The following is a 114,201-nucleotide window of genomic DNA, read 5'->3' as shown; positions in this document are numbered from 1 at the left end:
GGCGGTTTTCCAGGACAACCATACTTTTTACCTGCCCAGGCCCGGCGCCGACAGTGGCGATTGGCGGCCGGTGGGGTATGGCACCAAAGCCAGTGTGCTACCCCGCTTTGCCGCAGCCAATCAGATTGAAATGCAGTTGGTCCTTGAAGATGGCCGTCAACTGGGCAGCGTACACAAGCCCGATTCGGCGGGGGCAGTGGGGCGAGTAGGCATCAGTACGGTGGTGCGGGTGCCCCAAGGCAGGCGCCTGTGGCTGGGTGGTTTTCCTCGTGAGGGCGACGCGAGTCAAGGCCGACGAGCCGAAGTCCGTCTATTTGTGATCCAGGCCCGAGCGGTTGGCGGCGAACCACGGATGTTGGCCGGTGCCGTTGGGCCCCCGCCACTGACACAAAGCCAGCATGCGCGCGTGCAACGCGCATTCGTGCGCGAAGCCCCCGAAGTCCCTGACAGCAACTAACCCTTTGAGCGCCTATCAACGTTTTGACGGGCCTTGGCTGCCGATAGTCGAGAAAAGTCCTACGCACTTCCCGCCGAAAGCTTCGATTTCATAGGGTTTTTCCTAACGTTGTTCTGCTGCCAGCTTTTTATAGTCGCGGGGTTGGCGTATCGGCCGTTTCTGGAAACAAGGAATTCAATGTCAGTAGTCAGGTGCAGAGGTGAATATGACCCTCGTGGATGAAGGGCTGACGGCCGCATGGTTTTTTGCCGGGTGGACCCTGCAGGCAGATGGCCGTTTGACGGGCGAGGGTGTGGATATTCAGCTGCCGCCCAAGGAGTGGCAGGTACTGCGGTTGCTGCTGGCATCCGATGGTGTGCTGATGACCAAGGATCGTTTACTTGAGCAGGCCTGGTCCCGTGGCGAAGTCGCGGAGGAGTCACTCACCCGTTGTATCTACGAATTGCGCAAGCACTTGAGGAAAGACAAGGGCTTTATCAAGACCATATACGGCAGGGGTTATCGCTTTACCTGTGCCGTCACCGTCCGGCACCACCCAGGGGCGGGGCGCGTGCAGCGCGTCTGTTCGGCCTGTGGCCAGGTGCAACGTGATTAGACGTCTGGGCAAGGGCGTGCTGTTGAGCCTGCTGATGGGCAGTCATCAGGCCTGGGCCAGTTGCTGGGATGACGTTGCCCGTCGCTACGACATCGAGCCGGAGCTGTTGCAGGCCATCGCTGTCGTGGAGTCGGGCGCACGCGGCGGCGCGATGAACCAAAGCAATAGTGATGGCTCGCGGGATATAGGCCTGATGCAAATCAATAGCATGCACTTGCCGCGTCTGGCCAAGCAGGGGATTACCGAAGAAAGGTTGCTGAGCGACCCTTGTTTATCGGTCGAAGTGGGCGCTTCGATCCTGGCCGACTTCATCCAGCGCTTCGGTTACAACTGGACAGCCGTGGGTTCCTATAATGCCGGGCCGGCACCTGGGCGCGAGGCATTGCGCCTGCGGTATGCCGAAAAAATCTGGGCGCAGTATGAGGCGTTGGTTGCACAGCGCCCGTGATGATTGGGCGGCACGCCTCGCACCCGGCGTGCCACCCCGGCTATAATCGCGCCACCTTTCGCCGCCATCCGAGTCTAGCCCGCCCATGTATACCCTGGCCCGCCAGCTGTTGTTCAAACTTTCCCCGGAAACCTCCCACGATCTGTCCCTGGACCTGATCGGTGCCGGTGGCCGCCTGGGGCTCAATGGCCTGGTATGCAAGGCGCCGGCAAAAATGCCGGTGTCGGTGATGGGGCTCGATTTCCCCAACCCGGTCGGGCTGGCTGCCGGCCTGGACAAGAACGGCGCGGCCATCGATGGTTTTGCGCAATTAGGGTTCGGTTTTGTCGAGATCGGCACCGTGACGCCCCGTCCGCAGCCGGGCAACCCGAAGCCACGTATCTTCCGTTTGCCCGAAGCCGAAGCAATCATCAACCGCATGGGCTTCAACAACCTGGGTGTTGATCACTTGCTGTCGCGGGTTCAAGCCGCGAAATACAACGGCATTCTCGGCATCAATATCGGCAAGAACTTCGACACGCCGGTCGAGCGCGCTGTGGATGATTACCTGATCTGCCTGGACAAGGTCTACGCCCACGCCAGCTATGTCACGGTCAACGTCAGTTCGCCCAACACGCCAGGCCTGCGCAGTCTGCAGTTTGGCGATTCTCTCAAGCAATTGCTCGAAGCCTTGCGCCAGCGCCAGGAAGACCTGGCCGTGCGCCATGGCAAGCGTGTGCCGTTGGCGATCAAGATTGCCCCGGACATGAGCGATGAAGAAACCGTGCTGGTTGCCCAGGCCCTGGTGGATTCGGGCATGGATGCGGTGATCGCTACCAACACCACCTTAAGCCGCGTCGGCGTTGAAGGGCTGGCCCATGGTGACGAAGCGGGCGGCCTGTCGGGCGCCCCGGTACGGGACCAGAGTACCCATATCGTCAAGGTGCTGGCGGCCGAGCTGGCGGGGCGTTTGCCGATTATCGCCGTGGGCGGGATTACCGAAGGCAAGCACGCAGCCGAGAAAATCGCTGCCGGCGCAAGCCTGGTGCAACTCTATTCCGGCTTCATCTACAAAGGCCCGGCGTTGATTCGCGAGTCGGTGGATGCCATCGCGGCGTTGCGCTGATAGATCAGCCAATTTCCGCGCATTAAAAAGGGCTCCAAAAGGAGCCCCCTGGGCCGAAGCCCGCCGCCCGGATAGGACGTGCGTGGTTAAGTCGTTACAAAATCTTCAAGGTGGTTGTCGGATTAAGTGCCCCGTGTCAGCCGACGGCGTGAAGTTCGTTGAGTCTGTGGATTCCCGCAGTGCCAGTCATACCGTCCCAGTTGTCGCCGCGTCCTTCTCGCCAGCCGTTGATCCAGGCTTGGCGTACCGACGGTAGAGTAAATGGGCAAAGCTCACGGGATTTACCATGAACGCCATATTGATATCCGCGTAAAAATGCTCTTTCCAACGGATCACGCTTAAGTCTTCTCATAGGGTGTTTCCCTCACTTGTTGACTGTCTAGATATCCTTCGGCCCCGCGTGGGGCCGGGCAGGGTTTTCCTGCCGTTGGTGGGCTCGCTGCCGGCGTGGCGAGCCTATGTGTCGGCGTCGTTACGGCGCCAACCTGTGTTGAGTTCTAACCAATAGGTCACATGGATTCAATGATCGTTTTGTCATAAGCACGTAACGATAACGATGCTATAGCCATAAGCTGGGATGGCTTTTCGCCCCATTTAATAGGCAAACCCAGCTATGATGTGCCCTGCATAGAGGATGGGTTTAATCCTTTAGTGAGAATGCCCGCCCGTTGCAGTCGGTTATTATTCGACGAAGGGTCGGAATATTTCTTTTTGTTGCGATGATTTATTTATCTGCCCCGGCAATAAAGGCTCAAACGCCCGGCAGCCGGGGTGGAACGGCACATTCGTGCCACGCGAGCACTCTTCAAGAAAAGTGCTTGATTGAAAACCGAGCCGGCGATGCGTCGCCCGTTCATTTATTGCTGAAAAGCCTGGAATGCCCCATGTCGGACCGTTTTGAACTCTTCCTCACCTGCCCCAAGGGCCTCGAAGGCCTGCTGATCGAGGAAGCCGTCGGGCTTGGCCTTGAAGACGCGCGCGAGCACACCTCGGCCGTGCGCGGCATGGCCGACATGGAAACCGCCTACCGCCTGTGCCTCTGGTCGCGCCTGGCCAACCGCGTGCTGCTGGTACTCAAGCGCTTCCCGATGAAGGACGCCGAAGACCTCTACCACGGCGTGCTGGATATCGAATGGGCCGACCACATGGTTCCGGACGGCACCCTGGCCGTTGAATTCAGTGGCCACGGCTCGGGCATCGACAACACCCACTTCGGCGCGCTGAAGGTCAAGGATGCGATTGTCGATAAGTTGCGCACCCCGACCGGCGAACGTCCGTCCATCGACAAGATCAACCCGGACCTGCGCATTCACCTGCGCCTGGACCGTGGCGAAGCCATCCTTTCCCTTGACCTGTCCGGCCACAGCCTGCACCAGCGCGGTTATCGTCTGCAGCAGGGCGCCGCACCGTTGAAGGAAAACCTGGCCGCCGCGATCCTGATCCGCGCCGGCTGGCCGCGCATTGCGGCCGAAGGTGGCGCGCTGACGGACCCGATGTGTGGCGTGGGCACCTTCCTGGTGGAAGGCGCAATGATCGCCGCCGACATGGCGCCCAACCTGAATCGTGAACTGTGGGGCTTCACCACCTGGCTCGGTCACGTGCCGGCGCTGTGGAAGAAGCTGCACACCGAGGCCACCGAGCGTGCCGCCATCGGCATGAACAAACCGCCATTGTGGGTACGTGGCTACGAAGCCGACCCGCGCCTGATCCAACCCGCGCGTAACAACATCGAACGCGCAGGCTTAAGCCACTGGATCAAGGTGTACCAGGGCGAAGTCGGCACTTTCGAGCCGCGCCCGGACCAGAACCAGAAAGGCCTGGTGATCTGCAACCCGCCCTACGGCGAGCGCCTGGGTGACGAAGCCAGCCTGTTGTACCTCTACCAGAACCTTGGTGAGCGTCTGCGCCAGGCGTGCATGGGCTGGGAAGCCGCAGTGTTCACCGGCGCGCCGGACCTGGGCAAGCGCATGGGCATCCGCAGCCACAAACAGTATTCGTTCTGGAACGGCGCGTTGCCGTGCAAGTTGCTGCTGATCAAGGTCAACCCCGACCAGTTCGTCACTGGCGAGCGCCGCACTCCGGAACAGCGTCAGGCCGAGCGTGAGCAAGCGGCTTACGATCAGGCCCCGACCGAGCCGGTCGAGCGCCAGTACAACAAGAACGGCAACCCGATCAAGCCGGCTCCAGCCCCGGTGGTTGAGCAGGCGCGCCTCAGCGAAGGCGGGCAGATGTTCGCCAACCGCCTGCAAAAGAACCTCAAGCAGTTGGGCAAATGGGCCAAGCGCGAAGGCGTGGACTGCTACCGTGTGTACGACGCCGATATGCCGGAATACTCCATGGCCATCGACCTGTACCACGATTGGGTGCATGTGCAGGAATATGCCGCGCCCAAATCCATCGACCCGGAAAAAGCTTCTGCGCGTATGTTCGATGCGCTGGCTGCGATTCCCCAGGCGCTGAACGTCGACAAGAGCCGCGTGGTGGTCAAGCGTCGCGAACGTCAGAGCGGCACCAAACAGTACGAACGTCAAAGCGCCCAAGGCAAGTTCACCGAGGTCAGCGAAGGCGGCGTGAAGCTGCTGGTCAACCTCACCGACTACCTGGACACCGGCCTGTTCCTCGACCACCGCCCGATGCGCATGCGCATCCAGAAGGAAGCGGCCGGCAAGCGTTTCCTCAACCTGTATTGCTACACCGCCACCGCGAGTGTGCACGCAGCCAAGGGCGGCGCGCGCAGCACCACCAGCGTCGACTTGTCCAAGACTTACCTGGACTGGGCACGTCGCAACTTCTCCCTTAACGGTTTCTCTGACAAGAACCGCCTGGAGCAGGGTGATGTGATGGCCTGGCTGGAGGCCAGCCGTGATGAGTTCGACCTGATCTTCATCGACCCGCCGACCTTCTCCAACTCCAAGCGCATGGAAGGCATCTTCGACGTGCAGCGTGACCACGTGCAGTTGCTCGACCTGGCCATGGCGCGCCTGGCGCCCGGCGGCGTGCTGTACTTCTCGAACAACTTCCGCAAGTTCGTGCTGGAGGACAACCTCAGCGAGCGCTACGCGGTCGAGGAAATCAGCGACAAGACCCTGGACCCGGATTTCGCACGTAACGCGAAGATTCACCGGGCGTGGAAAATCACCGCGCGCTGATTGCCACACTCAAGCTGCACCAAAAAGCCGCAAGCCCGGACTATTCCGGGCTTGCGGCTTTTTTGCACTGGTCAAACGCCGGCCTCATGGCTATAACTTAACGCCTAGCCAAAGTGACACCCCCCGCACGCTGGCGTTGTGAGTGTTGCCTATGCCGATGCAAGCCGTTCGCCCGAAAATACTAGGCTTTATCAGTGAGCAGGCGTCGGCTTGGCTGGTGGCATTGGTGGTGTTATTGGCAGGTGGGGCGCTGACGGTCATCGTCGCCTGGGCGACCGCCGACCTCTACCAGCAGCAAGTGCGCCAGCGTTTCCAGTTGTTGGTCAACGAGCGCTACACCCGCCTTCAGGAGCGTTTCGAAGACCAGGAGCAACGCCTGGCCAGCCTGCAGCGTTTCTTCGTCAATTCCAGTGACGTGTCCCGCGCCGAGTTCGATGGTTTCGCCAAGCCTTTGCTTCTGCGCGCCCGCGCCTATGCCTGGGCGCCGCGTATATTTCGCGAACAACGCAGTGCTTTTGAACAGGACATCTCGCGTCAGCGGGGTACACCTTTCGCCATTCGAGAGTTGAACGCTGCGGGTGAACTGGCGCCTGCACCCGAGCGCGACGAGTATGTGCCGGTGTTGTACAGCCAGACCCAAAGCTTGCTGGGGTCACCCTTGGGGTTCGACCTGTTGGCCCAGCCCCTGCGCCGTTCGGTGCTTGAGCGGGTGCAAAGCAGCGGCCGGCCTGCGGTGTCCCAGCCCATGCAGTTGGTGGGCGTAGAACCGGCTTATGCTGCCGGCGTTTTGCTGGTGGCGCCCGTGAACAAACCCGCCGACACCGAGCCCTATGGTTATGTGATGGCAGTGATCAGCATGCGCCAACTGGTCGCCGATGGTTTGCCCAAGCCCGGCCGCGACAACCTGGTGATGCAGATCGTCGACACCTCCGACACCCAGCAACGTGTGCTGTACGCGTCCAGCAACGCGGTGGGCGACAGCGGCCTGGTCGCCACGCGCCGCCTCACCCTCGGCGACCATGTGTATGCCTTGAGCATTCGCGCCAGCCAGGTGTTCGACCAGGCCAATCACTCCTCGATGCACACCCTCCTGGCCATGGGCGTGCTCCTCAGCCTGCTGCTCAGTGCGTTGCTGTATGTGTTGGTCAGCCAGCGCCAGCGTGCGCTCAAGCTGGTGGAACAACGCACACAGCAGTTGCACCTGCGTGAGCAGGAGCTTCGCGCCGCCCACGGGCAATTGCGCAGTGTGCTGAACGCCGCCACCCATGTTGCGATCATTGCCACTGACCTGCGGGGTGTGATCAACACCTTCAATGCCGGTGCCGAGAAAATGCTCGGGTTCAAGGCCGAGGCGGTGGTGGGGCGACTGACTCTGGAAGGCCTGCATCTGGCCCATGAACTCGAAGCGCGCGCGGCCAGTTTAAGTGTGGCCCTGGGCAAGCGTATTCCGGCGAGCCAGGCGATGCTGGTGGAAAGCCCGGACAACCTGCACGAGGCGCGCGAGTGGACATTATTGCGTGAGAATGGCAGCTACCTGACGGTGAATATGCTCACCACCGTGTTGCTGGACGACTACGGCCTGTGGATCGGGCACTTGGCGATCTACCTGGATGTGACCGAACAAAAACGCGCCTACGAGGCGTTGGCCGCGCGCGACCGTCTACTGAAAAAACTCAGTGCCCACGTGCCTGGCGGGATCTTTCAGTTCACCCTTGAACCCAAGGGGAAAGGGCGTTTCATCTATGCCAGCGATGGTATGCGCGATATCTATGAAATCGACACGGGCGTATTGCAGCAAAACGCGGACAAGGTGTTCGAACGCATTCATCCGCAAGACGTGGAACGGGTGCGCCTGTCGATCCGGCTGTCGGCGCTGCAGTTGAGCCATTGGCGCGAAGAGTATCGGGTGGTGTTGCCGCAACGCGGCCTGCGCTGGATTCGCGGCGAAGCCACGCCGGAGGAGTTAACCGGCGGTGGCACGTTGTGGCATGGCTACGTGTCGGATATCTCCGATCTGAAGCGGGTCGAAGAGGAGCTGCGCGCGCTGTCGATTACCGACTCGCTGACGGGCATTCATAACCGCCGTTATTTTCAGGATCGCCTCAAGGCCGAGATGCTCCGGCGCAACCGAACCACGGGCGCATTGTCGTTGATCATGCTCGATATTGATCACTTCAAACGCATCAATGATCAGCACGGGCATGCGGTGGGCGATGGGGTGTTGCAGGAAGTGTGCAAACGCATCGGCCAGCGCCTGCGCCGCACGGATGTGTTTTGTCGTTTGGGCGGTGAAGAGTTTGTGGTGCTGTGCCCGCATACCGATGCCGAGCAGGCTTATTGCCTGGCGATGGAGTTGTGGCAGTCGCTGCGCACCGAACCGATGGAGGTGGTGGGCGTGGTGACCGCCAGCTTTGGTGTGGCCAGCTGGCGGATCAATGAAGGGATTGACGGGCTGCTGCTGCGCGCAGACTCGGCGGTGTATGTGGCCAAGCAAGCGGGCCGCGACCGGGTGGAAGCCGAACGCTTGCGCGTCTGAAGGTGGGCGCTGTGTGGCCTTTAGAGCACTGGCGCTGCGGCTGTCAGCTTCGGCTGGCGATACAAATCCAGCAGCACCTGATCGAGCACCGACGAAGCACCCCATGGCTTCGAGTCGTTGAGGATTGCCACCACCACCCAGGTGTTGCCGTTGTTATCGCGGCTGAACCCGGCAATGGCGCGCACGGTGTTCAAGGTGCCGGTCTTGACGTGAGCCTCACCGCGCAGGGCCGTGGTTTTCAGGCGTTTGCGCATGGTGCCGTCGGTGCCGGCAATCGGCAGCGAACTGATGTATTCCGCCGAGTACGGGCCTTTCCACGCCGCTTGCAGCATGGCCGCCATTTCGCGGGCGCTGACGCGTTCGGCGCGGGACAGGCCGGAGCCGTTCTCCATCACCAGGTGCGGCGCGGTGATGCCTTTTTTCGCCAGCCACTGGCGCACCACACGTTGCGCAGCCTTGGCATCATCGCCATCGGCGTCGTTACGGAACTGCGCGCCCAGGCTCAGGAACAACTGCTGGGCCATGGTGTTGTTACTGTATTTGTTGATGTCGCGGATGATTTCCGCCAGGTCCGGCGAGAACGCACGGGCCAGCACTTTAGCGTCTTTGGGCACCGGCGCCTGGATATCACGGCCCTGGATGGTGCCGCCCAACTCCTGCCAGATCGCACGCACGGCGCCGGCGGTGTAGGTGGCGTGGTCGAGCAGCGACAGGTAAGTCTGGGAGCTGCAGCCATCGCCCAACTGGCCGCTGACCGTCACGGTGACGCTGCCATCGGCGGCGGTGACCGGGCTGTAGCGCACGTCCCCGGTGCATTGCTTGGCGTTGGAGACTTTGACCTGGTTGTCGATGCGGATACTCGCAATCGGCGGCTCGACCGACACGATCACCCGGCCCGAGTCATTGCGGGTAACAAAGCGCAGGGCCTTGAGGTTGACCAGCAGGGCGTCCGGCTTGACCAGGAACGGCTTGTTCTCGTCGTTACCGTCGTCATTGAATTCAGGCAATTGCGGCTGGTTGAAGAAGCTGCGGTCCAGCACCAGGTCGCCGGTGACTTGCTGCACGCCATTGGCGCGCAGGTCACGCATCAACAGCCAGAGTTTTTCCATATTCAGCTTGGGGTCGCCGCCGCCCTTGAGGTAGAGGTTGCCGCGCAACACGCCACCGCTGAGGGTGCCGTCGGTGTAGAACTCGGTCTTCCATTGATGGTTGGGGCCGAGCATTTCCAGGGCTGCGTAGGTGGTGACCAGCTTCATGGTGGAGGCCGGGTTTACCGAAACATCCGCGTTGAACACGGTCGGCGTGCCAGGCCCGGTGAGGGGCAGCATCACCAGCGACAGCGAAGTATTGGGTATTTTGGCTTTCTGCAGTGCCTGCTGAACATTCGGCGGCAGGGTGTTGTTGATCGGCGCGGCGGTGACGGAAAAGGCCAGTGGTAGAAGAAAACCGGCAAGGAGTACTGAACGAAAAGAGTTGATCATAAGGAATAAAACCCTACTGCTGAGAAGGGTGAAAAAGGTGAGGGGTATGGAAGAAAATCCCTCATTGGTCACGAAAGTGTCGGCATTATGCCCCAAGGTGCATCCAGTTGTAGCTGAACGATAGCGGGTATTTCGGGTTTTTTTGCAGACCAATGCCCGCCCGTCCCATAGAGTCGGGCAAAGGTCGGCTTAAACTGCTAAAGTGCCGGCCGTTATTACTTATGAGGATTGTTCCAATGGCGACTAACCGTTCCCAGCGTCTGCGCAAAAAACTGTGCGTTGATGAATTTCAAGAGCTGGGTTTCGAACTGAACCTGGACTTCAAAGAAGACCTGAGTGAAGAAGCTACCGATGCTTTCCTCGAAGCATTCATCAAAGAAGCCATGGAAGCCAACGGTCTGGGCTATGTCGGCGGCGATGACTTCGGTCTGGTTTGCCTGCAGAAGCGTGGCTCGGTCAACGAAGAGCAACGTGCAGCTGTTGAAAGCTGGCTCAAAGGCCGCAGCGAGCTGAAAAGCGCTGAAGTCAGCCCACTGCTGGACGTGTGGTATCCGGAAAAGCCGATCAACGCGGCTAAGTGATACTAAAAAAACGGCGACCTTAGGGTCGCCGTTTTTTTATGCCTTGCGCCAATTCAGAATCAGCAGCGTCAACACCCCCGCCACAATCCCCCAGAACGCCGAGCCGATGGAAAACAGCGTCAAGCCAGACGCGGTGACCATAAAGGTGATCAGCGCCGCTTCCCGTTCCTTGGGCTCATTCATGGCGATACTCAAGCCGTTGATGATCGAGCCAAACAGCGCCAGGGCCGCAATCGACAGCACCAGTTCCTTGGGCAGTGCAGCGAACAACGCCGCCAAGGTTGCGCCGAACACCCCGGCAATCCCGTAGAACACCCCGCACCACACGGCAGCGGTGTAGCGCTTGTTGCGGTCTTCATGGGCGTGTGGCCCGGTGCAGATCGCCGCGCTGATCGCGGCCAGGTTGATGCCGTGGGAGCCGAACGGCGCCAGTACCAGCGAGGCCAGGCCGGTGGCGGTGATCAGGGGCGAGGCGGGCACGGTGTAGCCGTCGGCGCGCAGCACGGCAACGCCGGGCATGTTCTGCGAGGTCATCGCCACCACGAACAACGGGATGCCGATGCTGATGGTCGCGGCCAGCGAGAAGTGCGGCGTGGTCCACACCGGTGTGGCCACTTCCAGGTGAAAACCGCTGAAATCCAGCAAGCCCATCAGCCCCGACAACAGGGTGCCGATGACCAGCGCGGCCAGCACGGCATAACGCGGCGACAAGCGCTTGATGATCAGATAGGTGAAAAACATCCCCAGCACCAACCCGGTGCGATGTTGCGCGGCGACGAAAATCTCGCTGCCGATCTTGAACAGAATCCCCGCCAGCAGCGCCGCCGCCAACGAGGCGGGAATGCGCTTGACCAGTTTTTCAAAGCTGCCGGTCAGCCCGCACAGCGTCACCAGCACGGCGCAAGTGATATACGCGCCGATGGCCTCGCCGTAGCTCACGCCGCCCAGGCTGGTGATCAGCAGCGCGGCGCCGGGCGTAGACCAGGCAATGGTGATCGGCGTGCGATAGCGCAACGACAGGCCGATGCTGCACACCGCCATGCCGATAGAGATCGCCCAGATCCACGAAGAAATCTGCGCGGTGGTCAAGCCGGCGGCCTGGCCGGCCTGGAACATCAGCACCAGGGAGCTGGTGTAGCCGGTCATCATGGCGATGAAGCCGGCGACGACGGCCGACGCAGAAGTGTCGGCCAAGGGGCGCAAAGGCGCTTGGGTGGCGTCGGTCATGGAGAGGTGTTCCTTTTACCTGGGAAAAAGCGAATTCAAGCCTAAACTCAAACGTAACCACTCATTGCAATACAGCCGCCACCACAAATAGCCGTACAGTGTGTTGGCGCATTGGGTTGTGTACAATGTGCCCTGTTTTTAGGTGATACTTGCCAGCAACACGCTGTTGACGTATTACCGTTAATTCGCCGCCGTTCTCCAAACCCGAGTGCCCATGAACGAACAGTTGCAACCTCTCAAGAAACAACCGCGAGCCGGCAAGGCCGGTCGCAGCGGAACCCAGGACGATATCGTCTACGCGCATATCTTCGAGGCGATCCTCGAACAACGCCTGGCGCCCGGTACCAAATTGAGTGAAGAAGCACTGGGCGAAATCTTCGGCGTCAGCCGCACCATCATCCGCCGCGCGCTCTCGCGCCTGGCCCATGAAGGTGTGGTACTGCTGCGGCCCAATCGCGGTGCGGTGGTGGCAAGCCCGAGTGTCGAAGAAGCCCGTCAGGTATTTCTCGCCCGGCGGCTGGTGGAGCGGGCGATCACTGAGCTTGCGGTGCAGCACGCCACGGCCGAGCAATTGGCCGAACTGCGCCAGATGGTCAACGATGAGCGCGACAGCTTCTCACGGGGTGATCGTGGTGCCGGTATCCGCCTCTCCGGCGAATTCCACTTGAAGCTCGCCGAAGCCGCGAAGAATGCGCCGCTGATCAGTTTCCAGCGCAGCCTGGTGTCGCAAACCTCGTTGATCATCGCCCAGTACGAAAGCGGCAACCGCTCGCACTGTTCCTACGATGAGCACACCCAGTTGATCGACGCGATCGAAGCACGCGACGCGACCCTGGCGGTGAATTTGATGATGCATCACATGGATCACATCGACAGCAAGCTCAACCTCGACGAGGAAAGCGCGTCGGATGATTTGCACGCGGTGTTCTCGCATTTGTTGCAGACCAAGAAGCCAGGGCGTTCTTCAGTCAAACTGTAATTTTCCAGGTTCGCCTGGGACTAAAAGTGTGGGAGCTGGCCAGCTCCCACACAAGCCAGCTCCCACATTTTTTTGTGGTGTGGCTCAGATCAGCGTTGATGCACCAGATTGCCGGCCGCGTAGGTCTGTAGAATCGTCCGGTCATCCCCCAACGTCATCAACACAAACAACGTCTCGGCAATGTTATTGGCCTGCTTCAAGCGATAGCTGAGCAGCGGCGTAGCGTTGTAGTCCAGCACCAAAAAGTCCGCATCCGTGCCCGGCTGCAACGTGCCGATCTTGTCTTCCAGGCGCAGTGCCCGCGCACCGCCCAAGGTGGCCAGGTACAGCGACTTGAACGGGCTCAACCGCGCACCCTGCAACTGCATGACCTTGTAGGCTTCATTCAGGGTTTGCAGCAGCGAGAAGCTGGTGCCGCCGCCCACGTCGGTGCCCAGGCCCACATTCAGCTTGTGCTTCTCGGCCATCGGCAAGTTGAACAGGCCGCTGCCAAGGAAGAGGTTCGAGGTCGGGCAGAACGCCACGGCCGAACCGGTCTCGGCCAACCGTGCGCACTCGTCATCACACAGGTGGACGCCGTGGGCAAACACCGAGCGCTCGCCCAGCAGTTTGTAGTGGTCGTACACGTCCAGGTAGCCGTTGCGCTCCGGGAACAGCTCTTTTACCCACTCGACTTCCTGTTTGTTCTCGCTGATGTGCGTCTGCATGTACAGGTCCGGGTATTCGCCCAGCAGTTGCCCGGCCAGCGCCAGTTGTTCCGGGGTGCTGGTCGGCGCAAAACGTGGCGTGACGGCATAGTGCAAACGGCCCTTGCCGTGCCAGCGTTCGATCAGCGCCTTGCTTTCCTGGTAGCCGGATTCGGCGGTGTCGGTCAGGTAGTCCGGCGCGTTGCGGTCCATCATCACTTTGCCGGCGATCATGCGCAGGTCGAGTTTCTCGGCGGCTTCAAAGAATGCATTCACCGACTGCGGGTGCACGCTGCCGAACACCAATGCTGTGGTGGTGCCGTTGCGCAGCAACTCCTTGATGAAGATATCCGCGACTTCTTCGGCGTGGGCCTTGTCGGCGAACTGGCTTTCACATGGGAAGGTGTAGGTGTTGAGCCAATCCAGCAACTGCTCGCCATAGGCACCGACCATGCCGGTTTGCGGCAGGTGAATGTGGGTGTCGATCAGGCCGGGCGTGATCAGCGCATCCTGATAATGGGTCACGTCGATGTCGGCGGGCAGGGTTGGCAGCAAATCGCTGGCGTGGCCCAGGGCGCTGATCTGGCCGTTATCGATCACCAGCAGGCCGTCTTCGAAATACTCATAGGAGGCTTCGATCCCCACTTCGGCGGGGTCGGCGATGCTGTGCAAAATGGCGGCACGGTAGGCTTTGCGAGTCAAAGGCATGGTGATCTCAATGGTTTAGATAGCTTGGCTGCGACGCGAGGCGGGCAGCAGTTTGGCAATAGGTTCGGCGCTCGCACTGTGCTGGCCGAAATTCGCGTTATAGGTGGCGATGATTTCGCCGGCGATGGAGATGGCGATCTCCACCGGCAGTTTGCCCTTCACCTCGGTGAGGCCCATGGGGCAGCGCATGCGTTGCAGTTGCGCGGTGTCGAAGCCGCGATCACGCAGGCGGTGTTCGAACTTGACCCGTTTGGTTTTTGAACCGATCAGGCCGAAATAGGCGAAGTCATTGCGCTTGAGCAGCGCGGCCGTCAGTTCCAGGTCCAACGCGTGATTGTGGGTCATCACGATGCAGTAACTGCCCACCGGCAGGTCGGCAATTTCGTCGACCGGCTCTTCGCTGACGATTTTACGCACGCCCTGAGGGATATGTTCCGGAAACTCCTGATCACGCGAATCAATCCAGCGCACCCGGCACGGCAGGCTCGCCAACAACGGTACCAGGGCGCGGCCGACATGGCCGGCGCCAAATACCGCGATCTGCGCCTGCACCTGGCCCATGGGTTCGAACAGCAACACCGTCACGCCGCCGCAGCATTGGCCCAGGCTGGCGCCGAGGCTGAAGCGCTCCAGATGGGTGTTCTGCTGGCCACGCACCAGCATGTCGCGGGCGATCTGCATCGCTTTGTATTCCAGGTGCCCGCCGCCGATGGTGTCGAAGGTGTGCGCGGCGCTGATCACCATTTTTGAGCCAGCGTTGCGCGGCGTGGAGCCAAGCTCTTCGATGATGGTCACCAGCACGCAGGGTTCACCCTGGTTCTGCAGGTCGGCGAGGGCGCTGATCCAGTTGTTCATAGTCACCTCCAGTCAGATCGTTCCCACGCTCCGCGTGGGAATGCATACCGTGACGCTCTGCGTCACAACAGCGGACGCAGAGCGTCCAAGGCGGCATTCCCACGCAGAGCGTGGGAACGATCAAGCCAGTTCAGTCTCAACGGCTTTTGCAGCGCTCAACTGCCGCATCTGCTCACAGCCCCACAACACCCGCTCAGGCGTCGCCGGCGCATCAATCTGCGGCTGATGGCGATAGTCGCCCAAACTCGCCACGGCATCCTTGATCGCACACCACGACGCAATCCCGAGCATGAACGGCGGCTCGCCCACGGCCTTGGAATGGAACACCGTGTCTTCCGGGTTCTTGCGGTTTTCCACCAGCTTCACGCGCAAATCCAGTGGCATGTCCGCCACGGCCGGGATCTTGTAGCTGGCCGGGCCGTTGGTCATCAGCTTGCCCTTGTTGTTCCACACCAGCTCTTCCATGGTCAGCCAGCCCATGCCCTGGATAAAGCCGCCTTCGACCTGGCCGATGTCGATGGCCGGGTTCAGCGAGGCGCCCACATCGTGAAGGATGTCGGTGCGCAGCATCTTGTATTCGCCGGTCAGGGTGTCGACGATCACTTCGCAGCAGGCCGCGCCGAATGCGAAGTAGTAGAACGGCCGACCCCGCGCCTGGCTGCGGTCGTAAAAGATTTTCGGCGTCTTGTAAAAACCGGTGCTCGACAGCGAAACCTGAGCGAAATACGCCTGCTGGATCAGCGCCTCAAAGGTCAGGATCTGATCGCGCACGCGCACGTGGCCATTGTGGAACTCAACGTCCGCTTCACTCACGTCGTACTTGCGCGCAGCAAACTCCACCAGGCGCTGCTTGATGGTTTCGGCAGCGTTCTGCGCGGCCTTGCCGTTCAAGTCGGCACCGCTGGAGGCGGCGGTTGGCGAGGTGTTGGGCACCTTGTCGGTGTTGGTGGCGGTGATCTGCACGCGGTCGATCTCGACCTGGAATATTTCAGCCACCACCTGCGCGACCTTGATGTTCAAACCCTGGCCCATCTCGGTGCCGCCGTGGTTCAGGTGGATGCTGCCGTCGGTGTAAATGTGGATCAGCGCACCGGCCTGGTTGAGGAAACTGGCGGTAAACGAAATACCGAATTTCACTGGCGTCAGTGCCAGGCCTTTTTTCAGAATCGGGCTGTGGGCGTTGTACAGGCGGATCGCTTCGCGGCGCTCGGCGTACTGGCTGCTGGCCTCAAGCTCGGCGGTCATTTCCTCGAGCATGTTGTGCTCGACGGTCTGGTAGTAGTGGGTGACGTTGCGTTCGGTCTTGCCGTAGTAATTGACCTTGCGCACCGCCAACGGGTCCAGCGCCAGATGGCGCGCAATGGCGTCCATGACTTCCTCGATGGCAACCATGCCTTGCGGGCCGCCAAACCCACGATACGCGGTGTTGGACGCGGTGTTGGTCTTGCAGCGGTGGCCGTTGACGGTGGCGTCGCCCAGGTAATACGAGTTGTCGGAGTGGAACATCGCGCGGTCGACAATCGAGTTGGACAGGTCCGGCGAACAACCGCAGTTGCCCGCCAGGTCCAGATTGATGCCGTGCAGGCGGCCGTTGTCGTCAAAGCCCACGTCGTATTCGATATAGAACGGGTGGCGCTTGCCGGTCATCAGCATGTCTTCGACACGCGGCAGGCGCATCTTGGTCGGCTGGCCGGTCAGGCGTGCAACCACCGCGCACAGGCACGCGGGGCTTGCGGCCTGGGTTTCCTTGCCGCCAAAACCACCGCCCATGCGGCGCATATCCACGACGATTTTATTCATCGACACGTCGAGTACTTCGGCTACCAGCTTTTGCACTTCGGTGGGGTTTTGCGTGGAGCAGTAGACGATCATGCCGCCGTCTTCGGTGGGCATGACCGAGGAAATCTGGGTTTCCAGGTAGAAGTGTTCCTGGCCGCCGATATGCAGGGTGCCCTGGATACGGTTTTTCGCGGTGGCCAGTGCGCCCGCCGAATCACCGCGTTGGTGGGTGTGACTGTCGAGCACAAAGTGCTTGTTGCGAAAGGCCTCCACCACATCCAGCACCGGTTCCAGGTCTTCGTATTCGATCACCGCCGCCATGGCCGCTTTGCGCGCGGTTTCCAGGTCGCGGGCGGCCACCGCCAGTACCACTTGGCCGACAAACTGCACGGTGTCGATGGCCAGCAACGGGTCGCCGGGCATCAGCGGGCCGATGTCTTTAAGGCCCGGCACATCTTCGTGGGTGATGGCGATGCGCACGCCGTCAAAGGCGTAGCAGGGCGCGGTGTCGATGCTGATGATGCGTGCGTGGGCGCGGTCGGACATGCGCGCATACAGGTGCAACTGGTTAGGAAACTCCAGGCGATCATCGATGTACTGCGCTTCACCGCTGACGTGCTTGGCGGCGCTGTCATGCTTGACGCTGCGGCCGACCCCGGAGGTCAGGTCCTGGGCAAACAGCTCGGCGAGTTCGGCCTGGGTTTTAACGACGGCGTGATGGTTAGACATAAGCGGTCACCCGAGTCTCGATGTGCGGTGTTTGCAGTTCGATGAAGTATTTGCGCAGCAGGTTCTGTGCGCTGAGCAGGCGGTATTCCTTGCTGGCGCGGAAGTCCGACAGCGGGGTGAAATCCTGGGCGAGGGCGGCGCAGGCTTTCTCCACCGTGGCGGCGTTCCAGGTCGCGCCCACCAATACGGTTTCGCAGCTGTTCGCGCGTTTGGGCGTGGCGGCCATGCCGCCGAACGCCACGCGGGCGTCGCTGATCACACCGTTGTCGATCTTCAGGTTGAAGGCCGCGCACACGGCGGAAATATCATCGTCCAGGCGCTTGGAAACCTTGTAAGCCCGGAACAGCGCGTGGCCCTTGGGCACGATGATCTTCTCGATAAACTCACTGTCCTGGCGGGCGGTGACGCGGTAGTCGATAAAGTAATCTTCCAGCGCCAAGGTGCGACGGGTGTCGCCCTTGCACAGCACGATCTGCGCGCCGAGGGCGATCAGCAATGGCGGCGAATCGCCGATGGGCGAGGCGTTGCCGATATTGCCGCCCAGGGTGCCCTGGTTGCGGATCTGCAGCGAGGCGAAGCGGTGCAACAAATCGCCGAAGTCCGGGTATTCGTGGTGCAGCGCGCTGTAGCAGTCGGACAGCGGTGTGGCCGCGCCGATTTCCAGGCGGTCGTCGAACGACTCGATGCGCTTCATCTCTTCAATGTTACCGACGTAGATCATCACCGGCAGCACGCGGTGAAACTGCGTGACTTCCAGCGCCAGATCAGTGCCGCCCGCCAGCAAGCGCGCCTGCGGGTAGGCGTCGTAGAGGTCGGCCAGGTCGGCCACGGTGAGCGGCACCAGGCAGCGTTTGTCGCCGCTGTTGAGTTCACCGGTTTGCGTGGGCGCGATGGCTTTGAGACGGGCGATGGTCTCGGCCTGGCGGCTGTCGAACTGATCCACCGGCTTGTTGCAGCAGGCCTGTTCGGCGGCGGCCAGAATCGGGCGATAACCGGTGCAACGGCACAGGTTGCCGGCCAGCGCTTCATGGGCTTTCTGGCTGTCGGGGGCGTCGCTGTTCTTTTGCAGGGCAAACAGCGACATCACAAAGCCTGGGGTGCAAAAGCCGCATTGCGAGCCGTGGCACTCGACCATGGCTTGCTGCACGCTGTGCAGTTGGCCTTGATGCTTGAGGTCTTCGACGCTGATCAGTTGTTTGCCGTGCAATGACGACACAAACGTCAGGCAGGAATTGAGGCTGCGATAGCGGATCTGCTCCGCACCTTGAGTGTCGGTGTGCAATTCGCCGACTACCACGGTGCATGCACCGCAATCGCCGCTGGCGCAGCCTTCCTTGGTACCGGATTTGCCCAAATGCTCGCGCAAATAGTTGAGCACGGTCAGGTTGGGGTCCAGGGCGTGCTCGCTACGGAGTTCCTGGTTAAGTAAAAACTGGATCACGGAAGGCCTCGCAGACTCATTATTGTTGTTAACCGCTTTGCGCCGAATCTAGTCATGTCTGACTTTTCGGTCAACGATTTTCTGACCAGAAGGTCAAGAAATTGCGATCGCAACCCTTTCAATTATGGTCCAGTCTTCTGGAACCGGTGTTTTTGCTGGCTTTTGGCTTTTCAGCGTTGCTTATTTCATGCCACATTCGCGCCTGTGGGCGTAGCGCCATCAGCCAGCCAATGCGCTACACTGCCGCGCTTGTACCGATAGCAGATTTTGAAGGGAAAACATGACGTTCAAGGCGCCGGACAGTCTCGCCGAGCAAATTGCTCACCACCTCGCCGAACGTATCATTCGCGGCGATCTCAAGCCTGGGGAGCGGATCCAGGAACAGAAAGTCACGCTGGCACTGAATGTCAGCCGTGGCTCCGTGCGTGAAGCTTTGCTGATTCTCGAGCGCCGCCACCTGATCGCGATCCTGCCGCGCCGTGGCGCCCACGTCACCGAACTCACCGCGCACAAGGTGCAGAGCCTGTGCACGCTGATGGGCGAGTTGTACATATTGCTCGGCAATTCGGTGGCTGAAGGCTGGAAGGTCCAGGCCGACATGGCGCCGTTCCTGCAGATCCAGCAACGGTTGGTGGCCAGTTTCGAGCGTCAGGACATCCGTGCCTTCGTCGAAGAAAGCTTCAGTGTGATGCGCGCCGCGTACCCCTTCGCCAACAACCCGTATTTGCAGGAAACCGTCGAAAACCTGCAGCCGGCGATGAACCGTGCCTATTACCTGGCCCTGGACCAGCGCAAGGCGGAGATGAGTGAGTACCTGACGCTGTTCGAGCACCTGCTCGCGGCGGTGCTCGCCCGTGACCTGCCGCAGATCCGCCAGGTGCTGTCGGCCTATTGCGAGCGCAGCAGCTCGCTGGTCATCGCTGCGTTGGCAGGCGCCTAAGCGTGCGGCTCAAGTGCATCAAACTGGCGGGGTTCAAATCCTTCGTCGACCCGACCACGGTGAACTTCCCCAGTAACATGGCGGCGGTGGTCGGGCCCAATGGTTGCGGCAAGTCGAACATTATCGATGCCGTACGTTGGGTGATGGGCGAGAGCTCGGCAAAAAACCTGCGTGGCGAGTCGATGACCGACGTCATCTTCAACGGCTCCACCAGCCGCAAGCCGGTGAGCCAGGCCAGCATCGAACTGGTGTTCGATAACTCCGATGGCACCTTGATCGGTGAATATGCGGCCTACGCGGAAATCTCGATTCGCCGCAAAGTGACGCGCGACAGCCAGAACAGTTACTTCCTCAACGGCACCAAATGCCGTCGACGTGATATCACCGATATTTTCCTCGGTACCGGCTTAGGCCCGCGCAGCTACTCGATCATCGAGCAGGGCATGATCTCCAAGCTGATCGAAGCCAAGCCCGAAGACCTGCGCAACTTTATCGAAGAAGCGGCCGGCATCTCCAAGTACAAGGAGCGCCGCCGCGAGACCGAAAACCGTATCCGCCGCACCCACGAAAACCTCGCCCGCCTGACCGACCTGCGTGAAGAGCTGGAGCGTCAACTCGAACGCCTGCACCGCCAGGCCCAGGCCGCCGAGAAGTACCAGGAATACAAGGGCGAAGAGCGCCAGCTCAAGGCGCAGCTCTCGGCCCTGCGCTGGCAGGCGCTCAATGATCAGGTCGGCCAGCGCGAAGCGATCATCGGCACCCAGGAAATCAGCTTTGAAGCGCTGGTGGCCGAACAGCGTAATGCCGACGCCAGCATCGAGCGCTTGCGTGACGGTCACCATGACCTGTCCGAGCGCTTCAATCTGGTGCAGGGGCGGTTCTACTCGGTAGGCGGCGACATTGCCCGGGTCGAGCAGAGCATCCAGCATGGCCAGCAGCGCCTGCGGCAGTTGCAGGATGATTTGAAAGAGGCCGAACGCGCGCGGCTGGAAACCGAGTCGCACCTGGGCCACGACCGCACCTTGCTGCTGACGTTGGGCGAAGAGCTGGACATGCTCACGCCCGAGCAGGAAATCACCAGCGCCGCCGCCGAAGAGGCCGCCGCCGCCCTCGAAGAAGCCGAAACCACCATGCACGGCTGGCAGGAACAGTGGGACACGTTCAACCTGAAATCCGCCGAGCCGCGCCGCCAGGCTGAGGTGCAGCAATCGCGCATCCAGCAACTGGAAACCAGCATGGAGCGCCTGGCCGAACGCCAGCGCCGCATGCAGGAGGAGCGCGCGTTGCTCGCCGCCGACCCGGAAGACGCGGCGATCATGGCGCTGAGCGAGCAACTGGCCGAAAGCGAGATGACCCTGGAGGAGCTGGAGGCCAGCGAAGAACAACAAGTGGAGCGCCTGGAGCAATTGCGTCAGCAACTGCAACAGGCGACCCAGGCCCAGCAGCAGGCCCAGGGCGATTTGCAGCGGCTCAACGGGCGCTTGGCGTCGCTTGAAGCCTTGCAGCAGGCCGCGCTGGACCCAGGCACCGGCACCGCCGAGTGGCTGCGTGACCAGCACCTGGCCGAGCGTCCGCGCCTGGCCGAAGGCTTAAAAGTTGAAGCGGGCTGGGAGCTGGCGGTCGAGACCGTGTTGGGCGCCGACCTGCAAGCCGTATTGGTGGATGATTTTGGCGGTTTCGACCTGGCCGGCTTTGCCCAGGGCGATTTGCGTTTGCTCAGCCCCGCAGCCGATGGCACGCGGGTGCCGGGCAGTTTGCTCGACAAGGTGGAGGCGGCGATTGATCTGTCGCCATGGCTGGGCCAGGTCAAACCGGTTGAATCATTGGAGCAGGCCCTGGCCCAGCGCGGCCAATTGGGCGCCGGCGAAAGCCTGATCAGCCGAGACGGTTATTGGGTGGGCCGGCATTTCCTGCGCGTGCGTCGCGCCAGTGAGGCCGAGAGCGGCGTATTGGCCCGAGGCCAGGAAATCGTCAACCTGAGCGCCGAACGCGAAGAGCGCGAGGCCACCCTCGAAAGCCTGGAAACCGAACTGCAAACCCTGCGTGCCACTCAGCGCCAACAAGAGACCGGCCGCGAACACCTGCGCCGCCTGTTGCAGGACGAAGCGCGCCAGCAAGGCGAATTGAAAGCGCAGTTGTCGGCGAGCAAGGCGAAGGCCGAGCAACTGACCCTGCGCCGCACCCGCCTTGACGAAGAAGTGGCCGAGATGGGCGAGCAGCGCGCCCTCGAACACGAACAGATCGGCGAGGCGCGCCTGCACTTGCAGGAAGCCCTCGACAGCATGGCGCTGGATACCGAGCAGCGCGAGCTGCTGCTGGCCCAGCGCGACAGCCTGCGTGAACGCCTCGATCGCGTGCGCCAGGAAGCCCGTCAGCACAAAGATCACGCCCATCAGTTGGCAGTGCGCCTGGGCTCGTTGCAGGCCCAACACACCTCCACGCGCCAGGCCCTTGAGCGTTTGGAGATGCAGTCCGAACGCCTGACCGAAAAGCGTGAGCAACTGAGCCTCAACCTGGAGGAGGGCGAAGCGCCGCTGGAAGAATTGCGCCTCAAGCTCGAAGAGTTGCTCGACAAACGCATGACCGTCGACGAAGAACTCAAGACCGCGCAAATCGCCCTGGAAGACGCCGACCGCGAACTGCGCGACGCCGAGAAGCGCCGGACTCAGGCCGAGCAGCAATCCCAGCTGATTCGCGGCCAGCTCGAACAACAGCGCATGGAGTGGCAAGCCCTGACCGTGCGCCGCAAGACCCTGCAAGACCAGCTGCTCGAAGACGGCTACGACCTGCACGGCGTGCTCACTACCTTGACCGCCCAGGCCAACGAAAAAGACGCCGAAGAAGAACTCGAGCGCATCGCCGCGCGTATCCAGCGCCTCGGCGCGATCAACCTCGCAGCCATCGACGAATACCAGCAGCAGTCCGAACGTAAACGTTATCTGGACGCCCAGGACGCCGACCTGGTCGAAGCACTGGACACGCTCGAGAACGTGATTCGCAAGATCGACAAGGAAACCCGTAACCGCTTCAAAGATACCTTTGATCAGATTAATGGCGGTTTACAGGCGTTATTCCCGAAAGTTTTCGGTGGAGGCAGCGCCTACTTGGAACTGACGGGCGAAGATCTACTCGATACAGGGGTGACGATCATGGCGCGGCCGCCGGGCAAGAAGAACAGCACTATCCATTTGTTGTCCGGTGGCGAAAAGGCCCTGACCGCATTGGCCCTGGTATTTGCGATCTTCAAGTTGAACCCGGCGCCGTTTTGCATGCTCGACGAAGTTGACGCGCCGCTGGATGACGCTAACGTTGGACGCTACGCTCGGTTGGTTAAAGAGATGTCCCAGACCGTGCAGTTCATCTATATCACCCACAACAAGATCGCCATGGAAATGGCCGATCAGTTGATGGGCGTGACGATGCACGAGCCGGGTTGTTCGCGATTGGTGGCGGTGGATGTCGAAGAAGCGATGGCGATGGTGGAATCCTGAGCCGGGCCTGGAAAGGATTTTGGTAGGGCGATGTAAGGCGATTTACCGGTCTGGCAAAAGTGGCAAATGGACATATTTGTTCAAGGCATTTTGACAGACGGTGTAAAGTTATCTTGGGTCGTGCTAGTTTAATGTCAAATTTTCGTATGCGTGGGCAAAACGTCAGTCAGAACATAGAGTTGGCGCCACGTTTTAAAGCGGTTTGGACGTTGCTAAACCCCTTATTTTTCAGCATTTTTTATTAGAGGCACGGGATTACATGGAAATCGGTCTGCGCGAGTGGCTGATCGTCATCGGCATTATTGTCATTGCCGGTATTCTTTTTGATGGCTGGCGCCGCATGCGCGGTGGCAAGGGTAAGCTCAAATTCCGTCTGGACCGTAACCTGTCCAACTTGCCCGACGACGACGGCAGCGCCGAGCTGCTGGGGCCGCCCCGTGTGCTGGATACCCATAAAGAACCGCAACTGGACGAGCATGACTTGCCGTCGATGAGCGCGCCGGTGCGTGAAGCCCGCGAGCCGTCGTCCAAGCGAGGCAAGCGCGCCAGTGCCGCTGTGGCCGAGCCGCATCAGGGCGACCTGAACCTCGACGTTGACGAAGGCCCGAGCTTCAGCAGCCGTGATGATGACTTCCCCGATGAAAACGTCGGCAAGCCTGCAGCGCGCCAGTCGGTAAACGATCAGCCGGCCGCCGAAGAGGTTTTGGTGATCAGCGTGATCTGCCGCGACGCCGCCGGCTTCAAAGGCCCGGCACTCTTGCAGAACATTCTCGAGAGCGGCCTGCGTTTTGGCGAGATGGATATTTTCCACCGCCACGAAAGCATGGCCGGTAACGGCGAAGTGCTGTTCTCCATGGCTAACGCGGTCAAACCGGGTACTTTCGACCTGGACGATATCGACCTGTTCAGCACCCCGGCGGTGAGTTTCTTCCTTGGTCTGCCAGGCCCGCGTCACCCGAAACAAGCGTTCGACGTGATGGTGGCCGCAGCCCGCAAGCTGTCCCAGGAACTCAACGGCGAGCTCAAGGACGACCAACGCAGCGTTCTGACTGCCCAGACCATCGAGCATTACCGTCAGCGCATCGTCGAGTTCGAGCGTCGTGCCCTGACACAAAAACGCTGAGGATTGGTCTTCAGCGTTGTCAGTAGAATAAGCGCACTAACATATTGAGCAGCTTCGGCTGCTCTTTTGCTTTATGAGAGAACACCCATGACCGCCGCCCACACCCGCATCCTCGAACTGCGCGCTGAACTGGATCAGCACAATTACCGTTACCACGTTCTCGACGAGCCGAGCATTCCGGACGCCGAGTACGACCGGCTGTTCCATGAGCTCAAGGCCCTGGAGGCCGAGCACCCGGAACTGGTGACGCGTGATTCACCGACGCAGCGGGTCGGCAGTGCGGCGCTCTCGGCGTTCACCCAGGTCAAGCACGAGATACCGATGCTCAGCCTGGGCAACGCCTTCGATGAAACCACCATGCTCGAATTTGATCGCCGGGTGACCGAAGGTCTCGACCTGCCGGTGGGTGATCTGTTTGGCGGCGGTGCAGCGGTGCAATACAGCTGCGAGCCCAAGCTGGACGGCCTGGCAGTCAGCCTGCTGTATCAGGACGGCGAGCTGGTGCGCGGCGCCACGCGCGGCGATGGCACCACTGGCGAAGACATCAGCGTCAATGTGCGCACCGTGCGCAATATCCCGTTGAAACTGCACGGCAGCGGTTGGCCGGCAACCCTGGAAGTGCGCGGCGAAGTGTTCATGTCCAAGGCCGGCTTCGAGCGGCTGAACGCCTCGCAACTGGAAGTGGGCGGCAAGACCTTCGCCAACCCGCGTAATGCCGCCGCCGGCAGCCTGCGTCAGTTGGACTCGAAGATCACCGCCAGCCGTCCGCTGGAGTTCTGCTGCTATGGCGTGACCACCGACATCAGCGACACCCATATCGGCAACCTGCAGCAACTCCAAAAGTGGGGCATGCCCATCAGCCATGAGCTGAAGCTGGCCAAGGGCATTCAGGATTGCCTGGCCTACTACCGCGATATCGGCGAGCGGCGTAACAGCCTGCCGTATGAGATCGACGGCGTGGTGTTCAAGGTCAACAGCATTGCTTCCCAGAGGGAGTTGGGCTTCCGCGCCCGTGAACCACGCTGGGCCATCGCGCATAAATTCCCGGCCATGGAAGAGCTGACCGAATTGCTCGACGTGGAATTCCAGGTGGGCCGCACCGGCGCTGTAACCCCGGTGGCGCGCTTGAAGCCGGTCAAGGTCGCCGGTGTAACGGTGTCCAACGCAACCTTGCACAACATGGACGAAGTCGCGCGCCTGGGCCTGATGATCGGCGACACGGTGATCATCCGTCGCGCCGGTGATGTGATCCCGCAAGTCGTCTCGGTGGTCACCGAGCGCCGCCCGGAAAACGCCCGCGCCGTGCAAATCCCCGAAAGCTGCCCGGTGTGCGGCTCCCATGTGGAGCGTACGCAACTGGTCAAGCGCAGCAAGGGCAAGGAAACCGTCAGCGAAGGCGCGGTTTACCGCTGCGTCGGGCGCCTGGCCTGTGGCGCGCAGCTCAAGCAGGCGATCATCCATTTTGTGTCGCGCCGCGCCATGGACATTGACGGCCTGGGCGACAAAACCATCGAGCAACTGGTGGATGAAAAACTTATCGGCTCGCCAGCTGACCTCTACAAACTCAAATACGAGCAGATCATCGACCTGGAAGGCTTTGCCGATATTTCCAGCAAGAAGCTGATCACCGCCATCGAAAACAGCAAGACCCCGACCCTGGCGCGGTTTATCTACGCCTTGGGCATACCGGATGTGGGCGAGGAGACCGCCAAGGTGCTCGCGCGTTCGCTGGCGTCCCTTGAGCGCGTGCAGCAGGCCTTGCCCGAAGTGCTGACGTACTTGCCGGACGTGGGCCTGGAAGTGGCCCACGAGATTCACAGCTTCTTTGAAGACAGCCATAACCAGGACGTGATTGGCGCGCTGCTGTCGCCGGATGAATGCGGCCTGCAATTGCAGGATCAGGGCGACCTGAGCGCCGAATTCGCCGCCAGCACCACCCTGGGCGGCTTGCTCGACAAGCTGCACGTACCCAGCGTAGGGCCTGGCGCCGCGCAAAAACTCGCCGACAAGTTCGCCAGCCTCGAAGGCGTGATCAAGGCCGACTGGCTGGATATGCGCCAGGCGCTGCCCGAGAAGCAGGCCAAGGCGGTGCGCGAGTTTTTTGATAACCCGGACAATGCCAACCATGCCCTGGCCATCGAGCAGCAGCTCAAAGACTTCGGTATGCATTGGCAGAGCGAGAAGAAGGTCGTCGAAGGCTTGCCGGAAGCGGGGCATACCTGGGTGCTGACCGGCTCCCTGGAGCTGATGAGCCGCGACGTGGCCAAGGACAAGCTCGAAAGCCTGGGCGCCAAGGTGGCCGGTTCTGTCTCGGCCAAGACCCACTGCGTGGTCGCCGGGCCGGGCGCGGGCTCCAAGCTGGCCAAGGCCGCCGAGCTGGGCCTTAAGGTGCTGGACGAAGAGGCCTTTGTCGCTTTCCTGGCCAAACACAACATCACCGTCTGATGATCGTTCCCACGCTCCGTGTGGGAATGCAGCCCTGGACGCGCTGCGTCTGCTCTCGAACGTCGTGACGCAGAGCGTCACCGCAGGCATTCCCACGCAGAGCGTGGGAACGATCCTTCACGGTAAATGATCTAGTCTTGGTCACCCAGGGAGAGATCACCATGTTCCGCTACTTCGAGCAACTCAGTACGCGCATCGCCGCACCGTTCATGGCCGGATCCTCGCGCAGCAGCAAGGTGTGGCAATGCCGCTGCGGCCAGTCGCTGTTTTTTCGCAACAGCCAGTGCCTGGTCTGTTCTGCGCTGTTGGGCTATCAACCCCAGCAAAGCCGGCTGTCGTCGCTACAGCCCGGCCCAGTCGCCGGCACATGGCTACAGGACGATAACCTCGACGCCGGCGCCTTCCGTCGCTGCGCCAACCTCGACACCCCAGCCGCCTGCAACTGGCTGATTCCGGCCCACAGCACCGCGCCGCTGTGCGTGGCGTGTAGCCTCAACCGCACCATCCCTGACCTGTCGATCCCGGAAAACCCCGAACGCTGGCGCAAAGTCGAAACCGCCAAGCGCCGGTTGGTGGCGCAACTGATCAGCCTGGGCCTGCAAGTGGTGCCCAAAAGTGTTGACGAAGACAGCGGCCTGGCCTTCGATTTCGTCGGCATCGACCTGGAAGGCAACGCACCCACCACCGGCCACGCCAACGGCCTGGTCACCCTCGATATCAAGGAAGCCGACGACGCCCACCGCGAGAAAGTCCGTGTGCAAATGCGCGAGCCGTATCGCACGTTACTTGGCCATTTTCGCCACGAAGTCGGCCATTATTACTGGGACCGGCTGATCGCCAACAGCCATTGGCTTGAACCGTTTCGTAGCCTGTTCGGCGATGAACGCGCCAGTTACGCCGAGGCGCTCGACCAGCATTACCAAAACGGCCCACGCCCCGACTGGCAGCAAACCTGCGTCAGCGCCTACGCGACCATGCACCCCTGGGAAGACTGGGCCGAAACCTGGGCTCACTACCTGCACATGATGGACGCCGTCGATACCGCGCTGGGCTTTGGCATGAGCGCCCGCGAGATGGACCTGGATTACCAGCCGTTCCCGCTGACCACGCTCTTTGAGCCCGAACACCCTGGCGGCCCGGCCTTCCTGTCGTTCGTCAACGCCTGGATCGAACTGGCCGGCATGCTCAACGAACTGTCGCGCAGCATGGGCCAGCCGGATTTCTACCCCTTTGTGTTGCCGCCTGCGGTGATCGCCAAGCTGCACTTCATTCACTTGGTGATTCAGGAGGAGGGCGGCAGGGCCGATGAAGTGGTGCAAGCACAGTAATCCGCCCGATGTGGGAGCTGGCTTGCCTGCGATTGCGCTGTGTCAGTCAACGAATGCCCCAACTGATACACCGCAATCGCGGGCAAGCCCGGCTCCCACAGGGTTCTGCAGGGTTATCGAGGTGGTGGACAAGTGCTTGAGCCCCTTCATATTTTTAATCGGGAACAACGGTTGTAACTTCCGATGAGATCGGTACAATGGCGCGGCTTGCCGAGAGGCCAGCGTCGTTATGGTGACCCCATCGGTCCCCCCGCAACGATTACCCGTGAACCTGGTCAGAGCCGGAAGGCAGCAGCCACAGCGGGAACATTGTGTGCCGGGGTGTGGCTGGTGGGGTTGCCTCCATAACGCTCTTCCTTGTTTTCACCCTTCCTGTTTCAAATCAAACACTCTTTCACTCGCTCATCTGCCATTTTTTGCGCAGCGTGACGGCTTTGTGCTGGAAAACTTTCAGTTGCCTGCTAGCGTCATTCTTGTAAGCGACCCTGTGCTGGAGTAGTGAAGATGTGATGGCACTCCTTTGATCCATTAAGGTGATTGCCATGCCTGCACTTCTCAGTGCTTCAGTCGGTACCCCAGGCAAGGCGCGTAATGTGCCTGCTGATGTTCAGTACATTCAGCGCCTGTTTAACCTGATTACACCCCACCCCGCTTCGCGGCTGGTGGAAGATGGCAAGTGCGGTCCGCTGTTATTACAGCGCATCAACGACTATCAGGTGAATCGTCTCAAGTTCAGTAACCCCGATGGGGTGATTGACCCGGCAGGTCGCACGTTCAGCAGCCTGGTCGAAGACGCGAGCAAGGCCAACCCAGGCGCGCCACCCCGTCGGCAGTTAGTCACCCAGGCCACGTGTGACGGTCGTATCACCCTCACCGATGCTGACTTTCAGAGCGCCGCCACAGCATTGGGTAATGGTGTTTCAGTGAACCTGATCAAGGCGTTCGCCACGGTGGAGTCCGGTGGACGTTCCGGGTTCGGGCCGGCCAAAATGCCGGTGATCGCCTACGAGGGCCATATCTTTCGCAAGTACACGCAACAAAAGTACGACAGAGCCTACCCGTTTCTCTCATACCCTTATCTGGAAAAGGCTGGCCCGCAATGGTGGGCTAACAACAGGGATCAAACCAAGGCCTGGCAGACGCTGGCCGATGCATTCGAGTTGGACCAGGAGGCAGCGCTGATGTCGGCGTCCTACGGCATGTTTCAGGTCATGGGCTTCAACTTTGCGGCGTGCGGATTCAAAAACGTGTTTGATTTTGTTGCGGCGATGAAACTCAATGCCGGCCAGCAATTGATGGCGTTCGTTGGTTTTTGCCGCAAGAATCCGGCCTTGCTCAACGCCATGAAGAATAAGGACTATGCCGGCATGGCGCGCAATTACAACGGCAAAGACTATGGCGACTACGATCGGCGGATTCAGCGCGCCTACGAGGCGCTGGAAAGGAAAAAGTAGCGGCGTATGACGGGTGTTTCACAACGTGCAAAGCGCCCACTGGACAACCCAAAACCATCTTGTTAGTTTCCGCCAGCCATTTGTTTCAATTCATGACAAGTGTGCTGCGATGATATTGAAGTGCTATCACTTCTTTAATTAACAAGGATGTCTTGATGAAAAGCCTGCCAGGGTTGCCCCGTCTTATCAGTGCTTCAGTGGGCGCGCCGGGTAAAGCGCGCAATTTGCCCGCCGATGTTCAGTGCATTCAGTATTTATTCAATTTGATCATTCCCAAGATGGGCTTTGCGCTGGCCGAAAATGGTAAGTGCGATGGGCAATTGGTGCAGTGCATCAGCCAGTATCAGTTCCGGCATCTCAAATATGCGCACCCCGATGGCGTGATCGACCCCACCGGCCGAACCTTCAACAGCCTGATCGAAGAAGCGGTGAAGGTGCCGGTAAAAGCCTTCCCGGCGATGCGCATTCCCAGCTTTCTCAACGCGTTTGGCAATAACGGCGGCGATGCGGTTCAGGCCACGGTCAATGTGTACCTGGAGCGCATGCGCGCCATGATCGAAGCCGAGCGGCGCAACCGGCAGTTGATGCTCCAGGCCACGTGCGATGGCGGCATGACGCTGACCGATACCGACTTTCAGAGCGCTGCCACCCAGTTGGGCAGCGGCATTTCGGTGAATATCATCAAGGCGTTCGCTACGGTCGAATCCGGCGGGCGTTCCGGGTTCGGGCCGGCCAAGTTGCCCGTGATTGCCTTTGAAGGCCACTTGTTTCGCAAGTACACCAAGCACATCTATGACCAGGCGCACCCGCTGCTGTCTTACATCTACGTGAGAAAGGCCGGACCGCAGTGGCAGGTCAACAACAAGGACCAGACCAAGGCCTGGGAGACCATGGCTACCGCGTTTGCGCTGGATCAGGAGGCGGCATTGATGTCGGCGTCCTGGGGCATGTTTCAAATCATGGGGTTCAACTACACCTCCTGCGGTTACAAGACGGTGTTTGAATTCGTTGCCGCCCTGAAGATCAATGCCGGTAACCAATTAAAAGCGTTTATCGGTTTTTGCAGCCAGAGCCCGGCCCTGATCAAGGCCATGAAAGATAAAGACTACGTGGCCATGGCGCGTAACTATAACGGCAAGGATTACGGCGACTACGACAGCCGTATCAAAAAGGCCTACGAAGCATTGGAAGGGAAGAAATAAGATGAGCCGTTTTCTAGCGATGAGCGTGTTGTCGTTTTGCGCCTTGGCGCCAACCTTGGCAGGTGCCGCCGAGCTGCATTCCGGCCAATACGAAGGGCTGATGCTGGCGGTCACGCCTGAGCATCAGGTCGAAGGCTACTACGCAGAAGAGCTGGGCGAGGGTGTGACCCGCAGTTGCACGTTCTACCTGCAGGGCCAGCCTGAAGCGCTCACCACCTGGCTCGACAAGGCGTACCCCGGCAGCGTGGCGGCGTCCTCCGACGGCGTGACCTTGACGGTAGAACAGGGGCGCGAGCATCCCGGTTGTGTCAGCGTGTTGATGCCGGAAATCGCCACCGGTCTGGACCTCACCCAAACCGCCAGCAAGCAATGGATCGGCCTGGTGACCGTGACGGCCGACAAGGCTTACCTGCTGAAAAAACCAGGCGCTGAAGCCGCCAAGCGCGCGTATATCGTCAAGGACGATGTGGTCGGCGTTCTGGGGTTCAAGGACGGCTGGGCCAAAGTCGAATTCACCAATGCCAAAGACCATACCTACACCGGCTGGATCAGCCAAAACCAGTACGCACGCTTGGTTGCGCCGCAAGCCGACTAGCCGAACGTCTCCCGCAGCAGCCCGGCAAACGCATCCCGCGCCAGGTGGCGCTGGGTGTCTTTGTGCCAGAACAGCAGGTTGTCCACGGCCTGCAATTCCTCGAACCGGTAGGAGGCCAGTTGGTTGGCCTGCTCATAGCGGGCCAGGATGCCTTCCGGCGCCAACGCCACGCCAATCCCTGCACTGACGCAACCAATGATGGTGCCCCAACTGGCATAGCTGGCGATGCTTGGTTTGAAGGCGTGCGGTTTGATCCAGTTCTCCAGCGCCGCGCGATACGGACAACCGGGCGGCCACACCAGCAAGGTGCGGCCTGCCAAGTCTTCGGCACTGTTGATCGGCGCGCTGGAGGCGCTGGCGATCAGCACCAGGCGTTCACTGTAGACCACGCTGTGTTCGAGCTTGGCGCGCTTGCCGCCCGAGGCCACCAGCGCCACATCGAGGCGATGGTGTTGCAGGTCGTCGAGCAGTTGCGCCCAGGCGCCGGTGACCAGCTCCAGGCTGACTTCCGGGTAGCGCCGGTGGTATTCGGCCAGCAGCGGTGGCAGGCGGCCACTGGCGCTGGATTCCACCGCGCCGATGCGCAGCGTGCCGCGTGGAATCGCGTTGGCATCCACTGCGCGTTTGGATTCGTCCACCAGCGCCAGGATGCGTTCACAGTAATCGAGAAAGATTTCCCCGGCGGCACTGATGGCCAGCCCACGGCCTGCGCGAATAAACAGCGGCGTGCCCAACTCGCTTTCCAACTGCTTGATACGCGTGGTGATGTTGGATGGCACGCAGTGCAATTGCAGCGCGGCCTGGGCCACGCTGCCGGTTTGGGCCACGGCGCGCACCATTTTCAGTTGGGCCAGTTCCATTGCTCAGTTCCAATGATTTCAGAAGTCAGAAACGCTTAATTGTCCTGCGCCTTGCGCGGCTCAAGACTGATGGTATTCCCTCTCAGTCTCTGGATGCCGTCGATGAATGCCCCGTCACCCGTAAAGCTTACGCTAGTCATCGCTGGCGTGATTCTCTGTTGGGCTTATTCGCCGATTGGCGTGCACATGGGGCTGCACAGCTACAGCCCCGGCCAATTGGCGCTGCTAAGATTTCTGATCGCCTCGGTGTTCATGGGCGGCATCGCCCTGGCGGCAGGCATCGGCCGGCCGCGTGTGCGGGATTTGCCGTGGTTGCTGGTGTTGGGGTTTTTCGGCGTGTTCCTGCACCACACCAGCCTCAACTACGGGCAACAATGGGTGACGGCGGCGGCATCGAGTGTGCTGGCGCAGTCGGCGCCGCTGTTCAGTGTGGTGATCGCGTTTTTCTGTTTGAAAGAACGGGTCAGCGCCTGGCGGTGGGGCTGCGTCTTGCTCGGCTTGTTCGGTGTGCTGGTGGTGATCTGGGGCGATCATGGCGTCGGTGATATCGACCCGCGCGGCTTGCTGATCCTGCTGGCTGCCGTGTCGTGGAGCGTGTATTTCGCCATCCAGAAGCATTACGCCCATCGCTATAGCCCACTGACCATGGCGTGCTACATGGTGTGGGCGGGCACCTTGATGCTGTGCGTGAACCTGCCGGGCTTGCCGGCTGCCGTGGCCCAGGCGCCGTTGCCGGAGAACCTGTCGGTGCTGGTATTGGGGATTTTCCCCAGCGCCCTGGCGTACCTGGCCTGGGGCTATGTGCTCAAGCACGTGGACGTCAGCCGCGCCACGGTGGCGATGTACCTGATACCGCCGGTGGCCATGCTGATGGCTTCGACCCTGCTGGGCGAGCACATTGCCCTGCAAGTGATACTGGGCGCGGTGATCGTGCTGGCCAGTGTCGCCGCCATCAGCCTTGAAGGGCGCTGGCGCTCAATCGCTCAGGCTGAACGCGCGCAGCCGGTGGCCGTCGAGGTCCTCGGCGACAAAGGTGTAGCCGAAGTCCAGGTGGGTGGGTGACTGGATGATGGTCGCGCCGCGCTCGACCCACTGAGCGTGCAGGGCGTCCACGGCGGCTGGGTCCGGCAGCGAGAACCCTACTTCGCTGCCGCCGCCGGTGAGGTGGGCTGCGGGCTCCACGGTATGACGCGACCACAGCCCCAGCTTGACGCCGTTGTCGAGAATGAACAGGGCGAACGTCGGGTTCAGTTCCACAGGCGGCTTGCCCAGCAGGCGGCTATAGAAATTGGCGCTGGTGGCCGGGCTGTCGACGTAGAGCAGGAAGTAATGGGCGACGGTGTGCATGCAGGCTCCTTGCGAACGGGCGGTTAAGTGAGCCCAGTCTAAGGCGCGGCCCTGTCAGTTTTTGTCAGGAGCGTTCTTGTCAGGAGAGCTTTTGTCAGGAGTGCGCAGCGGTCGCGCATTCTCCCCGGTGTAGAGTTTGATCAGGTCGTCGATCTCGCCCGACATTTTCATCCGCAGCAGCGTGCGCAAGATCTGTTGCACCGGCACGTTCGGGTCATTGCGCACGATGCAGCCCAGGTTTTGTTCATCGATCACCGCGACGTTGTGCAGTCGCAGGCTTGGGGGCACTTTCAGGTTGAAACGGTCCAGGGTCCATTCGTTGATCACGGCGTATTCGAAACGCGCGGCCACCAGCTTGTGCAGCACCAATTCCTCGCTGCGCGAATCGTCGCGGGTCAGTTGGCCGCTGGCGAACAGCGGTTCGAGCACGGCATAGCGGTAGTTGAGCACCGTGCCAATGGCCTGGGGTGCCAACGTGGCCACCTGTACAGGCGGCGCGTGGGCACTGGCCAACACATTGCGCTGCACCATCAACGGCACGCTCCAGGTGTAGTCGCCGGACAGGTTGTCGAGCCAATCCTGGGCGACATAGCAGCGCACATCGACCTCTGCACGTGCCATGGCGCCGGCGATTCGCGCCCGGGCCAGCACATGGAACTCGGCCGGGCGCCCGACCTGGGTGGCCAGGCTCAACATCAAGTCATACAAAATGCCCTGGGTGGGCCGGTCACCTTCCAGCTGGGCCATGGGCATTGCCCAGCTATCGGAAACCGCAAAACGCAACGGTGCGGGCGCCGCCAGGCAAGCAACGGAAATCATCCATAAAGCGCCCAGGACTACGCGCATACACTCTCCGGGTTCAGGCCTTTGGCGGGCCAGTCAGGCAAGCTTAGTCAGATTAGACGAGCGTGCCGGATGCAATTTCCCCCTTGCTCCGCTAGCATTACCGGCTTCCGCTTCCCAGTTGCGACGGTTTTCGATGAGTTATCAGGTTCTTGCACGTAAATGGCGCCCGCGCTCGTTCCGCGAAATGGTCGGCCAGACCCATGTGCTCAAGGCTCTGATCAATGCCTTGGACAGCCAACGGCTGCACCACGCCTACCTGTTCACCGGTACTCGCGGGGTCGGCAAGACCACTATCGCGCGCATTATTGCCAAGTGCCTGAACTGTGAAACCGGCATCACGTCGACACCCTGCGGCACTTGTTCGGTATGCCGCGAGATCGACGAGGGGCGTTTTGTCGACCTGATCGAGATCGACGCCGCGAGCCGCACCAAGGTCGAAGACACCCGCGAGCTGCTCGACAACGTGCAGTACGCGCCGAGCCGTGGGCGCTTCAAGGTCTACCTGATCGACGAAGTGCACATGCTCTCCAGCCATTCCTTCAACGCGCTGTTGAAAACCCTGGAAGAGCCGCCGCCCTACGTTAAGTTCATCCTGGCCACCACCGACCCGCAGAAACTTCCTGCAACGATCTTGTCGCGGTGCCTGCAGTTTTCCCTGAAAAACATGACGCCTGAGCGCGTGGTCGAGCATTTGACCCATGTGCTGGGCGTCGAGAACGTACCGTTCGAAGACGACGCGTTGTGGCTGCTTGGCCGCGCTGCCGATGGCTCGATGCGTGATGCCATGAGCCTCACCGACCAGGCCATCGCCTTTGGTGAAGGCAAAGTCATGGCCGCGGATGTGCGCGCCATGCTTGGCACGCTGGACCACGGCCAGGTGTTCGACGTGCTGCATGCGCTGATCGAAGGTGACGCCAAGGCGCTGCTCGAAGCCGTGCGCCACTTGTCGGAGCAAGGCCCGGACTGGAACGGCGTGCTCTCGGAAATCCTCAATGTGCTGCACCGCGTGGCCATCGCCCAGGCGTTGCCCGAAGGTGTCGACAACGGCCATGGCGACCGCGACCGCGTATTGGCGCTGGCCCAGGCGTTGCCGGCCGAAGACGTACAGTTTTATTACCAGATGGGCCTGATCGGTCGCCGGGATCTGCCCCTGGCGCCAGACCCGCGCGGCGGCTTTGAAATGGTCTTGCTGCGGATGCTGGCCTTCCGGCCCGCCGACTCGGCAGACGCACCGAGACAGCCGCTAAAGCCAGTGGGGATCAGCCAGGCCACAGTTGATTCCGCCAAACCAGTGGCTGGCGCGGCGGTAGTCGCGCCAGTAGTTGCTGCACCTGAACCTGCGCCGGTTGCTCCGGCGCCAGAACCAGTGGTTACCGCGCCGGTGGTCGAACCTGCGCCCGTGGTTGAGCCTGAGCCTGCTCCCGCGCCGGTGGTTGACCTGCCCTGGAACGATCCGGTGGACGCAGAAGCTGAACCTGAAGTCGAGCAAGTACCCGTCGTGGAACCCGTGCTGGAAACCACCGGCGAGCAGCCCGAGCTGACGCCGATGCCCACGCCGACCCCGGACAGCGCGGTGCCGGACGCGCCGGAATGGGTGTCGGCGCCCGTCCCCGAGCCGACCGTTGCGCAGGTGGACGCCGCTACGCCGGGTATCGACCTCGATGACGAGCCGCCGCTAGACGAAGATTACATCGAGCCGGACATGGATTCGGCCTACAGCTACCTGGACGACCTGGCCAGCGAGCACACCGCCGAGCCGGCCCCCGAGCCCGAAGCGGAACCCGCTGCCGCCCCGGCCACCGGCCTGGCGTTGCAATGGTTGGAATTGTTTCCTAAATTGCCAATCTCCGGCATGACCGGCAGCATCGCCGCCAACTGCACCTTGATCGCCATCGAGGGCGACCACTGGCTGTTGCACCTGGACCCGGCCCACAGCGCCTTGTTCAACGCGACCCAGCAACGCCGACTCAACGATGCGCTGAACCAGTACCATGAACGCACGCTGACCATCGCCATCGAACTGATCAAGCCGGAGCAGGAAACCCCGGCCCAGGCGGCGACCCGTAAGCGCATCAACCGTCAGCGTGAGGCCGAAGACTCGATCCATGGCGACCCGCTCATCCAGCAGTTGATGCAACAGTTCGGTGCGGTGGTGCGTCACGATACTATTGAACCTGTCGAAGCCCCGGTGCCCCAAGCGTCATAAAACCGGGCTACTAATTGATTGATCCACGTACTTTGAGGTGATTCCCATGATGAAAGGTGGCATGGCCGGCCTGATGAAGCAGGCGCAGCAGATGCAGGAAAAGATGGCCAAGATGCAGGAAGAACTGGCCAACGCCGAAGTCACCGGTAAAGCCGGTGGCGATATGGTCAGCGTGGTGATGACCGGTCGTCACGACATCAAGCGCGTAAGCATCGACCCAAGCGTGTTGCCAGGCGTGGGCGAAGATGACCTGGAAATGCTCGAAGCGCTGTTCGCCGCGGCCGTCAACGACGCCGTGCGCAAGATCGAAGCCAACAGCCAGGAAAAAATGGGTGGCGTGACTGCCGGCATGCAACTGCCGCCGGGCATGAAGCTGCCGTTCTGATTGTGCAGCGTTAGCTAGACTCAAATGCCAGGCATCGCGCCTGGCATTTTTGTTTGTGGTGTGATCGTTCCCACGCTCTGCGTGGAAATGCCGCCCCAAGACGCTGCGCGTCTAATATGAACCCTGGCACGGTACGCAGGGTCTGCACCCTATACCGAAAGATTCGTTAAAGGAGCCTGCGCATGCCTCAAGAACCCATTCTTAACCAGCGTATTGTCCTGGTCTCGCGCCCGCAGGGCGCGCCGACCCCGGAAAACTTTCGCCTGGAACGTGTGAACCTGCCGGAGTTGGCCGATGGCCAGGTGCTGCTCAAAACCCTGTACCTGTCCCTCGACCCCTACATGCGTGGACGCATGAGTGACGCGCCGTCCTACGCAGCTCCGGTGGAAATCGACGAAGTGATGACCGGTGGTGCCGTCAGCCGAATCGAACAATCGCGTAACCCGAAGTTCGGTGTAGGCGACCTGGTAGTAGGTTCCACCGGCTGGCAGAGCCATAGCATATCTGACGGGCACAACCTGATCCCGGTGCCCAAAGGCCTGGCCAGCCCCTCGATGGCGCTGGGTGTATTGGGTATGCCCGGCATGACCGCGTACATGGGCCTGATGGATATCGGCCAGCCCAAGGCCGGGGAAACCCTGGTGGTGGCGGCTGCCTCCGGCGCGGTGGGCTCGGTGGTCGGGCAGGTTGCCAAGCTTAAAGGCTTGCGCGTGGTGGGGATTGCCGGCGGTGCGGACAAGTGCCGTTATGTGGTCGACGAGCTGGGTTTTGACGCCTGTATCGACCACAAGAGCGCCGATTTTGCCCAACAGCTGGCGTTGGCCTGTTTCAAAGGCGTGGACATCTACTTTGAAAACGTTGGCGGCAAAGTCTTCGACGCCGTGCTGCCGCTGCTCAACCCCAAGGCGCGCATTCCGCTGTGCGGCTTGATCGCCGGCTACAACGCCCATGAAGCGCCCAGCGGCCCTGATCGGCTGCCGGCACTGCAACGCACCTTGTTGACCAAGCGCGTGCGCATCCAGGGCTTTATCGTGTTCGATGACTATGGCGATCGCCAGCCGGAATTCCTCAGCGCCATGGCGCCATGGGTGCGCGACGGCAAGATCAAGTTCCGCGAAGACGTGGTCGATGGCCTGGAACAGGCACCCGAAGCCTTTATCGGTTTGCTCGAGGGGCGCAACTTCGGCAAGTTGGTGGTGCGCGTCGCGCAGGATTGAGCATTTGACGCTAATCCGAGGCGCGGGTATAAACCGCGTCTCGTTGTTTTGTCGGACCCTTCGCCCATGAGCTTCAGCCCCCTGATTCGCCAACTGATCGACGCCTTGCGCACTTTGCCGGGCGTGGGCCAGAAAACCGCCCAGCGTATGGCGCTGCAACTGCTGGAGCGTGATCGCAGCGGCGGCACGCGGTTGGCCCAGGCCTTGAGCCAGGCCATGACCGGCGTGGGCCACTGCCGCCAGTGCCGCACCCTGACCGAAGAAGACCTGTGTCCGCAATGCGCCGACCCGCGCCGCGACGACACGCTGCTGTGTGTAGTGGAAGGGCCGATGGACGTGTATGCCGTCGAGCAGACGGGCTATCGCGGGCGCTACTTCGTGCTCAAGGGGCATCTTTCGCCGCTGGACGGCCTGGGGCCGGAAGCCATCGGCATCCCGCAACTGGTGACGCGCATTGAAGAGCAGGGCACCTTTACCGAGGTGATCCTGGCGACCAACCCGACGGTGGAAGGCGAGGCGACCGCGCATTACATCGCCCAACTGCTGACCAACAAAGGCTTGATCACCTCGCGTATCGCCCATGGCGTGCCGTTGGGTGGCGAGCTGGAATTGGTGGATGGCGGCACGTTGGCGCACTCGTTTGCCGGTCGCAAGCCGATCGCGCTTTAAATAACCACACTGTTCAAAAATGTGGGAGCGGGCTTGCTCGCGAATGCGGTGGGTCAGTTAATAAATCTGTGACTGACACTCCGCATTCGCGAGCAAGCCCGCTCCCACAGTGGTTTTGTGTTGCTACGGATATCTTGATAGCCAAGCAAGCGCTTGGTAAGTTCTCTCCACCTCACCGTGGAGCTTGCCGATGTCTGCCTATCAGGACTACTTCGACCCCAGCCACCAATTGGTCCGCGACAGCGTGCGCCGTTTTGTCGAGCGCGAGATGTTGCCGGGCATCGAGCAATGGGAGGAGGCGGAGAGCTTCCCTCGCGAGCTGTACCTCAAGGCGGGCGCGGCGGGGATTCTGGGCATCGGCTACCCCGAAAGCCTGGGCGGCAGCCACGAAGGCGACCTGTTCGCCAAGGTCGCCGCCAGCGAAGAGTTGATGCGTTGCGGTTCGGGTGGCGTGGCCGCGGGTCTGGGTTCGCTGGATATCGGCCTGCCGCCTGTCGTCAAATGGGCTCGGCCGCAGCTACGTGAGCGGGTTGCGCCTCACGTGCTGGCCGGTGAAAAGATCATCGCCCTGGCCGTCACCGAACCCGGTGGCGGCTCCGATGTGGCCAACCTGCAAACCCGCGCTGTTCGAGATGGCGATTTTTATCGCGTCAGCGGCAGCAAAACCTTTATCACCAGCGGCATCCGCGCCGACTTTTACACCGTTGCCGTACGCACCGGCGGGCCGGGCTTCGGCGGCATCAGCCTGTTGCTGATCGAAAAACACACGCCAGGGTTCACCGTCGGCCAACCGTTGAAGAAAATGGGCTGGTGGGCGTCGGACACGGCTGAGCTGTTCTTCGACGATTGCCGAGTACCTGTGGGCAACTTGATCGGCGTCGAGAACATGGGCTTTGCCTGCATCATGGGCAACTTTCAGAGCGAACGCCTGGCGCTGGCGCTGATGGCAAACATGACCGCGCAGTTGGCCCTGGAAGAAAGCCTCAAGTGGGCGAGCCAGCGCGAAGCCTTCGGCAAACCCATCGGAAAATTCCAGGTGCTCAAGCATCGGCTGGCGGAAATGGCCACGGCAGTGGAAGTCTCCCGCGAGTTCACCTATCGCCAGGCGGCGAAAATGGCGGCCGGCAAGAGTGTGGTCAAGGAGATTTCCATGGCCAAGAACCTGGCCACTGATACGGCGGATCGGGTGACCTATGACGCGGTGCAGATATTGGGTGGGCAGGGCTATATGCGTGGCAGCCTGGTGGAGCGGTTGTATCGGGATAACCGCATTCTGTCGATTGGCGGGGGCACGCGTGAGGTGATGAACGAGATCATCAGCAAGCAGATGGGGTTGTGATGTGGGGTGTCCTTGAGGGCCTCTTCGCGAGCAAGCCCGCTCCCACACTTGGAATGCATTTCAAAATGTGGGAGCGGGCTTGCCCGCGATGAGGCCAGTCCAGGCAGCGATTAAACTTCGGTCAACCCAAACTGCGTCAGGCAAAACGTCGCAATGCCCATATCCTGCAGGCGTTGCGAGCCACCCAGCTCCGGCAGGTCAATGATCGCCGCCGCTTCGAAGATTTTCGCGCCCATACGCCGCACCAGGTTTGCCGCGGCAATCAAGGTGCCGCCGGTAGCGATCAGGTCATCGAACATCAGCACCGAGTCGCCGTCGCACAGGCTGTCGGCGTGCACTTCGAGCAAGGCCTCGCCGTATTCGGTCTGGTAACCCTCGGCCAGCACGTCAGCCGGCAGCTTGCCCTGTTTGCGGAACAGGATCAGCGGTTTGTTCAACTGGTAGGCGATGATCGAGCCGATCAGGAAGCCACGGGCATCCATCGCGCCGATGTGGGTAAAGTCGGCCTCGACGTAACGCTGGGCAAAGCTGTCGGCCACCAGGCGCAGGGCGCGGGGCGATTGGAACAGCGGGGTAATGTCACGAAAGATCACCCCAGGCTTGGGGAAGTCGATGACGGGGCGGATCAGGGATTTGATGTCGAACGAATCGAAGGTCATCGTCGAAGAGTCCTGGGAGCGGAAAACGGACTCGAAGTATACCTGCGGCCTTGCCGATTGGCGCGGCCGCAAGCGTGCGCTTCAGACTTCCAGCGAGCCCCCGGCCAGCGCGCAGAGCTGGATCGGGTCGAGGATATGCACTTCCTTGCCTTCGGCGGCAATCAGCTCGTTTTGCTGGAAACGGGTAAACACGCGGGACACGGTTTCCACCGCCAGGCCCAGGTAATTGCCGATTTCATTGCGCGACATGCTCAGACGGAACTGGTTGGCCGAGAAGCCACGGGCACGGAAGCGCGCCGACAGGTTGACCAAAAACGTGGCGATGCGCTCGTCGGCGGTTTTTTTCGACAGCAGCAACATCATCTGTTGGTCGTCACGGATCTCGCGGCTCATCACCCGCATCAACTGGCGGCGCAGTTGCGGCAGCTGCAGGGCCAATTCATCCAGGCGCTCGAAAGGGATTTCGCACACCGAGGTCGTCTCCAGGGCCTGGGCCGACACCGGGTGAATCTCGGTGTCCATGCCAGACAACCCGACCAGCTCGCTGGGCAGGTGGAAGCCGGTGATCTGCTCCTCGCCGCCGTCGCTCAGGCTGAAGGTCTTCAGCGCGCCCGAACGTACTGCGTAGACAGAATCGAATTTGTCACCCTGGCGAAACAGAAACTCGCCTTTTTTCAACGGGCGACCGCGTTTAACGATTTCGTCCAGCGCTTCCATGTCTTCCAAATTCAACGAAAGTGGCAGGCAGAGGGGGGCCAGGCTGCAATCCTTGCAGTGAGCCTGGCTGTGAGCGCGCAGTTTAACTGGCTCGGACATTTCTTAAATCCTTGTGGGAAAACACACATAAGACGTAAGGGTAACGCACCGAGGGTGGCTGAGGCCAGCGTGTACAAAAAAGCAGCAACGGTATAAAGCTCTTTGTATCGGTGCCGATACACAGGTGTCTCTCTATGAGCTGGAGCTCAGATCATGTCAGTCAGCACTGTCTCAAATCCATCGATCAACGTTGCAGCGGTATCGGTCTGGAAGGCCGCCGATGCGGCCAAGGATAAAGACGCCGCGCCCAAGGCCGCCACCGAGGACAAACCCGCTGAACCTAATGCGGCTGAAGGTGTGAAGGTGGTCATTTCCGGCGCGGGGATGGGCATGGCTTCGGCTGAGAAATCCTCCAATAGCGATATTGACGAGAGCAGCCTGAGTGATAGTGCCAAGACCCTGCTCAAAATGATCCGCGAGCTGAAAAAGCAACTGGCCGAGAAGATGGCCGAACTGTCTGCGGCCATGGCGGACACCTCCCTGACGCCAGAGGCGCAGCGCGCCCGTGTCGCCAACATACAGGGCGATGTGGCGATGTTGCAGGCAGCTCTGGTGACGGCCCAGACGCAACTGGGCAAGGTCTTGAAGTCGGAACCGCCTCAGGCTCAGATGGAAGCCATGAGCCTGATGGCGAAATAAAGCCCTTTAGATCACCCGCGAGAATCGTTGCCTGTTCTGGTGCTCCAGGTAGGCATCGAACACCATGCACACCGAGCGCACCAGCAAGCGCCCGGCCGGTAACACGCGAATGCCGTGGGCATCCAGTTCGATCAGGCCATCGGCGGCCATTGTCTCCAACTGTGGCCATAGTTCGTCGAAATAGCCGCGAAAATCGATGTTGAAAGCCTGTTCGATCCGCTCGAATGCCAGGCTGAAATTGCAGATCAACTGCTGAATCACTTCCCGGCGCAAACGATCATCTGTGGTGCAGACCAGGCCACGGCTGGTGGCCAGTTGCGCCCCGGCCAGGGCGTTCTGGTAGTGATTGAGGTCACTGCTGTTCTGGCAATACAGGTCGCCGATCTGGCTGATCGCTGAAACCCCCAGCCCAATCAAATCGCAATGCCCGTGGGTGGTGTAGCCCTGGAAGTTACGCTGCAGCGTGCCTTCTTCCTGGGCCACGGCCAGTTCGTCATCCGGCAGGGCAAAGTGGTCCATGCCGATGTAGCGGTAGCCGGCACGGGTCAACTGTTCGATGGTGGTTTGCAGCATCAGCAGTTTTTCGGATGGGGAGGGCAGGTCGTCGGTGTTGATGCGCCGCTGCGGCATAAAGCGCTCGGGCAGGTGCGCGTAGTTGAATACCGACAGGCGATCCGGTTGCAGGTTAATCACTTCTTCGACGGTGCGCGCAAAATTCAGCGGCGTTTGCTTAGGCAGGCCGTAGATCAGGTCGATATTGATCGAGCGAAATTGCAAGGTGCGCGCCGCATCGATGACTGCACGGGTTTCTTCCAGGCTTTGCAGGCGGTTGACCGCACGCTGCACCTCGGGGTCCAGATCCTGCAGGCCGATGCTTACGCGATTGAAGCCCAGTTCGCGCAGCAACCCCATGGTCGCCCAGTCGGCTTCACGTGGGTCGATCTCGATGCCATAGTCACCGGAATCATCATCGAGCAAGTTGAAGTGCTGACGCAGGCGCGTCATCACCTGGCGCAGTTCGTCGTGGCTGAGAAAGGTTGGGGTACCGCCGCCGAAGTGCAGTTGCTCCACGGGCTGTTTCGGGTCGAGGTGGCAGGCCACCAGCTGGATTTCCTGCTCCAGGCGTTGCAGGTAGGCCTGGGCACGGCCACGGTCCTTGGTGATGACCTTGTTGCAGGCGCAGTAGTAGCAGATGTTTGCGCAAAACGGCACATGCACATACAGCGACAAGGGCCGCACGGCCTTGCGGCTGTCACGCAGGGCGTGGAGCAGGTCGAAGGTGCCGACCTGGCTGTCGAATTGTACGGCGGTGGGGTAGGAGGTGTAGCGCGGCCCCGCCAAGTCGTAGCGGTGAATCAGATCTGTGTCCCAACGAATGGCGTCGAGCATGCGGGCGGTCCCCCGGATTGGCTAGTGGGCCGAGTCTAGGGGCGCGCCGCAGGTGCCATCTTGATTTGCATCAACGGGGAGCGGCGCTATGCCACATGGCGATTTAATGGCCCATTAGCCAGTGTTGATGCGGGCCTGGCAGCGTCCATACCCCAAACACAATCACCAGCACGCCACCGGCCACACGCACGCTGCGTTTGCGCAGCAGCGCCGTGACGCGTTCTGCCGCCAAGCCAGTGGCCAGCAATACGGGCCAAGTTCCAAGCCCGAAGGCCAGCATCAGCAAAGCACTGTCCAGCGCATTACCCTGGCTCGCCGCCCACAGCAGCGTGCTGTAGACCAAACCGCAAGGCAACCAGCCCCACAGCGCGCCCAGCAGCAGTGCGCGTGGCAGGCTGGACACCGGCAGCAAACGGTTGGCGAGCGGCTGTATAGAGCGCCACAGGCCGCGCCCCAGGCTTTCGATACGGGTGAGTCCGCTCCACCAGCCCGCCAGGTACAAGCCCATGCTGATCAGCAACAACCCGGCGAGCACGCGCATGAACATTGCCGCCGGGCTGTTGGCCACTGCCCAGCCGGCCAGGCCGATCAGTAACCCGGCGGCGGCGTAGCTGAGGATGCGCCCCAGGTTGTAGGCGAGCAGCAGGCGAAAACGGCGGCTGCGTTGTTCTTTGGGGATTGCCAGGGTCAGCGCGCCCATCAGCCCGCCGCACATGCCCAGGCAATGGCCGCCGCCCAAGAGCCCGAGGATCAAGGCCGAAACCAGCAGTGGCGCCAGCTCAAGCATGGGGCGGGTCTTTGGGCGGTTGTTCGGCCCGGTTGCCTTCGTCGACGCCCGCCAGGTGGTTCGGGTCCTGGTCGTCGAACAGCACGCTGTGGGCCGGGCCGTCGAGGTCGTCGTACTGACCGCTGTCCACCGCCCAGAAGAAAATGTAAATGGCCACGCCGACTAACAGCAGCGCCGCCGGAATCATCACGTAAAGAGCTGGCATCGGTACTCCAGGCCCACGCGGCTCAAGCCGGCAGCGGGCGGGTTACTAGGGTGGCGCTGTTCACTTGCGGGCTCGGCAGGCGAGTCAGGCGCAAGGCGTTGAGCACCACGGTCAACGAGCTGAGCGACATGCCGATCGCGGCCCAGATCGGCGTGATCCAGCCGAGGGCGGCAAACGGCAGCATAAGGCCATTGTACAACCCGGCCCACAGCAGGTTTTCGATGATTACCCGCCGTGTACGTCGCGCCAGGGTAAACGCCTGCACCAGCGCGTCAAGGCGGTTGGACAGCAGCACGGCATCGGCGCTGGTTTTTGCCAGGTCGGTGGCCGAGCCCATCGCCACGCTGATATCGGCGGCGGCGAGCACGGGCACATCGTTGACGCCGTCGCCGAGCATCAACACTTTGCGGCCTTGCTGGTGCAGCTGTTGCAGCACCTGCAGTTTGTCGTCGGGGCGCAAGCCGCCTTTGGCCTCGTCGATCCCCAGCTCCAGCGCCACACTGGCGACCATCGGCGAGCTGTCGCCCGACAGGAGCAGCGTGCGCCAGCCTCGCGCTTTGCACGCGGCCAGCAGGGCGGGCGCATCGCTGCGCAGGCGGTCATCGAGCACGAACCAGGCGAGGGCGCCTTCATGATCGCCCAGCAGCAACCATTGGCCTGCTTCGTCCGGCGAGGCGGGAATCGCGCAGCCGCTCAATTGGCAGACAAAACCCGGTTGGCCGATGCGCAATTGACGCTCGCCCACGCGACCTTCCAGGCCTAAGCCGGGAAAGCTCAGGACTTCCTCGGCAGCCAGCGGCGCACGCCCGAAGGCGCGGGCAATCGGGTGTTCGGAGCGGTTTTCCAGCGCGGCGGCAAGGCCCAGGCAGTCATCGCTGTTCAACGAGCTTAGAGGACGGATGGCACGCAGGACCAGGCGGCCTTCGGTGAGGGTGCCGGTTTTGTCGAAAATCACTGTGTCGATCTGGTTCAGGCCTTCCAGCACATGGCCGCGGGTCAGCAGCAACCCGAGTGTGTGCAGTGTGCCGGTGGCGGCGGTGAGCGCGGTCGGTGTGGCCAGGGACAACGCGCAGGGGCAGGTCGCCACGAGCATCGCCAGCACAATCCAGAACGCCCGTGATGCGTCCAGCTCCCACCACAGCAGGCCGATCAGCGCGGCCGCGATCAGCGAGCCCAACAGGAACCACTGCGCAGCGCGGTCGGCGATTTGCGCCAGGCGCGGTTTCTCGGCCTGGGCGCGTTCCAGCAGGCGCACGATGGCGGACAGGCGGGTGTCATGGCCCAAGGCGCGCACCTCGACGGTCAGCGCCCCTTCGACGTTGAGTGTGCCGGCGGTGACCGTATCGCCGACGTTGCGCGGCTGCGGCAGGTACTCGCCGGTGAGCAGGGACTCGTCAATGCTCGACTGGCCGTCGAGAATCACTCCATCGGCCGCCAGCACGGCACCTGGGTGCACCAGCACGCGGTCGCCCACGGCCAGTTCGCTGAGCAGGATGCGCTCGCTCTGACCGTCATCTTTAAGCCGTAGGCACGAAGCAGGCAGCAGGTTGACCAGCTGCGCGGTGGCGGCGGCGGTGCGTTCCCGCGCCCGGCGTTCCAGATAGCGCCCGGCGAGCAGGAATAGCGCGAACATGCCCACCGCGTCGAAGTACAACTCGCCAGTGCCGGTAATGGCGGTCCAAATGCCCGCCAGGTACGCCCCGCCAATCGCCAGGGACACCGACACATCCATGGTCAGATGGCGCGTGCGCAGGTCGCGCAGTGCACCTTTAAAGAACGGCGCACAGCTGTAGAACACGATGGGTGTGGTCAGAAACATCGCTACCCAGCGCAGGATCACGTGCAGCTCCGGGCTCAGGTCGATATTGAATTCCGGCCAGGTGGCCATGGTCGCCATCATCGCCTGGAACCACAGCAGCCCCGCCACGCCCAGTTGGCGCAAGGCTCGGCGGTTTTCGCTGGCCAATTGCTCGGCGGCGCGATCGGCCTGGTAAGGGTGGGCGGCATAGCCGATATGGCGCAGTTCGCTGAGCACCTGGCTCAGCGGCAATTGGCCGTCGGCCCAGCGCACGTGCAGGCGGTGGTTGGACAGGTTCAGTCGCGCCTCGGCCACCGCGGGCAGGCTGCGCAGGTGTTTCTCGATCAGCCAGCCGCAGGCGGCGCAGCTGATGCCTTCCATCAACAGGGTGGCTTCGGCCAGATCGCCCTCGTGACGCACAAAGGGTTTTTGCACGTCGGCGCGGTCGTACAGCGCCAGTTCGTCGACCAGTTGCACCGGCAGCGCCTCGGGGTTGGCCGAGGCTTCGCTGCGGTGTTGGTAATAGCTTTGCAACCCGCCGGCCACAATCGCTTCGGCCACCGCCTGGCAGCCTGGGCAGCACAGTTCGCGGCGCGCGCCGAGGATGTCGGCGGTGAACCGGCTGCCGGGCGGGACGGGCAGGGCGCAGTGGTAGCAGGGGGTTGGGCTGGTCATGGTTCAATTCCACAGATCGTTCCCACGCTCTGCGTGGGAACGATCAAGCTACTTTTTCAGGTCTTCGGCACCCTGCAACGGCTCATCGCCCAACAGCAAGTCCTTGTCGTGGCTGACCTCTTCTTCTTCGAACAGGCGCCAGGTCTTGTCGCCTTCCACGCCGAGCAGTTCCACAAAGCGCCGACCCTCTACCTTGTCGGTGACCTGGCCGATGTAGCGGCCGGGCTCGCTGTCGCTGCGGGTCAGGTTGATCTTGCGATCCTTTTCCGGCTGGGTCGGGGAAATCAGGTTCAGCTCTAGGGTATTGGGGTTGCTGTAGCCGGTCAGTTGCAGCTCGACTTCACCGGTGAGTTCGTCCAGGTGCAGCTTGCCGCGCAATTGCAGGGTCTGGGCCAGTCGCTCACGGTCCAGGGAGCGGTTGATGCCTTTGCCGGCCTCGTAGTAATTGTCGTTGACCAGGTTGTCCGGGTTCTTCACCGCAATGGTCACCATGGACAAGGTCAAGGTCACCGAGCAGGCCAGGATTCCGATGATGATCCAGGGCCAGAGGTGCTTGTACCAAGGGCTTGCGGCAGTAGCTGCGGGCATTGTTGTGCTCTCTTTTAATTAGCGGACTTGTGGGCCGATGAATCGGCTCTTGGCTTCAATGTGGACGCTGTCGTCATCGGCATCCTTGAGGATGAATTTCACCTCGTTGGTGCTCGACGGCAGTTGCTCAGGGGCGCTGGACAGCTCTACCGGCATGCTGAAAATTTCCCCGGCGGCGACCTTGATCTCGCGGCGGCCTTGCAGCTTGAGGTCAGGCAGGCCCGAGGCGTCGAGCACGTAGGTGTGATCGCGCTGGTCCTTGTTCATGATCTTCAGGCTGTAGACGTTTTCGATGCGGCCTTCGGCGTTTTCGCGGTACAGCACGCGGTCCTTGCTGACGTCGAAGCCCACCAGCGAGCGCATGAAAAATGCACCGGCCAACAGGCCGATCATCGCCAGCAACACCAAGGCATAACCGATCAGGCGCGGGCGCAGCTTATGGGTTTTCTGCCCGGACAGGTTGTGCTCGGTGGTGTAGCTGATCAGGCCGCGTGGGTAGTCCATTTTGTCCATGATGTTGTCGCAGGCATCGATACAGGCGGCGCAACCGATGCACTCGATTTGCAGGCCGTCGCGAATGTCGATGCCGGTGGGGCACACCTGCACGCACATCGTGCAGTCGATGCAATCGCCCAGGCCCTGGGCTTTGTAGTCGACCCCTTTTTTACGTGGGCCACGTACTTCGCCACGGCGCGGGTCGTAGGACACGATCAGGGTGTCTTTGTCGAACATCACACTCTGGAAGCGCGCGTACGGGCACATGTAGATGCACACCTGTTCGCGCAACCAGCCGGCGTTTCCGTAGGTGGCCAGGGTGAAGAAACCGACCCAGAAATACGACCAGCCATCGGCCTGGCCGGTGAAGAAGTCGAACACCAGTTCGCGAATGGGCGAGAAGTAGCCGACGAAGGTCATGCCGGTGGCGAAGCCGATCAACAGCCACAGCGTGTGCTTGCTGAACTTGCGCAGGAATTTGCTGGCGCCCATCGGCGCTTTGTCGAGCTTGATGCGCTGGTTGCGGTCGCCTTCGGTGACCTTTTCGCACCACATGAAGATCCACGTCCACACACTTTGCGGGCAGGTATAACCGCACCACACGCGCCCGGCGTACACGGTGATAAAGAACAGGCCGAACGCGGCAACGATCAGGATGCCTGACAGCAGGATGAAATCCTGAGGCCAGAAGGTCGCGCCGAAAATGAAGAATTTGCGTTCCGGCAGGTTCCACCACACGGCCTGGTGGCCACCCCAGTTCAGCCACACGGTGCCGAAGTAGAGCAGGAACAAACCGGCGCCACCGAGCATACGCAAGTTGCGGAACAGGCCGGTGAAGGCGCGGGTGTAGATTTTCTCGCGCGAGGCGTAGAGGTCGACAGTGCTGCTGGCGTTTTTGGCAGGCGGGGTAACGTCATGTACCGGTATCTGGTTGCTCATCATTGCATCCCACGGCGGTGGAGATTTGCCTCGGCCAGTACGTGCCAACCGGGGTCAAAAATAGGCTGTTGCAGTGGCGTAATGATACGCCTGCGATGCTGCTCAACGGGTGCGACCTTTGGTCGCGTTGGGGGAAATCAATTGATGGTATATGTGATCTGGATCAATTGACTTGGCAAGTATGGACGTTTTTTGCCGGTAGGCAGGTCATTCGTCCCATGGGTTAAGCAATGGAACCCCGCTGGACATGAAGTCACTGACGTTGCGCGTCACCACGGTGAGCCCGTGCACCAGAGCCGTTGCGGCAATCAACGCGTCACTCTCGTTGGCCTGGTCCGGCACATGCAGATGGGCGCAACGCAGCGCAACGGCGGCATCAACCGGCAATATTCTGGCATCGAACGCCGGCATCACATGGCGTTTGAGCCATGTCCGTAACACTTTCCCCTGAACCGGGTCTCGGCGTTCCATGCGCAGTACACCGGTTTCCAATTCCTTCAGCGTAATGGCCGAGATGAACATGCGCGCAGCAATAACACTTTTTGCCCAAGCCACTACTCTGGCGTCGGCGTGGGGTTTACGCAGTTCGGAGATAACATTGGTGTCGAGTAGATACATCAAGAGAGGTCCACGGGTCGGTGAGTGATCACGGCACGTTCGGTTTCGAAGTCGATTTCGGCCGCTTCCGGCATCACCAACAGGTCAACGATGTCGACATTCAGACCTGTCAGTTTCTGGTAGTCCTCAATGCTTAGCAGTACATGGGCAGGCTTGCCGCGATCGGTGATAAAAACCGGGCCTTTACTGGCGGCTTTTTTGGCACCACTTGTGTCTTGATTGAATTCACGGCTGGAAATGGTAGTGATGGTCATGGGGCATTCCCTTCGGCAAATTTAATGTAGTAACGTTACTACTTTGCATTGGCGCGCAGCAAGTGCGAGGTGCCGAATGGTCATGCGCTGCAATCGCCTCAGCCCGGCGGGAAACCAGCCCGGCAGAAAAAAAGCCCCGCACTGCGGGGCTTTTTCGTTGCCGGGAGCTTACTGCTCCTCAGCCTGCTTATCCCCATGGGACAGGCTGTAAACATACGCCGCCAGCAAATGCACCTTGTCATTGCCTTGCAGCAATTCCTGCGCTGGCATCTGGCCTTGACGGCCATAACGAATGGTCTGCTGCAATTGCGCGAAGCTCGAACCGTAGATGAATGCACCCGGGTGGGTCAGGTCCGGCGCGCCCATTGCTGGCGTGCCTTTACCGGCCGGGCCGTGGCAGGCCACGCAGTTGGCGGCGAAGAGTTTCGCGCCGTTGGCCACGTCGGCCTTGGCGCCTTCCGGCAGTTTGCGGCCATCGAGGTTGGTCACCACAAAGCCCGCCACGTCGGCCACGCCTTGCTCGCCAATGACCTCGGCCCAGGCCGGCATCACCGCGTGGCGGCCTTTCATGATGGTTTCCTTGATGGTGGCCGGCTCGCCGCCCCAGCGCCAATCGGCGTCGGTCAGGTTGGGAAAGCCGTAGGCGCCCTTGGCGTCGGAGCCGTGGCACACCGAGCAGTTGGAGGCGAACAAACGGCCGCCCATCTTCAAGGCTTGCGGGTCTTTGGCGACTTCTTCAATCGGCATCGCGGCGAATTTGGCGAAGATCGGGCCGAACTTGGCGTCCGACCTGGCCATCTCCTTTTCCCATTCGTGCACGCCGGTCCAGCCGGTCTGGCCGTTGGCGAAGGGGGTTTGCTTGTCATTGTCGAGGTAGTTGTAGCCCGGCAGCAGGCCTTTCCAGTTGCCCAGGCCGGGGTACAGCGCCAGGTAGCCAAGGGCAAAGATGATGGTGCCGACAAACAGCATGAACCACCATTTTGGCAGCGGGTTGTCGTACTCCTCGATGCCGTCGAACGAGTGGCCGACGGTCTCGTCCGTCTGCTCGGTGCGCTGGCCCTTGCGGGTCGACAGCAGCAGCCAGGTCAGGGCGAAAATGGTACCCAGACTGAGGACTGTGACGTACAGACTCCAGAACGTAGTCATTCTTTGTTACTCCTAGAAGCTTGCTCGACGTGCTTGATGGCCTCGGGATCATCTGCAAAGGGCAGCATGGTCGCGTCGTCAAACTCCGACTTGCGGCGCGGGCTGAACACCCACAGCGCCAGGCCGACAAAGGCCACCATCACCACAACGGTGCCCAGGCCACGAATCATCCCGATATCCATGAAGATCACCGTTTGCTTTTGATGATGGTGCCAAGGCCTTGCAGGTAGGCCACCAATGCGTCCATTTCGGTCTTGCCCTTCACGGCAGCGGCGGCACCGGCGATGTCTTCATCGGTGTAGGGCACGCCCAGGGTGCGCAGGACTTCGAGCTTCTTGGCGGTGTCCTTGCCGTCGAGCTTGTTTTCCACCAGGAAGGGGTACGCCGGCATTTTCGACTCAGGCACCACGTTGCGCGGGTTGTACAAGTGCGCGCGCTGCCAGTCATCGGAGTAACGCCCGCCGACACGGGCCAGGTCCGGGCCGGTACGTTTGGAGCCCCACAGGAACGGGTGGTCCCACACGCTTTCACCGGCTACCGAGTAGTGGCCGTAGCGTTCGGTTTCGGCACGGAACGGGCGGATCATCTGCGAGTGGCAGCCTACGCAGCCGTTGGCGATGTAGACGTCGCGGCCTTCGACTTCAAGGGCGGTGCGCGGCTTCATGCCTTCGACCGGCTTGTTGGTCACGTCCTGGAAAAACAGCGGAACGATCTGGGTCAGGCCGCCGATACTCACGGCGATGACCATGAAGAAGGCCAGCAGGCCGATATTCTTCTCGACTACTTCATGCTTCATCAGTGAGCTCCCACAACGGCGATCTTGGCGGCGGCTTCGGCTTCTACCGGGTCGGCGGCACGCACGGTGCGCCAGACGTTGTAGGCCATCAGGAACATGCCGGAGGCAAAGAATGCACCGCCCAGGGCGCGCACGATGTAACCCGGATGGCTGGCTTGCAGCGCTTCGACGAAGGAGTAGGTGAGGGTGCCGTCATCGTTGATGGCACGCCACATCAGGCCCTGGGTGATGCCGTTGACCCACATCGAGGCGATGTAGAGCACAGTACCGATGGTCGCCAGCCAGAAGTGCGCGTTGATCAGGCCAACGCTGTGCATCTGTGGGCGGCCGAACAGTTTGGGGATCATGTGGTACAGCGCGCCGATGGAAATCATCGCTACCCAGCCGAGGGCACCGGCGTGTACGTGGCCGATGGTCCAGTCGGTGTAGTGGGACAGCGAGTTGACCGTCTTGATGGCCATCATCGGGCCTTCGAAGGTCGACATGCCGTAGAACGCCAGCGATACCACCAGAAAGCGCAGGATCGGGTCGGTGCGCAATTTATGCCAGGCGCCCGACAGCGTCATCATGCCGTTGATCATGCCGCCCCAACTTGGCGCCAGCAGGATGATCGACATGGCCATGCCCAACGATTGCGCCCAGTCCGGCAGTGCGGTGTAGTGCAGGTGGTGAGGACCGGCCCAGATGTACAGGGTGATCAGCGCCCAGAAGTGCACGATGGACAGGCGATACGAGTAGATCGGGCGTTCGGCCTGCTTGGGCACGAAGTAGTACATCATCCCCAGGAAACCGGTGGTGAGGAAGAACCCCACGGCGTTGTGGCCGTACCACCACTGGATCATTGCGTCGGTTGCCCCGGCATAGGCCGAGTAGGACTTGAACCAGCTCACCGGCAAGGAGGCGTGGTTGACGATGTGCAGCATCGCCGTCACCAGGATGAAGGCACCGTAGAACCAGTTGCCCACATAGATGTGCTTGGTCTTGCGCTTGACGATGGTGCCGAAGAACACCACGGCGTAGGTCACCCAGACGATGGCGAGCAAAATCGCGATCGGCCATTCCAGCTCGGCGTATTCCTTGGTGGTGGTGTAGCCCAGCGGCAGGGTGATGATGGCGCCGAGGATCACGGCTTGCCAGCCCCAGAAGGTGAAGGCGGCGAGGCCATCGGAGATCAGTCGCGTCTGGCAGGTTCGCTGCACGACATAGTAGGAAGTGGCAAATAACGCACAACCACCGAAGGCGAAAATCACCAGGTTGGTGTGCAGCGGGCGCAGGCGGCCGAAGGTCGTCCATGGCAAACCGAAATTCAATTCCGGCCACACCAGTTGCGAGGCGATAAACACCCCGAGCCCCATGCCAAGGATCCCCCAGACCACCGTCATGATGGCGAACTGGCGGACGACCTTATAGTTATAAGCAGTCGGACTGATTGCTGTGCTCATTCTAAGGTTCCACGGTTTAGGTTTTTTTATAGGTAAAATCGGCCGCAAGTATGTAGAAAGCGAGGGGCCATTGCAACGCAATGACTGACCTGTATCAATGCGTTCCGAGCCAGATTCTGCGCCCTTTCCATGTTTTGCGTAGGGACAAAATCGGAAATGGAAAGCTGATCGAGTGGACAGGAATTTTCAGGGGCGCAACGAATACCGTCGCGTAGGCCATGATTGGTCCACTGTGGGAACAAGCGTAGACCCGAAAGTGAGGAGGGGAAAGTTGGACTTGGGAAGGGTGCGACACTTGGCCGCGTAATGTCGAGAACGAACGCTGAACCTGTGGCGAGGGAACAAGCTCCCTCGCCACAGCTCAGTTACTCAGGTTGGCTTTCTGGCGTTGCGCCATCAGCGTTATGGGACAGGCTGTACACGTACGCCGCCAGCAGGTGCACCTTGTCATTGCCTTGCAGTACATCCTGCGCCGGCATCTGGCCTTGGCGACCGTGGCGGATGGTCTGCTGCAACTGGGCCAGGCTGGTGCCGTAGATGAAACCGGCAGGCTCGGTCAGGTTCGGCGCACCCATGGCTTCCATGCCGTGGCCTTGTGGGCCGTGGCACGCCACGCAGGTGGTGTTGAACGCGGCTTGACCGGCCACCAGGTCGGCGCTGTTGTCGGCCGGCAACGGCAGCTTGGCCAGGTCATGACGCACATAAGCGGCGACATTCTTCACGCCGTCCTCACCGAGGATTTCACCCCAGGCCGGCATCGCCGCATGGCGCCCGCTCATGATCGTCGCCTTGATTGCTTCAGCCGAGCCGCCCCAGCGCCAGAGGTTGTCCGCCAGGTTCGGGAAACCATACGCGCCCTTGGCATCCGAGCCGTGACACACCGCGCAGTTGGAGGCGAACAGGCGCCCACCCATTTTCAGCGCTTGCGGGTCTTTGGCCACTTCTTCCACCGGCATGGCCGAGAATTTGGCGAAGATCGGCCCGAACCTGGCATCAGCCTTGGCCATTTCCTTGTCCCATTCCTTGGTCTGGGTCCAGCCGTCTTCATAACCCGGCAACACGCCTTTCCAGTTGCCCAGGCCCGGGTAGAGGATCAGGTAGCCGACCGCAAACACCAGGGTGCCGGCGAACAACATGAACCACCACTGGGGCAGCGGGTTGTCGTATTCCTCGATGCCGTCGAAGGCATGGCCCATGGTCTGGTCAACGCTGCCTTTGGTTTCGCCCTTGCGGGTGCCGACCAACAGCCAGGTCAGCCCGATCAGGCTGCCGAGGGTCAATACGCAGATCCATGTACTCCAAAAGGTAGTCATGGCTGGGTGCTCCTTGTTGCAGGCTCTTCTTGAGCGTCGGACGGGGAGGGTTCATCGGCAAACGGCAGCAGGCGGGCCTGCTCGAAGTCCGCGTTGCGCCGGTTGTTGAACACCCACAGCGACAGGCCGATAAAGGCGATGGCGACCACCAGCGTGCCAAGGCCGCGGATGGTGCCCGCATCGAATTCAAATCCCATGGCTCACCTCTTGCTCTTGATGGCAGTGCCGAGCACTTGCAGGTACGAAACCAGCGCGTCCATCTCGGTCTTGCCCTTGAGGCTGGCGACGGCGCCACCGATGTCGTCGTCGGTGTACGGCACGCCGAGGGTGCGCATCACTTTCAACTTGGTCTCGGTGTGGCTGCTGTCGACTTGGGCTGTAACCAGCCACGGGTAGGCCGGCATTTTTGACTCCGGTACCACGTTGCGCGGGTTGTACAAGTGCGCGCGGTGCCAGTCGTCCGAGTAGCGTGCGCCGACGCGTGCCAGGTCCGGCCCGGTGCGCTTGGAGCCCCACAGGAACGGGTGGTCCCACACGCTTTCACCGGCTACCGAGTAGTGGCCGTAGCGCTCGGTTTCGGCGCGGAACGGGCGGATCATCTGCGAGTGGCACTGCACACAGCCTTCGCGGATGTAGATATCGCGACCTTCCAGTTGCAGTGCGGTGTAGGGCTTCATGCCTTCCACCGGTTTGTTGGTGACGTCCTGGAAGAACAGCGGGACGATCTGGGTCAGGCCGCCGATGCTCACGGCAAGCACCATGAGCAGCATCAACAGGCCGACGTTCTTTTCAATCGTTTCGTGTTTCATCATCGACTCCTCAGGCCATCTGCGCCGCAGCGGTGACTTCGGCAGGTTGCGCCGAGCGCACGGTGCGCCAGGTGTTGTAAGCCATCAGCAACATGCCGCTGAGGAAGATCGCACCGCCCACCAACCGCACGATGAAGCCAGGGTGGCTGGCCACCAGGGTTTCGACGAAGGAGTAGGTCAAGGTGCCGTCTTCGTTGACCGCACGCCACATCAGGCCCTGGGCAATGCCGTTGACCCACATCGAAGCGATGTAGAGCACGGTGCCGATGGTGGCCAGCCAGAAGTGCGCGTTGATCAGGCCAAGGCTGTACATCTGCTCGCGGCCGAAGATTTTCGGAATCATGTGGTACAGCGCGCCGATGGAAATCATCGCCACCCAGCCGAGGGCGCCGGCGTGTACGTGGCCGATGGTCCAGTCGGTGTAGTGGGAGAGGGCGTTGACCGTCTTGATGGCCATCATCGGCCCTTCGAAGGTCGACATGCCGTAGAAGGCCAGAGAGACCACGAGGAAGCGCAGAATCGGGTCGCTGCGCAACTTATGCCAGGCGCCCGAGAGGGTCATCATGCCGTTGATCATGCCGCCCCAGCTGGGTGCCAGCAGTACCAGCGACATCACCATGCCCAGCGACTGTGCCCAGTCCGGCAGCGCGGTGTAGTGCAAGTGGTGGGGGCCGGCCCAGATGTACAGGGTGATCAGCGCCCAGAAGTGCACGATGGACAAACGATAGGAATACACCGGACGCTCGGCCTGCTTGGGCACGAAGTAATACATCATCCCCAGGAAGCCTGCGGTGAGGAAAAAGCCCACGGCGTTATGCCCATACCACCACTGCACCATGGCATCCGTCGCACCGCCGTAGAGGGAGTAGGACTTGGTCAGGCTGACCGGGATTTCCAGGTTGTTGACGATATGCAGGATGGCCACGGTGATGATGAACGCACCGAAGAACCAGTTGCCCACGTAGATGTGCTTGGTGTTGCGCTTCATCACCGTGCCGAAGAACACGATGGCGTAGGCCACCCAGACAATGGTGATGAGGATGTCGATCGGCCATTCCAGCTCGGCGTATTCCTTGGAGCTGGTGTAACCCAGCGGCAAGGTGATCGCCGCCAGGAGGATGACCAACTGCCAGCCCCAGAAGCAGAACGCGGCGATTTTCGGCGCGAACAGTTGGGTTTGACAGGTGCGTTGCACCGAATAAAACGAGCTGGCGAACAGTGCGCAGCCACCAAAGGCGAAGATCACCGCGTTGGTGTGCAGCGGGCGCAAACGGCCGAAGCTGGTCCAGGGCAAATCGAAGTTGAGCGCAGGCCATACCAATTGGGCGGCGAGAAAAACCCCGAGCCCCATGCCGACGATGCCCCACACCACCGTCATAATGGCGAATTGGCGGACCACCTTGTAGTTATAGGCGGTACTTAAAGTAGTGTTCATGGTTCCCCATCCACGGTTCAACCCAAGCAAATGCGGCACTTGGGCTGGAGTTATAGGCAGACTAAAAAGCGAGGCAAGCATGGGCAAAGAGCACAAGGCCAGTATTGACGGGGATCAATGGGCGCAGTGTGTGCGCGAGCGAGGCTGGTTGTGGGATGCCGCGACCGTGGCTATCGCACGCAAACCGGTGACGCTGATCCTGGCCCACGGCGCCGGTGCACCGATGGACTCATCCTTCATGAACGACATGGCTGCACGCCTTGCCCTGCATGGTGTGAACGTGTTGCGCTTCGAGTTCCCCTACATGGCTCAACGCCGCGTCGACGGCGGCAAACGCCCGCCGAACCCGGCGCCGAAACTGCTCGAATGCTGGCGTGAGGTGTATGCCGAGGTGCGACGTCATGTCGCTGGGAAGCTGGCGGTTGGCGGCAAGTCCATGGGCGGGCGCATGGCCAGTTTGTTGGCAGATGAGCTGGGGGCTGACGGGCTGGTGTGTTTGGGTTATCCGTTTTATGCGGTGGGCAAGCCGGAAAAACCTCGGGTCGAACATCTGGCCGGGTTGAAGGTGCCGACGTTGATTGTGCAGGGCGAGCGCGATGCGCTGGGCAATCGGGCGACGGTGGAAGGGTATGACTTATCGCCGAGTATCGAGGTGATGTGGCTGGTGGCGGGGGATCATGATTTGAAGCCGTTGAAGGCTTCGGGGTTTAGTCATGAGCAGCATCTGGAGGCTGCGGCGGTGAAGGTGGCTGAGTTTTTGGGCGGCTGTTCTTTGATCGTTCCCACGCTCCGCGTGGGAATGCAGCCCTAGACGCTCTGCGTCCGCTTTTAAAGCCGTGACGCAGAGCGTCACAGGAGGCGTTCCCACGCAGAGCGTGGGAACGATCTGTATAGCGAATTACCGGTTAAAACGCGCTACCAGCGAATACTGGGTATTGGCCGTATGCGTGAGCTCTTCACTCAATTGCGCCGAGTTCATGGCCTGCTCCGAGGTCTGGTCCGCCAACAGCGCAATCGTGCTGATGTTGCGGCTGATCTCTTCGGCCACTGCGCTTTGCTCTTCGGTCGCGGCGGCAATCTGCGTGGTCATGTCAGTGATATTGGCCACCGCCTCACTGATGCCCACCAACGCCTGATCCGCCTCCATCACCCGCGCCACACCTTCTTCAGCCTGGCGATGCCCGGCGTCCATGGTTTGCACGGCCGCCGCTGCGGTGTGTTGCAGCTTGGCGATCAGCGTATGGATCTGCCCGGTGGACTCCGCGGTGCGCTGCGCCAGTTGGCGAACTTCGTCAGCCACCACCGCAAAACCTCGGCCCATCTCACCGGCGCGCGCCGCTTCGATGGCCGCGTTCAGTGCCAGCAGGTTGGTCTGGTCGGCAATGCCTTTGATCACATCGACCACGCCGCCGATTTCATCGCTGTCCTTGGCCAGTTGGGTGACGGTCACACCTGTCTCGCCCACGGCCACCGACAGGCGCTGGATCGCCTCGCGGGTTTCCCCGGCGATGTCGCGGCCGCGACCGGTCAGGCGATTGGCTTCCTGGGTGGCGTCCGCCGTGCGCTGTACATGGCTGGCGACTTCCTGAGTGGTCGCTGCCATCTGGTTGACCGCCGTGGCCACCTGCTCGGTTTCCACGCGCTGGCGTTCCAGGCCGCTGGAGCTGTTATGTGCCAGGGTGTTGGACCGCGCCGCTTGGTCGTTGAGGTGCTCGGCCGTGTCCTGCAAACGTGTCAGACAGGTCTTCAAGCGCGCTTCCTGGCTGAGAATCGACATCTCCAGCCGCGCCTGGGCGCCCCGGCTGTCGGTGTACATCTGCGCGATCAGCGGGTCAGACGTGGTCTGTTCGGCCAAACGCAGCAAGCGCTTGAGGCCGCGCTGCTGCCAACTCAGCCCCAACAGGCCCAGTGGCACCGACAGGCCCGCCGCCAGGGCAAAGCCCCAGTGGGAGTTGAGCGATGCACCGATCATGAAGCTCAGTTGGCTGACCAGGATAAACGGCAGCCAGTCCTGCAACACCGGCAGCCACTTATCGCGCTGCGGTACGGCCGACTTGCCCTGGTTGATGCGTTGATAGAGCGCTTCGGCCCGGCGGATCTGCTCGGCGGTGGGCTTGATGCGCACCGATTCGTAGCCGATCACCTGGTTGCCATCGAAGACCGGTGTCACATAGGCGTTAACCCAGTAGTGATCGCCGGTCTTGCAGCGGTTCTTGACGATGCCCATCCATGGCAAGCCTTGTTTGAGCGTGGACCACATGTGTGCGAACACCGCAGGCGGAACATCCGGGTGACGCACCAGGTTGTGCGGCGCTCGAACCAGTTCGTCGCGGGTGAACCCACTGATTTCGACAAAAGCGTCGTTGCAGTAGGTAATGACCCCTTTGGCATCCGTGGTGGAGATCAACCGTTGCTGAGCGGGGAAGGTACGTTCGCGCTGGGTAACGGGTTGGTTATTACGCATGGTTGTTCAATCCGCAAGGCTTTCAGGGGTTATCGGCGCTTGCGGGCTTTTATTTAACTTATTTTTGCAATAATCAGCCGGCCAGCATCGGGTAGGTAAACAGCCCGAAGTGAAGCAGGTTCAGCCCGAAGTGCGTGGCAATTGCCGCGCCCAACCCGCCAAAGCGATACGCCAGGCCATAACCGACCCCGGCGATGCTGGCCAGCAATACCCAGTGCCAACCTGCGCCCAGGTGCACCAAGCCGAATAACAGCGAGGCCAGCAGCAGCGCCACATTCTCGCCGTAAGGCAGATGTTTGAAGCGCTCGCTCAGGCCGCCCTGGATATAGCCACGAAACAGCGCCTCTTCAACCAGGGTCACCAGCAGCAGGTTGTTCAATACCCACAACCACGCCTGTTCCGGCCATTTGGGCGCCCAACTGATCATCCCCAGCAACATTGCGCCGCCCAATGCTGCGACTGCCGTCAGGGTCAAGGCCAGCGCCGTGACGCAGATCGACAGGCGCAATGACCTGCGTGCCACGATCCAGGGGCAAGCCAGCAGCAGCCAGAAGCCGATCAACGGTTTGTCCTGGTTGAGGTACATCGAGAAGGGCACTGAATCAGGCGTAAAGCGTTGAGGCGCGATGCCACGGCCGTTGTAGAAGCCTGGCAGCCAATGCATCGCCAGACCCAGCGCAAGCACGATAAACAGGCCGTGCCCGACGTAACGCGCCCAGGGGGTGCGTTGCTGGCGCACGGCGTAACCTGCGATCAGCAACATGACCACGGAGACCGCCGCCAGCATGCCCAGTTGCCCGTAGGTCAGGGCCAGTACATAGCCAATGGAAAGCAGCACGAGGTACAGCCATGGCAGAGCAAACATGTGAAATCCTTGAAAAAAACCGGCCAGCATTATAACGACCGGTTTTCGTTGCAGGCATGAAAACTCTGCCACGCAAAATGCTTGGGTGAAGTGATTGCAAAACCGGTTGGCGGCTGGTTATAGTTCCCGGGTCTTTATCCCTTCAAAAAGATCAGCACATGCCAGCTTCCCAGCGCATAGCGGTAGTCGATTCAGCGGTCAACGCTGTGGTCGTGCCGTGTGGGAACAAGCAGCCTGCGCAGATCAGTCACTATCCCCCGCCTGTCAGTAGCACGCCGGTGTACGCAGTCGTATCACCGCCGGGTGTTGGCATTTCGGGCTGATCAGCGAATCGCTGTTCCCGTCTGCCCGCCTGAAAAAAACCATTGAATCTCAGCGTCTGCTGAATCGGCTTTTTTGCCTGATGACAGGTGGTAACCATGTCTGTTTTTTCGAAACAATCCGTGGCCGCGGCGGCCTCGACGAGCCTGTTTGTCCTGCTGTGGAGCAGCGGGGCGATTTTCTCCAAGTGGGGCCTGGCCCATGCTTCACCCTTTGCCTTCTTATTGATCCGTTTTGCCATCGCCCTGGCGGGCCTGGTGATCCTGGTGCCGATCCTCAAGCTGAAACTGCCGCGCCCCGGCAAACCCATGCTGTACGCGGCGGCGACCGGCCTGGTGTTGTTGGGGGCGTATCAGATTTTCTACCTGCTGGCGCTGGACCTCAAAGTCACGCCAGGGATGATGGCCACCATCATGGGCGTGCAGCCGATCCTTACGGTGGTACTGATGGAGCGTCAGCGCTCGCTAAGCCGGTTGTTCGGCCTGGGGCTGGGGTTGGCGGGGTTGATCATGGTGGTCTATCAGGGCATCGGGCTGTCGCGTATGTCCCTGGCCGGGATGCTGTTCGGCTTGCTGGCGCTGGCCAGCATGACGCTCGGTTCGATCATGCAAAAACGTATCACCGACAACCCGTTGGGCACGCTGCCGGTGCAGTACGTGGCGGGGCTGCTGCTGTGCGCGGTGTTTGTGCCGTTCCAGCCGTTCCACTTTGAGCAAAGCGCCAGTTTTTACTTACCGGTGCTGTGGATGGGGCTGGTGGTGTCGTTGCTGGCGACGTTGCTGCTGTATCGACTTATCGCGCGTGGCAATCTGGTGAATGTCACCAGCCTGTTTTACCTGGTACCGGCGGTAACGGCAGTGATGGACTACCTGATCTTCGGCAATCGGCTTGCGCTGTTGAGCGTGCTGGGGATGGGGTTGATCGTTGTTGGGTTGGGGTTTGTGTTTCGCAGAAGCTGAGCCGGACACTGACCATTGAGTCGGTGCTGCCGGGGCTCGCCAAAACGAGCCCCGGCAGCGCGCGATTCATGCTCGGCTGAGGGGCGTGGCCAAAGTCTGTGCCATCTGCTTCACGTACTCGCGCAGTTCCGGGACGGCGGTGGCCTCCCAGTCGCGCGCCTGGAGGAAGGGGCCGACGTAATACAGCCAGTCTGACGGTGCTGCATGGCAATCAAGCAGCGCGCCGGACGGTGCGATAGCCATGCCGGTGCCGAGCGCGTCAGGCACCAGCAGGCCATCAGCCCGCAGGGACTTGAGCAGCGGGTCGTCCAATTGACGCAGGTCCAGTGCTGGCGTTGTGCAATTGATCACCGCTTTGACTTCCAGCTGTTCTTCGACGCGGGTACCACGACGGCGTACGCAAACGCTCACGCTGCCTGGGTTTGAGGTGTAGCCGACGATGCGACCGGCCATCAGCTTGAGTTTGCCACTGGCCAGTTCCTCCTGCATGCGTGCCCCCGGTTGTGGGGCGCAACGATGGCGATGGGCATCCCAGTAGGGGCGTACATGTCGCAGGAAACGCAGGCGTTCATTAAGTGGCAAGGCGTGCCACAGTTGCCGGGTGGCAGATCTCAGCCCGCCGATGATATCTCGCCAGTCTCCGCCAGCTTGCGCATGCTGGCGAATCGCATCACGCACTGCGCGTACATAGTGACGCACCCTGCAATCGCTGAGCATGTGCTGTGCCAGCCCTTCGTCGTAGTCGGGGTGCGCGTTCAGTTCGCGGTGGGGCTGTGGCAGCAGACCACGGCGTGACACGGCTTGAATAGAGCCGGTGTGCCCACGGTCGCGCAGGTCGAGTACCACATCCAGCATCGTCAGCCCGCTACCGATCAGGAAGACCGGGTCGTTCGTGCCGATACGATCGAGTGCGCCGGGCTGCCATGGGTCGTGTACATAGCCTGGGCTTTCATAGAACGGTCGATATTCGGGAGCAATGGATGGCGCTTGGCGCGCACAACTGCCAATGCTCAAAACGATGGCGTCGGCCCGGTAATGTTCGCCGTTATCCATCAACAGCAGGCCACCCTGAGCATTTGGCTGAGGGATTATCTTGACCACTTCCCCAATCACTTCCTGCAATTGGCAACCGGGCGCGGCGTTGTCGGATGCCTGTTGCAGCAGTGCTTGCAAGTAATCACCGTAAAGGCGCCGCTGCGCAAAGAGCGCGGGAGTAGCGTCGGGATGGCTGCGTTTTATGTAGTCATAAAAGCTATCGTCTTCGCCGGCCAGCGCATTCATCCTGCCGGCCGGCACGTTAAGTACGTGCGCGCGTGCCTGCGTGCTGTAGGCGATACCCCGAGCCATGCTGCCTGGCCGGCTGATCAGCAGGATTTTCAGCGGTGTGGCCGGCGGGTGGCGCAGCAAATGCACAGCCAGCGTCGAACCGCAGAAGCCTGCGCCGATAATCGCGAGGGTCTTGGTAATCATTCCAGCTCCAGTTTCAACGCTGCTTATATTTCAATTGACAAAGTAGTTCTATTGCTCTTTTGAGTTGTGTAGCGTCGACCGAAGGGTTGTTATGAGCGCAATAATGAAGTGGTTCGGGTACGTCATCCAGCACGTAACTGCCGCTATTGAGCGTTCGTTGATATAGATCAGTTGGTACGCATACTTGAAGTTGTCGACGCATCATAACTGAATATGAACTATACCTTTCGCGCTGATGACCGCGCAGTGAGTTGGGCGGTACGCGCTGCCAGGCGCAGTGGTGCACGGTCGTTCGTCGGGCTAGTTGGCGGCGCTGGAACTTGGGCGTGCCAGTGTTGTCCGCGGCCGGCCTGAAAGCGTCGGTTGGCAAGGCAAAAATGCAAGTGGCGGGCTGGCGGTGCAAGGCCCCATCGTAGAGCGCTTTGGCAGGTTCAGCATGCTTGACCGTCGGTCACAAGTAAGATTGCTCTTACAGTCCAATACTGTAATAATTCCGACCTTATTGCGGCCAATATCCTACCTCCCTGCAGGATATGTAGTACATCTCAAAGGGATATCGTGTCTATTTTCACATCGCGTAGCCTTTCCAATGCTCTGCCGAACGACGTTTGCCTGGCGAACGTCGCGGTTTTGATGTGCTCGTACAATGGGGAGACGTTCCTTGCGGACCAACTCGACTCCATTGAGCGGCAGAGCTACCGTGGCTGGACGTTAGTCATTTCGGATGACGGCTCCAAAGATGGCTCCTCGGCGATCTTTCAGCAGTACTGCAATCGCTGGGGCAGCGACCGTTTGAGCGTGGTGCGCGGTCCGCAAAAGGGCTTCGTTGCCAATTTCCTTTCGTTGACGTGTCGCGCCGACATCCAGGCCGATTATTTTGCCTGGTGTGATCAGGACGATATCTGGAACGAAGATAAACTACAGGTGGCCGTTGAGTGGCTGCAGAGCCAGCCTTCGGATGTGCCGGCCCTTTACTGTGGCCGCACGCAGTTGGTCAGTGACTCGGGCGTTGCACTGGGTTTTTCACCGCGGTTTTCCTTGCCTCCGCACTTCTCGAACGCACTCGTTCAGAGCATTGCGGGCGGCAATACCATGGTGTTCAATCAGGCTGCTCGCAAGCTGATCATGGAGGCGGGCGCGGATGTTGTCGTCCCCTCCCATGATTGGTGGGCGTATCAACTCGTTACGGGCGCGGGAGGCATCGTTCACTACGATCCCGAGCCCAGAATGCAGTACCGCCAGCATGATGAAAATCTGATTGGCAGCAACTCCAGCTGGGCAGCACGCCTGGTTCGGCTGCGGATGATCTTTCAAGGACGTTTTTACGAGTGGAACGAACAGAACATTCGTGCCCTCGAAGCCATGGAGCATCGTCTTTGTGAGGAACATCGAACGACGCTTGCGCGCTTTAAAGGTGCACGCAGTCAAACGTTATTTAGACGAGTGCTGGGGTTCTGGTCTGTCGGTTTATATCGGCAGACGTTCATGGGGAACCTCGGGCTAATTTTTGCAACACTACTGAAAAAGATCTGACTCAATGACTATCTTAGTAACCGGCGGTGCGGGCTTTATCGGTGCAAACTTTGTATTGGACTGGGTCGCTCAGACAGATGAGCCGGTCATTAACCTGGATAAGCTGACGTATGCCGGCAATCTGGAGAACCTCAGCTCGATCGAGGGTGACAAGCGCCATGTGTTCGTACAGGGCGATATCGCCGATACCCAACTGGTCCAGCGCTTGCTCGCAGAGCACCAGCCGCGCGCGATCCTGAACTTCGCTGCCGAGTCGCACGTCGACCGTTCTATCCATGGCCCGGAAGACTTTATCGAGACTAACGTCGTCGGTACTTTCCGTCTGCTGGAAGCGGTACGTGCCTACTGGAAAGGCCTGGAAGGCGAAGCGCAGCAGTCCTTCCGTTTCCTGCACGTGTCGACTGACGAGGTCTACGGCTCCCTGGCCAAGGACGACCCCGCGTTCACCGAAACTCACCAGTACGAGCCAAACAGCCCTTACTCGGCGAGCAAGGCCGCGAGCGACCATCTGGTCCGCGCCTATCACCATACCTATGGTCTGCCGGTGCTGACGACCAATTGCTCGAACAACTATGGCCCTTACCATTTCCCGGAAAAACTGATTCCGCTGATGATCGTCAACGCACTGGCGGGTAAAGCGCTGCCGGTGTACGGCGATGGTCAGCAAATTCGTGACTGGCTGTACGTAAAAGACCACTGCAGCGCCATCCGCCGTGTACTGGAAGCCGGCACTGTGGGCGAGGTCTACAACGTCGGTGGCTGGAACGAGAAACCGAACCTGGATATCGTTCACACGGTGTGTGCGTTGCTCGACGAACTGCGCCCCCAAGCGGACGGTAAGCCTTACAGCGATCAGATCGCTTACGTGACCGATCGCCCAGGCCATGACCGCCGCTATGCCATCGACGCGCGCAAACTGGAGCGTGAGTTGGGCTGGAAGCCGGCTGAAACCTTCGAAACCGGTATTCGCAAGACCGTCGAGTGGTACCTGGATAACCAGGGTTGGGTCAGCAATATCCAATCCGGCTCGTACCGCGAGTGGGTTGAAAAGAACTACGCCGAGCGTACGGCATGAAGATCCTTCTGCTTGGCAAAAATGGCCAAGTGGGATGGGAACTCCAACGCAGCTTGGCCCCTTTGGGCCAAGTGCTGGCGCTCGACTCCAAAAGCCAGGACTACTGCGGCGACCTCAACGACCTGCAAGGCCTGGCCGCCACCGTGCAGCGCTTTGCGCCTGACGTAATCGTCAATGCCGCCGCCTACACCGCCGTCGACAAGGCCGAAAGCGAGCCTGCCCAGGCCCTGCGTGTGAACGCAGAAGCCCCGGCAGTGCTGGCCGCCGAAGCGCTGAAGCTGAATGCGTTGCTGGTGCACTATTCCACCGACTACGTGTTTGCCGGCGCCGGCGACACGCCGTGGCTGGAGACCGACCCGGTCGGCCCGCTGAGCGTCTACGGTTCGACCAAGCTGCAAGGCGAGCAGGCCATCCAGGCCAGCGGCTGTGCGCACCTGATCTTCCGTACCAGCTGGGTCTACGCCGCGCGCGGTAACAACTTCGCCAAGACCATGCTGCGCCTGGCCCGCGAGCGCGACAGCCTGAACGTGATTGACGACCAGTTCGGCACGCCCACCGGCGCCGACCTGCTGGCCGACATCACCGCCCACGCTATCCGCACCCTGGGTTCGAACCCGCAACTGAGCGGGGTTTATCACCTGGCAGCAGCAGGCGAGACCACCTGGCACCGTTATGCCCGTTTCGTGCTGGAACAGGCGCAAGCGGCCGGCGTGCAGCTCAAGGTCGAACCGGCAAGCGTAGGCGCGATCACCACCGCCGCGTACCCCACGCCCGCCCAGCGCCCTGGCAATTCCCGACTCAACACTCAAAAACTGCAGAATGCCTTCTCACTGCGCTTGCCTCAATGGCAGGACGGCGTGGCACGGATGCTCGTAGAAATTCTAGAGAAATGAACATGCTAAAACGTAAAGGCATTATTTTGGCCGGTGGTTCAGGCACCCGTCTGCACCCTGCAACCCTGGCGATTTCCAAGCAATTGCTGCCTGTCTACGACAAGCCGATGATCTACTACCCGCTGACCACGCTGATGCTGGCGGGGATTCGCGACATCCTGATCATCTCCACGCCGCAGGACACCCCGCGTTTTGAACAGCTATTGGGTGACGGCAGCAACTGGGGCCTGAATATTTCCTACGCCGTACAGGCGTCCCCGGATGGCTTGGCGCAGGCGTTCATCATTGGCGAAGACTTTATTGGCAACGATCTGTCGGCGCTGGTGCTGGGTGACAACATTTACCACGGCCACCACTTCAACCAATTGCTCTCAAGTGCAATGGCGCGTGAAGAAGGTGCCAGCGTGTTTGCCTACCACGTGAATGACCCTGAGCGTTACGGGGTTGTGGATTTCGATGCGCAAGGTAAAGCGCTCAGCCTGGAGGAAAAACCTCTCAAGCCGAAATCGAACTACGCCGTTACTGGCCTGTACTTCTACGATCAACAAGTGGTTGATATTGCTAAAAGCATCAAGCCTTCACCCCGTGGAGAGCTGGAAATCACTGACCTCAACCGCATTTATCTTGAGCAGGGCAGCCTGTCTGTAGAAATTATGGGTCGCGGTTATGCATGGCTGGATACCGGCACGCACGAGTCTCTGTTGGAAGCGAGCAGCTTCATTGCCACGCTTGAGCATCGCCAGGGCCTCAAGGTGGCCTGCCCGGAAGAAATCGCTTTCAGGCAAGGATGGATTGGTAGCGAGCAGCTCGAAAAGCTTGCTGCTCCGCTTTTAAAAAATGGCTATGGCCAATACCTGCAACGTATTTTGCGAGAGAAGATTTACTGATGAAAGCTACACCATTAGCCATATCTGACGTCGTATTGTTTGAGCCGAAGGTATTTGGTGATGATCGTGGCTTTTTCTTTGAAAGCTTCAACAGCGCGCAGTTTTCAGCAGCGGTTGGCAGAGAAGTCACGTTTGTTCAGGACAATCACTCGCGGTCGGTGAAAAACGTATTGCGAGGGCTGCATTACCAGGTCCAACAACCGCAAGGTAAGTTGGTGAGAGTCGTTGCGGGCGAAGTATTTGATGTTGTAGTCGATATCCGTAAATCCTCGCCCACGTTCGGCCAGTGGGTGGGGGAGGTGTTGTCCGCAGAAAACAAGCGTCAGCTATGGGTGCCTGAAGGGTTTGCCCATGGCTTCGTCGTGCTCTCGGAGTTTGCAGAGTTTCTGTACAAGACCACGGACTATTATGCCCCTGCACATGAGCGCTGCATCGCGTGGAACGATCCGGCGTTGGGCATTCGCTGGCCGGTGACTGGAGAGCCAGCACTTTCTGGTAAAGATCAGCAAGGCGCACTGTTAAGCGATGCTGAGGTGTTTGCCTGATGCAATTGCACTCGATATCCCCTAAGGCGCTCGTCAAGAGCGTTTGGAGCAATCGCAGCTTGATCAAAGCCATGATCAAGCGGGAAGTTATTGGCCGCTACAAAGGTTCGTTTCTGGGGATCTTTTGGTCTTTCTTCAACCCGGTTTTGATGTTGGCCGTTTATACGTTCGTGTTCAGCGTGATCTTCAAGGCGCGTTGGAGTGGTGGCACTGACTCAAAGACCGAATTTGCTTTGGTACTGTTCGGTGGCCTGATGGTTTTCAACCTGTTCGCTGAGTGCGTTAACCGCGCACCCGGGGTGATTTTGGCGAACGCAAACTACGTGAAGAAAGTGGTATTCCCGCTGGAGATTCTTCCTTGGGTAAACCTGGGTTCTGCGATGTTTCATTTCGTGGTCAGCCTTAGCGTTTGGTTGATTGCCTACCTCTGCCTCTTTGGGGTGCCGCACCTAACGGCATTGATGTTGCCGATCATCATGCTGCCTTTGATATTTCTTGTGATGGGGCTCTCCTGGGGCTTGGCCTCGTTGGGCGTGTACCTGCGCGACGTTAGCCAGTTCATCGGCATTTTGACGACGGTATTGATGTTCCTGTCGCCGATTTTTTATCCTTCCAGCGCCTTGCCCCAGCAGTACGCGCATATCCTTTTGCTCAACCCGCTCACGCCGGCGGTTGAGGGTGTGCGAGACGTGTTGTTTTGGGGACGGCTGCCCGATATGAAGGTGCTGTCCTTATATATGGCGGGGTCGGCATTATTTGCATGGTTAGGCTTTGCCTGGTTTCAAAAGACGCGGAAGGGGTTTGCTGATGTCCTCTGATATAGCTATTCACGTTGAGGGCCTCAATAAGTGCTACCACATTTATGACAAGCCTCATGACCGATTGAAACAGATGCTGATGCGCGGTCGCCGCCAATACTTCAAAGAGTTTTGGGCGTTGCGTGACGTGTCGTTTGAGATCAAGAAAGGCGAGACGGTCGGTATCATTGGGCGTAATGGCAGTGGTAAGTCCACATTGCTGCAGATGATCTGCGGCACGCTTAACCCTACCAGCGGCACTGTCCTGACTAACGGTCGAATTGCCGCATTGCTGGAGTTGGGCGCGGGGTTCAATCCCGAGTTTACCGGCCGCGAAAACGTCTATATGAATGGCGCTATCCTGGGGTTGAGCGAAGACCAAGTCGACGCGCGCTTTGAAGAAATTGCCTCGTTCGCAGACATCGGCGACTTCATCGAACAACCGGTCAAAACTTACTCCAGCGGTATGTTCGTCCGCTTGGCATTTGCTTCGAATATCATGTCCAAGCCTGAAATCATGATCGTCGATGAAGCGCTGTCTGTAGGCGACATGAACTTCCAGGCCAAATGCATGACCGCATTGACCCGTATCCAGGACAACGGCGCCACGATCCTCTTCGTCAGCCATGACGTAGGTTCGGTAAAAAGCCTATGCTCACGTGGTGTTTATCTTGAGCGCGGCAAGGTTGTAACGGTCGGACCGGCAGCGGACGTTGCTGAGCGTTACATCCGTACGATGCAGGAAGAAATGAACGCCGAGCATCGAAAGCAGGCACGTGTGCCTGGTCTTCCGAATGATATGGCTGGACAGTCAAGCCAGCAGATCACGCCTAAGGATGAACTCAACTTCAAACGCTCCCAAGAGTTCGAGACCAGGGTGGCGCAATTCCGCTTTGGCAGTGGTGAAGTAAAGTCGACCTGCGTTGAGTTGGTCGATACCGATGGTAATGACTTGGTTTTTGTTGAATTCAACCAAGATGTGGTCGTTAAAGTGTATTTTGAAGCCTATGCCGAAAAAGAACTTTCAGTCAATATTAGTATTTTTGATGACAAGAAAAACAATATTATCGGCTGCGGCTTTCCACACATTGATCAGCCTTATCTAGTCACTAAGCAAGGCTCGAGATATTTGGCGGAGTACGCGCTGAAATTGCCGCTGCAGGAAGGCAATTACTCACTGCGAGTGAATATTTCATCGACCATTGTCGAGAACGAAACTGCTGAGTTTATTGACGTCGTCAGTGATGCAGTTGTATTCAGGGTAGGACGTTGGGAAAAGGCCAGGGTGTGGTCAAAAGTGCACGGATTCTCGCAGCTGAAATTGCATGAGTTTGAGGTGTGATATGCCGAAAAGTCCGCGTCTGAACGGTTTTCCTGTTTCAGCGTACCCAATGACGTCGCACGTTGATTATACCGAATATGAATAACGCATTTATAATTGGTACCGGCCGTTGTGGCACAACGTATCTGGCACAAGTACTCAATGCACATTCACAGGTGTGTGTTCCACCTGAGATGCAGTGCATTTTTGAGTACGATACGAACGGCAGTCGATTTTATGAAAATATTGCATTGGGCGCGATAGGGGATGCAGCGGTCGCAGCGGATCTGCTCGAGCGTTGCTGCCCCCACGACCTCGCGCGGTTTTTCAATTATCGCGAGTACTGCGAGGGATTGGAGTATCCGCTGCGTTCGATGCAGGATTTTTTTGCTGGTTATTATGATGCGATTGCTAAATCCCATAATAAAAAAATACTGATCGAGCAAACGCCTTGGTACGGTCAGCGTTTGGACATCATGACGCGGGTGTTTCCCGACGCCAAGTTTATACATGTCGTAAGGGATGGCAGGGACGTTGCGCTGTCGTTTGCACGTACGCCGTGGTGGTTCAAAAAGGCCGAGCTGAATCTGGCACGCTGGGCGAATGAGATCAAAAAGATAGCTGCGGATGCGGCTGCCTTGCTGTCTGCCGAAAACTACCTGGTTGTTAAATACGAAAACCTGGTGGCCGACACGCATGCTGAAGTGTTGCGCATCTGTAATTTTCTGGGTATTACCCTGGAGTCCTCTCAGTTGGACCCGGCAGGTTATATAGACTACGACAGCTATTGCCGATTCGATATGGAGAATCTTTCATCCACGGCGTATTTGAACTGGAAGAAAGGCAAAGGCTCTTCATCTTCTTTTCAAGGCAGTGCCTACGCGTGGAAGAAAGATAAAGTCTCGCAGTTTCAGAATGTTCCTGAACGCATCAAAGAGTCGTTGACTCTGTTCGGTTACGACGTTTCCGATGATGCAGATGATACGCAGCAGAGCCAGTCTTCCAATTATAACGTGAAGGTCTATCTAGCGACGCTGGAAGCAAAGGTGGCTGATCTTTGTGAAACAGTCGCAGGTAGAGAGCTGACAATCAATGATCAGTCAGTGCATATTCGCAGTATTGAATCAGAGCTATCGATACGCGCCCAGCGTATTGCAGAATTTGAGCAAGAGTTAACCGCACGTGGCCAGCATATAGCGGGTCTGGCCAGTACGATTGATGATCAGATCAAGCACATCACCGGGCTCGACAGTGAACTGTCGAATCGCGCCAAGCGGCTTGCCGATTTTGAGGCCGAGCTGAAGGCGCGCACGCAGCATATCGCGGGTTTGAACCAGGCCATTGAGGACTTGACGCACTCCATCGAAGATCATGAGGCCGATCGGTTGGCCCATATCCGCCAAGAAGCCGACATGGCTGTCGAGTTATCAGCGCGAGGCGAACATATATCCAATCTTAATCAGCTCATTGATGACCAGACAAAATATATTGCTGAACTGGTGACTGAGCTGGCGATGAGAGCGGAACAATACGCTGCATATGAAGCTGAAGTCATCGCATGTGCTGAGCGTAAAGCGGTGTTGGAAAAAGCGTTAGTCGACCAGGCACAACAGGTTCACCACCTCGATGCCGAACTTTTGCTGTGTGGTGAACGGTTGGCTGAATATGAAACCGCTGCTGCCTCGCTAAAGAGTCACCTCGCTGAACTTAACGATACTGTGAGCGCTCAGGAGCAGCGCATCCATAATCTGGATGCTGCTCTATTGGATGCTGGGGACCAACACACGTTGCTCCAACAGGCTTTGCGGTCACGTGAAGACGACATAGCCAAGCTCGATGCGAACGTCAATCAGCAGGCAATACAGATCAGTGAGTTGTCGGCCGACCTTTCTAGACGCGTAGACCATATAAATGAATTAGAAGAAGAAAAAGGTGTTCAGAACGCTGAAATTCGCGCACTGGAAAATAATATTCTGACACAGCAAGCCCGTATCATTGAGTTAACCACTGACGCTCTACGCATGAAAGAAGCTCTTGATCAACTGAATGCGTCCTGGTGCGGCAGGCTTCAAGCTTTTCGGCAAAAACTTCATAAATAATTTATCGGAATATTATGAACATCACCGTAACAAAACCATTCATCCCGCCGTTCGCAGAGTTTCAGAGCTATCTGTCTGGTATTTGGGCGCGAGAATGGCTGACCAATAACGGACCGTTGGTTAATGAGCTTGAAATTGAGCTGAAGAAAAATCTCGGTGTCGAAAAGCTGTTGTTCTTGAGTAACGGTACTGTCGCCCTGCAAATTGCGATCCGTGCCTTGGACCTGAAGGGTGAGGTAATTACCACACCCTTCAGCTACGTGGCGACGACCTCAAGCATTGTATGGGAGCACTGCTTGCCGGTGATGGTTGATATTTGCCCAGACACTCTGAATATCGACCCCGCTAAGATTGAAGCTGCTATCACGGATAAAACATCCGCGATTCTGGCGACCCATGTGTTTGGTAACCCATGCGATGTCGAGGCGATCGAGGCTATTGCAAAGAAGCATAATTTACACGTGATTTATGACGCCGCGCACGCGTTCGGTACAACCTATAAGGGCCGCTCGTTACTTGCATATGGCGATATTGCCACCTGCAGTTTTCATGCAACAAAGTTGTTTCACACCATCGAAGGTGGTGCCGTCGTTGCGAACGACGCTAAATTGATCAAGCGCTTGGCGATGATGCGTAACTTTGGGCACTCTTCCGCGACTGAATTTGGCGACATCGGTATTAATGGCAAGAACTCCGAAGTGCATGCGGCCATGGGGCTGTGTAACTTAAAGTATGTGGACAGCATCCTTGCGCAACGCAAGCTACTTTCGCAGCGCTATCTTTTGAATTTGAAAGAGTGTGGGTTTTCGTATCAAAAAGTGGCTGATGATACGGTTTATAATCATGCCTATTTTCCGGTTATTCTGGAGGACGAGGCAGCGGTGCTTGCCGTGCTCGAGTACTTAAACCTTCATAGTATTTACCCGCGTCGCTACTTTTATCCGTCGTTGTCTGAACTGCATTACGTAGAAGGGCAATCTGCGCCGATCGCTGAAGATATTTCCCGTCGTATTATTTGTTTGCCGCTGTACCACTCGCTGTCCCTTGAAGAGGTTGACATGGTGTGTGTATTGCTCAAGCAAGCATTCTGATCGCTCGGCACAGTGTTCGATAACTAGAAGTCAGTAAGAATTTTTTGTTTAGGGAGGGGAGCAAGATGAACACATACGGAATAGTGGGGGCAGGTGGCTACGGTCGAGAGGTTATTCCCCTTGTGGCTGCTCGCTTCAAGGAAGCGCTTTCTTCTGGCAGCGCCAAACTCTACTTCGTCGTGGAGGGCGCCGTAGAGGAATCTGAGATCAACGGATACTCTGTTATTTCTCTGGATGAGTTTTTGAGTCTTCCTGGTAACCGGTATTTTAGTATTGCCATTGGTCAGTCCGCAGTCAGGGAGCGAATTGCCGCTCTTTGCGAGGACCGTGGTGCAGAGGCATTCTCCGTATTTGCTGAAAATACCGTCATCCTTGATGCGAATGAAATTGCTGAAGGTGCGGTGCTTTCTCCTTTTGTGACAATTACTTCGAATGTGAAGATCGGTCGGCATTTTCACGCCAATATCTATTCTTACGTTGCCCACGATTGTGTCATTGGTGACTTCGTTACCTTCGCGCCATCGGTAAAATGCAACGGTAATGTCATTATTGAAGACCATGCTTACATCGGTACGGGGGCTTCTATTATTCAAGGTAAGAAGGGCAAGCCGTTGACGATTGGTCGTGGTGCCGTAGTGGGCATGGGCGCGGTAGTGACCAAGAGTGTAGCTGCTGGGGTGACGGTTGTTGGTAACCCTGCACGCCCACTTTCAAGAGAAGGATTGAGGAAGTGACAAGTATCAGTGGACACAACTTCGGTGGTTTGACTATTGATCAAATTGAAGTCGGCATGCAGGCTTTTTACTCCCACACCGTGACAGACGCCGATGTGAAGGCTTACGCAGGGTTGTCGGGTGATAATAACCCTGTGCATATGAGCGAAGAGTACGCAGAAAAGTCGCGATTTAAAGCGCGTATTGCGCATGGCCTCTTTTCGGCCGGGTTCTTTTCCGCGTTATTTGGTACGCGCTTGCCTGGACCTGGGTGTGTCTACCTCTCGCAAAATCTTCGATTTAAGAAGCCTGTTTATCTGGGTGATACAGTCGTGGCTGAAATCTGCGTGACAAGCATTAATACCGCCAAGAAAATAGTGTCTTTTGATACATCGTGCAGTGTAAGAGGTAAGATCGTGATTGAGGGTGAGGCGGAAATTTACATTCCACGTCCTTCCGCCCGCTTGGAGAAAGTATAATGGAAGCTGTAACGTTTAAACTCTCTATTTTGTTGGTGACTTACAATCACGAGAAGTATATTCGTCAAGCGCTTGAAGCGCTGTTTAAGCAGGTTATCAACGGGCCGCTGCAGCTCGTTATTGCCGATGACGGCTCCAGTGATAATACGCTGAATATTATCAGGGAATTTGAAGGTACGGACCCACGGTTTATCTTTAAGTTCTTGGTCAATAATGGAAACTTGGGGATTACCAAAAACTACCAGCGGGGCTTCTCTGAGTGCTCCGGTGAGTATATTGCTGTCTTGGAAGGCGATGACTATTGGGTTAGCCCGAAGAAATTAGCAAGTCAGTTAGAGTTTCTTGAGCAGCACTGGGAGTGTTCCTTATGCTCGGTAAACTATCTGGTTTATGAAGAAGACCGCTCTCAGTTTACGCCTAGAGTGCCTGTTAGTTCGTCTTATCGCATCATTGGTGCCCGTGATCTGATCGCCGATAACTTGGTCGGCAACTTTTCAACGTGTATGTACCGCAAGAGCGCGTTGGACGAACTGCCACCTGCGTTGTTTGAAATGCGCTCTTATGATTGGATTGTCAATATCTGCGTCTCGCGGACGAGCTTGATCGGTTTCCTTGAGGAACCTATGTCGGTTTATCGCCTGCACTCGAATGGGGTGTGGACGCAGACTTCGCATATTAACAAGCTAAAAATTCAACTCGAAGTTATCCCCGCGTACAACGCTTTGACGAATAACGTATTTCATCTTGAGTTCGAAGTGTTGGCCAGTCGTTTGCGTCATGTGATTGCTTCGTCGCAGGTCGAAAGTGCTGTAGATGCGGTGGTTCAACCCGTCGTTAAGGCGTTGCCGCGTTTCATCGATTATATCCCTAACTTTATGATGCGCTTCTTGCGTGCGGTGATGCCTGACCGGTTCAAACGTATATTGCTCAAAGCCTTGTATAGGGAGAAGGTTTGATGAAGCCTACTGTATCCGTGATTATGCCGACGTATAATCATGCTGCATTTGTAGAGCAAGCTATCGCCAGCGTGCTTGCCCAGCGTGATGTCGATTTTGAGCTGATCATTTCTGATGACGGTTCAACGGATGGAACTCGTGAGGTTGTGGCCGCCATCAAGGATGAACGCATAACGTTTTTTCCTAATACGGTGAACCGTGGCGCCTGTGTGGTCACTAATGAGTTGATTAGTCACGCGTCTGGTGAATTCATCGCTCTTATTAACTCAGATGACTTTTGGGCCGAAGATGACAAGCTTGCCTATCAAGTAAATATCTTGCGCGAAAACCCGAAGATAGGTGCTTCTTTTGGTCGCGCGCGTTTTGTCGATAAAGCTGGCGAACCGATGGATAAAGCCTCCTTCCCGACAGGCTCGGTTTTTGATCAGGAGAATCGCTCGCAAGGATTGTGGTTACGTCGGTTTTTTGATCTGGGCAACTGCATTTGCCACCCGACTATGTTGATAAGGAAGGCGTGTTATGACGAGCTGGGCTTGTACAGTAACAGAATGCGCCAGCTGCCGGATTTTGAGATGTGGGTTAGGCTGGTCAAGCGATATGATATTCACATCTCTGAGCGAACGCTGATTAACTTCAGAATTATGCCGGGGGAGAATGCCAGCAGTCAAACTGCGAGTAACTCTATTCGAACAATTAACGAACACTACTTGATGGCTGAAACCTTCTTTGATGATGTTTCTGCCGAGGTATTGATTCAAGGGTTTGAGGATGTTCTTGTTTTCAAGGATGTCCCAACCAAAGAGCATCGGGATATCGAAAGTGCGCTGTTGTTGTTTAACTACAACCAGTGGCTAGGTGCGCCGTACAGAATGATAGGGTTGTTGAAATTTAATGGTCTTCTGAACAGTCCTGCTCACTTTGAGGTCTTGCAAAGAGATTATAAAATTGACGATCGTTGGTTCCAGGCGCAAATGGGCGATATCGATGTGCTACGCCCGAAGGTTGTGGCGATGATAGGTGAAAAAACCATTGGGCTCAGGCGAGTACTTAAAAAACTACTGAATTTTAAGTAACAGCTCATATTTCGATTTAAAGGAGAGTTTTATGCGTTATCTGTACCTTCCTGTGTTTGCAGTATTCGGCTTGTTGGCGGCTTGCGACAGTGGTAAACCTGCTGGCGTTGTGGCCAATGACTTTTGCTCGTTCGACAGTCCCGTGACGGCGACTACGCTTCAGACTACCGAGCCTTTTGAGCCTTGGGGTTGGGCTTACAATGTAAAAGCGGGCAGTATTCCGAAAGATGTGTCGATTGAGATCGTCTCGGCTTCGAATGACGTTGCTGCTAGTGCGCCCCTGACACGTTCCGCTCGCCCTGACGTTGCTAAAGCTTTTTCCAAGCCGGAGCTCGAGATGTCTGGGTTTGTTGGCAAAGTGGATGTCAGTGGGTTGGCTTCCGGTACCTATACTGTGAAGATCATTCAACAGGAAGGCACTACCCGCTACGTATGCAGCAGCCCTGTAAAATTGAAGTTCCACTCGGCCAAAGGCTGATTCTTGGTCAAAAAAAACACCTCGAGAGTATCGAGGTGTTTTTTTATGCCTGCTGATCAGGCACTGCGCCGTACGGTTGGGTTGTGCCGCCGATCAGACGGGCGCCCGAACGGTAGTCGGATGGAGTGCTTTGGTCTGGTTTGGCGAAGATGTCTGCATGAAGCGCTTCTCTACCAGCAGATAGGAGGCGGTGGAGAGTATTGAAGCCAGCGCCAAGGAGCCGCCCGCGACGAGGTAAAACTGCACCATGGTCAGTTCACCAGCGCCTATGATGTACCGGTCAATAACCGCGAACACAGCAAACAAGGTCATTGCATGGAGTAGGTAAAAACTGTAGCTGACAGTACCCAGAGCGACAAATAAACGCGTAGCGAGAATGCCCGGGCGCGATATAGCAAGTGCTGCGAACAGTGCTGAAACAGTCAGCCATTGTTCCAGGCCATAATTGGCTTTGGCTCCAATACGGTAGAACATCGCAATGACGATTGCGAGCGCGATAAGGCCTGCGACAATCCGGGTTGAATGTTTGAATTCTTTGCCGCTAAAAAGCGCGCATAGGGCGCCAGGGATAAAGAATGCCCATGCGCTGGCATCGTTCAGATATAAGTCGATGAAAGCAAATGCAATAATTGCAGACAGTGATTTTTTACGATCATGGCATACCGCAATGTAGACAATGGGCAGGACGAAGTAAAACTTCCACTCGATTGCGAGTGTCCAAGCGACGCCAAGTAGGCGTGAAAAATTGAAGCCATTAATTGTAGGCATAGGTAATAAGCCGAAGCCAAAAATAGCGGGGATTGCAGGAATAATATCGCTTGTTTTTTGCACTAGCGGCCAAGAGAACCAAAGCCCGATGATTGATGCTATCAAACCAGCGAGGAAGAATGCGGGAACAATTCGACGGACTCTTTTGGCATAGAAGTCTGTCCAGTCGATGGGGTTTTTGGAAAAGATCTTTCCTGCAAATAAAAAGCCTGTTATGCAGAAAAAGACCTGTACACCAATAGCCCCGAAAAAGGACAGTATCGAGCTGTCGACAAGATCAAAGTAAAAAACTTTTGGAACAATCACCAAATTAATTAAGACCAAGGGCGCATGATTGAGTGATACCAATGCTGCTGCTACTCCACGCAATCCGTCCATCCATCGTGTTTTAGGATGCGCTTGTGGTATTAGCGAAGGTATTATTTTTTGTAAAAAAAACATCGGCGCAAGTGCGCATACGAAAGCAAAAATAAGTAATGCAATTAACTCTGGGGTGTGCGCGACGTAGAGGGTGGGCATGATACATGTTGGCCTGTTTATAATTTTGCGAAGCTTAACATACCTGTTTTTCAATAGGTATGCGGTGTCAAGCCCTCAGCAGATCTTTATTTGTTTATGTGCTGCATCAGCTTGCTAACGGCACGGTTCAGTTCGGTCTGAGCGGCATCAATATTCAGGTCAGCTTCGATCGGAGCTTCATAAGGGCTGCCCACCCCTGACAGGTTCGGCAATTGCCCGGCCCTGGCCTTTTTATACAAGCCTTTCACATCCCGCTCTTCACACACTTCAAGTGTTGTACTGACGTACACCTCTACAAACCGGTCCTCACCAATCAGTTCTTTCGCCATTTGCCGCTCTCTCCTGAACGGCGAGATAAAGGCCGTCAAGACGATAAGCCCGGCATCCATCATCAGTTTGGCCACTTCGGCAATACGCCGGATATTTTCCACGCGGTCCGCATCGGTAAAGCCCAGGTCTCTGTTCAGGCCCTGGCGCACGTTATCGCCGTCGAGAATATAGGTGCGATAGCCTTGGGCATGCAGTTCCAATTCCAGCGCGTTGGCCAGCGTTGATTTGCCCGACCCCGACAGCCCGGTAAACCAGATGACTTTGCCAGGGTGGCCATTGAGCTTTTCCCGGTCTTCACGGGTAATCGAAAGGGCCTGTCGGTGCACGTTCTGCGCCCGCCGCAGGCTGTGGTTGATCAGGCCTGCCGCGACGGTGGCGTGGGTAACGCGGTCCACCAGAATGAAGCTTCCCAGGGTCCTGGATTGTTGATAGCTGTCAAATACCAGGGGTTTGCTGGTTGCCAGGGTGCAGACACTGATGTCATTCAGGGACAGATGGCGGCTGGCATCACGGGCAAGGGTGTTGGTGTCGATGCGATATTTTATGTTGGTGATTGAAGCCGATGCCCATTGCGTCGCCAGTTTGATGTCGTAGCTGCGGCCGTTGAGCCCTGCGTCTTCGTTCATCCAGATCAGCACGGCTTCAAACTGGTCGGTGACCTCCAGCGGGCTTTGACTCAGGGACAGTATGTCACCGCGTGACACGTCGATTTCCTTGCTCAGTGTCAGCGTAACGGCGTCTGGGGCAGTGGCGCACTGGGTGGAGCCGTTCATGCCGATAATGTCGGTGACCGTAGCGGTGTGGCCCGAGAGGCTTGCGCGCACCTCATCGCCGACGCTGACCTTACCTTCTGCCACACAGCCGCTGAACCCTCGAAACGAGGCATCCGGACGATTCACCCATTGCACCGGAAATACCAGGCGCTCGGACGCAGGCGTAGCCATCTCAAGGGTTTCCAGGCAGCCCATCAGGGTCGGGCCGTTGTACCAAGGCGTGTGAGTGGAGCGTTGGGTGATGTTGTCACCCTTGAGCGCGCTGAGAGGGATCGGGATGATCTTCTCGAACCCCAGGCTTTGGGAAAACTCGCGGAACTCGTCGGTAATCTGGCGAAAAACGCCCTCGTCGAACCCGATCAGGTCCATCTTGTTCACGGCCAAGACCACCTGGCGAATGCCCATCAACGACACCAGGTAGGCATGCCTGCGGGTTTGCGTCAGCACGCCCTGTCGGGCATCGATCAGGATCACCGCGACATCGGCGGTCGACGCCCCCGTGACCATATTGCGTGTGTACTGCTCGTGGCCTGGAGTGTCGGCGACGATGAACTTGCGTTTGGCGGTGGAGAAAAAACGGTAGGCCACGTCGATAGTGATGCCCTGTTCACGCTCGGCGGACAGGCCGTCGACCAAGAGTGCAAAGTCGAGATCCTTGCCCTGGGTGCCGTGTTTTTTCGAGTCGGCGTGCAGTGCCGTCAGTTGATCGTCGGTGAGTTGCCGTGCATCCCACAGCAAGCGGCCGATCAGTGTGCTTTTGCCGTCGTCGACGCTGCCGCAGGTGATGAAACGCAGCAGGTCCTGGTCACCCTGTTGTGCCAGAAAGGCTTCGATCGTTGCATCAGTGGCGAGCGCAGTAGGTTCGAGTGCCATCAGAAATAGCCCTCCTTTTTCTTCTTTTCCATGCTTGACGCGCTGTCACTGTCAATCGCTCGGCCTTGTCGCTCGGAGCGGGTGGAGCCCAGCAATTCAAGGATGACGTCGGCGGCGGTGAGGGCGTTTGACTCCACCGCGCCGGTCAGTGGGTAGCAGCCCAGGGTGCGAAAACGCACGTTGCGCGCTTCAATTTTCTCGTCCGGGAGCAACTTCATGCGTGAATCATTCACCATAAGTGCCACGCCATTACGGATAACGACAGGCCTTTGTTTTGCGAAATAGAGTGGGACCAATGGGATGTTTTCCTGGTGGATGTATTGCCAGATATCGAGTTCTGTCCAGTTGGACAGCGGAAAAACGCGAATGCTCTCGCCAGGATTTTTATGGGTGTTGTAGAGGTTCCATACCTCGGGACGCTGGTTTTTTGGATCCCATTGATGGCTTTTGCTACGGAAGGAAAACACGCGCTCCTTGGCGCGGGATTTCTCTTCATCGCGGCGTGCGCCACCAAACACCAGGTCAAATTTGTACTTATCCAGGGCTTGCTTGAGGCCTTCGGTCTTGGTCAGGTCGGTGTGCAGCGCCGAGCCGTGGTCAAAGGGGTTGATGTTCTTGCTGATCGCCTCGGGGTTGATATGCACCAGCAGGTCCATGCCGCTTTCGCGCACCATGAAATCGCGGAACATGTACATCTCCTGAAACTTCCAGCGCGTGTCGACGTGCAAGAGCGGGAAGGGCGGTACAGAAGGGTAAAAGGCTTTGCGGGCCAGGTGGAGCATGACTGCGCTGTCTTTGCCCATCGAATACAGCATGGCTGGGTTTTCGCATTCGGCCACCGCTTCGCGGATGATTTGCACGCTCTCTGACTCAAGTCGCTTGAGATGAGGCGTGAGCGACTTTGCCGGGGAATGTGGCGCGCGCAATGGGCTTTCGTCGAGTATCGGGGCATAACTGAGCAACCCGAGTTCGACGCTGGCCGGCGGGCAGGCTTGCCTGCAAATGGCAGTGAGACGTCCGCTGGGAAACACGACGATGTATTTGCCAATGTGGGTCTGCAAGCGCTGCAGGGCATTGGCCAGTGCCTGGGAATCAAGCGGCACCGGTCCGAGGGGCAGCCAGTAGCGTGCGCCCCTGGCGTCATTGGCGTGCAAACAGTCTTGGCCGTCCGGTGTACGGAACAATTGCGCGAAGATCACCAGCTTGCGCTTGGCCCGCGCTCTTTCTATATCCCAGGCCAGCACGACAGGGGTCGGTGGGCGTCCCAACTCATCTTCAAGGGTGTGCGCCGTGAGTTCGGCGGGCAGCAAGCCCAATTCGTGCAGGCGGCGCTCGGCCGTGCGTTTGGTGTCGGCTTGTTCGAGCGCATGAAGGTGTTGATAAGCCGAGTGCGTATCCCATACAACGGGGGCATCCAAGCCGAAAAAGTCTGGGTTGGGCATGATGACCTTTGTCGCATTTTGCGAATTTGTCCATTTGTGCGGCGTAAAATACATTATTTGTATTTTTTTTATGTATTTTGTTTCTGATTTGCAAATAGCGACGATCTGGTGTGGGAAACCTCCACGCCACGCTGCAAGAATGGCTACGGCCAATATCTCAAGCATTTACTGCGTGACCAGATGATGACGGGCGCCTAGCGGGCCGATAATTTCCCTGGTCGCAGCACCAGCCAAAGGGCGCCCCCAATCAACACCCCGCCATACAAATGCGCCATCGACAACGGCTCTCCCAGCAACAACGCCCCCCACAACACCCCAAACGGCGGAATCATAAAGGTCACGGTCATCGACTTCACCGGCCCAATCGACGACAGCAAGCGGAAGTACAGGATGTAGGCAAACGCCGTGCACACCAGCCCCAACCCCAACAATGACGACCACACCTGCCAGCCACCCCAGCTCGCCGGTGGATGGCTGATGGCGCTGTAGGCAAAGAACGGCAGCAAGAACAGGGTCGCGCCGAGCATGCTGCCCAATGCCGAAAGCCGGCTGTCCAGGCCGCCACGCTGATCGAGCCAGCGCCGCGCAAGGAACCCGGCGAAGCCGTAGCACGTGGTGGCCAGCAGGCAGGCCAGTGCGCCCATCAACAAGTCCCTATCAAAGGCTACCGGCCCGGCACGGGTCAGGATTCCTACGCCGAACAGGCCCAAACACACACCTGCGATTTTCGAAGGCGTCAGGCGCTCGCTGAAGAACAACCCGCCGATCAACACGCCCATCAACGGCGTGGTGGCGTTGAAGATCGCCGAGTAACCCGCCGGCAGCACCTGAGCGGCCACGGAATACATAGTCGCGGGTATCCCGGAGTTGATCACGCCGAGCAGCAGCACGGTCTTGAACTTGCCCTGGAAGTCCCAGTTCACGCGCATCACCGTGAGGATCACCAGCAAGCCGGCGGCGGCGATCGACACGCGAAAAAACGCAGTCGGCACCGTGCCGATTTCCGGCGCGATAATGCGCATGAACAGGAAACTGGCGCCCCAAATGGCAGCCAGCCCCAACAGGTACAGGGTGTCGACAGGTCTCACGGAACACTCCTACATCAATAAGGCGGCGAGTGTTGCCCAGTGGCCTGCGCGACACAATCGCTAATTACAGGACAAACCGCGTCACCATGCCGTTGAGGTCCACCGCCAGGCGTGACAGTTCCTGGCTGGCCGCCGAGGTCTGGGTGGCGCCGGCGGCGGTCTGGGTCGACAGGTCGCGGATGTTCACCAGGCTGCGGTCGACGTCACGGGCTACCAGGGCCTGTTGCTCGGCGGCGCTGGCGATCACCAGGTTGCGTTCGCTGATCTGCGAGATGGCCGCAGTGATTTTTTCCAGGGCGCTGCCGGCGCTGTTGGCCCGCTGCAAGGTCTGGCCGGCGTGCTCGGCGCTGCTGTTGAGCGCTTCGACAGTGCCTTGGGTGCCTTGCTGGATGCCGTTGATCATCTGCTCGATTTCTTCGGTGGAGTCCTGGGTGCGTTGCGCCAGTGAGCGCACCTCGTCGGCCACCACGGCAAACCCGCGCCCAGCCTCGCCTGCGCGGGCGGCTTCGATGGCGGCATTCAGCGCCAGCAGGTTGGTTTGCCCGGCGATGCCGCGGATCACTTCCAGCACTTTACTGATGTCCTGGGCCTGCACCGCCAGGCCTTCGGCTTTGTTGGACGCACCGAGTACTTCGTCCACCAGGCTCTGGATCGCGCTGATGGTTGCGCTGATCTGGTAATGACCGTGCTTGCTGTCTTCGTCGGAGGCCGTGGACGCCTCGGCGCTGGACACTGCATTGGCCGCGACTTCGTCCACCGCCGCGCTCATCTCGTTGACGGCGGTGGCGGCCTGTTCGATCTCATCGTTCTGCGCTTGCAGGCCACGGGTGCTCTGCTCCATCACCGAACTCATCTCTTCGGCTGCGGAGGCCAGTTGCTGCGCCGACTCGCTGATGCCATGAATGGTGGTGCGCAACTGATCCTGCATGGTGGCCAGGGCCGTCAGCAATTGCGCCGGTTCGTCGCTGCCTTTGACCACGATGGGCTGGCTCAAATCGCCACCGGCAATGGTGCGCGCCACAGCCAGCGCCTGGCCCAGCGGGGTGGTGATGCTGCGGGTCAGCAGCCAGGCGAGCAACAAGGTCGTGATCAGTGCGCACAGGATGATCAGGCCGACCACCCACTGCGCGCGGGTGTACATCTGCGCCGCCGCGTCCGCGGCGGCTTCCACGCCTTGCTGATTGAAGGTAATCATGTCCTCCAGGCTTTTATTCAAGACCGTGCCCTGTGGGCCGATGCGTGTGTTGAGCAGGTCGATGGCGTCTTGCTGCTGGTCCTTGTCGACCAGCTCCATCATCTGGCTGACGATGCTGTTGTAAGTGTTCACATCGCTGTTGAGTTGCTTGAGCATGGCGCGCTCTTCGTCGCTGCTGAGCAGGTCGGTGTGGTGCTCGAGCAGGGTGTTGAGTTCGTTGCGCTGGCGGGCGATCAGGCTTTTGCTGTTGTCGCGGATCCTTGATTCGTCGGTGGTCACCATGCGCATCGACTCCAGGCGGATGTTGGCGATGCAGGCTGCAGCGTCGTGGATATTCTCGATGCTCGGCATCCACGACTCTTCCATCACCAGCGCGCTTTCGCGCAGCTTGGCCATCTGCCCCAGGCCAAACATTCCGACGATCACCAGCATGCTGGCCAACACCCCAAAACTCAGGCTGGCGCGCAGACCGATCGGCATATTCCTCAATGACATCTTATTGCTCCTTAGGCGATTTGAACCGGTTCCCGGGTCGGTCTTCAGACCTTGTAAGGGTGGGAAAGGGCGCGCTGTATATCAAAGTGCCATTAAGGTAGTAATCGGGGTTTCCCCTAAGCGGTGCCGAGGTCGTTACATCAGTTATGAATTCACCGGTGGGTACGTTTTGCGCTCGGCGAGGGCAGGGCCACGCAGTTCAAAGCCTGTAGCGGTGAGTCGGGTGACTTTTTGGTGCTTTTATTGACCGAGTGGTCTACTTATTAAAACTGAAACTAAATGTACAAAATGCATGATGTTGTACAGTCAGGCCGTGCAAATCATCCTTCTCCTGCCTCGATTCACTGGCTAAGCTCAGGCATCCAGATACCCGTTCGAGGTTTCCCGCATGTCGCCATCCGCCCCTGCCATTGCCCGCATGATCCTCGATGGCTTCGACGATTACCGTGAGCACTTTCGCCAGATCACCGACGGTGCCCGCGAGCGTTTCGAAACGGCTCAGTGGCAACAAGGGCAGGCGGCATCGGCGGCGCGGATCAATTTGTATGAAGAGAAGGTCGCTGAAGTCACGGCACGTCTGCGTGCCCACTTCGATGAGGCGGCGTTGCTGGCAGTGGACGAGTGGCCATTGGTTAAAAGCGCGTACATCGGCCTGATCGATCTGCGTTTTGACGATGAGCTGTCCGAGACCTGGTACAACTCGATCTTCTGCGGGCTGTTCAGCCATGACCTGATCAGTGACGGCTGCATGTTCATCCACACCACGCGGCCGAGCCTGCGCCGGGCGCGTGCGGCGCAAACCCGCACCTATCAACCTGCGGGCGACCTGGCGGCGACGCTGGCGCAGATCTTCGCCGATTACCGCTTCAGCGAAGCCTATGCCGACCTCGACGGCGACCTGCGCCGCCTCCAGGCGCAGCTGCGCGAAAATCTGCCGGATTGGGTGTGCAAAGACCCTGAGCTGAGTATCGAGCTGTTTTCGTCGGTGCTTTACCGTAATAAAGGTGCCTACCTCGTGGGCCGCATTTACACCCGCGACGAGCAGTGGCCACTGGTGATCCCGTTGCTGCACCGCGAAGGGCGCGGCATCCAGATCGATGCGCTGATCACCGACGAAGCCGATGTGTCGATCATCTTTTCCTTCACACGCTCATACTTCATGGTCGATGTGCCGGTGCCGGCGGAGTTTATCGGCTTTCTCAAGCGCATCCTGCCCGGCAAGCATATTGCCGAGCTGTACACCTCGATCGGTTTCTACAAGCACGGTAAATCGGAGTTCTACCGCGCGTTGATCAACCACCTGGCCACCACCGATGATCAATTCATCATGGCGCCCGGCGTGCGCGGCATGGTCATGAGTGTGTTCACGCTGCCGGGTTTCAACACCGTATTCAAGATCATCAAGGACCGCTTTTCGCCGTCGAAAAACGTCAACCGTGCCACGGTGATCGAGAAGTACCGGCTGGTTAAAAGCGTTGATCGGGTGGGGCGCATGGCCGACACCCAGGAGTTTGCCGACTTCCGCTTTCCCCTAAGCAAATTCGAGCCCGAATGCCTGGCCGAGTTACTGGAAGTCGCCGCCGGCACGGTGCAGGTGGAGGGCGATACGGTGCTGATTCGCCACTGCTGGACCGAGCGGCGCATGACCCCGCTCAACCTCTACCTGGACAACGCCAACCCCGCCCAGGTGCGCGAAGCCCTGGAAGACTATGGCCTGGCGATCAAGCAACTGGCGGCGGCGAACATCTTCCCCGGCGACATGCTGCTCAAGAACTTCGGCGTCACCCGCCACGGTCGTGTGGTGTTCTATGACTATGATGAAATCTGCTTTCTCACCGAAGCCAACTTCCGCCACATCCCCGCACCGCGCACGCCCGAAGATGAAATGGCCTCGGAGCCCTGGTACTCCATCGGCCCGCTGGACGTGTTCCCGGAAGAGTTCCCGCCGTTCCTGTTCGCCGATGCCGGCCAGCGCAAACTGTTCGACGAGTTGCATGGCGAGTTGTACAACGCCGACTACTGGAAAGGCCTGCAGGAAGCGATTCGCGCCGGCAAGGTGATTGATGTGTTTCCGTATCGGCGCAAAGACCCGCTGTAAACGCATACTCCTGTGGGAGCGGGCTTGCTCGCGAATGCGGTGTGCCAGTCACCTCAATGGTCAACTGATGCACCGCTTTCGCGAGCAAGCCCGCTCCCACATTTAGAGAGGCGTCTGCCAGATCAGCCGCTTTTCTGCCACACTTGCCGGCCGTGCATAAATAGACGACCTGCAAAGTACCTGATGACTGACCAAGCGCCCGCTATCGACCAACTGCTCAAGAACCTCGATCACGCCATGCTCGCCGACCGCCACCGCTTGCGGCGCCAGTTGCTTGAGCTGCGCAAGAAGCCTGACGAGGAGAAGCTGGCGCAGTGGGTCACGCGTATGCAAGCGTCCTGCGCCCAGGTCACCGCGCGGCGCGCCAGCCTGCCGGTGATTCGCTATGACGACAGCCTGCCGATTGCCGCCAAGCGCGACGAGATCAAAGAAGCGTTGCTCAAGCATCAGGTGCTGATCATTGCCGGCGAAACCGGCTCGGGTAAAACCACCCAGTTGCCGAAGATCTGCCTGGAAATCGGTCGCGGCCAGTACGGCCTGATCGGCCACACCCAGCCACGCCGGATTGCTGCGCGCAGCGTCGCCAGCCGGGTTGCCGAAGAGCTTGCGACACCCTTGGGCGCGCTGGTCGGCTATCAGGTGCGTTTCGAAGATCAGAGTGACTCCAACACCCTGATCAAGCTGATGACCGACGGTATTTTGCTGGCGGAAACCCAGAACGACCGTTATCTGGAGCGCTACGACACCATCATCGTCGACGAAGCCCACGAACGCAGCCTGAACATCGACTTCCTGCTCGGTTACCTGAAAACCCTGTTGCCGCGTCGCCCGGACCTCAAGGTCATCATTACCTCGGCGACCATCGACCTGGAGCGCTTTTCCAAGCACTTCGACGATGCGCCGATTGTCGAGGTCTCGGGCCGCACCTTCCCGGTCGACACCTGGTACCGCCCGCTGACGCTGGAGCAGGACGAGGAGGGCAACCGCGTCGAGGACGACTTGACCGTCGACCAGGCGATTCTCGCCACCCTCGACGAAATTGCCGCCTATGAGCGCAGCGAACGTCGCAGCCCCGGCGATGTGCTGGTGTTTTTGCCGGGCGAACGCGAGATTCGCGACGCCGCGGACATGCTGCGCAAGGCCCAGCTCAAGCACACCGAAATTTTGCCGTTGTATGCGCGCCTGTCACCGGCCGAACAGCAGCGGATTTTCCAGTCTCACCCAGGCCGCCGCGTGGTGCTGGCGACCAACGTTGCGGAAACCTCGCTGACCGTACCGGGCATCCGTTATGTGATCGACAGCGGCACCGCGCGCATCAGCCGTTACAGCTACCGCGCCAAAGTGCAGCGCCTGCCGATCGAGGCGATTTCCCAGGCCAGTGCCAACCAGCGTAAAGGCCGCTGCGGCCGGGTTGAGCCGGGCATTTGCATTCGTTTGTACAGCGAAGAAGATTTTATCGGCCGCCCGGAATTTACTGACCCGGAGATTCTGCGCACCAACCTCGCTGCGGTGATCCTGCAGATGCTGCACCTGCGCCTGGGCGAAATTACCGACTTCCCGTTTATCGAGCCGCCGGATGGCAAGGCGATCAGCGACGGTTTCAACCTGCTGCAAGAACTCTCGGCGGTGGACCGCAACAGCCAGCTCACGCCCCTGGGCCGCCAGTTGGCGCGCCTGCCGGTGGACCCGCGCATGGGCCGCATGTTGCTCGAAGCGGCCAAGCTCGGCAGTTTGCAGGAAGTGTTGATTGTGGCCAGCGCCATGTCGATACAGGACCCACGCGAGCGTCCGCCGGAGCGCCAGCAAGCTGCCGACCAGGCCCACGCGCAGTGGAAGGATGCCGATTCGGACTTCGCCGGGCTGGTCAATCTGTGGCGTGGCTTTGAAGAACAGCGCCAGGCACTGACCGCCAGCCCGTTGCGCAACTGGTGCCGCAAGAACTTCCTGAATTACCTGCGCCTGCGCGAGTGGCGTGACTCCCATCGCCAGTTGAGCCTGATCTGCCGCGATATGCAACTGACGGTCAACAAGGAACCGGCCGACTTTGCGAAACTGCACAAGGCGGTGCTGTCCGGCCTGCTCAGCCAGATCGGGCAGAAGACCGAAGACGGCGATTACCTCGGCGCACGGCAGCGGCGCTTCTGGATTCACCCGTCTTCGGGTATCGGCAAAAAGCGTCCGCAATGGCTGATGGCCGCCGAACTGGTGGAAACCACCAAACTGTATGCGCGCATGGTCGCCAAGATCGATGCCGACTGGATCGAGCCGCTGGCCGGGCACCTGATCAAGAAAAACCACTTCGAACCGCACTGGGAAAAGAAGCGCGGCCAAGTGGTGGCGTTTGAGCAGATCACCCTGTTCGGGCTGATTGTGGTCGGGCGCCGGCCGGTGCATTACGGGCCGATTGACCCGGTGGTGTCCCGCGAGTTGTTTATTCGTGAAGGGTTGGTACGCGGCGAGATTCAATCCCGCGCCAAGTGCCTCACGGCCAACCAGCAACTGCTGGAACAGCTCGATGAGCTGGAGGCCAAGGCCCGTCGTCGTGACATTCTGGCGGATGAAGAAACCCTGTACGCCTTCTATGACGCGCGCTTGCCGGCAGAGATCCACCAGACCGCCACGTTCGACAGCTGGTACAAGGTCAACAGCCAGAAAGACCCGCAACTGCTGATCATGCGTGAAGAAGACGTGCTGGCCCGCGAGGCCAGTGAAGTCACCGCCGCGCATTACCCGGACACGCTGCATTTGGGCGACCTGGAACTGGCCCTGAGTTACCACTTTGAACCCAACCACCCCCGCGACGGCGTAACCCTGCGCGTACCGGCGCCATTGTTGCCGGCATTGCCGCCCGAGCGTCTGGAGTGGCTGGTGCCGGGTGTGATCGAAGCCAAGTGCATTGCGCTGGTGCGCAACCTGCCCAAGGCGCTGCGCAAGAACTTTGTGCCGGTGCCGGACTTCGTCAAGGCCGCCCTGCAACGTATCGAATTTGGTCAGGGCTCGCTGCCTCAGGCACTGGGCCGCGAATTGCTGCGCATGACCGGCGCGCGGGTCAGTGATGAGGCCTGGGCCGAGGCGGCGCAGCAGGTGGAAAGCCACCTGAAGATGAACCTTGAAGTGGTTGACGGCCAGGGCAAGTTCCTGGGCGAAGGCCGCGATCTGGCCGAGCTGACCGCACGTTTCGCCGAGGCCAGCCAGGCCGCATTGGCGGTGCCGCAGACTGCGAAAAGCCAGCAGCCGGTGGAAGCCAAGGTGTTTGCCGCCGTGGCGGAAAAGACCCAGCAAAAGATTGCCGGCCTGTCGATGACGGTGTATCCGGCCCTGGTCGAAGAAAACGGCACGGTCAAGGAAGGGCGTTTTTCCACCGCCGCCGAAGCCGAGTTCCAGCACCGTCGCGCCTTGCAGCGCCTCCTTATGCAGCAACTGGCGGAACCGGCAAAATTCCTGCGGGGCAAACTGCCCGGTTTGACCGAACTGGGCCTGATGTACCGCGAGCTGGGGCGCATTGATGCACTGGTGGAAGACATTCTATTGGCCAGCCTCGACACCTGCGTGCTCGAAGGCGAAGCCAGCCTGCCGCGTGACGGTGCCGGTCTGGCTGCGTTGGCCGAACGCAAGCGCGGCAGTTGGGCCGAGCACGCCGAGCGCCTGGCGCGTTTGACCCTGGACGTGCTGAAACTCTGGCATGGTTTGCAGAAGCGCTTCAAAGGCAAAATCGACCTGGCCCAGGCCGTGGCGTTGAACGACATCAAACAGCAACTCGGCAACCTGGTGTATCAGGGTTTTGTGCGCGAAACCCCGGCGCACTGGTTCAAGGAATTGCCGCGCTTTCTCAAAGCCATCGAACTGCGCCTGGAGAAACTGCCGAGCCAGGTGCAAAAAGATCGCGTGTGGAGCACTGAGCTGGGCGGCTTGTGGGCGCAGTACCAGAACCGCCTGAACAAACACGCCCAGGAAGGCAAGCGCGACCCGCAGCTGGAGCTGTACCGCTGGTGGCTGGAGGAATACCGGGTGTCGCTGTTTGCTCAGCAGTTGGGCACCAAGGTGCCGATTTCCGATAAGCGTTTGAGCAAACAATGGAACCAGGTCGAAGCCTGAGTTCTTCCTCGATCCTCCAGCCAGCTCCCAGTGAATTGCGGGGGGTTAATCCCGGGGATGGCGCCAAATCCGCGAGGTTGTGGCAAACTTCGCAGTCATAAAGACCGGTAACGCCGCGAGACGCTGTGGCGCGATGGGATAAAGCGTTGCCAGTTTGATGCCCGCTGGAGGGCATTGAACGACTTAAAGTTTGGTACGACGGTACCAATTTCTTCTCTGCCTGACAGATTTAGAGGAACGACCGTGCATAACGTCGTCATCAGCGGCACTGGCCTGTACACCCCGGCCAACAGCATCTCCAACGAAGAGCTGGTGCAGTCTTTCAATGCTTACGTGCAACAGTTCAACAGCGATAACGCCGCGGCCATCGAGCGCGGTGAGGTGCAGGCGCTGACCGAGTCCAGCGCGGCCTTTATCGAGAAGGCATCGGGCATCAAGAGCCGCTTTGTGATGGACAAGGACGGCATCCTTGACCCGCAACGCATGGCTCCGCGCTTGCCCGAGCGCAGCAACGACGAGTGGTCGGTACTCTGCCAGATGGCCATCGGCGCCGCCGAACAAGCCCTGCAGCGCGCCGGCAAGACCGCCGCCGACATTGATGGCGTGATCGTCGCCTGCTCCAACCTGCAGCGCGCCTACCCGGCCATCGCCATTGAAGTCCAGGAAGCCCTGGGCATCCAGGGTTTCGGCTTCGACATGAACGTGGCGTGTTCCTCGGCGACCTTCGGCATCCAGAACGCCGCCAACAGCATTCAGTTGGGCCAGGCCCGGGCGATCCTGATGGTCAACCCGGAAGTCTGCACCGGCCACTTGAATTTCCGCGATCGCGACAGCCATTTCATCTTCGGTGATGCGGCCACGGCGGTGATCCTCGAGCGCGCTGATCTGGCGACCTCCGAGCACCAGTTCGACGTGGTCAGCACCAAGCTGCTGACCAAGTTCTCCAATAACATCCGCAACAACTTCGGTTTCCTCAACCGTACCGCCGAAGAAGGCATCGGCGCGCCGGACAAACTGTTCGTGCAGGAAGGCCGCAAAGTCTTCCGGGATGTCTGCCCGATGGTTGCCGAGTTGATCGGTGTACATCTTGAAGAAAACCAGCTGAACGTGACCGACGTGAAGCGTTTCTGGCTGCACCAGGCCAACCTGAGCATGAACCACCTGATTGTGAAGAAACTGCTGGGCCGCGAGGCCTCGGTGGAGGAAGCGCCGGTGATCCTTGATACTTACGCCAATACCAGCTCGGCAGGTTCGGTGATTGCGTTTCACACCTACCAGGACGATCTGCCCAAGGGCTCGGTTGCGGTGCTCAGCTCGTTCGGCGCGGGTTACTCGATTGGCAGCGTGATCCTGCGCAAGCGCTGATCCTGTGGGGGCTGGCTTGCCTGCGATGGCATCACTGTGGTGTGACTGATCCACCGGGGTGCCTGCATCGCAGGCAAGCCAGCTCCCACACCGACCGTATTCCAAGGTAATTTGAGGTAAACAATGGCAGCAGCGGACGACGCGCACCTGCTTGAACGGCTGCTCAAGGGCGAGCAGCGGGCCTACAAGGAACTGGTCACCACCTACCAGAGCGCCATGCGCGCGGTTGCCTATGCCATTGTCGGCCAGCGCCACGCCGATGAGGTGGTGCAAGACGCCTGGCTGTCGGTGGTGCGTAACCTGGCCAAGTTCGAAGGGCGCTCCAGCCTCAAGACCTGGCTGTTGACCATCACCGCCAACTCCGCCAAGGGCCGCTACAAACAGAACCGTCGGGAAGTATTGCTCGATGATTTGCCTTCGCCCCATGGCACCCTTGGTGATGACCGCTTCGTCCCCGACGACGGCCACTGGGCTGTTGCGCCTTACGCCTGGCACCAGGACACCCCGGAAGCCTTGCTGACCGAGGATGAGCTGCGCAAGTGCCTGGAGCATACAATCCTGAGTTTGTCGGAGCTGCAAAGCAGCGTGCTGGTGCTGCGAGAACGCCAAGGCCTGGAGTTGGAGGAGATTTGTAATCTTCTGACCCTCTCGCTCTCCAATGTTCGTGTGCTGTTGCATCGAGCACGGCTTAAAGTCTTCGCCACGGTGGAGCATTTTGAGGAAACGGGTGAATGTTGACCTGTAAGGAACAAGTGGCGCGATCCAGTGACTACCTCGATGGGCAATTGACCTTTCGAGAGCGTTTGCTGGTGCGTCATCACTTGATGTTCTGCCCCAACTGCCGGCGATTTATTCGTCAGATGCGCCTGATGCAGGCGACGTTGAAGATCATGCCGCAGGAGCCGGTAAAGGATGTTGATGCACTGGCTGATCGGCTGGTGGCCGAAAGGCTCAAGGATCAGTAACGGCGGGGAAGAGCCAGGCTCGCGTGGGTGAGTCGAACGGATGATGGGGATCGGCCCACCCACGCAAGGCTGTTGAAACCCCTCGGGCCGTCCTGGCCCAAGGGTTATTGCACACTCAGTTAGAACTTGGCTTCAGCATCCAGCTGCAGGGTGTTGGTGTTGGCATCACGCTGCGTGCGGCTGGCGTAGTCAGCCTTGGTCAGGAAGTACGTGGCGCCGAGGGCGAAGTTCTTGTCGATGTCGTAGCTGACTTTGAGCTTGTGGCCGCGCGAACCGGTGGTGCCGTTGGCGAAGTCCGAATCGGTGAAGGCGCCAACCACTGCATCACGCTGAGTATCGCGGTAGTTGTAGTCCAGGTTGAAACCGAACACCTTGGATTTGGCGCCGATCAACCAGGCGGTGTCCTGGTCGGTCACCGCATCGTTGTTTTTCACGTACTGGCCGTATAACGCCAAAGGCACGGCCAGGCCGCCGATGTCGGCTTGGGCAAAGCCTTCATACAGGCGGAATTCGTTGTTGGCCGAGTTGCCGTTGACCGCCAGCGCGCATGGCGTGGTGGTGGTTGTGCAGCGGCTGTCCTTGTCGTTCTGGTAGGCGTAGACGCTGCCGCCCAGGGTCATTTTCAGGTTGTCGGTGAGCGAGAAGCGCGTGCCCAACTGGCCGGACGTCAGGCGCAGGTCATGGCGAAATTGCACGCCGTCGCCGTCCACGTTGTCCTTGAGGTTGTAGTTACCCAGGCTGCCGAACAGCTCGGCGCTGCCGCCCAATGGGTATTTGTAGGTGACGGCCAGGCCTTCAGGGTTGATGTCGCTATCCCAGATCACGTCGCCCATGTTCACCCACGGTTGCAGCATTTTGCCGCCGATCACGTGCAGGTTCTTGATCTGGTCCGGGTGGTAGTCGATGTAGCCCAGGTCCAGCCAGATCGACTTCTTGTCGAAGTAGTTGTCCTGGTCCTGGTTGGTGGAGCGCGCATCGTCGCTGCTGCCGGTGGCCACGCGGATGCCGGTGTCGACCTGGGAGTTGATCTCGGTGTAGGCGCCCAGGCGGGCACGGATGCGCTGACGGTCTTTGTCGCGGCCGCCGTTGTTGGATTCGCCCTGGATCTTCACGGTTTCCTGACGGAAGCGCACATCACCCTTGAGCTGGGTGCGCGCGGCCCAGGCCAGCTTCTGATCGAAGACGCTGAGGTCGTTGGTTTTTTTCGCGGTGGCCGCGATCTGCTCGTTGGTCTCTTGTTGAGCTTGCTGTGCGATCTGCTTTTCTTTCTGGTCCTTGGCTAATTCCGTTTGCAGTTCGGTGTACTGCGCAGCGGTGATCTGGCCGTTGGCCTTGAGCATGTCGAGCAATTTAGCGTCGACTGCAGCGCTGGCCGGAACGCTCAGGGCCAGCAACAGGCCGCCACACAGGGCCGCCGCAGTTTTAGTGGAAGCAAGACGCATATCAATCTCCGAAAGTGAGGAGGGATGGCAAACCATCCAGGACACAACCGACCGATGACGGACGGAAAATAGCCGCCTGGTAGAACCAGGCGCTCTAAAAACAGGCGTCAGTATCGCGACCGTTTATGACGGAGTAGTGGCTAAGTGATTTCACCTAGATGACAAATTATTTAATCTGGAACTAATTGTTTCGAGGTTTGTCCCGGTCGTTTCGAGGTGTGCCTGGCGCCGCGATAGGCGATACTCGCCAGGCTTTCACGCCAAGAAACAGAGAGGATGCCGATGCCGCTGCAACGCCTGGACAAGCTGTCTGCAATCGCCCCGCACGTCTGGGATGCCCTGGTGCCGCAGGCCCAACCCTTTGTGCGGCATGCCTTTCTCAGTGCGCTGGAAGACAGCGCCAGCCTGGGCCCGCAGTCCGGTTGGCAGCCCGAGCATTTGCTGCATTGGGAAGGCGAACGGCTGGTGGCGGCCCTGCCCAGCTACCGCAAGTGGCACTCCTATGGCGAGTACGTGTTTGATCACGGCTGGGCGGACGCTTGCGCGCGCGCGGGCATCGAGTACTACCCCAAGTTGCTGACGGCGGTGCCGTTCAGTCCGGTGAGCGGCCCGCGCTTGCTGGCCAGGAATGCCGAGGACGGGGTTGAACTGCTGGGTAGCCTGCCCGGTTATCTGGAAATCGAAGGGCTCTCCAGTGCCCATATCAACTTTACCGACCCGTTGGCCGATGCCGCACTGGCTGGGCAGGCGGGTTGGTTGCAGCGCCTGGGCTGCCAGTTTCACTGGCAAAACCGCGGTTATCGCGACTTCCAGGACTTTCTCGATGCCTTGAGTTCACGCAAGCGCAAACAGATGCGCAAAGAACGCGAGCAAGTGGCCGGGCAGGGCATCGATTTTGAATGGTTGCAAGGCCATGAGTTAAGCGAGGCGCAGTGGGATTTTGTCTACGCCTGCTACGCCAACACCTACGCGGTGCGTCGCCAGGCACCCTACCTGACCCGCGCCTTTTTCAGCCTGCTGGCCGAGCGCATGCCCGAGGCGATTCGCGTGGTGCTGGCCAAACAAGGTACACGCCCGGTGGCCATGGCCTTCAGCCTGATCGGTGGCGACAGTTTCTACGGCCGCTACTGGGGCTGCCTGGCCGAGTTCGACCGCCTGCATTTTGAAACCTGCTTTTACCAGGGCATGGACTACGCCATCGCCCACGGCCTGCAACGTTTCGACGCCGGCGCCCAGGGCGAACACAAGTTGATTCGCGGGTTTGAGCCAGTGATCACACGGTCGTGGCACTACCTGCGCCATCCCGGTTTGAAGAATGCCGTCGAAGACTTCCTGGAACGCGAGCGGGTTGGGATTCTGGCGTATGCCGAAGAAGCGAGGGCAGCCCTGCCTTATCGGCAGGGCTGAACCCGTTTGCCTCAGGCCGGCTGCTCCTTGCCCAGCCATCGATAGGTCACTCCACCGATTACAGCGCCGAGGATCGGCGCCAGCCAGAACATCCACAACTGCTGGATCGCCCACCCGCCGACGATCAATGCCGGGCCGGTACTGCGGGCCGGGTTGACCGAAGTGTTGGTTACGGGAATGGAGATCAAGTGGATCAAGGTCAAGGCCAGGCCGATGGCGATAGGTGCAAGACCCGGCGGGGCACGCCGGTCGGTGGCGCCGAGGATGATCAGCACGAACATCGCCGTCATCACCAGCTCACAGACAAACCCCGCAGCCATCGAGTAGCCCCCTGGCGAGTGCTCGCCGTAGCCGTTGGAAGCCAGGCCGCCGGCCAGCTCAAAGCCCGGTTTGCCGCTGGCAATGAAGTACAACAGTGCAGCAGCGACGGTGGCGCCGATTACCTGCGCGACGATGTAAGCCGGTAACTCCCTGGCCGGAAACCGCCCGCCCACGACCAGCCCCACTGACACTGCCGGGTTGAGGTGGCACCCGCTGATATGCCCGATGGCAAATGCCATGGTCAGCACCGTCAGCCCGAAGGCCAGGGCCACACCCAGTAACCCGATCCCGACTGCGGGAAACGCTGCGGCCAACACCGCACTCCCGCAACCGCCCAACACTAGCCAAAACGTACCTAACCCCTCTGTGACTGAACGTTTGAACAAAGACATGCGACACGTCCTTGATAGATCGCTCTACCGTGTCAGTAAATCAGTGATGCTCCCTGCAGATTTACTTCAGCGCCCCTCTGGGCACTGCACTGATTACAGCACGCTTTTGATACAAATCCAGGCCATAAAAAAGCGCCAGGGCCCCGTGAATGAGGGCCTGGCGCCGATTAAAGGTGGGAGCTGGCTTGCCTGCGATTGCGGTGCGCCAGATAACCGATTCGGTACTGACGGTGCGTTATCGCAGGCAAGCCAGCTCCCACACTGTTTCGCAGTGGACTTTTAATCGATGCCGACAAACCCGCCGGTCTGGTGCTGCCACAACCTGGCATACAAACCACCATGGGCCAGCAATTCGGCATGGCTGCCGGTCTCGGCGATCTGGCCTTTCTCCAGCACCACCAGGCGGTCCATGCGTGCAATGGTCGACAAGCGGTGCGCAATCGCGATCACGGTCTTGCCTTGCATCAGTGTTTCCAGGCTTTCCTGGATCGCCGCTTCCACTTCCGAATCCAGCGCCGACGTCGCTTCGTCCATGATCAGAATCGGCGCGTCCTTGAGCAGCACTCGCGCAATGGCAATGCGCTGGCGTTGCCCGCCCGAGAGTTTCACCCCGCGCTCGCCCACGTGTGCATCCAGCCCGGTGCGCCCTTCGGCATCCGACAGCAGCGGGATGAACTCATCGGCGCGGGCTTTGTGGATGGCGGCGTTGAGCTCTTCATCGCTGGCATCCGGCTTGCCGTACAGCAAGTTGTCACGGATCGAGCGGTGCAGCAGCGAGGTGTCCTGGGTGATCATGCCGATCTGTGCCCGCAAGGACTCCTGTGCCACTTCGGCGATGTTCTGGCCGTCGATCAGGATGCGCCCGCCTTGCAGGTCATACAGGCGCAGCAGCAGGTTGACCAGGGTAGATTTACCCGCACCGGAGGGGCCGATCAGGCCGATTTTCTCACCGGCCTTGATCTGAAGGTTCAAGCCGCCAATGATCCCGCTCTTTTTGCCATAGTGGAAATCCACCTGCTCGAAACGGACTTCGCCGTGGGGCACTTGCAGGCGCGGCGCGTTTTCGCGGTCGGTCACCGCCAGTGGCGCCGCGATGGTTTTCAGACCGTCCTGCACCATGCCGATGTTTTCGAAGATGCCATTGACCACCCACATAATCCAGCCGGACATGTTGACGATACGGATCACCAGGCCGGTAGCCAGGGCGATGGCGCCCACGGAAATCAGCGACTGCGTCCACAGCCACAAGGCCAGGCCAGTGGTGGTGACGATCAGCACGCCGTTCAAGGTGCAGATCACCACATCCATGCTGGTGAGCACGCGCGCGGCCAACTGGGTTTTTTCGGTTTGCTCGATGATCGCTTCCTTGGCGTACTCCTGCTCATTTTGGGTATGGGCGAACAGCTTCAAGGTGGTGATGTTGGTGTAGCCGTCGACAATGCGGCCCATCAGTTTGGAGCGCGCCTCGGAGGAGATCACCGAGCGTTCTTTTACGCGGGGCACGAAGTAACGTAGCGCCAGGCTGTACAGAATGATCCAGGTGATCAGCGGGATCATCAGGCGCCAGTCCGCCTCGGCAAACAGCACCAGCGCGCTGATGGCATAGATCGACACGTGCCAGATGGCCTCCGCCGTCGCCACTGCCGAATCGCGCAGGGAGTTGCCGGTTTGCATGATGCGCTGGGCGATACGCCCGGCGAAATCGTTCTGGAAAAAATTCAGGCTCTGCTTGAGTACGTAGCTATGGTTCTGCCAGCGGATCAGGCTGGTCATGCCGGGGTTGATGGTCTGGTGCACCAGCAAGTCATGCAGGCCATTGAAGATTGGACGCAGCAGCAGGGCCACCACGGCCATCCAGATCAGTTCGGCACTGTGAATCTGGAAAAAATTCGCGGGCGGTGTGCCTTGGGCCAAATCGATAATGCGGCTCAGGTAGCTGAACAGCGCCACTTCGATCAACGCACCGATCAGGCCGACCACCAGCAAGGCGGCAAAGCTTGGCCATACCTGGCGCAGGTAGTAGAGGTAGAAAGGCAGGACTTTATCAGGAGGGGCGGCGCTGGGGGCGTCGCGGAAGATGTCGATCAGTTGTTCAAAGCGACGATAGAGCATTCAGTCTGACGCCCGCGTTGCGGGCTCTCCTTTCAAATGCGCACGCGGCGTTGTGGGCCGCGTGCGGAGCTTGCTGCGGACCTCAGTCGATGCGCTTGGCCGACTTGATCACAACAGGATCGATTGGCACGTTTTGCATGCCTTGCTTGGTAGTGGTTTGCGAGTTGACGATAACGTCGACGACGTCCATGCCCTTGACCACTTTGGCGAACACGGCATACCCCGCATCGCGGCCCGGGTCGAGGAAGGCATTGTCGGCCACGTTGATGAAGAATTGGCTGGTGGCCGAATTTGGATCATTGGTGCGTGCCATCGACAAGGTGCCGCGCACGTTATGCAGGCCGTTGCTGGCTTCGTTCTTGATCGGCGCTTCGGTCGGCTTCTGCGACATCTGCGCGGTGAAACCGCCGCCCTGGACCATGAAGCCCGGGATCACGCGGTGGAAAATCGTGTTGGTGTAGAAGCCTTTGTCGACATAGGCCAGGAAGTTCTTGGTGCTGATCGGCGCCTTGACCGGGTCCAGTTCGATTTCGATGTCGCCGTTGGTGGTGGTGATCAGGACGTGAGGGGCCTTGGCAGGCTCAGCAGCCATCAGGTTGGCTGCGAACAATACGGAGCCGGCAAAGAAGGCGATTTTTTTCAGCATAGGTCAGTGATCCTGGGTAGTGGTTTCGACTGTCTTTAGAAAATCGAGCAAGGTAGCGTTAAAGACTTCGGGTTGGTCCAAGGGCGTGGCATGGCGGGAATCCTTGATCACCACCAGCCGCGCATCGGGCAGCAGTTTTACATAGTTTTCTTTCTGCGCCACGGGGGTGTAGTCGTGGTCGGCGCTGATGACCAGCGTAGGACAGGTAATTCCGGAAAGTTGTTCCTGTACGCCCCAGCCGACAATCGCATCGAAGCTGGCGAGATAAGCACGTTTGTCGTTTTTTGCCCAGCGTTCGGCCATTTTGCGCCGCAGGTCGGCTTGCTCGGGCTTGGGGAACAGCCGATCGCCCAGGGCCTTGCCGATGGTGGCCAGGCTGAGCGCGCGCGCCAGGCTCCAGCGCTTGGCCCATTGCCAGTAATCATCGGCGCTGCGCACCTTGACCTCCGGCGCGCTGTTGACGATGCACAGGCTCTTGACCCGCGCGGGCTCGTCCACGGCCAGCTGGAACGCGATCATGCCGCCCATGGACAAGCCCACGACATGGGTGGGCGGCAGGTTCAGGTGTTCGATCAACGCCAGCAGATCGAAGGTAAAGCCCTGGATGCTGTAGCGCTCGCGGGGTTTGTCGGAGCGACCGTGACCGCGTACATCCACCACGATCAGGCGGTAATACCGAGCCAGCACCGGAATCTGCAATTCCCAATCCTGGCTGCTGGAACCCAGGCCGTGGATCAGGAGCAGCGGGGTGCCGTGACCGTATTCCTCGTAATGCAGGCTGCAGCCTTCGTGGTCGAACCAGGCCATGGGTGAACTCCGTTTCAGGCTTGCTGGGGCGCGGCGAAAGGTGCGTCCAGGGGAGCGGTGTCAAAGGTGCGTAACAAATCGATAAGAATCTGCGTGGCCGGCCCCAGGGGTTTGTCTTTGTTCGAGTACAGGTAGAACGTCGGGTTGCGGCTGCCACCCTTTTCCAATGGCAGCTGCTTGAGCAGGCCATCCTTGAGTTCGCGCTCGATCAAGTGCCGGGGCAACCAGGCGAAGCCCAGGCCGCTGCTGACGAAGGTGGCGGCGGTGGGCAAGCTGCCGACGGTCCAGCGCTGTTCGGCGCCCAGCCAGCCGACATCGCGCGGCTGTTGGCGGCCGGAGTCACGGATCACCACTTGCATCTGGCTTTCCAGGTCCTGGAAGCTCAGCTCGCGGTTCAGGCGATGCAGCGAGTGGTCGGGGTGTGCCACAGCGATAAATTCCACGTCACTCATTTCGGTGCCCAGGTAGCCCGGAATGATGAAACTGCTGATGGCCAGGTCAGCCATGCCATCTATCAACAGCTCTTCAACCCCCGACAGCACTTCTTCACGCAGGCGCACGCGGCAGCCACGGCTTTGCGGCATAAAGGCGGTGAGGGCGCGCACCAGCCGCGCATTCGGGTAGGCGGCGTCCACCACCAGGCGTACTTCGGCTTCCCAGCCCTGTTCCATATGGTGGGCGAGGTCTTCCAGCTGGCTGGCGTTTTTGACCAGTTGCCGCGAGCGGCGCAACAGCACTTCACCGGCCTCGGTGAGCACGGCCTTGCGCCCGTCGATGCGCAGCAATGGCACGCCGAGCTGGTCTTGCATGCGGGCCACGGTGTAGCTCACCGAGGACTGCGAACGGTGCAGTGCTTCAGCCGCCTGGGCGAAGCCACCGTGGTCGACCACGGCCTGCAGCGTGCGCCATTGATCGAGGGTAACGCGGGGCGCTTTCAAGATGAGCTCCTCTTGTCCTAAGCTGGCCGTCCTTATTGGAGACTGCCGAATGAGAAAATTCTGTTGTGTGTTGCTGGCGCTGCTGCCGATGAGCGCGTTTGCCTATCCCACCGACGTGACTAAAAAGATCGAGGGCGTGAGCATTGACTACACGGCGTCCGACGTCGACAACGACATCAGTTCGATACAGCTGAATAATTACGGCACCAATGACGCGGTGTGCTCGGTAACCTTCACCAACGGCCCGGAATCACCGCGTCGCCGCACGGTCACGGTGCCGGCAGGTAAAAGCACCAACACCACGGTCAAATTCACCCGCTCGATTATCAAGATGCGTATCGCCCTGGCGTGCGCTCCAAAATAACGCGGCAGCGGAGCATGCCCACAGCAGTACTCCGCTTATAAACAAATTTATAGATGGGTTATAGCAGTTTTTTACGCTTTTTTATCGAATTAGCTCTGTTTAATCTTCACTCCATCGCCTTACAGCATTTACAGATGGAGCCTACCCAGCCATGTCCAATGTTCTGATCATCGAAAGCAGCGCTCGCCAGCAGGATTCGATCTCCCGCCAGCTGACTCAACAGTTCATCAGCCAATGGCAGGCCGCCCACCCGGCGGATCAGATCACTGTGCGTGATGTGGCCCTCAACCCGGTTCCGCACCTGGACGCCAACCTGCTCGGCGGCTGGATGAAACCCGCCGACCAGCGCAGCGGCGTCGAACAGGCGTCCCTGGACCGCTCCAACGAACTGACCGACGAATTGCTCGCCGCCGATGTGCTGGTGATGGCTGCGCCGATGTACAACTTTGCCATTCCCAGCACGCTTAAAGCCTGGCTGGACCACGTGCTGCGCGCCGGTGTGACCTTCAAGTACACCGCCACCGGCCCGCAGGGTCTGCTGACCGGCAAGCGCGCCATTGTGTTGACCGCCCGCGGTGGCATCCACACCGGCGCCACCTCCGATCACCAGGAACCGTACCTGCGCCAGGTCATGGCGTTTATCGGGATTCATGACGTCACGTTCATTCATGCCGAAGGCGTGAACCTGAGCGGTGACTTCCAGGAGAAGGGCATCAACCACGCCAAAGCGCTGCTGGCACAGGTCGCATAACGCTTTAATCGTCACATAATCGCGCGGTGTTTATATCGCTCCACGCAAACCCTTCAAGTACGCGTATCGAACCTCCCTTTGCACTTGTTGCTCCTGAGTGCTCCTGCCCGACTGCCGCTATAGCGAGGTCGGGTTTTTTTTGCCTTGAGTTTCAGTAAACGCCGAAAACCTTTAATGTCCCGCCCATTCGAAACGAGGCGCGCATGGGCTATTTACTGGTTGTCACCCTGATTCAGGCATTTTCCTTCAGCTTGATCGGCGAATACCTCGCCGGTCACGTCGACAGCTACTTCGCCGTGCTGGTGCGTGTGGTATTGGCCGGGCTGATTTTCATCCCGCTGACCCGTTGGCGTTCGGTGGCACCGCCCTTCATGCGCGGCATGTTGCTGATCGGCGCGCTGCAGTTCGGCGTGACGTATGTGTGCCTGTATTTGAGCTTTCGCGTACTCACGGTGCCGGAAGTATTGCTGTTCACCATCCTCACACCGTTGCACGTGACCCTGATTGAAGACGCGCTTAACCGCCGTTTCAACCCGTGGGCATTGGTTGCTGCGCTGGTGGCCGTGGGCGGCGCGGCCGTGATTCGCTTCGACCAGATCACGCCGAACTTCCTGATGGGCTTCTTGCTGCTGCAACTGGCCAACTTCACCTACGCCGCCGGGCAGGTGATGTACAAGCATTTGGTGGCGCGTTATCCGAGTGATTTGCCGCACTACCGGCGCTTTGGCTACTTCTACGTGGGCGCCTTGATCGTGGTGCTGCCGGCGTTCCTGCTGTTCGGCAAAACCAACTTCCTGCCCGAAGCGCCGCTGCAGTGGGGTGTGCTGGTGTTTCTCGGGCTGGTCAGCACGGCGCTGGGCATGTACTGGTGGAACAAAGGCGCCTGCCTGGTCAACGGCGGCACATTGGCAGTGATGAACAACCTGCATGTGCCGGTGGGGTTGCTGCTGAACCTGCTGATCTGGAATCAGCACGAGCCGCTGGGGCGCTTGGCGTTGGGTGGGTTGGTGATTCTGGGGGCGGTGTGGGTCAGTCGCTTGGGTGTGCGTACGGACGCGATCCACCGCTGAGGCTAGTGTGGCAGCGGGCAAGCCCGCTGCCACAGGGAATTGATGGCGTTAGGCAGATTCGTTTTCCAGGGCTGGCAATTGGCTGGCCCCCAATGCCGCCGGCAACACCCCGGCGCGTAGATCATTGCCACTCGGTTGCTGATACAGGCTCAAGCCAAACTCCGGCAACACCGCCAGCAAGTAATCAAAGATATCGCCCTGGATGCGCTCGTAATCGGCCCACGCCGTGGTGCGCGTGAAGCAGTAGATTTCCAGTGGTACGCCTTGGGCGGTGGTTTGCATCTGGCGCACCATGCAGGTCATGTTCGGCTGGATGTCCGGGTGGCTTTTCAAGTAGGCCAGGGCGTAGGCGCGGAAGGTGCCGAGGTTGGTCATGCGGCGGCGGTTGGCCGACAGTTGCGCGCTATGGCCCTGGGCTTCGTTCCAGGCCTTGAGTTCGGCCTGCTTGCGGCTGATGTAGTCGGTGAGCAGGTGCACCTGGGTCATGCGCACTTCTTCGTCGTCGCGTAAAAAGCGCACGCCGCTGGCGTCGATATACAGGCTGCGCTTGATACGGCGCCCGCCGGACGCCTGCATGCCGCGCCAGTTCTTGAACGACTCCGACATCAGGCGCCAGGTCGGGATCGAGACGATGGTTTTGTCGAAGTTCTGCACCTTGACCGTGTGCAGGGTGATATCCACCACGTCACCGTCGGCGCCGACCTGGGGCATCTCGATCCAGTCGCCGACCCGCAGCATGTCGTTGCTGGTCAGCTGCACGCTGGCCACAAACGACAGCAGCGTGTCCTTGTACACCAACAAAATCACGGCCGACATGGCACCCAGGCCCGAGAGCAACAACAGCGGCGAACGGTCGATCAAGGTGGCGACGATGATGATCGCGGCAAACACGAACAGCACCATCTTCGCCAACTGCACATAGCCCTTGATCGAGCGGGTGCGGGCATGTTCGGTGCGCGCGTAGATATCCAGCAAGGCGTTGAGCAGGGCGCTCACGGCCAGCGTCATGAACAGGATGGTGAACGCCAGCGCCACATTGCCGATAAACAGAGTGGCGGTCTTGCTCAGGTCGGGTACCAGATACAGGCCGAACTGGATCACCAGGGAGGGCGTCATCTGCGCCAGGCGGTGAAAGACTTTGTTATGCCGCAGGTCATTGAGCCAGTGCAGCGCCGGTTGCCGGCCGAGCAGTTTGATGGCGTGGAGGATGAGGTAGCGCGCTACCCGTCCGACCAATAAGGCGACCACCAGCAATATCAGCAAACCCAGGCTGGAATGCAGCAGTGGGTGTTCATCGAGGGCGCCCCAAAGGTCTTGGACGTTGAGCCAGAGCTGTTTGATATCCATGGGTAAAACCGATTCTTCTGTAAGACAACACGGGCCGATTAGAGCATTTATGTGCAACAAAGTTGGTTTTGTGGACAAATCTGCTGACAAAAAAGCAGCTGATTAGCGCCATTCGCGTAAAGAAACTCGGTTTGAGCGCCCGAAACCGTTACCCTATGCAGCTGATATTTTGTATTTCTTCGAGGTAGCACCCGTGTTTTCCCAATTCGCCCTGCACGAACGCCTGCTCAAAGCCGTGGCCGAGCTTAAATTTGTCGAGCCTACGCCTGTGCAAGCAGCGGCCATCCCGCTCGCGCTCCAAGGGCGTGACCTGCGGGTGACGGCGCAAACCGGCAGCGGTAAAACCGCCGCTTTTGTCTTGCCGGTGCTGAACCGCCTGATTGGCCCGGCCAAAGTCCGCGTGAGCATCAAGACTCTGATCCTGCTGCCGACCCGCGAGCTGGCCCAGCAGACCTTGAAGGAAGTGGAGCGCTTTTCGCAGTTCACCTTCATCAAGTCCGGCATCATCACCGGCGGTGAAGACTTCAAGGTCCAGGCCGCCATGCTGCGCAAGGTGCCCGACATCCTGATCGGCACTCCAGGCCGCATGATCGAGCAGCTCAACGCCGGCAACCTCGACCTCAAGGAAGTCGAAGTGCTGGTGCTCGACGAAGCCGACCGCATGCTCGACATGGGCTTTGCCGACGATGTGCAGCGCCTTGTGGCCGAGTGCGTCAATCGCCAGCAGACCATGCTGTTCTCCGCCACCACCGGCGGTTCGACGTTGCGCGACATGGTTGCCAAGGTGCTGAACAACCCTGAGCACTTGCAGGTCAACAACGTCAGCGATCTGAACGCGACCACGCGCCAGCAGATCGTGATGGCCGACCACAACGTACACAAAGAACAGATCCTGAACTGGTTGTTGGCCAACGAGACCTATCAGAAGGCCATCGTCTTCACCAATACCCGTGCAGCAGCCGACCGCATCTACGGTCGTCTGGTGGCGCAGGAATACAAGGCGTTCGTGCTGCACGGCGAGAAAGATCAGAAGGACCGCAAGCTGGCCATCGACCGCCTCAAGGCCGGCGGCGTGAAGATCCTGGTCGCCACTGACGTTGCCGCCCGAGGCCTGGACGTGGATGGCCTGGACATGGTCATCAACTTCGACATGCCCCGCAGCGGCGACGAGTACGTACACCGTATCGGCCGTACCGGGCGTGCCGGCAACGATGGCCTGGCCATCTCGCTGATCTGCCACGGCGACTGGAACCTGATGTCGAGTATCGAGCGCTACCTCAAGCAGTCGTTCGAGCGCCGCTCCATCAAGGAAGTCAAAGGCACCTACACCGGGCCGAAGAAGGTCAAGGCGTCGGGCAAAGCCGTTGGCGTGAAGAAGAAAAAGACCGACGCCAAGGGCGACAAGAAGAAAACCGGTGCCAAGTCGCCGACCAAGCGCAAGATCGCCAACCGGCCGAAGACCGACAACCTGTCGCTCGTCAGCAAGGACGGCATGGCGCCGCTCAAGCGCCGCAAGCCAGAAGCGCCAGCTGCCGAATAAGGCCGCTGATACAAAAAAACCGGACGCTGTCCGGTTTTTTTATGCCCTCAGTTAATCGTTCCTACGCTCTGCGCGTGAATGCCGCCAGGGGCGCTCCGCGTCCCTTTGTGGTGGTTAATTTTTCGCTTTGTCGGCCGCATCTTTCAGCTCCTTGAGGCGCTGGTCGATCAGTTGGCACTTGTCCGGCAGGTCCGCGCTGGCGGTTTCCAGGTTCATGTGCTGCAACTCATCGTTGATTTCCTTGGCCTTGGCCGGGTTTTGCTGGGTCAGCCGGGTCACTTCCTTGGCCAGTTGTTCGCGTTTGGCCGTGGCCTCTTCCGGCGTGCAGGCCCAGGCAGGCAGGGCGCTCAGCAGCGTGGCGGCGATGGCCAGGTTCATCAGGGTTTTCATGGTCGGACCTCCTTGGCAGTAATGTGCAGTTGAGGGGGCGAACGTCTGGAAAGTTCAGAGAAATGACGCTTGTCTATTCGGGTGAACGGCCAGAGCACGGTCGTGTCACTACTTCTAACGGGCCACCTTTTAATCTGCCCGCAGGAGGAATCAGGATGACGACTTATAACTGGGATCTGATCGAGCGACTGCTGCATGAAGTGCAGAATGGGGAAGGCAGCTTTGCGCCGCGCAAATACGCCGAGCAGGAGGCGGCCGAGAAGGCCACGGCGGGCGAATCCACCGGTAATCTGGACGCGTTGAAAAAGACCGCCGCCGATTACGAAGCGCTGTTGTTCAAGCGTGGTTTCATTGAATCGCGCCCGGAAGAAGAGGGCGGCAATGGTGAGAACTTCATCCTCACGGCGCTGGGCGCGCAGCTGCTGGCCCTGATCGACAGCTCAATTCCGGGCAACGACCACCCGCGCCAAGTGCTGGACGAGCAGGCCGACGCGCTGGACCCGGCGACGTTTGCCGAAGTGGCTTCCAAGGCGCAGATTGCCTGAAAAAGCACACTCTAACTAAACATGTGGGAGCGGGCTTGCTCGCGAATACAGTGTGTCAGTCAATAGATTCATCGACTGATTCACCGCATTCGCGAGCAAGCTCGCTGCCACATTTTAAATCGAGGCGGCCTTGAGGCATTTGAGGGCCTGAAAGTCACTGCGAACCTTGCCGATTTTTTGTGTGAGTGTCTGGCGCTGCTGCGCCGTGCTTTCGGCCATCAAGTCGATGATGAGGCCGCGGGCAGCGGCTTCGGTCTGTGCATAGGCGGTGCGGTATTGCGGGGTCCACAGGCTCTCGCGGTCGACCAGCAACTGTTGGATTTTCTGTGGGAAGTCAGCGCTGTGACGCTGCTGCAAGGCGTCGATAAATTGCGCCTGCCAATGGGCGCGATTACCGATCCACTTCTGATTCTGTTCACCCAGCGCGATTGACCATGCCGTCACTCGGTTCTGCTGGCTGGCACTCAGCGGCCCCATCCACGCATCCAGGCGTTTGCTCATGCGCTCGGCGCGCTCTTTGATCTGCTGAGCCAGCGGCGGTTTGAGGTATTCGTCCTGGCGCTTGCGCAGGTCTTTGGCCAGCGCATCACCCATGTCTTTGACTTGTTGATCATCCAGGCCCTGCAGCAACTGGACGGCTGACGGCGTGATCTCGCGGGCAACCTCGGCGATGGCTTGTTTGGCTTCGACGGTGCGCGCTTGCAGCGCGGCGTCGGTGATCTGGTTGTTGTCGACCATTTGTTGCAGGCGATCAAGCCAGTCCAGGTAGCCCGGCAGTTGAGTGGTGCAGTGCCAGGCCAGGTGTTCCTTGAGGGTGTCATTGAACCAGCTCTTTTGCCCGGCGTTCATGTCCAGGTAGTCGTTGAGGGTCCAGGGGATGATCACATCAAGGTTGCGGTAGGCCAGGCCTACGCGATTGCAGCCGGCGAGCACCAGGCTCAACGTCAGTAATACCACCAGTAATTTGAGCCGACGCAGCATGGGCGTGTCCTTGCGCAGGAAGGGTTCATGCATGTGAACCTGCGCGGGGCGCGACAGTTCAGCCCATCAATAAAACGACCGTGCGGCTTTCAAGGTCAACAGGCCGTCGCATTGCGAATTGTGTCCGGAGTAGGCCGAGCAGTCGCCGCCACTGAGGCTGGAACCGCTGTAGATCAGGTCCAGGTCCACGCCTTTCCAGGCGCGGGAGAACTGCACCGACCAGTCGCTGAAGCTGCTGATGGTGCCGCCTTCTACCGCCGCCGGCGTGCCGAGTTGGTGGGTGGTGTATTTCATGCTGACGCCGATGCCGAACGGCTGCGTACCGCCGAGGTCGGCAAACAGCGTGCTGTCCTGGCGATCCGGGTCGTTGCTGAAGGACACGCCGAAGCGATTGCCCAGCAGGTTCAGGCCGCCGTAGAACTCCTGGCTGTCGAGCGGGCTGAGCTTGGGGTAGCTGTAGTGGATCATGCCCACTTCGTAGCCCAGGGTCTGGTCGAAGGGGCGCTTGAAGCCCATGTAGGAGTCAAGTTCGAGGTTGTTGGCTGAGGACAGGCCCATATTGGGCGAAAACTGGCCGAAATACAGGCCGCTGTCGTGGCTCAGGTCCAGGCCGCCGTGGAAGGAATCGCTGCCCGGCGAGGTGGGCTTGACCAAGCCCTGGGCCATGCTGCGGCTGGGCGTGGTGCCCAATTTGAGGTCGAAATCACCCAGTTCACGCTGAAAAATCTGCGCGTGTGCGAGGGGGCTTGCCGCAAGGGCAGCGATGAGAAACAAGCAGGGCTTGAGCATGCTTCACTCCATGAAAAGCGAGGAGCAGTTACGAAAAAATCGGACAGATGCCCGTGCTAGACGGGTGCAAGCATACCGGCGAATGCCTCGCGGTGAGCCCCGTTCGTCGATTGGTGCATCAGGAGATGTAGCAGAAGGGTGTTTCAGACTCTAGTCCTGGCGCCTTGAAAGGCAAGGCGCTTAGGAGCTAGATGCGACGCGCGGGTATTACTTTTTGCCCAGGCTGATCTGCTTGGACGGGCCGAAAGTCTGGCCGCTCACGCCCTTGGCAATTTGCTGGATTTCGCCACCGGACTTGAGGAAAGCAGCAATTTGGCTGTTGATCGATTCGCTGGTTTCAACGGCGGGAGCTGGCTTTGCTTTGCTATTGGATGCTTTTACGCGCATGGCGGCCACTAACCTGTAGAAAATTAACTTGGCCAGGCATCGTACAGGAAATACTTGACAATTGCTTGGCAAATATCCCCTGGGAATTACGCGAGCCGCTGTAATCGGCCAAAGTTTGACCTTTAAATAAACCGCTAACTTACTGTTTTAACTCGAAACCACAGGGTTTGTTCGGCTGCTGGCCACCGGCAAAATTCGATCGATTGATCAGACGAGCGGGGCGGTGCCATTACCCGGCCACGCTGGCCCGCGATTTTTCAGGCGCACGCGCGTGGCGGCCGCAACTCGGGTAGAATGCCGCCCACGTAACGAAGGTATCTGGAAATGGCTTTAGTCGGGCGCTACAACAGCTTGCAAGTGGTTAAACACACTAACTTTGGTTTGTACCTGGATGGTGCGCAAGATGGCGAAATCCTCTTGCCTAATCGGTATATCCCCAAGGATATTCCCAGTGAAGATGAAGACTGGCTTAACGTTTTCATTTATCTGGACAGCGATGACAAACTTATCGCGACGACTGAAAAACCGAAAGTTCAAGTCGGCGAATTCGCCAGTTTGAAAGTCGTCGAAGTCAACAGCATCGGCGTCTTCCTCGACTGGGGTTTGCCAAAAGACCTGTTGCTGCCGTATTCGGAAGAGAAACGCCAGTTGACCGCCGGTGAATACTGCGTGGTGCACGTCTACCTCGACAAGCACACCAAACGCATCACCGCCACTGCGCGACTTGACCGCTACCTGGATAAGACGCCTGCCAACTACCAGGTGGGCCAGGAAGTCGACCTGCTGGTGGCCGAAGCCACCGACATGGGCTTCAAGGCGATCATCAACAACAAGCACTGGGGCCTGATCCACAAGAACGAAGTGTTCAAGTTCCTGCGCCCGGGCAAGGAAGAGAAAGGTTTTATCAAAGAGATCCGCGCCGATGGCAACATCAGCCTTAGCCTGCAGCCGGTCGGCCAGGAAGCGGCCTCCAGCCTCAACTCGAAGATCCTCGCCAAGTTGCGTGAAAACAACGGCAGCCTGCCGGTCAGCGACAAGAGCGACCCGGCGGTGATCAGTAATTTGTTCGGTGTCAGCAAAGGCAACTTCAAGAAGGCCATTGGTGCGCTCTACAAGCAGGGCCAGATTGTGATTCACGCCGATCGCATTGAACTAAGCTGATCGCGTTTTGCTCTTCTGTAGGTGCCGCTCGGCGCCTACAGAGGCTGCAACCATGACCCGCAAACTATGCTTCGCTTACCTCGGCACCTTACTCGCGTTTCTGGTGCTCGACGGCCTCTGGCTCGGCGTCTTCATGGGCCCGACCTACAAATCCCTGCTCGGCGCGCTGATGCTTGATCAGCCCCGCTGGCTGCCCGCCGTGCTGTTTTATCTGCTGTATGCCCTCGGTTGCGTGGTGTTCGTGGTCCTGCAAAGCGGCAGTTGGCAACGAGCAGCACGCCTTGGCGCTCTGCTCGGCCTGGTGGCCTACGGCACCTATGACCTGAGCAACTGGGCCACGCTGCAAGGCTGGTCAGCCGGGTTGGCGCTGATGGACATGGCCTGGGGCACCTTCCTGACGGCGGTCTGCTGCAGTGTCGGCTATCTGTGTGCACATCGGGTGCAGCGTTGATTGTGTACAGGATTGACCTGCACCGTTGCTGAGCACAACCCCCGCCTATAGGCGCTCGCAAACCTCTTTGGAACGCTGTTTTAGAGAGATTGTGTGCCATTGGCACGCATTCTGCTGACTACCTCGTATACAAACCATGCCGCCTCCCGTATGCACACCGTTACGGCAGCGCAGGCCGGTATTTCGAGGAGCCAAGCGATGACCGAACAATTGCCCAAAGGCTACAGCCCGCGCCTGTACAACCAGGACCTCGGGCCGCTGCCGCAAAAGTGGACCTGGTACAACATTTTCGCCTTCTGGATGAGCGACGTGCACAGCGTCGGCGGCTACGTGTTCGCCGCCAGCCTGTTTGCCCTTGGGCTGGCCAGTTGGCAGGTGTTGATCGCCTTGCTCGTCGGCATTTGCATCGTGCAGTTGATTGCCAACCTGGTGGCCAAGCCGAGCCAGCAAGCGGCGGTGCCATACCCGGTCATCTGCCGGCTGGCATTTGGCGTGTTTGGGGCGAATATTCCGGCGGTGATTCGTGGTTTGATCGCCGTGGCCTGGTACGGCATCCAGACGTACCTGGCGTCGAGTGCCTTGATTATCGTAGTGCTGCGCTTTTTTCCACAGATGGCGGTGTATGCAGAGCCGCACTTTGCGGGCCTGTCTTACCTGGGCTGGTTTGGTTTCCTCAGCTTATGGGCGTTGCAGGCAGCCGTATTCTGGGCGGGCATGGAGTCCATCCGCCGCTTTATCGACTGGGCGGGGCCAGTGGTCTATGCGGTGATGTTTGCCCTGGCCGGCTGGATTGTGTGGAAGGCAGGTTGGTCGAATATCAGTTTCACTCTGGCGGAAAAATCCCTGTCAGGCTGGCAGGCGTTTGGCCAAGTGATTGTGGCGACGGCGCTGGTGGTGTCGTACTTCTCCGGGCCTACGCTCAATTTCGGTGATTTCAGCCGCTACTGCCGCAGCATGCACGACGTGCGACGTGGCAATTTCTGGGGGCTGCCGGTTAACTTCCTGGCGTTCTCGCTGGTGACCGTCGTCATCGTGTCGGGCACCTTGCCGGTGTTTGGCGAAATGTTGCATGACCCCATCGCCACGGTTTCGCGCATCGACAACAGCATGGCCGTGCTGCTCGGCGCCTTTGCCTTCGTGACCGCCACAATCGGCATCAACATTGTCGCCAACTTCGTGTCACCGGCGTTTGATTTCGCCAACGTCGCGCCGAGCAAGATCAGTTGGCGCGCGGGTGGCATGATCGCGGCCGTGGCCTCGATCTTTATCACGCCGTGGAACCTGTTCAACAACCCGCTGATGATCCACTACACCCTGGATATCCTCGCCGCGTTTATCGGGCCGCTGTTCGGGATTTTGATCGTGGACTTCTACCTGATCAAGAAGCAGAAAATCGACGTGGATGCCCTGTTCGACGACAGCCCGAGCGGCCGTTATTACTTCGACGGCGGCGTGAACTGGACAGCCGTCAAAGCCTTGGTGCCGGCGACGCTGGTGGGCGTCGCGATCACCTTCACGCCCGCGTTGCAGGGCATGGCCAATTTCGCCTGGTTTACCGGGTGTTTCCTGGGAGGGCTGTTTTTCCTGGTGCTGGCACGGCGTGAACAGGTTCGTGCGCCAAGGTCGCTGGTTGCCGGTTGACCAACACCGCACCTGCCACCACCAAGCCGCAACCGGCAAAGATCAAGGCCGGTTGCAGGCCGCCGCTCACGTGGCTGCTCACCGAGGCCAGTAATGGGCCGCACAATTGGCCGATAGCAAAACTGGCGGTGAGCAGCCCGGTGCTGCGCTGGTAGCCGTGGGGCGCCACCTCGCGCAAACGCGCCATCACCAGTTGCATGCACGCCAGGAACGGCGCACCACACAGCAGCACACCCAGCGCCAGGCCCCAGCCATTGCCCAGCAGGCAGGCGAATACGCCGGCCGCTTGCAGCCACAAGGTCGTCATCAACCAGCGGCGGGTGGTGTTCGGGTCCTTGCGCCGCAGGCTCGCCACCACTACACCCAGCGCCGCCGCCAGGCCAAAGCACGGCCAGAACAGGTCGGCTTGCCAGGCGCCTTTGAACTGCGCGCTGGCCATCTGCGACAAGAAGGTTGCGGGGATGATGTAGCCCAGGCCATACAAGAAGTAGATCCAGCACAGGTGTGCAATGCTGGCGTTGCTGCCCGCGCGGGTGGCATGGGCCACCGTCACGGTCGGCTTCGGTAAAAAGGGCAGGATGGCCAGCAACATCACCAATGCCACCACGCCATAGACCAGCCACAAGGTCGCAGAGTCTTCGCCCAACAGATTGGAACCCAGTGCCAGCAACCCGGTCAGCAGAATCCCCAAGCCGGGCCCGGCAAACACTAAGGCCCCCAAACGTGGACGCCCGGCGGCAATCGCCAGCGGCTGGCTCAGACTGGTGATCATCACCAGCGCCCAGGCGCTCGCCACGCCGGTGCCAAAGCGCAGCAGTAAATGCGGCCAGAACCCATGCGCCCAATATGACCCCAGAGTCAGCAGCACGCACAGCCACAGCCCGCCATACAAACGCGCTTTTATGTGGTGATGGCTGCGGGCGAAGATCGAGTCCACCGCGCCGACGAAATAGCCCAGGTAGTTGGCGGCCGCAATCAGGCCGGCGCCGGTCAGGTCAATCTGCCCCTCGCTGAGCAAATGTGGCATCTGCGGGGTGAGGGCGAAGCGCCCAATGCCCATGGCCATCATCAGGGCGATAAAGCTGGCCGTTAAGCGAATCAGCGGTGACATGTGCAGGTGTCCTACGGGGTAGCGAATGACCGTAGGCTAAAGCGGATTGACTTTCTGTAAAAATGAATAATAGTGAGTAACTTGTTCAGTTTTGGAGAAAGGTATGGAGTTCAGTCAATTGCGGATTTTCCAGGCCGTGGCGGAAGAGGGCTCCATTACCCGCGCGGCTGAGCGCCTGCATCGAGTGCCTTCGAACCTGTCGACACGGCTCAAGCAGATGGAGGAGCAACTTGGCGTCGAGTTGTTCGTGCGCGAACGCCAGCGCTTGCAGCTTTCTCCTGCGGGCAAAGTGTTGCTGGACTACAGCACCCGTCTGCTGGCGCTGCATGATGAAGCCCACGGCGCGGTGCAAGGTGGGCAACCGGCAGGCGATTTTGTGCTGGGCAGCATGTACAGCACGGCCGCCGTGCATTTGCCCAAACTGTTGGCGCGCTATCACAAGGCGTATCCGATGGTGAACCTCCAGGTGCAATCGGCGCCCAGCGGCGAGTTGCTAGAGGGCTTGATCACCGGGCGTCTGGACGCGGCCTTCGTGGATGGCCCGATAACGATCGCGACGCTGGACGGCGTGCCCCTG

102 protein-coding genes and 1 other RNA gene (2 of these 103 cut by a window edge) are annotated in these 114,201 nt (G+C 59.4%); 55 read left to right on the top strand and 48 right to left on the bottom strand.

Annotated features, from left to right (window positions below):
* The 4 genes from sctC to BFP92_RS13610 all read left to right on the top strand — a co-directional run.
* A protein-coding gene (gene sctC, locus BFP92_RS13625) for a type III secretion system outer membrane ring subunit SctC (protein WP_065929872.1) crosses the window boundary here: on the top strand, nt 1–457 show its end. Its footprint begins 1,001 nt before the window's first position; the window shows 457 of its 1,458 coding nt (coding positions 1,002–1,458); its start codon lies beyond the left edge, outside the window; its stop codon occupies nt 455–457.
* 205 nt (nt 458–662) lie between these two features.
* Nucleotides 663–1,052, top strand: a complete 390-nt coding sequence (locus BFP92_RS13620; protein WP_065929871.1) for a winged helix-turn-helix domain-containing protein — start codon at nt 663–665, stop codon at nt 1,050–1,052.
* Entirely contained in the window at nt 1,045–1,500 is a 456-nt protein-coding gene (locus BFP92_RS13615; protein WP_279627592.1) for a transglycosylase SLT domain-containing protein, read from the top strand. Before BFP92_RS13620 ends, BFP92_RS13615 begins: the two co-directional genes overlap by 8 nt.
* An 85-nt stretch (nt 1,501–1,585) precedes the next feature.
* On the top strand, nt 1,586–2,605 hold the full coding sequence (locus BFP92_RS13610) for a quinone-dependent dihydroorotate dehydrogenase (RefSeq protein ID WP_065929870.1): 1,020 nt from the start codon (nt 1,586–1,588) through the stop codon (nt 2,603–2,605).
* Between the two features lie 136 nt (nt 2,606–2,741).
* Here the strand turns inward: BFP92_RS13610 and BFP92_RS30430 are convergent, their stop codons facing one another.
* The gene (locus tag BFP92_RS30430) at nt 2,742–2,957 is read right to left on the bottom strand and encodes a ribosome modulation factor (RefSeq protein WP_002553055.1); all 216 of its coding nucleotides are present in this window, start codon (nt 2,955–2,957) and stop codon (nt 2,742–2,744) included.
* Nucleotides 2,958–3,489: 532 nt separating this feature from the next.
* On the opposite strand from BFP92_RS30430, the gene rlmKL reads away from it, so the two are divergent.
* Nucleotides 3,490–5,754: a bifunctional 23S rRNA (guanine(2069)-N(7))-methyltransferase RlmK/23S rRNA (guanine(2445)-N(2))-methyltransferase RlmL gene (gene rlmKL, locus BFP92_RS13605; RefSeq protein WP_056861554.1), complete on the top strand. Its 2,265-nt coding sequence runs from the start codon at nt 3,490–3,492 to the stop codon at nt 5,752–5,754.
* Nucleotides 5,755–5,905: 151 nt separating this feature from the next.
* Nucleotides 5,906–8,290: a sensor domain-containing diguanylate cyclase gene (locus BFP92_RS13600; protein WP_065929869.1), complete on the top strand. Its 2,385-nt coding sequence runs from the start codon at nt 5,906–5,908 to the stop codon at nt 8,288–8,290.
* Between the two features lie 20 nt (nt 8,291–8,310).
* On the opposite strand, the gene dacB is transcribed toward BFP92_RS13600, so the two are convergent.
* Nucleotides 8,311–9,771 (bottom strand): D-alanyl-D-alanine carboxypeptidase/D-alanyl-D-alanine endopeptidase, encoded by a 1,461-nt coding sequence (dacB, locus tag BFP92_RS13595; protein ID WP_065929868.1) that lies wholly within the window; start codon nt 9,769–9,771, stop codon nt 8,311–8,313.
* A gap of 236 nt (nt 9,772–10,007) precedes the next feature.
* Between dacB and BFP92_RS13590 the strand changes: the two genes are divergently transcribed.
* A complete protein-coding gene (locus tag BFP92_RS13590) occupies nt 10,008–10,352 on the top strand; it encodes a YggL family protein (RefSeq protein ID WP_017134776.1) in 345 nt (114 codons plus the stop codon).
* 36 nt (nt 10,353–10,388) lie between these two features.
* Here the strand turns inward: BFP92_RS13590 and BFP92_RS13585 are convergent, their stop codons facing one another.
* The gene (locus BFP92_RS13585) at nt 10,389–11,579 is read right to left on the bottom strand and encodes a benzoate/H(+) symporter BenE family transporter (protein ID WP_017134777.1); all 1,191 of its coding nucleotides are present in this window, start codon (nt 11,577–11,579) and stop codon (nt 10,389–10,391) included.
* A 214-nt stretch (nt 11,580–11,793) separates the two neighbouring features.
* On the opposite strand from BFP92_RS13585, the gene BFP92_RS13580 reads away from it, so the two are divergent.
* Entirely contained in the window at nt 11,794–12,558 is a 765-nt protein-coding gene (locus BFP92_RS13580) for a GntR family transcriptional regulator (RefSeq protein ID WP_017134778.1), read from the top strand.
* Between the two features lie 89 nt (nt 12,559–12,647).
* Here the strand turns inward: BFP92_RS13580 and guaD are convergent, their stop codons facing one another.
* The 4 genes from guaD to xdhA all read right to left on the bottom strand — a co-directional run bounded on the left by guaD (nt 12,648) and on the right by xdhA (nt 18,756).
* The gene (guaD, locus tag BFP92_RS13575) at nt 12,648–13,952 is read right to left on the bottom strand and encodes a guanine deaminase (RefSeq protein WP_065929867.1); all 1,305 of its coding nucleotides are present in this window, start codon (nt 13,950–13,952) and stop codon (nt 12,648–12,650) included.
* Nucleotides 13,953–13,967: 15 nt separating this feature from the next.
* Complete coding sequence (xdhC, locus tag BFP92_RS13570; RefSeq protein WP_065929866.1) at nt 13,968–14,807, bottom strand: xanthine dehydrogenase accessory protein XdhC; 840 nt, start codon at nt 14,805–14,807, stop codon at nt 13,968–13,970.
* Between the two features lie 120 nt (nt 14,808–14,927).
* Nucleotides 14,928–17,315, bottom strand: coding sequence for a xanthine dehydrogenase molybdopterin binding subunit (gene xdhB, locus BFP92_RS13565; RefSeq protein ID WP_065929865.1), 2,388 nt, complete (start codon nt 17,313–17,315; stop codon nt 14,928–14,930).
* Nucleotides 17,308–18,756: a xanthine dehydrogenase small subunit gene (xdhA, locus tag BFP92_RS13560; RefSeq protein WP_065929864.1), complete on the bottom strand. Its 1,449-nt coding sequence runs from the start codon at nt 18,754–18,756 to the stop codon at nt 17,308–17,310. The genes xdhB and xdhA overlap by 8 nt, the downstream gene beginning before the upstream one ends.
* Before the next feature lie 280 nt (nt 18,757–19,036).
* Here xdhA and BFP92_RS13555 point away from each other — a divergent pair, with 280 nt between their 5' ends.
* The 9 genes from BFP92_RS13555 (at nt 19,037) to BFP92_RS13515 (ending at nt 31,334) form a co-directional block, all read left to right on the top strand.
* Complete coding sequence (locus BFP92_RS13555) at nt 19,037–19,696, top strand: GntR family transcriptional regulator (protein ID WP_065929863.1); 660 nt, start codon at nt 19,037–19,039, stop codon at nt 19,694–19,696.
* 2 nt (nt 19,697–19,698) lie between these two features.
* The gene (smc, locus tag BFP92_RS13550; RefSeq protein WP_065929862.1) at nt 19,699–23,187 is read left to right on the top strand and encodes a chromosome segregation protein SMC; all 3,489 of its coding nucleotides are present in this window, start codon (nt 19,699–19,701) and stop codon (nt 23,185–23,187) included.
* Nucleotides 23,188–23,446: 259 nt separating this feature from the next.
* Nucleotides 23,447–24,310, top strand: a complete 864-nt coding sequence (gene zipA / locus BFP92_RS13545; protein WP_056861545.1) for a cell division protein ZipA — start codon at nt 23,447–23,449, stop codon at nt 24,308–24,310.
* 87 nt (nt 24,311–24,397) lie between these two features.
* Nucleotides 24,398–26,755 carry an NAD-dependent DNA ligase LigA gene (gene ligA, locus BFP92_RS13540; protein ID WP_065929861.1) on the top strand — a complete coding sequence of 786 codons (2,358 nt, stop codon included), beginning with the start codon at nt 24,398–24,400 and terminating at the stop codon, nt 26,753–26,755.
* A gap of 161 nt (nt 26,756–26,916) precedes the next feature.
* Nucleotides 26,917–28,083 (top strand): zinc-binding metallopeptidase family protein, encoded by a 1,167-nt coding sequence (locus tag BFP92_RS13535; RefSeq protein WP_065929860.1) that lies wholly within the window; start codon nt 26,917–26,919, stop codon nt 28,081–28,083.
* 239 nt (nt 28,084–28,322) lie between these two features.
* An RNA gene (gene ffs / locus BFP92_RS13530) (signal recognition particle sRNA small type) lies at nt 28,323–28,419 on the top strand.
* A 191-nt stretch (nt 28,420–28,610) separates the two neighbouring features.
* Nucleotides 28,611–29,537, top strand: a complete 927-nt coding sequence (locus tag BFP92_RS13525) for an N-acetylmuramidase family protein (protein ID WP_065929859.1) — start codon at nt 28,611–28,613, stop codon at nt 29,535–29,537.
* Nucleotides 29,538–29,692: 155 nt separating this feature from the next.
* Nucleotides 29,693–30,739: an N-acetylmuramidase family protein gene (locus BFP92_RS13520; RefSeq protein ID WP_058422082.1), complete on the top strand. Its 1,047-nt coding sequence runs from the start codon at nt 29,693–29,695 to the stop codon at nt 30,737–30,739.
* 1 nt (nt 30,740) lies between these two features.
* Nucleotides 30,741–31,334, top strand: coding sequence for an SH3 domain-containing protein (locus BFP92_RS13515; RefSeq protein ID WP_065929858.1), 594 nt, complete (start codon nt 30,741–30,743; stop codon nt 31,332–31,334).
* Here BFP92_RS13515 and BFP92_RS13510 read toward each other — a convergent pair.
* Complete coding sequence (locus BFP92_RS13510) at nt 31,331–32,194, bottom strand: LysR family transcriptional regulator (protein WP_065929857.1); 864 nt, start codon at nt 32,192–32,194, stop codon at nt 31,331–31,333. The genes BFP92_RS13515 and BFP92_RS13510 overlap by 4 nt on opposite strands.
* Nucleotides 32,195–32,296: 102 nt before the next feature.
* Between BFP92_RS13510 and BFP92_RS13505 the strand changes: the two genes are divergently transcribed.
* Nucleotides 32,297–33,256: a DMT family transporter gene (locus BFP92_RS13505; protein ID WP_065929856.1), complete on the top strand. Its 960-nt coding sequence runs from the start codon at nt 32,297–32,299 to the stop codon at nt 33,254–33,256.
* On the opposite strand, the gene BFP92_RS13500 is transcribed toward BFP92_RS13505, so the two are convergent.
* Nucleotides 33,170–33,541 carry a VOC family protein gene (locus BFP92_RS13500; RefSeq protein WP_065929855.1) on the bottom strand — a complete coding sequence of 124 codons (372 nt, stop codon included), beginning with the start codon at nt 33,539–33,541 and terminating at the stop codon, nt 33,170–33,172. The genes BFP92_RS13505 and BFP92_RS13500 overlap by 87 nt on opposite strands.
* Nucleotides 33,542–33,595: 54 nt before the next feature.
* On the bottom strand, nt 33,596–34,387 hold the full coding sequence (locus tag BFP92_RS13495) for a type 2 periplasmic-binding domain-containing protein (protein ID WP_065929854.1): 792 nt from the start codon (nt 34,385–34,387) through the stop codon (nt 33,596–33,598).
* A 133-nt stretch (nt 34,388–34,520) separates the two neighbouring features.
* Between BFP92_RS13495 and dnaX the strand changes: the two genes are divergently transcribed.
* The 5 genes from dnaX (at nt 34,521) to BFP92_RS13470 (ending at nt 40,203) form a co-directional block, all read left to right on the top strand.
* Nucleotides 34,521–36,593: a DNA polymerase III subunit gamma/tau gene (dnaX, locus tag BFP92_RS13490; RefSeq protein ID WP_065929853.1), complete on the top strand. Its 2,073-nt coding sequence runs from the start codon at nt 34,521–34,523 to the stop codon at nt 36,591–36,593.
* Between the two features lie 46 nt (nt 36,594–36,639).
* Nucleotides 36,640–36,978, top strand: coding sequence for a YbaB/EbfC family nucleoid-associated protein (locus BFP92_RS13485; protein ID WP_003175481.1), 339 nt, complete (start codon nt 36,640–36,642; stop codon nt 36,976–36,978).
* Nucleotides 36,979–37,160: 182 nt separating this feature from the next.
* Nucleotides 37,161–38,195 carry an NADP-dependent oxidoreductase gene (locus tag BFP92_RS13480; protein ID WP_065929852.1) on the top strand — a complete coding sequence of 345 codons (1,035 nt, stop codon included), beginning with the start codon at nt 37,161–37,163 and terminating at the stop codon, nt 38,193–38,195.
* Between the two features lie 66 nt (nt 38,196–38,261).
* Complete coding sequence (gene recR, locus BFP92_RS13475; RefSeq protein ID WP_017134798.1) at nt 38,262–38,864, top strand: recombination mediator RecR; 603 nt, start codon at nt 38,262–38,264, stop codon at nt 38,862–38,864.
* A gap of 190 nt (nt 38,865–39,054) precedes the next feature.
* Entirely contained in the window at nt 39,055–40,203 is a 1,149-nt protein-coding gene (locus BFP92_RS13470) for an acyl-CoA dehydrogenase family protein (protein ID WP_065929851.1), read from the top strand.
* 110 nt (nt 40,204–40,313) lie between these two features.
* On the opposite strand, the gene BFP92_RS13465 is transcribed toward BFP92_RS13470, so the two are convergent.
* Both BFP92_RS13465 and fnr read right to left on the bottom strand, forming a co-directional pair.
* The gene (locus tag BFP92_RS13465) at nt 40,314–40,862 is read right to left on the bottom strand and encodes an adenine phosphoribosyltransferase (protein WP_065929850.1); all 549 of its coding nucleotides are present in this window, start codon (nt 40,860–40,862) and stop codon (nt 40,314–40,316) included.
* A gap of 81 nt (nt 40,863–40,943) precedes the next feature.
* The gene (fnr, locus tag BFP92_RS13460) at nt 40,944–41,678 is read right to left on the bottom strand and encodes a fumarate/nitrate reduction transcriptional regulator Fnr (RefSeq protein ID WP_056861531.1); all 735 of its coding nucleotides are present in this window, start codon (nt 41,676–41,678) and stop codon (nt 40,944–40,946) included.
* A 153-nt stretch (nt 41,679–41,831) separates the two neighbouring features.
* On the opposite strand from fnr, the gene BFP92_RS13455 reads away from it, so the two are divergent.
* Complete coding sequence (locus tag BFP92_RS13455) at nt 41,832–42,317, top strand: hypothetical protein (protein ID WP_065929849.1); 486 nt, start codon at nt 41,832–41,834, stop codon at nt 42,315–42,317.
* Nucleotides 42,318–42,323: 6 nt separating this feature from the next.
* Here BFP92_RS13455 and hemN read toward each other — a convergent pair whose 3' ends face one another.
* The 16 genes from hemN to ccoN (BFP92_RS13375) form a co-directional block, all read right to left on the bottom strand.
* On the bottom strand, nt 42,324–43,706 hold the full coding sequence (gene hemN / locus BFP92_RS13450) for an oxygen-independent coproporphyrinogen III oxidase (RefSeq protein WP_065929848.1): 1,383 nt from the start codon (nt 43,704–43,706) through the stop codon (nt 42,324–42,326).
* Between the two features lie 103 nt (nt 43,707–43,809).
* The gene (locus tag BFP92_RS13445; protein WP_065929847.1) at nt 43,810–44,493 is read right to left on the bottom strand and encodes a sulfite exporter TauE/SafE family protein; all 684 of its coding nucleotides are present in this window, start codon (nt 44,491–44,493) and stop codon (nt 43,810–43,812) included.
* A complete protein-coding gene (gene ccoS, locus BFP92_RS13440) occupies nt 44,486–44,698 on the bottom strand; it encodes a cbb3-type cytochrome oxidase assembly protein CcoS (RefSeq protein ID WP_065929846.1) in 213 nt (70 codons plus the stop codon). Before ccoS ends, BFP92_RS13445 begins: the two co-directional genes overlap by 8 nt.
* 22 nt (nt 44,699–44,720) lie before the next feature.
* Nucleotides 44,721–47,171, bottom strand: coding sequence for a heavy metal translocating P-type ATPase (locus BFP92_RS13435; protein WP_065929845.1), 2,451 nt, complete (start codon nt 47,169–47,171; stop codon nt 44,721–44,723).
* Nucleotides 47,172–47,219: 48 nt separating this feature from the next.
* A complete protein-coding gene (locus BFP92_RS13430) occupies nt 47,220–47,759 on the bottom strand; it encodes a FixH family protein (RefSeq protein ID WP_056861526.1) in 540 nt (179 codons plus the stop codon).
* An 18-nt stretch (nt 47,760–47,777) separates the two neighbouring features.
* Entirely contained in the window at nt 47,778–49,193 is a 1,416-nt protein-coding gene (gene ccoG, locus BFP92_RS13425; protein ID WP_065929844.1) for a cytochrome c oxidase accessory protein CcoG, read from the bottom strand.
* A 207-nt stretch (nt 49,194–49,400) separates the two neighbouring features.
* A complete protein-coding gene (locus tag BFP92_RS13420) occupies nt 49,401–49,811 on the bottom strand; it encodes a type II toxin-antitoxin system VapC family toxin (RefSeq protein ID WP_065929843.1) in 411 nt (136 codons plus the stop codon).
* Nucleotides 49,811–50,065, bottom strand: a complete 255-nt coding sequence (locus tag BFP92_RS13415) for a type II toxin-antitoxin system Phd/YefM family antitoxin (RefSeq protein ID WP_017134811.1) — start codon at nt 50,063–50,065, stop codon at nt 49,811–49,813. The genes BFP92_RS13420 and BFP92_RS13415 overlap by 1 nt, the downstream gene beginning before the upstream one ends.
* A 168-nt stretch (nt 50,066–50,233) precedes the next feature.
* A complete protein-coding gene (gene ccoP, locus BFP92_RS13410) occupies nt 50,234–51,211 on the bottom strand; it encodes a cytochrome-c oxidase, cbb3-type subunit III (protein ID WP_065929842.1) in 978 nt (325 codons plus the stop codon).
* A complete protein-coding gene (locus tag BFP92_RS13405; protein WP_005790274.1) occupies nt 51,208–51,393 on the bottom strand; it encodes a CcoQ/FixQ family Cbb3-type cytochrome c oxidase assembly chaperone in 186 nt (61 codons plus the stop codon). Before BFP92_RS13405 ends, ccoP (BFP92_RS13410) begins: the two co-directional genes overlap by 4 nt.
* A gap of 5 nt (nt 51,394–51,398) precedes the next feature.
* Nucleotides 51,399–52,007: a cytochrome-c oxidase, cbb3-type subunit II gene (gene ccoO, locus BFP92_RS13400; protein ID WP_056861521.1), complete on the bottom strand. Its 609-nt coding sequence runs from the start codon at nt 52,005–52,007 to the stop codon at nt 51,399–51,401.
* Nucleotides 52,007–53,449: a cytochrome-c oxidase, cbb3-type subunit I gene (gene ccoN / locus BFP92_RS13395; protein WP_056861520.1), complete on the bottom strand. Its 1,443-nt coding sequence runs from the start codon at nt 53,447–53,449 to the stop codon at nt 52,007–52,009. Before ccoN (BFP92_RS13395) ends, ccoO (BFP92_RS13400) begins: the two co-directional genes overlap by 1 nt.
* Nucleotides 53,450–53,814: 365 nt before the next feature.
* Nucleotides 53,815–54,762 carry a cytochrome-c oxidase, cbb3-type subunit III gene (ccoP, locus tag BFP92_RS13390; protein WP_065929841.1) on the bottom strand — a complete coding sequence of 316 codons (948 nt, stop codon included), beginning with the start codon at nt 54,760–54,762 and terminating at the stop codon, nt 53,815–53,817.
* A complete protein-coding gene (locus BFP92_RS13385; RefSeq protein WP_056861518.1) occupies nt 54,759–54,959 on the bottom strand; it encodes a cbb3-type cytochrome oxidase subunit 3 in 201 nt (66 codons plus the stop codon). Before BFP92_RS13385 ends, ccoP (BFP92_RS13390) begins: the two co-directional genes overlap by 4 nt.
* Before the next feature lie 3 nt (nt 54,960–54,962).
* Complete coding sequence (gene ccoO, locus BFP92_RS13380; RefSeq protein WP_065929840.1) at nt 54,963–55,571, bottom strand: cytochrome-c oxidase, cbb3-type subunit II; 609 nt, start codon at nt 55,569–55,571, stop codon at nt 54,963–54,965.
* Between the two features lie 10 nt (nt 55,572–55,581).
* Entirely contained in the window at nt 55,582–57,006 is a 1,425-nt protein-coding gene (gene ccoN, locus BFP92_RS13375; protein WP_065929839.1) for a cytochrome-c oxidase, cbb3-type subunit I, read from the bottom strand.
* 79 nt (nt 57,007–57,085) lie between these two features.
* Here ccoN (BFP92_RS13375) and BFP92_RS13370 point away from each other — a divergent pair, with 79 nt between their 5' ends.
* Nucleotides 57,086–57,817, top strand: a complete 732-nt coding sequence (locus BFP92_RS13370; protein ID WP_065929838.1) for an alpha/beta family hydrolase — start codon at nt 57,086–57,088, stop codon at nt 57,815–57,817.
* An 87-nt stretch (nt 57,818–57,904) separates the two neighbouring features.
* On the opposite strand, the gene BFP92_RS13365 is transcribed toward BFP92_RS13370, so the two are convergent.
* Both BFP92_RS13365 and BFP92_RS13360 read right to left on the bottom strand, forming a co-directional pair.
* Nucleotides 57,905–59,470 (bottom strand): methyl-accepting chemotaxis protein, encoded by a 1,566-nt coding sequence (locus tag BFP92_RS13365; protein WP_065929837.1) that lies wholly within the window; start codon nt 59,468–59,470, stop codon nt 57,905–57,907.
* A gap of 73 nt (nt 59,471–59,543) precedes the next feature.
* Entirely contained in the window at nt 59,544–60,335 is a 792-nt protein-coding gene (locus BFP92_RS13360; RefSeq protein WP_065929836.1) for a CPBP family intramembrane glutamic endopeptidase, read from the bottom strand.
* A gap of 419 nt (nt 60,336–60,754) precedes the next feature.
* Here BFP92_RS13360 and BFP92_RS13355 point away from each other — a divergent pair, with 419 nt between their 5' ends.
* Nucleotides 60,755–61,615, top strand: a complete 861-nt coding sequence (locus BFP92_RS13355; protein WP_065929835.1) for a DMT family transporter — start codon at nt 60,755–60,757, stop codon at nt 61,613–61,615.
* Between the two features lie 66 nt (nt 61,616–61,681).
* On the opposite strand, the gene BFP92_RS13350 is transcribed toward BFP92_RS13355, so the two are convergent.
* Nucleotides 61,682–63,085, bottom strand: a complete 1,404-nt coding sequence (locus BFP92_RS13350) for an FAD/NAD(P)-binding protein (RefSeq protein ID WP_065929834.1) — start codon at nt 63,083–63,085, stop codon at nt 61,682–61,684.
* A gap of 558 nt (nt 63,086–63,643) precedes the next feature.
* Between BFP92_RS13350 and BFP92_RS13345 the strand changes: the two genes are divergently transcribed.
* The 14 genes from BFP92_RS13345 (at nt 63,644) to BFP92_RS13280 (ending at nt 77,025) form a co-directional block, all read left to right on the top strand.
* Complete coding sequence (locus tag BFP92_RS13345; protein WP_083221738.1) at nt 63,644–64,618, top strand: glycosyltransferase family 2 protein; 975 nt, start codon at nt 63,644–63,646, stop codon at nt 64,616–64,618.
* Between the two features lie 4 nt (nt 64,619–64,622).
* Entirely contained in the window at nt 64,623–65,693 is a 1,071-nt protein-coding gene (rfbB, locus tag BFP92_RS13340; protein WP_058422104.1) for a dTDP-glucose 4,6-dehydratase, read from the top strand.
* Nucleotides 65,690–66,586, top strand: a complete 897-nt coding sequence (gene rfbD, locus BFP92_RS13335) for a dTDP-4-dehydrorhamnose reductase (RefSeq protein ID WP_065929833.1) — start codon at nt 65,690–65,692, stop codon at nt 66,584–66,586. Before rfbB ends, rfbD begins: the two co-directional genes overlap by 4 nt.
* Before the next feature lie 2 nt (nt 66,587–66,588).
* Nucleotides 66,589–67,473, top strand: coding sequence for a glucose-1-phosphate thymidylyltransferase RfbA (gene rfbA / locus BFP92_RS13330; protein WP_065929832.1), 885 nt, complete (start codon nt 66,589–66,591; stop codon nt 67,471–67,473).
* Nucleotides 67,473–68,018 (top strand): dTDP-4-dehydrorhamnose 3,5-epimerase, encoded by a 546-nt coding sequence (rfbC, locus tag BFP92_RS13325; RefSeq protein ID WP_065929831.1) that lies wholly within the window; start codon nt 67,473–67,475, stop codon nt 68,016–68,018. Before rfbA ends, rfbC begins: the two co-directional genes overlap by 1 nt.
* Complete coding sequence (locus tag BFP92_RS13320) at nt 68,018–68,836, top strand: ABC transporter permease (protein WP_065929830.1); 819 nt, start codon at nt 68,018–68,020, stop codon at nt 68,834–68,836. Before rfbC ends, BFP92_RS13320 begins: the two co-directional genes overlap by 1 nt.
* Nucleotides 68,826–70,157, top strand: a complete 1,332-nt coding sequence (locus BFP92_RS13315) for an ABC transporter ATP-binding protein (RefSeq protein WP_065929829.1) — start codon at nt 68,826–68,828, stop codon at nt 70,155–70,157. The genes BFP92_RS13320 and BFP92_RS13315 overlap by 11 nt, the downstream gene beginning before the upstream one ends.
* 77 nt (nt 70,158–70,234) lie before the next feature.
* Nucleotides 70,235–72,235 carry a sulfotransferase gene (locus BFP92_RS13310; protein ID WP_065929828.1) on the top strand — a complete coding sequence of 667 codons (2,001 nt, stop codon included), beginning with the start codon at nt 70,235–70,237 and terminating at the stop codon, nt 72,233–72,235.
* Between the two features lie 14 nt (nt 72,236–72,249).
* Nucleotides 72,250–73,326, top strand: coding sequence for a DegT/DnrJ/EryC1/StrS family aminotransferase (locus BFP92_RS13305; protein ID WP_065929827.1), 1,077 nt, complete (start codon nt 72,250–72,252; stop codon nt 73,324–73,326).
* Nucleotides 73,327–73,391: 65 nt separating this feature from the next.
* Nucleotides 73,392–74,060 carry an acetyltransferase gene (locus BFP92_RS13300; RefSeq protein ID WP_065929826.1) on the top strand — a complete coding sequence of 223 codons (669 nt, stop codon included), beginning with the start codon at nt 73,392–73,394 and terminating at the stop codon, nt 74,058–74,060.
* Entirely contained in the window at nt 74,057–74,518 is a 462-nt protein-coding gene (locus BFP92_RS13295) for a MaoC family dehydratase (RefSeq protein WP_083221737.1), read from the top strand. The genes BFP92_RS13300 and BFP92_RS13295 overlap by 4 nt, the downstream gene beginning before the upstream one ends.
* A complete protein-coding gene (locus BFP92_RS13290) occupies nt 74,518–75,474 on the top strand; it encodes a glycosyltransferase (RefSeq protein WP_065929825.1) in 957 nt (318 codons plus the stop codon). Before BFP92_RS13295 ends, BFP92_RS13290 begins: the two co-directional genes overlap by 1 nt.
* Nucleotides 75,474–76,547 carry a glycosyltransferase gene (locus BFP92_RS13285; RefSeq protein ID WP_065929824.1) on the top strand — a complete coding sequence of 358 codons (1,074 nt, stop codon included), beginning with the start codon at nt 75,474–75,476 and terminating at the stop codon, nt 76,545–76,547. Before BFP92_RS13290 ends, BFP92_RS13285 begins: the two co-directional genes overlap by 1 nt.
* A 31-nt stretch (nt 76,548–76,578) precedes the next feature.
* Nucleotides 76,579–77,025, top strand: a complete 447-nt coding sequence (locus BFP92_RS13280; protein ID WP_065929823.1) for a hypothetical protein — start codon at nt 76,579–76,581, stop codon at nt 77,023–77,025.
* Between the two features lie 93 nt (nt 77,026–77,118).
* Here BFP92_RS13280 and BFP92_RS13275 read toward each other — a convergent pair whose 3' ends face one another.
* From BFP92_RS13275 to BFP92_RS13255, 5 genes are all read right to left on the bottom strand, one after another.
* A complete protein-coding gene (locus BFP92_RS13275) occupies nt 77,119–78,312 on the bottom strand; it encodes an acyltransferase family protein (protein WP_239694264.1) in 1,194 nt (397 codons plus the stop codon).
* A gap of 86 nt (nt 78,313–78,398) precedes the next feature.
* Nucleotides 78,399–80,288 carry a sulfate adenylyltransferase subunit CysN gene (cysN, locus tag BFP92_RS13270; protein ID WP_065929821.1) on the bottom strand — a complete coding sequence of 630 codons (1,890 nt, stop codon included), beginning with the start codon at nt 80,286–80,288 and terminating at the stop codon, nt 78,399–78,401.
* Complete coding sequence (gene cysD, locus BFP92_RS13265) at nt 80,288–81,895, bottom strand: sulfate adenylyltransferase subunit CysD (RefSeq protein WP_239694263.1); 1,608 nt, start codon at nt 81,893–81,895, stop codon at nt 80,288–80,290. The genes cysN and cysD overlap by 1 nt, the downstream gene beginning before the upstream one ends.
* 29 nt (nt 81,896–81,924) lie before the next feature.
* Nucleotides 81,925–82,818, bottom strand: a complete 894-nt coding sequence (locus BFP92_RS13260) for a DMT family transporter (RefSeq protein WP_065929820.1) — start codon at nt 82,816–82,818, stop codon at nt 81,925–81,927.
* Nucleotides 82,819–82,882: 64 nt separating this feature from the next.
* Nucleotides 82,883–84,508, bottom strand: a complete 1,626-nt coding sequence (locus tag BFP92_RS13255; RefSeq protein WP_065929819.1) for a methyl-accepting chemotaxis protein — start codon at nt 84,506–84,508, stop codon at nt 82,883–82,885.
* Between the two features lie 388 nt (nt 84,509–84,896).
* Here BFP92_RS13255 and aceK point away from each other — a divergent pair, with 388 nt between their 5' ends.
* From aceK to BFP92_RS13230, 5 genes are all read left to right on the top strand, one after another.
* Nucleotides 84,897–86,606, top strand: coding sequence for a bifunctional isocitrate dehydrogenase kinase/phosphatase (gene aceK, locus BFP92_RS13250; protein ID WP_065929818.1), 1,710 nt, complete (start codon nt 84,897–84,899; stop codon nt 86,604–86,606).
* A gap of 183 nt (nt 86,607–86,789) precedes the next feature.
* Nucleotides 86,790–90,701: an ATP-dependent RNA helicase HrpA gene (gene hrpA / locus BFP92_RS13245; RefSeq protein ID WP_065929817.1), complete on the top strand. Its 3,912-nt coding sequence runs from the start codon at nt 86,790–86,792 to the stop codon at nt 90,699–90,701.
* A gap of 243 nt (nt 90,702–90,944) precedes the next feature.
* Nucleotides 90,945–92,066 (top strand): beta-ketoacyl-ACP synthase III, encoded by a 1,122-nt coding sequence (locus BFP92_RS13240; RefSeq protein WP_056861495.1) that lies wholly within the window; start codon nt 90,945–90,947, stop codon nt 92,064–92,066.
* Between the two features lie 123 nt (nt 92,067–92,189).
* Nucleotides 92,190–92,804: an RNA polymerase sigma factor gene (locus tag BFP92_RS13235; protein WP_065929816.1), complete on the top strand. Its 615-nt coding sequence runs from the start codon at nt 92,190–92,192 to the stop codon at nt 92,802–92,804.
* Entirely contained in the window at nt 92,798–93,031 is a 234-nt protein-coding gene (locus tag BFP92_RS13230; protein WP_056861494.1) for an anti-sigma factor family protein, read from the top strand. Before BFP92_RS13235 ends, BFP92_RS13230 begins: the two co-directional genes overlap by 7 nt.
* Before the next feature lie 119 nt (nt 93,032–93,150).
* Here BFP92_RS13230 and BFP92_RS13225 read toward each other — a convergent pair whose 3' ends face one another.
* A complete protein-coding gene (locus BFP92_RS13225) occupies nt 93,151–94,473 on the bottom strand; it encodes a putative porin (RefSeq protein WP_065929815.1) in 1,323 nt (440 codons plus the stop codon).
* 282 nt (nt 94,474–94,755) lie between these two features.
* On the opposite strand from BFP92_RS13225, the gene BFP92_RS13220 reads away from it, so the two are divergent.
* Nucleotides 94,756–95,880 (top strand): GNAT family N-acetyltransferase, encoded by a 1,125-nt coding sequence (locus tag BFP92_RS13220; protein ID WP_065929934.1) that lies wholly within the window; start codon nt 94,756–94,758, stop codon nt 95,878–95,880.
* A gap of 11 nt (nt 95,881–95,891) precedes the next feature.
* Here the strand turns inward: BFP92_RS13220 and aqpZ are convergent, their stop codons facing one another.
* The 5 genes from aqpZ to BFP92_RS13195 form a co-directional block, all read right to left on the bottom strand.
* Entirely contained in the window at nt 95,892–96,593 is a 702-nt protein-coding gene (gene aqpZ, locus BFP92_RS13215; RefSeq protein ID WP_065929814.1) for an aquaporin Z, read from the bottom strand.
* 279 nt (nt 96,594–96,872) lie between these two features.
* Complete coding sequence (locus tag BFP92_RS13210) at nt 96,873–98,705, bottom strand: ABC transporter ATP-binding protein (RefSeq protein WP_056861493.1); 1,833 nt, start codon at nt 98,703–98,705, stop codon at nt 96,873–96,875.
* 82 nt (nt 98,706–98,787) lie between these two features.
* Nucleotides 98,788–99,351, bottom strand: a complete 564-nt coding sequence (locus BFP92_RS13205; protein WP_016979352.1) for a peptidylprolyl isomerase A — start codon at nt 99,349–99,351, stop codon at nt 98,788–98,790.
* 3 nt (nt 99,352–99,354) lie between these two features.
* Complete coding sequence (locus tag BFP92_RS13200) at nt 99,355–100,158, bottom strand: alpha/beta fold hydrolase (protein ID WP_065929813.1); 804 nt, start codon at nt 100,156–100,158, stop codon at nt 99,355–99,357.
* 14 nt (nt 100,159–100,172) lie between these two features.
* Nucleotides 100,173–101,096, bottom strand: coding sequence for a PA3225 family LysR-type transcriptional regulator (locus tag BFP92_RS13195; RefSeq protein WP_065929812.1), 924 nt, complete (start codon nt 101,094–101,096; stop codon nt 100,173–100,175).
* A gap of 49 nt (nt 101,097–101,145) precedes the next feature.
* Here BFP92_RS13195 and BFP92_RS13190 point away from each other — a divergent pair, with 49 nt between their 5' ends.
* From BFP92_RS13190 to BFP92_RS13180, 3 genes are all read left to right on the top strand, one after another.
* Nucleotides 101,146–101,460: a 3-phosphoglycerate kinase gene (locus BFP92_RS13190; RefSeq protein WP_065929811.1), complete on the top strand. Its 315-nt coding sequence runs from the start codon at nt 101,146–101,148 to the stop codon at nt 101,458–101,460.
* Nucleotides 101,461–101,611: 151 nt separating this feature from the next.
* On the top strand, nt 101,612–102,211 hold the full coding sequence (locus tag BFP92_RS13185) for an FMN-dependent NADH-azoreductase (RefSeq protein WP_065929810.1): 600 nt from the start codon (nt 101,612–101,614) through the stop codon (nt 102,209–102,211).
* Between the two features lie 203 nt (nt 102,212–102,414).
* The gene (locus BFP92_RS13180) at nt 102,415–103,281 is read left to right on the top strand and encodes a carboxylate/amino acid/amine transporter (RefSeq protein WP_065929809.1); all 867 of its coding nucleotides are present in this window, start codon (nt 102,415–102,417) and stop codon (nt 103,279–103,281) included.
* Between the two features lie 48 nt (nt 103,282–103,329).
* Here the strand turns inward: BFP92_RS13180 and BFP92_RS13175 are convergent, their stop codons facing one another.
* Complete coding sequence (locus BFP92_RS13175; protein WP_065929808.1) at nt 103,330–104,628, bottom strand: mechanosensitive ion channel family protein; 1,299 nt, start codon at nt 104,626–104,628, stop codon at nt 103,330–103,332.
* 193 nt (nt 104,629–104,821) lie between these two features.
* Here BFP92_RS13175 and BFP92_RS13170 point away from each other — a divergent pair, with 193 nt between their 5' ends.
* Nucleotides 104,822–106,168: a DEAD/DEAH box helicase gene (locus tag BFP92_RS13170; protein WP_065929933.1), complete on the top strand. Its 1,347-nt coding sequence runs from the start codon at nt 104,822–104,824 to the stop codon at nt 106,166–106,168.
* Between the two features lie 114 nt (nt 106,169–106,282).
* On the opposite strand, the gene BFP92_RS13165 is transcribed toward BFP92_RS13170, so the two are convergent.
* Nucleotides 106,283–106,558, bottom strand: coding sequence for a hypothetical protein (locus BFP92_RS13165; protein WP_065929807.1), 276 nt, complete (start codon nt 106,556–106,558; stop codon nt 106,283–106,285).
* A gap of 155 nt (nt 106,559–106,713) precedes the next feature.
* Between BFP92_RS13165 and BFP92_RS13160 the strand changes: the two genes are divergently transcribed.
* Complete coding sequence (locus BFP92_RS13160) at nt 106,714–107,103, top strand: hypothetical protein (protein WP_017134854.1); 390 nt, start codon at nt 106,714–106,716, stop codon at nt 107,101–107,103.
* Nucleotides 107,104–107,217: 114 nt separating this feature from the next.
* On the opposite strand, the gene BFP92_RS13155 is transcribed toward BFP92_RS13160, so the two are convergent.
* The 3 genes from BFP92_RS13155 to BFP92_RS13145 form a co-directional block, all read right to left on the bottom strand.
* A complete protein-coding gene (locus tag BFP92_RS13155) occupies nt 107,218–108,084 on the bottom strand; it encodes a DUF6279 family lipoprotein (RefSeq protein WP_065929932.1) in 867 nt (288 codons plus the stop codon).
* A 66-nt stretch (nt 108,085–108,150) separates the two neighbouring features.
* Nucleotides 108,151–108,873 carry a TorF family putative porin gene (locus tag BFP92_RS13150; RefSeq protein WP_065929806.1) on the bottom strand — a complete coding sequence of 241 codons (723 nt, stop codon included), beginning with the start codon at nt 108,871–108,873 and terminating at the stop codon, nt 108,151–108,153.
* Nucleotides 108,874–109,080: 207 nt separating this feature from the next.
* The gene (locus tag BFP92_RS13145) at nt 109,081–109,260 is read right to left on the bottom strand and encodes a hypothetical protein (protein ID WP_003193095.1); all 180 of its coding nucleotides are present in this window, start codon (nt 109,258–109,260) and stop codon (nt 109,081–109,083) included.
* Nucleotides 109,261–109,584: 324 nt separating this feature from the next.
* On the opposite strand from BFP92_RS13145, the gene BFP92_RS13140 reads away from it, so the two are divergent.
* From BFP92_RS13140 to BFP92_RS13130, 3 genes are all read left to right on the top strand, one after another.
* Complete coding sequence (locus BFP92_RS13140) at nt 109,585–110,421, top strand: CvfB family protein (protein WP_028617391.1); 837 nt, start codon at nt 109,585–109,587, stop codon at nt 110,419–110,421.
* A 52-nt stretch (nt 110,422–110,473) separates the two neighbouring features.
* Complete coding sequence (locus BFP92_RS13135) at nt 110,474–110,872, top strand: DUF2177 family protein (RefSeq protein ID WP_058422121.1); 399 nt, start codon at nt 110,474–110,476, stop codon at nt 110,870–110,872.
* A gap of 198 nt (nt 110,873–111,070) precedes the next feature.
* Nucleotides 111,071–112,513 carry an NCS1 family nucleobase:cation symporter-1 gene (locus BFP92_RS13130; RefSeq protein ID WP_065929805.1) on the top strand — a complete coding sequence of 481 codons (1,443 nt, stop codon included), beginning with the start codon at nt 111,071–111,073 and terminating at the stop codon, nt 112,511–112,513.
* Here the strand turns inward: BFP92_RS13130 and BFP92_RS13125 are convergent.
* Nucleotides 112,425–113,624 carry an MFS transporter gene (locus tag BFP92_RS13125; protein ID WP_065929804.1) on the bottom strand — a complete coding sequence of 400 codons (1,200 nt, stop codon included), beginning with the start codon at nt 113,622–113,624 and terminating at the stop codon, nt 112,425–112,427. The genes BFP92_RS13130 and BFP92_RS13125 overlap by 89 nt on opposite strands.
* Before the next feature lie 103 nt (nt 113,625–113,727).
* Here BFP92_RS13125 and BFP92_RS13120 point away from each other — a divergent pair, with 103 nt between their 5' ends.
* On the top strand, nt 113,728–114,201 hold the 5' portion of the coding sequence (locus BFP92_RS13120; RefSeq protein WP_056861481.1) for a putrescine utilization regulator PtrR. It continues 420 nt past the right edge of the window; 474 of the gene's 894 nt are visible here — the first part of the coding sequence; the start codon lies at nt 113,728–113,730; its stop codon lies beyond the right edge, outside the window.

This window comes from Pseudomonas sp. 58 R 3 (assembly GCF_900006605.1).
Lineage (GTDB): Bacteria > Pseudomonadota > Gammaproteobacteria > Pseudomonadales > Pseudomonadaceae > Aquipseudomonas > Aquipseudomonas salomonii.
Note: the sequence above shows the minus strand (reverse complement) of the source record. Positions and strands in the feature narration are given on the sequence as shown.

Coding starts and splice junctions, on each gene's coding strand:
- rfbB (WP_058422104.1), top strand. CDS start 64,623: ATGACTATCTTAGTAACCGGCGGTGCGGGCTTTATCGGTGCAAACTTT.
- ccoN (WP_056861520.1), bottom strand. CDS start 53,449: ATGAGCACAGCAATCAGTCCGACTGCTTATAACTATAAGGTCGTCCGC.
- BFP92_RS13180 (WP_065929809.1), top strand. CDS start 102,415: ATGGGCTATTTACTGGTTGTCACCCTGATTCAGGCATTTTCCTTCAGC.
- BFP92_RS13455 (WP_065929849.1), top strand. CDS start 41,832: ATGTCAGTCAGCACTGTCTCAAATCCATCGATCAACGTTGCAGCGGTA.
- BFP92_RS13165 (WP_065929807.1), bottom strand. CDS start 106,558: ATGAAAACCCTGATGAACCTGGCCATCGCCGCCACGCTGCTGAGCGCC.
- BFP92_RS13210 (WP_056861493.1), bottom strand. CDS start 98,705: ATGCTCTATCGTCGCTTTGAACAACTGATCGACATCTTCCGCGACGCC.
- hemN (WP_065929848.1), bottom strand. CDS start 43,706: ATGCTCGACGCCATTCGTTGGGACACAGATCTGATTCACCGCTACGAC.
- BFP92_RS13290 (WP_065929825.1), top strand. CDS start 74,518: ATGGAAGCTGTAACGTTTAAACTCTCTATTTTGTTGGTGACTTACAAT.
- BFP92_RS13465 (WP_065929850.1), bottom strand. CDS start 40,862: ATGACCTTCGATTCGTTCGACATCAAATCCCTGATCCGCCCCGTCATC.
- BFP92_RS13185 (WP_065929810.1), top strand. CDS start 101,612: ATGTCCAATGTTCTGATCATCGAAAGCAGCGCTCGCCAGCAGGATTCG.
- BFP92_RS13360 (WP_065929836.1), bottom strand. CDS start 60,335: ATGTTTGCTCTGCCATGGCTGTACCTCGTGCTGCTTTCCATTGGCTAT.
- BFP92_RS13155 (WP_065929932.1), bottom strand. CDS start 108,084: ATGCTGCGTCGGCTCAAATTACTGGTGGTATTACTGACGTTGAGCCTG.
- BFP92_RS13280 (WP_065929823.1), top strand. CDS start 76,579: ATGCGTTATCTGTACCTTCCTGTGTTTGCAGTATTCGGCTTGTTGGCG.
- rlmKL (WP_056861554.1), top strand. CDS start 3,490: ATGTCGGACCGTTTTGAACTCTTCCTCACCTGCCCCAAGGGCCTCGAA.
- BFP92_RS13140 (WP_028617391.1), top strand. CDS start 109,585: ATGGCTTTAGTCGGGCGCTACAACAGCTTGCAAGTGGTTAAACACACT.
- BFP92_RS13320 (WP_065929830.1), top strand. CDS start 68,018: ATGCAATTGCACTCGATATCCCCTAAGGCGCTCGTCAAGAGCGTTTGG.
- ccoP (WP_065929841.1), bottom strand. CDS start 54,762: ATGACTACCTTTTGGAGTACATGGATCTGCGTATTGACCCTCGGCAGC.
- rfbA (WP_065929832.1), top strand. CDS start 66,589: ATGCTAAAACGTAAAGGCATTATTTTGGCCGGTGGTTCAGGCACCCGT.
- BFP92_RS13385 (WP_056861518.1), bottom strand. CDS start 54,959: ATGGGATTTGAATTCGATGCGGGCACCATCCGCGGCCTTGGCACGCTG.
- ccoS (WP_065929846.1), bottom strand. CDS start 44,698: ATGCCAGCTCTTTACGTGATGATTCCGGCGGCGCTGCTGTTAGTCGGC.
- BFP92_RS13160 (WP_017134854.1), top strand. CDS start 106,714: ATGACGACTTATAACTGGGATCTGATCGAGCGACTGCTGCATGAAGTG.
- BFP92_RS13225 (WP_065929815.1), bottom strand. CDS start 94,473: ATGCGTCTTGCTTCCACTAAAACTGCGGCGGCCCTGTGTGGCGGCCTG.
- xdhC (WP_065929866.1), bottom strand. CDS start 14,807: ATGAACAACTGGATCAGCGCCCTCGCCGACCTGCAGAACCAGGGTGAA.
- BFP92_RS13555 (WP_065929863.1), top strand. CDS start 19,037: ATGACGTTCAAGGCGCCGGACAGTCTCGCCGAGCAAATTGCTCACCAC.
- BFP92_RS13370 (WP_065929838.1), top strand. CDS start 57,086: ATGGGCAAAGAGCACAAGGCCAGTATTGACGGGGATCAATGGGCGCAG.
- BFP92_RS13585 (WP_017134777.1), bottom strand. CDS start 11,579: ATGACCGACGCCACCCAAGCGCCTTTGCGCCCCTTGGCCGACACTTCT.
- BFP92_RS13275 (WP_239694264.1), bottom strand. CDS start 78,312: ATGCCCACCCTCTACGTCGCGCACACCCCAGAGTTAATTGCATTACTT.
- BFP92_RS13300 (WP_065929826.1), top strand. CDS start 73,392: ATGAACACATACGGAATAGTGGGGGCAGGTGGCTACGGTCGAGAGGTT.
- dnaX (WP_065929853.1), top strand. CDS start 34,521: ATGAGTTATCAGGTTCTTGCACGTAAATGGCGCCCGCGCTCGTTCCGC.
- rfbD (WP_065929833.1), top strand. CDS start 65,690: ATGAAGATCCTTCTGCTTGGCAAAAATGGCCAAGTGGGATGGGAACTC.
- BFP92_RS13535 (WP_065929860.1), top strand. CDS start 26,917: ATGTTCCGCTACTTCGAGCAACTCAGTACGCGCATCGCCGCACCGTTC.
- xdhB (WP_065929865.1), bottom strand. CDS start 17,315: ATGTCTAACCATCACGCCGTCGTTAAAACCCAGGCCGAACTCGCCGAG.
- BFP92_RS13600 (WP_065929869.1), top strand. CDS start 5,906: ATGCCGATGCAAGCCGTTCGCCCGAAAATACTAGGCTTTATCAGTGAG.
- cysD (WP_239694263.1), bottom strand. CDS start 81,895: ATGCTTGAGATATTGGCCGTAGCCATTCTTGCAGCGTGGCGTGGAGGT.
- BFP92_RS13445 (WP_065929847.1), bottom strand. CDS start 44,493: ATGCTTGAGCTGGCGCCACTGCTGGTTTCGGCCTTGATCCTCGGGCTC.
- rfbC (WP_065929831.1), top strand. CDS start 67,473: ATGAAAGCTACACCATTAGCCATATCTGACGTCGTATTGTTTGAGCCG.
- BFP92_RS13150 (WP_065929806.1), bottom strand. CDS start 108,873: ATGCTCAAGCCCTGCTTGTTTCTCATCGCTGCCCTTGCGGCAAGCCCC.
- BFP92_RS13485 (WP_003175481.1), top strand. CDS start 36,640: ATGATGAAAGGTGGCATGGCCGGCCTGATGAAGCAGGCGCAGCAGATG.
- BFP92_RS13230 (WP_056861494.1), top strand. CDS start 92,798: ATGTTGACCTGTAAGGAACAAGTGGCGCGATCCAGTGACTACCTCGAT.
- BFP92_RS13520 (WP_058422082.1), top strand. CDS start 29,693: ATGAAAAGCCTGCCAGGGTTGCCCCGTCTTATCAGTGCTTCAGTGGGC.
- fnr (WP_056861531.1), bottom strand. CDS start 41,678: ATGTCCGAGCCAGTTAAACTGCGCGCTCACAGCCAGGCTCACTGCAAG.
- ccoO (WP_056861521.1), bottom strand. CDS start 52,007: ATGAAGCATGAAGTAGTCGAGAAGAATATCGGCCTGCTGGCCTTCTTC.
- BFP92_RS13580 (WP_017134778.1), top strand. CDS start 11,794: ATGAACGAACAGTTGCAACCTCTCAAGAAACAACCGCGAGCCGGCAAG.
- BFP92_RS13205 (WP_016979352.1), bottom strand. CDS start 99,351: ATGCTGAAAAAAATCGCCTTCTTTGCCGGCTCCGTATTGTTCGCAGCC.
- BFP92_RS13590 (WP_017134776.1), top strand. CDS start 10,008: ATGGCGACTAACCGTTCCCAGCGTCTGCGCAAAAAACTGTGCGTTGAT.
- BFP92_RS13515 (WP_065929858.1), top strand. CDS start 30,741: ATGAGCCGTTTTCTAGCGATGAGCGTGTTGTCGTTTTGCGCCTTGGCG.
- ccoO (WP_065929840.1), bottom strand. CDS start 55,571: ATGAAACACGAAACGATTGAAAAGAACGTCGGCCTGTTGATGCTGCTC.
- BFP92_RS13200 (WP_065929813.1), bottom strand. CDS start 100,158: ATGGCCTGGTTCGACCACGAAGGCTGCAGCCTGCATTACGAGGAATAC.
- BFP92_RS13505 (WP_065929856.1), top strand. CDS start 32,297: ATGAATGCCCCGTCACCCGTAAAGCTTACGCTAGTCATCGCTGGCGTG.
- BFP92_RS30430 (WP_002553055.1), bottom strand. CDS start 2,957: ATGAGAAGACTTAAGCGTGATCCGTTGGAAAGAGCATTTTTACGCGGA.
- BFP92_RS13235 (WP_065929816.1), top strand. CDS start 92,190: ATGGCAGCAGCGGACGACGCGCACCTGCTTGAACGGCTGCTCAAGGGC.
- BFP92_RS13255 (WP_065929819.1), bottom strand. CDS start 84,508: ATGTCATTGAGGAATATGCCGATCGGTCTGCGCGCCAGCCTGAGTTTT.
- BFP92_RS13495 (WP_065929854.1), bottom strand. CDS start 34,387: ATGCGCGTAGTCCTGGGCGCTTTATGGATGATTTCCGTTGCTTGCCTG.
- BFP92_RS13315 (WP_065929829.1), top strand. CDS start 68,826: ATGTCCTCTGATATAGCTATTCACGTTGAGGGCCTCAATAAGTGCTAC.
- zipA (WP_056861545.1), top strand. CDS start 23,447: ATGGAAATCGGTCTGCGCGAGTGGCTGATCGTCATCGGCATTATTGTC.
- ccoP (WP_065929842.1), bottom strand. CDS start 51,211: ATGACTACGTTCTGGAGTCTGTACGTCACAGTCCTCAGTCTGGGTACC.
- hrpA (WP_065929817.1), top strand. CDS start 86,790: ATGACTGACCAAGCGCCCGCTATCGACCAACTGCTCAAGAACCTCGAT.
- guaD (WP_065929867.1), bottom strand. CDS start 13,952: ATGCCTTTGACTCGCAAAGCCTACCGTGCCGCCATTTTGCACAGCATC.
- BFP92_RS13365 (WP_065929837.1), bottom strand. CDS start 59,470: ATGCGTAATAACCAACCCGTTACCCAGCGCGAACGTACCTTCCCCGCT.
- BFP92_RS13310 (WP_065929828.1), top strand. CDS start 70,235: ATGAATAACGCATTTATAATTGGTACCGGCCGTTGTGGCACAACGTAT.
- BFP92_RS13355 (WP_065929835.1), top strand. CDS start 60,755: ATGTCTGTTTTTTCGAAACAATCCGTGGCCGCGGCGGCCTCGACGAGC.
- BFP92_RS13175 (WP_065929808.1), bottom strand. CDS start 104,628: ATGGATATCAAACAGCTCTGGCTCAACGTCCAAGACCTTTGGGGCGCC.
- BFP92_RS13415 (WP_017134811.1), bottom strand. CDS start 50,065: ATGACCATCACTACCATTTCCAGCCGTGAATTCAATCAAGACACAAGT.
- dacB (WP_065929868.1), bottom strand. CDS start 9,771: ATGATCAACTCTTTTCGTTCAGTACTCCTTGCCGGTTTTCTTCTACCA.
- BFP92_RS13510 (WP_065929857.1), bottom strand. CDS start 32,194: ATGGAACTGGCCCAACTGAAAATGGTGCGCGCCGTGGCCCAAACCGGC.
- BFP92_RS13125 (WP_065929804.1), bottom strand. CDS start 113,624: ATGTCACCGCTGATTCGCTTAACGGCCAGCTTTATCGCCCTGATGATG.
- BFP92_RS13500 (WP_065929855.1), bottom strand. CDS start 33,541: ATGCACACCGTCGCCCATTACTTCCTGCTCTACGTCGACAGCCCGGCC.
- BFP92_RS13480 (WP_065929852.1), top strand. CDS start 37,161: ATGCCTCAAGAACCCATTCTTAACCAGCGTATTGTCCTGGTCTCGCGC.
- aceK (WP_065929818.1), top strand. CDS start 84,897: ATGTCGCCATCCGCCCCTGCCATTGCCCGCATGATCCTCGATGGCTTC.
- BFP92_RS13610 (WP_065929870.1), top strand. CDS start 1,586: ATGTATACCCTGGCCCGCCAGCTGTTGTTCAAACTTTCCCCGGAAACC.
- BFP92_RS13430 (WP_056861526.1), bottom strand. CDS start 47,759: ATGCCCGCAGCTACTGCCGCAAGCCCTTGGTACAAGCACCTCTGGCCC.
- BFP92_RS13470 (WP_065929851.1), top strand. CDS start 39,055: ATGTCTGCCTATCAGGACTACTTCGACCCCAGCCACCAATTGGTCCGC.
- ccoN (WP_065929839.1), bottom strand. CDS start 57,006: ATGAACACTACTTTAAGTACCGCCTATAACTACAAGGTGGTCCGCCAA.
- BFP92_RS13305 (WP_065929827.1), top strand. CDS start 72,250: ATGAACATCACCGTAACAAAACCATTCATCCCGCCGTTCGCAGAGTTT.
- cysN (WP_065929821.1), bottom strand. CDS start 80,288: ATGGCACTCGAACCTACTGCGCTCGCCACTGATGCAACGATCGAAGCC.
- BFP92_RS13285 (WP_065929824.1), top strand. CDS start 75,474: ATGAAGCCTACTGTATCCGTGATTATGCCGACGTATAATCATGCTGCA.
- BFP92_RS13435 (WP_065929845.1), bottom strand. CDS start 47,171: ATGACCAGCCCAACCCCCTGCTACCACTGCGCCCTGCCCGTCCCGCCC.
- BFP92_RS13135 (WP_058422121.1), top strand. CDS start 110,474: ATGACCCGCAAACTATGCTTCGCTTACCTCGGCACCTTACTCGCGTTT.
- BFP92_RS13350 (WP_065929834.1), bottom strand. CDS start 63,085: ATGATTACCAAGACCCTCGCGATTATCGGCGCAGGCTTCTGCGGTTCG.
- BFP92_RS13405 (WP_005790274.1), bottom strand. CDS start 51,393: ATGGATATCGGGATGATTCGTGGCCTGGGCACCGTTGTGGTGATGGTG.
- aqpZ (WP_065929814.1), bottom strand. CDS start 96,593: ATGTCTTTGTTCAAACGTTCAGTCACAGAGGGGTTAGGTACGTTTTGG.
- BFP92_RS13145 (WP_003193095.1), bottom strand. CDS start 109,260: ATGCGCGTAAAAGCATCCAATAGCAAAGCAAAGCCAGCTCCCGCCGTT.
- BFP92_RS13220 (WP_065929934.1), top strand. CDS start 94,756: ATGCCGCTGCAACGCCTGGACAAGCTGTCTGCAATCGCCCCGCACGTC.
- BFP92_RS13620 (WP_065929871.1), top strand. CDS start 663: ATGACCCTCGTGGATGAAGGGCTGACGGCCGCATGGTTTTTTGCCGGG.
- BFP92_RS13190 (WP_065929811.1), top strand. CDS start 101,146: ATGAGAAAATTCTGTTGTGTGTTGCTGGCGCTGCTGCCGATGAGCGCG.
- BFP92_RS13420 (WP_065929843.1), bottom strand. CDS start 49,811: ATGTATCTACTCGACACCAATGTTATCTCCGAACTGCGTAAACCCCAC.
- ligA (WP_065929861.1), top strand. CDS start 24,398: ATGACCGCCGCCCACACCCGCATCCTCGAACTGCGCGCTGAACTGGAT.
- recR (WP_017134798.1), top strand. CDS start 38,262: ATGAGCTTCAGCCCCCTGATTCGCCAACTGATCGACGCCTTGCGCACT.
- BFP92_RS13130 (WP_065929805.1), top strand. CDS start 111,071: ATGACCGAACAATTGCCCAAAGGCTACAGCCCGCGCCTGTACAACCAG.
- ccoG (WP_065929844.1), bottom strand. CDS start 49,193: ATGAGCAACCAGATACCGGTACATGACGTTACCCCGCCTGCCAAAAAC.